At 64.9% G+C, this 114,601-nt stretch carries 103 protein-coding genes and 2 pseudogenes (2 of these 105 cut by a window edge); 45 read left to right on the top strand and 60 right to left on the bottom strand.

All coding sequences use genetic code 11. The features are described from left to right. The 7 genes from nosZ to ACVCNR_RS19085 form a co-directional block, all read left to right on the top strand. A protein-coding gene (nosZ, locus tag ACVCNR_RS19115; protein WP_447076070.1) for a TAT-dependent nitrous-oxide reductase crosses the window boundary here: on the top strand, positions 1-1,746 show its 3' portion. The gene continues 210 nt to the left of window position 1, outside the view; only the last 1,746 of its 1,956 coding nucleotides appear in the window; the start codon falls outside the window, past its left edge; it ends in the stop codon at positions 1,744-1,746. A 2-nt stretch (positions 1,747-1,748) separates the two neighbouring features. Next, positions 1,749-3,080: a nitrous oxide reductase family maturation protein NosD gene (locus ACVCNR_RS19110; protein ID WP_354193829.1), complete on the top strand. Its 1,332-nt coding sequence runs from the start codon at positions 1,749-1,751 to the stop codon at positions 3,078-3,080. Further along, entirely contained in the window at positions 3,046-3,945 is a 900-nt protein-coding gene (locus tag ACVCNR_RS19105) for an ABC transporter ATP-binding protein (protein WP_447076068.1), read from the top strand. Before ACVCNR_RS19110 ends, ACVCNR_RS19105 begins: the two co-directional genes overlap by 35 nt. Further along, positions 3,942-4,763 (top strand): ABC transporter permease, encoded by an 822-nt coding sequence (locus tag ACVCNR_RS19100; RefSeq protein WP_354193831.1) that lies wholly within the window; start codon positions 3,942-3,944, stop codon positions 4,761-4,763. The genes ACVCNR_RS19105 and ACVCNR_RS19100 overlap by 4 nt, the downstream gene beginning before the upstream one ends. Before the next feature lie 5 nt (positions 4,764-4,768). Beyond that, positions 4,769-5,335 (top strand): nitrous oxide reductase accessory protein NosL, encoded by a 567-nt coding sequence (locus ACVCNR_RS19095; RefSeq protein WP_447076661.1) that lies wholly within the window; start codon positions 4,769-4,771, stop codon positions 5,333-5,335. A gap of 42 nt (positions 5,336-5,377) precedes the next feature. Next, a complete protein-coding gene (locus ACVCNR_RS19090) occupies positions 5,378-6,265 on the top strand; it encodes an FAD:protein FMN transferase (RefSeq protein ID WP_447076065.1) in 888 nt (295 codons plus the stop codon). Positions 6,266-6,359: 94 nt separating this feature from the next. Further along, entirely contained in the window at positions 6,360-7,247 is an 888-nt protein-coding gene (locus ACVCNR_RS19085) for a glycerophosphodiester phosphodiesterase (protein ID WP_447076063.1), read from the top strand. On the opposite strand, the gene ACVCNR_RS19080 is transcribed toward ACVCNR_RS19085, so the two are convergent. The 7 genes from ACVCNR_RS19080 to ACVCNR_RS19050 all read right to left on the bottom strand — a co-directional run bounded on the left by ACVCNR_RS19080 (position 7,220) and on the right by ACVCNR_RS19050 (position 14,462). Further along, a complete protein-coding gene (locus ACVCNR_RS19080) occupies positions 7,220-8,074 on the bottom strand; it encodes an inositol monophosphatase family protein (RefSeq protein WP_447076062.1) in 855 nt (284 codons plus the stop codon). The two genes, ACVCNR_RS19085 and ACVCNR_RS19080, sit on opposite strands and share 28 nt — an antisense overlap. After that, on the bottom strand, positions 8,074-9,066 hold the full coding sequence (locus ACVCNR_RS19075) for a LacI family DNA-binding transcriptional regulator (RefSeq protein ID WP_447076060.1): 993 nt from the start codon (positions 9,064-9,066) through the stop codon (positions 8,074-8,076). The genes ACVCNR_RS19080 and ACVCNR_RS19075 overlap by 1 nt, the downstream gene beginning before the upstream one ends. Beyond that, on the bottom strand, positions 9,063-9,824 hold the full coding sequence (locus ACVCNR_RS19070; protein WP_447076058.1) for a glycerophosphodiester phosphodiesterase: 762 nt from the start codon (positions 9,822-9,824) through the stop codon (positions 9,063-9,065). The genes ACVCNR_RS19075 and ACVCNR_RS19070 overlap by 4 nt, the downstream gene beginning before the upstream one ends. Beyond that, a complete protein-coding gene (locus ACVCNR_RS19065) occupies positions 9,821-10,879 on the bottom strand; it encodes an ABC transporter ATP-binding protein (protein WP_447076056.1) in 1,059 nt (352 codons plus the stop codon). Before ACVCNR_RS19065 ends, ACVCNR_RS19070 begins: the two co-directional genes overlap by 4 nt. After that, on the bottom strand, positions 10,879-11,703 hold the full coding sequence (locus ACVCNR_RS19060) for a carbohydrate ABC transporter permease (protein ID WP_447076054.1): 825 nt from the start codon (positions 11,701-11,703) through the stop codon (positions 10,879-10,881). Before ACVCNR_RS19060 ends, ACVCNR_RS19065 begins: the two co-directional genes overlap by 1 nt. A 7-nt stretch (positions 11,704-11,710) precedes the next feature. Then, complete coding sequence (locus ACVCNR_RS19055) at positions 11,711-13,018, bottom strand: carbohydrate ABC transporter permease (protein WP_447076660.1); 1,308 nt, start codon at positions 13,016-13,018, stop codon at positions 11,711-11,713. Positions 13,019-13,115: 97 nt separating this feature from the next. Then, positions 13,116-14,462 (bottom strand): extracellular solute-binding protein, encoded by a 1,347-nt coding sequence (locus ACVCNR_RS19050; RefSeq protein ID WP_447076052.1) that lies wholly within the window; start codon positions 14,460-14,462, stop codon positions 13,116-13,118. Between the two features lie 548 nt (positions 14,463-15,010). Between ACVCNR_RS19050 and catB the strand changes: the two genes are divergently transcribed. Further along, positions 15,011-15,649, top strand: coding sequence for a type B chloramphenicol O-acetyltransferase (gene catB, locus ACVCNR_RS19045; RefSeq protein ID WP_354193841.1), 639 nt, complete (start codon positions 15,011-15,013; stop codon positions 15,647-15,649). A 47-nt stretch (positions 15,650-15,696) separates the two neighbouring features. Here catB and tmpB read toward each other — a convergent pair whose 3' ends face one another. Both tmpB and tmpA read right to left on the bottom strand, forming a co-directional pair. Further along, positions 15,697-16,305 (bottom strand): (R)-1-hydroxy-2-trimethylaminoethylphosphonate oxygenase, encoded by a 609-nt coding sequence (gene tmpB / locus ACVCNR_RS19040; protein ID WP_447076050.1) that lies wholly within the window; start codon positions 16,303-16,305, stop codon positions 15,697-15,699. Continuing rightward, entirely contained in the window at positions 16,302-17,465 is a 1,164-nt protein-coding gene (tmpA, locus tag ACVCNR_RS19035; RefSeq protein ID WP_447076048.1) for a 2-trimethylaminoethylphosphonate dioxygenase, read from the bottom strand. Before tmpA ends, tmpB begins: the two co-directional genes overlap by 4 nt. Before the next feature lie 16 nt (positions 17,466-17,481). On the opposite strand from tmpA, the gene ACVCNR_RS19030 reads away from it, so the two are divergent. Then, positions 17,482-18,432 (top strand): LysR substrate-binding domain-containing protein, encoded by a 951-nt coding sequence (locus tag ACVCNR_RS19030; protein ID WP_447076046.1) that lies wholly within the window; start codon positions 17,482-17,484, stop codon positions 18,430-18,432. A 74-nt stretch (positions 18,433-18,506) separates the two neighbouring features. Here the strand turns inward: ACVCNR_RS19030 and ACVCNR_RS19025 are convergent, their stop codons facing one another. Together ACVCNR_RS19025 and ACVCNR_RS19020 are read right to left on the bottom strand one after the other, a co-directional pair. Beyond that, the gene (locus ACVCNR_RS19025; RefSeq protein WP_354193845.1) at positions 18,507-19,169 is read right to left on the bottom strand and encodes a glutathione S-transferase family protein; all 663 of its coding nucleotides are present in this window, start codon (positions 19,167-19,169) and stop codon (positions 18,507-18,509) included. 57 nt (positions 19,170-19,226) lie between these two features. Next, positions 19,227-19,610, bottom strand: a complete 384-nt coding sequence (locus tag ACVCNR_RS19020) for a VOC family protein (protein WP_354193846.1) — start codon at positions 19,608-19,610, stop codon at positions 19,227-19,229. 381 nt (positions 19,611-19,991) lie between these two features. Between ACVCNR_RS19020 and ACVCNR_RS19015 the strand changes: the two genes are divergently transcribed. Further along, positions 19,992-21,137 (top strand): PQQ-dependent sugar dehydrogenase, encoded by a 1,146-nt coding sequence (locus tag ACVCNR_RS19015; protein WP_447076044.1) that lies wholly within the window; start codon positions 19,992-19,994, stop codon positions 21,135-21,137. A 13-nt stretch (positions 21,138-21,150) separates the two neighbouring features. Here ACVCNR_RS19015 and ACVCNR_RS19010 read toward each other — a convergent pair whose 3' ends face one another. The 3 genes from ACVCNR_RS19010 to ACVCNR_RS19000 all read right to left on the bottom strand — a co-directional run bounded on the left by ACVCNR_RS19010 (position 21,151) and on the right by ACVCNR_RS19000 (position 23,845). Further along, on the bottom strand, positions 21,151-22,029 hold the full coding sequence (locus ACVCNR_RS19010; protein WP_447076042.1) for an alpha/beta hydrolase: 879 nt from the start codon (positions 22,027-22,029) through the stop codon (positions 21,151-21,153). A gap of 186 nt (positions 22,030-22,215) precedes the next feature. After that, on the bottom strand, positions 22,216-22,521 hold the full coding sequence (locus ACVCNR_RS19005) for a putative quinol monooxygenase (protein WP_447076040.1): 306 nt from the start codon (positions 22,519-22,521) through the stop codon (positions 22,216-22,218). Between the two features lie 118 nt (positions 22,522-22,639). Next, positions 22,640-23,845, bottom strand: coding sequence for an NAD(P)/FAD-dependent oxidoreductase (locus ACVCNR_RS19000; protein WP_447076038.1), 1,206 nt, complete (start codon positions 23,843-23,845; stop codon positions 22,640-22,642). A 252-nt stretch (positions 23,846-24,097) separates the two neighbouring features. On the opposite strand from ACVCNR_RS19000, the gene ACVCNR_RS18995 reads away from it, so the two are divergent. From ACVCNR_RS18995 to ACVCNR_RS18985, 3 genes are all read left to right on the top strand, one after another. After that, positions 24,098-24,913, top strand: coding sequence for an N-formylglutamate amidohydrolase (locus ACVCNR_RS18995; protein ID WP_447076659.1), 816 nt, complete (start codon positions 24,098-24,100; stop codon positions 24,911-24,913). Between the two features lie 83 nt (positions 24,914-24,996). After that, positions 24,997-26,784 carry a flavohemoglobin expression-modulating QEGLA motif protein gene (locus ACVCNR_RS18990; protein WP_447076036.1) on the top strand — a complete coding sequence of 596 codons (1,788 nt, stop codon included), beginning with the start codon at positions 24,997-24,999 and terminating at the stop codon, positions 26,782-26,784. A gap of 8 nt (positions 26,785-26,792) precedes the next feature. Next, the gene (locus tag ACVCNR_RS18985) at positions 26,793-27,836 is read left to right on the top strand and encodes a glutathione synthetase (RefSeq protein WP_447076035.1); all 1,044 of its coding nucleotides are present in this window, start codon (positions 26,793-26,795) and stop codon (positions 27,834-27,836) included. 96 nt (positions 27,837-27,932) lie between these two features. On the opposite strand, the gene ACVCNR_RS18980 is transcribed toward ACVCNR_RS18985, so the two are convergent. From ACVCNR_RS18980 to ACVCNR_RS18930, 11 genes and pseudogenes are all read right to left on the bottom strand, one after another. After that, positions 27,933-29,159, bottom strand: coding sequence for a DNA topoisomerase IB (locus ACVCNR_RS18980; protein ID WP_447076034.1), 1,227 nt, complete (start codon positions 29,157-29,159; stop codon positions 27,933-27,935). After that, positions 29,101-30,063, bottom strand: coding sequence for a formylglycine-generating enzyme family protein (locus ACVCNR_RS18975; RefSeq protein WP_447076032.1), 963 nt, complete (start codon positions 30,061-30,063; stop codon positions 29,101-29,103). The genes ACVCNR_RS18980 and ACVCNR_RS18975 overlap by 59 nt, the downstream gene beginning before the upstream one ends. 6 nt (positions 30,064-30,069) lie before the next feature. Next, positions 30,070-31,620: a sulfatase family protein gene (locus ACVCNR_RS18970; RefSeq protein WP_447076031.1), complete on the bottom strand. Its 1,551-nt coding sequence runs from the start codon at positions 31,618-31,620 to the stop codon at positions 30,070-30,072. A 277-nt stretch (positions 31,621-31,897) separates the two neighbouring features. Next, positions 31,898-32,947: pseudogene (locus ACVCNR_RS18965) on the bottom strand (ABC transporter ATP-binding protein); the annotation flags it as partial. 5 nt (positions 32,948-32,952) lie between these two features. Beyond that, positions 32,953-33,930 (bottom strand): DUF4432 family protein, encoded by a 978-nt coding sequence (locus tag ACVCNR_RS18960; protein WP_447076030.1) that lies wholly within the window; start codon positions 33,928-33,930, stop codon positions 32,953-32,955. Continuing rightward, positions 33,927-35,456, bottom strand: coding sequence for a sulfatase (locus tag ACVCNR_RS18955; RefSeq protein ID WP_447076029.1), 1,530 nt, complete (start codon positions 35,454-35,456; stop codon positions 33,927-33,929). The genes ACVCNR_RS18960 and ACVCNR_RS18955 overlap by 4 nt, the downstream gene beginning before the upstream one ends. Positions 35,457-35,467: 11 nt before the next feature. Next, positions 35,468-36,295, bottom strand: a complete 828-nt coding sequence (locus ACVCNR_RS18950; RefSeq protein WP_447076028.1) for a carbohydrate ABC transporter permease — start codon at positions 36,293-36,295, stop codon at positions 35,468-35,470. Next, positions 36,292-37,263 (bottom strand): carbohydrate ABC transporter permease, encoded by a 972-nt coding sequence (locus ACVCNR_RS18945; protein ID WP_447076027.1) that lies wholly within the window; start codon positions 37,261-37,263, stop codon positions 36,292-36,294. The genes ACVCNR_RS18950 and ACVCNR_RS18945 overlap by 4 nt, the downstream gene beginning before the upstream one ends. Before the next feature lie 16 nt (positions 37,264-37,279). Then, positions 37,280-38,638, bottom strand: a complete 1,359-nt coding sequence (locus ACVCNR_RS18940) for an extracellular solute-binding protein (protein WP_447076026.1) — start codon at positions 38,636-38,638, stop codon at positions 37,280-37,282. Between the two features lie 110 nt (positions 38,639-38,748). Continuing rightward, positions 38,749-40,299, bottom strand: a complete 1,551-nt coding sequence (locus ACVCNR_RS18935; protein ID WP_447076025.1) for a CehA/McbA family metallohydrolase domain-containing protein — start codon at positions 40,297-40,299, stop codon at positions 38,749-38,751. A 150-nt stretch (positions 40,300-40,449) separates the two neighbouring features. Beyond that, on the bottom strand, positions 40,450-41,568 hold the full coding sequence (locus ACVCNR_RS18930) for a GntR family transcriptional regulator (protein WP_447076024.1): 1,119 nt from the start codon (positions 41,566-41,568) through the stop codon (positions 40,450-40,452). 264 nt (positions 41,569-41,832) lie between these two features. Between ACVCNR_RS18930 and ACVCNR_RS18925 the strand changes: the two genes are divergently transcribed. The 3 genes from ACVCNR_RS18925 (at position 41,833) to ACVCNR_RS18915 (ending at position 43,999) form a co-directional block, all read left to right on the top strand. Then, positions 41,833-42,804 (top strand): glucokinase, encoded by a 972-nt coding sequence (locus ACVCNR_RS18925; protein ID WP_447076023.1) that lies wholly within the window; start codon positions 41,833-41,835, stop codon positions 42,802-42,804. Between the two features lie 341 nt (positions 42,805-43,145). Continuing rightward, the gene (locus tag ACVCNR_RS18920; RefSeq protein ID WP_447076022.1) at positions 43,146-43,526 is read left to right on the top strand and encodes a DUF6152 family protein; all 381 of its coding nucleotides are present in this window, start codon (positions 43,146-43,148) and stop codon (positions 43,524-43,526) included. A 35-nt stretch (positions 43,527-43,561) separates the two neighbouring features. After that, on the top strand, positions 43,562-43,999 hold the full coding sequence (locus tag ACVCNR_RS18915) for a DUF6644 family protein (protein ID WP_447076020.1): 438 nt from the start codon (positions 43,562-43,564) through the stop codon (positions 43,997-43,999). Between the two features lie 312 nt (positions 44,000-44,311). Here the strand turns inward: ACVCNR_RS18915 and ACVCNR_RS18910 are convergent, their stop codons facing one another. Next, the gene (locus tag ACVCNR_RS18910; RefSeq protein ID WP_447073557.1) at positions 44,312-45,688 is read right to left on the bottom strand and encodes an ISNCY family transposase; all 1,377 of its coding nucleotides are present in this window, start codon (positions 45,686-45,688) and stop codon (positions 44,312-44,314) included. Positions 45,689-46,041: 353 nt separating this feature from the next. Further along, complete coding sequence (locus ACVCNR_RS18905) at positions 46,042-46,341, bottom strand: PepSY domain-containing protein (RefSeq protein WP_447076019.1); 300 nt, start codon at positions 46,339-46,341, stop codon at positions 46,042-46,044. Between the two features lie 137 nt (positions 46,342-46,478). Here ACVCNR_RS18905 and ACVCNR_RS18900 point away from each other — a divergent pair, with 137 nt between their 5' ends. Genes ACVCNR_RS18900 through ACVCNR_RS18890 form a run of 3 tightly spaced genes read left to right on the top strand, consistent with a single transcriptional unit; the run spans position 46,479 to position 48,774 of the window. Then, complete coding sequence (locus ACVCNR_RS18900; RefSeq protein WP_354195206.1) at positions 46,479-46,772, top strand: PepSY domain-containing protein; 294 nt, start codon at positions 46,479-46,481, stop codon at positions 46,770-46,772. After that, positions 46,772-47,434, top strand: a complete 663-nt coding sequence (locus tag ACVCNR_RS18895; protein ID WP_447076018.1) for a response regulator transcription factor — start codon at positions 46,772-46,774, stop codon at positions 47,432-47,434. The genes ACVCNR_RS18900 and ACVCNR_RS18895 overlap by 1 nt, the downstream gene beginning before the upstream one ends. After that, a complete protein-coding gene (locus ACVCNR_RS18890) occupies positions 47,431-48,774 on the top strand; it encodes a sensor histidine kinase (protein ID WP_447076017.1) in 1,344 nt (447 codons plus the stop codon). The genes ACVCNR_RS18895 and ACVCNR_RS18890 overlap by 4 nt, the downstream gene beginning before the upstream one ends. A 22-nt stretch (positions 48,775-48,796) precedes the next feature. Here the strand turns inward: ACVCNR_RS18890 and ACVCNR_RS18885 are convergent, their stop codons facing one another. From ACVCNR_RS18885 to ACVCNR_RS18850, 8 genes are all read right to left on the bottom strand, one after another. Then, positions 48,797-50,173 carry an amidase gene (locus tag ACVCNR_RS18885; protein WP_447076016.1) on the bottom strand — a complete coding sequence of 459 codons (1,377 nt, stop codon included), beginning with the start codon at positions 50,171-50,173 and terminating at the stop codon, positions 48,797-48,799. A 10-nt stretch (positions 50,174-50,183) separates the two neighbouring features. Next, positions 50,184-50,939, bottom strand: a complete 756-nt coding sequence (locus tag ACVCNR_RS18880; protein WP_447076015.1) for an SDR family NAD(P)-dependent oxidoreductase — start codon at positions 50,937-50,939, stop codon at positions 50,184-50,186. 11 nt (positions 50,940-50,950) lie between these two features. Continuing rightward, entirely contained in the window at positions 50,951-51,703 is a 753-nt protein-coding gene (locus ACVCNR_RS18875) for an SDR family NAD(P)-dependent oxidoreductase (RefSeq protein WP_354195216.1), read from the bottom strand. Beyond that, complete coding sequence (locus ACVCNR_RS18870) at positions 51,700-52,521, bottom strand: polysaccharide deacetylase family protein (RefSeq protein WP_354195218.1); 822 nt, start codon at positions 52,519-52,521, stop codon at positions 51,700-51,702. The genes ACVCNR_RS18875 and ACVCNR_RS18870 overlap by 4 nt, the downstream gene beginning before the upstream one ends. 11 nt (positions 52,522-52,532) lie before the next feature. Then, positions 52,533-53,321 carry an ABC transporter permease gene (locus ACVCNR_RS18865; protein ID WP_447076014.1) on the bottom strand — a complete coding sequence of 263 codons (789 nt, stop codon included), beginning with the start codon at positions 53,319-53,321 and terminating at the stop codon, positions 52,533-52,535. After that, the gene (locus ACVCNR_RS18860; RefSeq protein WP_447076013.1) at positions 53,318-54,169 is read right to left on the bottom strand and encodes an ABC transporter permease; all 852 of its coding nucleotides are present in this window, start codon (positions 54,167-54,169) and stop codon (positions 53,318-53,320) included. Before ACVCNR_RS18860 ends, ACVCNR_RS18865 begins: the two co-directional genes overlap by 4 nt. After that, positions 54,166-55,230, bottom strand: a complete 1,065-nt coding sequence (locus ACVCNR_RS18855) for an ABC transporter ATP-binding protein (RefSeq protein WP_447076011.1) — start codon at positions 55,228-55,230, stop codon at positions 54,166-54,168. The genes ACVCNR_RS18860 and ACVCNR_RS18855 overlap by 4 nt, the downstream gene beginning before the upstream one ends. 126 nt (positions 55,231-55,356) lie before the next feature. Continuing rightward, the gene (locus ACVCNR_RS18850) at positions 55,357-56,385 is read right to left on the bottom strand and encodes an ABC transporter substrate-binding protein (protein WP_354195226.1); all 1,029 of its coding nucleotides are present in this window, start codon (positions 56,383-56,385) and stop codon (positions 55,357-55,359) included. A 211-nt stretch (positions 56,386-56,596) separates the two neighbouring features. Between ACVCNR_RS18850 and ACVCNR_RS18845 the strand changes: the two genes are divergently transcribed. The 3 genes from ACVCNR_RS18845 to ACVCNR_RS18835 are packed head-to-tail and all read left to right on the top strand — an operon-like array spanning position 56,597 to position 59,253. Continuing rightward, complete coding sequence (locus ACVCNR_RS18845) at positions 56,597-57,112, top strand: MarR family winged helix-turn-helix transcriptional regulator (protein ID WP_447076010.1); 516 nt, start codon at positions 56,597-56,599, stop codon at positions 57,110-57,112. Between the two features lie 12 nt (positions 57,113-57,124). Further along, a complete protein-coding gene (locus ACVCNR_RS18840; protein ID WP_447076009.1) occupies positions 57,125-58,312 on the top strand; it encodes an alpha-hydroxy acid oxidase in 1,188 nt (395 codons plus the stop codon). Further along, on the top strand, positions 58,309-59,253 hold the full coding sequence (locus ACVCNR_RS18835) for an aldo/keto reductase (RefSeq protein WP_447076008.1): 945 nt from the start codon (positions 58,309-58,311) through the stop codon (positions 59,251-59,253). The genes ACVCNR_RS18840 and ACVCNR_RS18835 overlap by 4 nt, the downstream gene beginning before the upstream one ends. Positions 59,254-59,286: 33 nt before the next feature. Here ACVCNR_RS18835 and ACVCNR_RS18830 read toward each other — a convergent pair whose 3' ends face one another. The 9 genes and pseudogenes from ACVCNR_RS18830 to ACVCNR_RS18790 all read right to left on the bottom strand — a co-directional run bounded on the left by ACVCNR_RS18830 (position 59,287) and on the right by ACVCNR_RS18790 (position 71,035). Then, positions 59,287-60,900, bottom strand: a complete 1,614-nt coding sequence (locus tag ACVCNR_RS18830; RefSeq protein ID WP_447076007.1) for an FGGY-family carbohydrate kinase — start codon at positions 60,898-60,900, stop codon at positions 59,287-59,289. A 43-nt stretch (positions 60,901-60,943) separates the two neighbouring features. After that, complete coding sequence (locus tag ACVCNR_RS18825) at positions 60,944-63,322, bottom strand: aldehyde dehydrogenase family protein (RefSeq protein ID WP_447076006.1); 2,379 nt, start codon at positions 63,320-63,322, stop codon at positions 60,944-60,946. 10 nt (positions 63,323-63,332) lie between these two features. Continuing rightward, positions 63,333-64,286 (bottom strand): deoxyribose-phosphate aldolase, encoded by a 954-nt coding sequence (gene deoC, locus ACVCNR_RS18820; RefSeq protein WP_447076005.1) that lies wholly within the window; start codon positions 64,284-64,286, stop codon positions 63,333-63,335. Between the two features lie 10 nt (positions 64,287-64,296). After that, the gene (rbsK, locus tag ACVCNR_RS18815; protein ID WP_354195240.1) at positions 64,297-65,274 is read right to left on the bottom strand and encodes a ribokinase; all 978 of its coding nucleotides are present in this window, start codon (positions 65,272-65,274) and stop codon (positions 64,297-64,299) included. 3 nt (positions 65,275-65,277) lie between these two features. Continuing rightward, positions 65,278-66,384 carry an aldose 1-epimerase family protein gene (locus ACVCNR_RS18810; protein ID WP_447076004.1) on the bottom strand — a complete coding sequence of 369 codons (1,107 nt, stop codon included), beginning with the start codon at positions 66,382-66,384 and terminating at the stop codon, positions 65,278-65,280. Continuing rightward, entirely contained in the window at positions 66,381-67,391 is a 1,011-nt protein-coding gene (locus tag ACVCNR_RS18805; protein WP_447076003.1) for an ABC transporter permease, read from the bottom strand. The genes ACVCNR_RS18810 and ACVCNR_RS18805 overlap by 4 nt, the downstream gene beginning before the upstream one ends. Positions 67,392-67,408: 17 nt before the next feature. Beyond that, positions 67,409-68,387, bottom strand: a pseudogene (locus ACVCNR_RS18800) (ABC transporter permease). 10 nt (positions 68,388-68,397) lie between these two features. Then, positions 68,398-69,894, bottom strand: coding sequence for a sugar ABC transporter ATP-binding protein (locus tag ACVCNR_RS18795; RefSeq protein ID WP_354195248.1), 1,497 nt, complete (start codon positions 69,892-69,894; stop codon positions 68,398-68,400). A 94-nt stretch (positions 69,895-69,988) separates the two neighbouring features. Beyond that, the gene (locus ACVCNR_RS18790; protein ID WP_354195250.1) at positions 69,989-71,035 is read right to left on the bottom strand and encodes an autoinducer 2 ABC transporter substrate-binding protein; all 1,047 of its coding nucleotides are present in this window, start codon (positions 71,033-71,035) and stop codon (positions 69,989-69,991) included. A 212-nt stretch (positions 71,036-71,247) separates the two neighbouring features. Between ACVCNR_RS18790 and ACVCNR_RS18785 the strand changes: the two genes are divergently transcribed. Then, positions 71,248-71,985, top strand: a complete 738-nt coding sequence (locus ACVCNR_RS18785) for a DeoR/GlpR family DNA-binding transcription regulator (RefSeq protein WP_354195252.1) — start codon at positions 71,248-71,250, stop codon at positions 71,983-71,985. A gap of 145 nt (positions 71,986-72,130) precedes the next feature. Then, positions 72,131-73,123 (top strand): cell division protein FtsZ, encoded by a 993-nt coding sequence (ftsZ, locus tag ACVCNR_RS18780; RefSeq protein ID WP_354195254.1) that lies wholly within the window; start codon positions 72,131-72,133, stop codon positions 73,121-73,123. A 52-nt stretch (positions 73,124-73,175) separates the two neighbouring features. Here the strand turns inward: ftsZ and speB are convergent, their stop codons facing one another. The 6 genes from speB to ACVCNR_RS18750 all read right to left on the bottom strand — a co-directional run bounded on the left by speB (position 73,176) and on the right by ACVCNR_RS18750 (position 78,468). Further along, a complete protein-coding gene (gene speB / locus ACVCNR_RS18775; protein ID WP_447076002.1) occupies positions 73,176-74,231 on the bottom strand; it encodes an agmatinase in 1,056 nt (351 codons plus the stop codon). A gap of 19 nt (positions 74,232-74,250) precedes the next feature. Beyond that, positions 74,251-75,018 (bottom strand): ABC transporter ATP-binding protein, encoded by a 768-nt coding sequence (locus ACVCNR_RS18770; RefSeq protein WP_354195258.1) that lies wholly within the window; start codon positions 75,016-75,018, stop codon positions 74,251-74,253. After that, on the bottom strand, positions 75,008-76,075 hold the full coding sequence (locus tag ACVCNR_RS18765) for a uroporphyrinogen decarboxylase family protein (protein WP_447076001.1): 1,068 nt from the start codon (positions 76,073-76,075) through the stop codon (positions 75,008-75,010). Before ACVCNR_RS18765 ends, ACVCNR_RS18770 begins: the two co-directional genes overlap by 11 nt. 19 nt (positions 76,076-76,094) lie before the next feature. After that, complete coding sequence (locus tag ACVCNR_RS18760) at positions 76,095-76,775, bottom strand: ABC transporter permease (protein WP_447076000.1); 681 nt, start codon at positions 76,773-76,775, stop codon at positions 76,095-76,097. Between the two features lies 1 nt (position 76,776). Continuing rightward, on the bottom strand, positions 76,777-77,484 hold the full coding sequence (locus ACVCNR_RS18755) for an ABC transporter permease (RefSeq protein ID WP_447075999.1): 708 nt from the start codon (positions 77,482-77,484) through the stop codon (positions 76,777-76,779). Between the two features lie 147 nt (positions 77,485-77,631). After that, on the bottom strand, positions 77,632-78,468 hold the full coding sequence (locus ACVCNR_RS18750) for a transporter substrate-binding domain-containing protein (RefSeq protein WP_447075998.1): 837 nt from the start codon (positions 78,466-78,468) through the stop codon (positions 77,632-77,634). Between the two features lie 163 nt (positions 78,469-78,631). Here ACVCNR_RS18750 and ACVCNR_RS18745 point away from each other — a divergent pair, with 163 nt between their 5' ends. The 5 genes from ACVCNR_RS18745 to ACVCNR_RS18725 all read left to right on the top strand — a co-directional run bounded on the left by ACVCNR_RS18745 (position 78,632) and on the right by ACVCNR_RS18725 (position 83,813). Continuing rightward, positions 78,632-79,528, top strand: a complete 897-nt coding sequence (locus tag ACVCNR_RS18745; RefSeq protein ID WP_447075997.1) for a LysR substrate-binding domain-containing protein — start codon at positions 78,632-78,634, stop codon at positions 79,526-79,528. Between the two features lie 189 nt (positions 79,529-79,717). Beyond that, a complete protein-coding gene (locus tag ACVCNR_RS18740; protein WP_447075996.1) occupies positions 79,718-81,256 on the top strand; it encodes a sensor histidine kinase in 1,539 nt (512 codons plus the stop codon). Beyond that, positions 81,253-81,861: a response regulator transcription factor gene (locus ACVCNR_RS18735; RefSeq protein ID WP_447075995.1), complete on the top strand. Its 609-nt coding sequence runs from the start codon at positions 81,253-81,255 to the stop codon at positions 81,859-81,861. The genes ACVCNR_RS18740 and ACVCNR_RS18735 overlap by 4 nt, the downstream gene beginning before the upstream one ends. An 86-nt stretch (positions 81,862-81,947) precedes the next feature. Beyond that, on the top strand, positions 81,948-82,436 hold the full coding sequence (locus ACVCNR_RS18730; RefSeq protein WP_354195273.1) for a GlcG/HbpS family heme-binding protein: 489 nt from the start codon (positions 81,948-81,950) through the stop codon (positions 82,434-82,436). A gap of 585 nt (positions 82,437-83,021) precedes the next feature. Next, positions 83,022-83,813: a GGDEF domain-containing protein gene (locus ACVCNR_RS18725; RefSeq protein ID WP_447075994.1), complete on the top strand. Its 792-nt coding sequence runs from the start codon at positions 83,022-83,024 to the stop codon at positions 83,811-83,813. A 23-nt stretch (positions 83,814-83,836) separates the two neighbouring features. Here ACVCNR_RS18725 and ACVCNR_RS18720 read toward each other — a convergent pair whose 3' ends face one another. Genes ACVCNR_RS18720 through ACVCNR_RS18695 form a run of 6 tightly spaced genes read right to left on the bottom strand, consistent with a single transcriptional unit; the run spans position 83,837 to position 90,294 of the window. Further along, entirely contained in the window at positions 83,837-84,463 is a 627-nt protein-coding gene (locus ACVCNR_RS18720; RefSeq protein WP_447075993.1) for an FMN-binding negative transcriptional regulator, read from the bottom strand. A 7-nt stretch (positions 84,464-84,470) separates the two neighbouring features. Beyond that, the gene (locus ACVCNR_RS18715; RefSeq protein ID WP_354195279.1) at positions 84,471-85,352 is read right to left on the bottom strand and encodes a branched-chain amino acid ABC transporter permease; all 882 of its coding nucleotides are present in this window, start codon (positions 85,350-85,352) and stop codon (positions 84,471-84,473) included. Positions 85,353-85,355: 3 nt separating this feature from the next. Continuing rightward, positions 85,356-86,060: an ABC transporter ATP-binding protein gene (locus tag ACVCNR_RS18710; protein WP_447075992.1), complete on the bottom strand. Its 705-nt coding sequence runs from the start codon at positions 86,058-86,060 to the stop codon at positions 85,356-85,358. Positions 86,061-86,064: 4 nt separating this feature from the next. After that, the gene (locus tag ACVCNR_RS18705) at positions 86,065-87,237 is read right to left on the bottom strand and encodes an ABC transporter substrate-binding protein (RefSeq protein ID WP_354195283.1); all 1,173 of its coding nucleotides are present in this window, start codon (positions 87,235-87,237) and stop codon (positions 86,065-86,067) included. A 25-nt stretch (positions 87,238-87,262) separates the two neighbouring features. Further along, a complete protein-coding gene (locus ACVCNR_RS18700; RefSeq protein WP_447075991.1) occupies positions 87,263-89,128 on the bottom strand; it encodes a branched-chain amino acid ABC transporter ATP-binding protein/permease in 1,866 nt (621 codons plus the stop codon). Beyond that, positions 89,125-90,294 carry an NAD(P)/FAD-dependent oxidoreductase gene (locus tag ACVCNR_RS18695; RefSeq protein WP_447075990.1) on the bottom strand — a complete coding sequence of 390 codons (1,170 nt, stop codon included), beginning with the start codon at positions 90,292-90,294 and terminating at the stop codon, positions 89,125-89,127. The genes ACVCNR_RS18700 and ACVCNR_RS18695 overlap by 4 nt, the downstream gene beginning before the upstream one ends. A 148-nt stretch (positions 90,295-90,442) precedes the next feature. On the opposite strand from ACVCNR_RS18695, the gene ACVCNR_RS18690 reads away from it, so the two are divergent. From ACVCNR_RS18690 to ACVCNR_RS18645, 10 genes are all read left to right on the top strand, one after another. After that, on the top strand, positions 90,443-91,381 hold the full coding sequence (locus ACVCNR_RS18690) for a MurR/RpiR family transcriptional regulator (RefSeq protein ID WP_354195289.1): 939 nt from the start codon (positions 90,443-90,445) through the stop codon (positions 91,379-91,381). Next, positions 91,378-92,025, top strand: coding sequence for a cysteine hydrolase family protein (locus tag ACVCNR_RS18685; RefSeq protein WP_447075989.1), 648 nt, complete (start codon positions 91,378-91,380; stop codon positions 92,023-92,025). The genes ACVCNR_RS18690 and ACVCNR_RS18685 overlap by 4 nt, the downstream gene beginning before the upstream one ends. Further along, positions 92,022-93,344, top strand: coding sequence for a type I glutamate--ammonia ligase (locus ACVCNR_RS18680; RefSeq protein ID WP_447075987.1), 1,323 nt, complete (start codon positions 92,022-92,024; stop codon positions 93,342-93,344). The genes ACVCNR_RS18685 and ACVCNR_RS18680 overlap by 4 nt, the downstream gene beginning before the upstream one ends. Then, positions 93,344-94,111: an N-formylglutamate amidohydrolase gene (locus ACVCNR_RS18675; protein WP_447075986.1), complete on the top strand. Its 768-nt coding sequence runs from the start codon at positions 93,344-93,346 to the stop codon at positions 94,109-94,111. The genes ACVCNR_RS18680 and ACVCNR_RS18675 overlap by 1 nt, the downstream gene beginning before the upstream one ends. After that, positions 94,108-95,424: an aspartate aminotransferase family protein gene (locus ACVCNR_RS18670; protein WP_447075985.1), complete on the top strand. Its 1,317-nt coding sequence runs from the start codon at positions 94,108-94,110 to the stop codon at positions 95,422-95,424. Before ACVCNR_RS18675 ends, ACVCNR_RS18670 begins: the two co-directional genes overlap by 4 nt. A gap of 10 nt (positions 95,425-95,434) precedes the next feature. Beyond that, complete coding sequence (locus ACVCNR_RS18665) at positions 95,435-95,986, top strand: pyridoxamine 5'-phosphate oxidase family protein (RefSeq protein WP_447075984.1); 552 nt, start codon at positions 95,435-95,437, stop codon at positions 95,984-95,986. Then, a complete protein-coding gene (locus tag ACVCNR_RS18660) occupies positions 95,986-96,933 on the top strand; it encodes a 2Fe-2S iron-sulfur cluster binding domain-containing protein (protein WP_447075983.1) in 948 nt (315 codons plus the stop codon). The genes ACVCNR_RS18665 and ACVCNR_RS18660 overlap by 1 nt, the downstream gene beginning before the upstream one ends. 375 nt (positions 96,934-97,308) lie before the next feature. Further along, positions 97,309-97,824: an RNA polymerase sigma factor gene (locus ACVCNR_RS18655; RefSeq protein WP_447075982.1), complete on the top strand. Its 516-nt coding sequence runs from the start codon at positions 97,309-97,311 to the stop codon at positions 97,822-97,824. Between the two features lie 157 nt (positions 97,825-97,981). Continuing rightward, the gene (locus ACVCNR_RS18650) at positions 97,982-98,998 is read left to right on the top strand and encodes a FecR family protein (RefSeq protein ID WP_447075981.1); all 1,017 of its coding nucleotides are present in this window, start codon (positions 97,982-97,984) and stop codon (positions 98,996-98,998) included. A gap of 110 nt (positions 98,999-99,108) precedes the next feature. Beyond that, positions 99,109-102,804, top strand: coding sequence for a TonB-dependent receptor domain-containing protein (locus tag ACVCNR_RS18645; protein ID WP_447075980.1), 3,696 nt, complete (start codon positions 99,109-99,111; stop codon positions 102,802-102,804). A 101-nt stretch (positions 102,805-102,905) separates the two neighbouring features. Here the strand turns inward: ACVCNR_RS18645 and ACVCNR_RS18640 are convergent, their stop codons facing one another. From ACVCNR_RS18640 to gabT, 4 genes are all read right to left on the bottom strand, one after another. Continuing rightward, positions 102,906-103,904, bottom strand: coding sequence for a LysR family transcriptional regulator (locus ACVCNR_RS18640; protein ID WP_447075979.1), 999 nt, complete (start codon positions 103,902-103,904; stop codon positions 102,906-102,908). Beyond that, entirely contained in the window at positions 103,823-105,292 is a 1,470-nt protein-coding gene (locus ACVCNR_RS18635; protein ID WP_447075978.1) for an SLC13 family permease, read from the bottom strand. Before ACVCNR_RS18635 ends, ACVCNR_RS18640 begins: the two co-directional genes overlap by 82 nt. A gap of 173 nt (positions 105,293-105,465) precedes the next feature. Next, positions 105,466-107,016 carry an acetolactate synthase large subunit gene (locus tag ACVCNR_RS18630; RefSeq protein WP_447075977.1) on the bottom strand — a complete coding sequence of 517 codons (1,551 nt, stop codon included), beginning with the start codon at positions 107,014-107,016 and terminating at the stop codon, positions 105,466-105,468. A gap of 100 nt (positions 107,017-107,116) precedes the next feature. Then, entirely contained in the window at positions 107,117-108,409 is a 1,293-nt protein-coding gene (gene gabT / locus ACVCNR_RS18625) for a 4-aminobutyrate--2-oxoglutarate transaminase (protein ID WP_447075976.1), read from the bottom strand. Between the two features lie 432 nt (positions 108,410-108,841). On the opposite strand from gabT, the gene ACVCNR_RS18620 reads away from it, so the two are divergent. The 6 genes from ACVCNR_RS18620 to ACVCNR_RS18595 all read left to right on the top strand — a co-directional run. Further along, complete coding sequence (locus ACVCNR_RS18620) at positions 108,842-109,564, top strand: IclR family transcriptional regulator (protein ID WP_447075975.1); 723 nt, start codon at positions 108,842-108,844, stop codon at positions 109,562-109,564. Continuing rightward, positions 109,561-111,285 (top strand): hypothetical protein, encoded by a 1,725-nt coding sequence (locus tag ACVCNR_RS18615; RefSeq protein WP_447075973.1) that lies wholly within the window; start codon positions 109,561-109,563, stop codon positions 111,283-111,285. Before ACVCNR_RS18620 ends, ACVCNR_RS18615 begins: the two co-directional genes overlap by 4 nt. Beyond that, positions 111,282-112,016 (top strand): hypothetical protein, encoded by a 735-nt coding sequence (locus tag ACVCNR_RS18610; protein WP_354195322.1) that lies wholly within the window; start codon positions 111,282-111,284, stop codon positions 112,014-112,016. Before ACVCNR_RS18615 ends, ACVCNR_RS18610 begins: the two co-directional genes overlap by 4 nt. Continuing rightward, complete coding sequence (locus tag ACVCNR_RS18605; RefSeq protein WP_447075972.1) at positions 112,013-112,984, top strand: dipeptidase; 972 nt, start codon at positions 112,013-112,015, stop codon at positions 112,982-112,984. The genes ACVCNR_RS18610 and ACVCNR_RS18605 overlap by 4 nt, the downstream gene beginning before the upstream one ends. 24 nt (positions 112,985-113,008) lie before the next feature. After that, positions 113,009-114,055 carry an extracellular solute-binding protein gene (locus ACVCNR_RS18600; RefSeq protein ID WP_354195326.1) on the top strand — a complete coding sequence of 349 codons (1,047 nt, stop codon included), beginning with the start codon at positions 113,009-113,011 and terminating at the stop codon, positions 114,053-114,055. Between the two features lie 88 nt (positions 114,056-114,143). Further along, on the top strand, positions 114,144-114,601 hold the 5' portion of the coding sequence (locus ACVCNR_RS18595) for an ABC transporter permease (protein WP_354195328.1). It continues 391 nt past the right edge of the window; only the first 458 of its 849 coding nucleotides appear in the window; it begins with the start codon at positions 114,144-114,146; its stop codon lies off the right edge, out of view.

The raw sequence follows: 114,601 nt of genomic DNA, 5'->3' as shown, positions 1-114,601 counted from the left end.
TATTACGGCTTCTGGTCCTCGGGCCAGACCGGCGAAATGCGCATCCTGGGCATTCCCTCCATGCGCGAACTGATGCGCGTGCCGGTGTTCAATCGCTGCTCTGCAACCGGGTGGGGCCAGACCAATGAATCGATCCGCGTTCACCAGCGCACGATGACGGAGAGGACGAAGAAGCAGCTTGCCGCCAACGGCAAGCAGATCCATGACAATGGCGATCTCCATCACGTCCACATGTCCTTCACCGAAGGCAAGTATGACGGTCGCTATCTGTTCATGAACGACAAGGCCAATACCCGCGTGGCGCGGGTGCGTTGCGACGTCATGAAGACCGATGCGATCCTCGAGATCCCCAACGCCAAGGGCATTCACGGCATGCGCCCGCAAAAGTGGCCGCGCTCCAACTACGTCTTCTGCAACGGCGAGGACGAGGCGCCGCTCAACAATGACGGCTCGACGATGCAGGACGTGTCGACCTATGTGAACATCTTTACCGCCGTCGACGCCGACAAGTGGGAAGTGGCCTGGCAGGTCCAGGTGTCTGGCAATCTCGACAATTGCGACGCCGACTATGAGGGCAAATGGGCCTTCTCGACCAGCTACAACTCCGAAATGGGCACGACGCTGGAGGAGATGACCAAGTCCGAGATGGACCACATCGTCGTCTTCAACATCGCGGAGATCGAGAAGGCCGTCGCCGCGGGACAGTACGAGGAGATCAACGGCGTCAAGGTGCTGGACGGGCGCAAGGAAGCCAAGTCCCTTTTCACCCGCTACATCCCGATCGCCAACAACCCGCATGGCTGCAACATGGCACCGGACCGGAAGCATCTTTGCGTCGCCGGCAAGCTGTCGCCCACCGTGACCGTTCTGGACGTCACCAAGTTCGACGCGATCTTCTATGAGAACGCCGAACCGCGCAGCGCCGTGGTGGCGGAGCCGCAGCTCGGCCTCGGCCCGCTCCACACTGCCTTCGACGGGCGCGGCAATGCCTACACCTCGCTCTTCCTGGACAGCCAGGTTGTGAAGTGGAACATCGAGGACGCGGTCCGCGCCTATGCCGGCGAGAAGGTCGATCCGATCAAGGACAAGCTGGATGTCCATTACCAGCCCGGTCACCTGAAAACGGTGATGGGCGAAACGCTCGACGCCACCAACGACTGGCTGGTCTGCCTGTGCAAGTTCTCGAAGGACCGCTTCCTGAACGTAGGCCCGCTGAAGCCCGAGAACGACCAGCTGATCGACATCTCGGGCGACAAGATGGTGCTGGTTCATGACGGCCCAACCTTCGCCGAGCCGCACGACGCGATCGCCGTGCATCCCTCGATCATGTCGAACATGAAGTCCGTCTGGGACCGCAACGATCCCATGTGGGCCGAAACACGGGCACAGGCCGAAAAGGACGGCGTCAATATCGACGAGTGGACCGATGAGGTGGTTCGCGACGGCAATAAGGTTCGCGTCTACATGACCTCGGTTGCACCGGCCTTCAGCGTCGAGAGCTTTACCGTGAAGGAAGGCGACGAGGTGACGATCACCGTCACCAACCTCGACGAGATCGACGACCTGACGCACGGCTTCACCATGGGCAACCATGGCGTGGCGATGGAAGTGGGGCCGCAGCAGACTTCGTCGGTGACGTTCGTGGCGGCCAATCCCGGTGTCTACTGGTACTACTGCCAGTGGTTCTGCCATGCGCTCCACATGGAAATGCGCGGTCGCATGTTCGTCGAGCCGAAGAGCGCCTGACGATGAGGCACCTGGCTGTCCTGCTTGTCGGCCTTATGACCGCCGCGCCGCTGGTCGCGGCGGAGCACGAGGTCGCGCCGGGGCAGGGCAGCCTTGCGAAAGCCGTCGCCGGGGCCGCACCCGGCGACGTGCTCAGGCTGGTGGACGGGGTCTATCGCGGCCCCGTCACCATCGACCGCCCCTTGACGGTCGTCGGCCCGCGCGGCGCGATCGTCGACGGCGGCAACAAGGGCAGCGTCCTCACCCTGACCGCACCCGACATCACCCTGTCGGGCTTCACCGTTACCGGATCGGGCCATGTCAATCAGGATCTCGACGCCGGCGTGAAGATCGAGCAGGGGGCCGACCGCGCCGAGGTGAAGGCGTTGCTGGTCACCGGCAACATGCATGGCATCGACGTCCATGGCGGACACGACGCCCGTGTCCTCGGCAACGAGATCGTCGGCACGCAGAACCCGCACATGAACGAGCGCGGCAACGGCATCTATATCTGGAACAGTCCGGGCACGCTGATCGAGGGGAACTCGATCCGCTACGGCCGCGACGGCATCTTCTCCAATGCCAGCTCCAACAGCATCTATCGCGGCAATTTGATGCGCGATCTGCGCTTTGCCGTGCACTTCATGTACACCCGCAACACCGAAGTGTCGCGGAACGTCTCGGTCGGCAACCATCTCGGCTTCGCCATCATGTTCTCCGACCGCGCGAAGATCCTGCACAACCAGAGCCTTGGCGACCGCGAGCACGGGCTGATGCTGAACTACGCCAACAATGCGGACGTGACGGGAAATCTGGTGCGCGGCGGCACGAAGAAATGCCTCTTCATCTACAACGCCCACAAGAACCTGATCTGGGAAAACCGGTTCGAAGGCTGCGGCATCGGCATCCATTTCACTGCCGGGTCCGAACGCAATGTGCTGACCGCCAACACCTTCATGGGCAACCGCGAGCAGGTGAAATATGTCGGCACGCGCCATATGGAATGGAGCCACGAAGGGCGTGGCAATTTCTGGTCGGACCACCCGGCCTATGACCTGAACGGCGACGGCATCGCCGACAGCTTCTACCGCCCGAACGACCTGATGGATCAGATCCTCTGGTCGCAGCCCGCAGCGGCACTCCTGACGGGTTCGCCCGCGGTGCAGCTTGTTCGCTGGAGCCAGCAGAGTTTCCCGGCCACCTTGCCGGGCGGCGTGCGCGATTCAGCGCCTCTGATGCGTCCCCTGACCATTCCCGTCACGGCGGATGCGCAAAGTTTCGAGGCCGAAGTCCAAGGACGCTGGGCCCAAGGAAATATCGATGACCTCGACCCTGCAAATCTCACGTCTCACTAAGCGTTTCCAGACCGTCGAGGCGCTGAAGGAGGTCTCGCTCACGCTGGAACTCGGCAAGCGCGTCGCGCTGCTGGGCCATAACGGCGCGGGCAAGTCGACGATGATGAAGATCATCCTCGGCCTGATCCCCTTCGACAGCGGCTCGGTCAGCGTCTGCGGCACGGCGCCGGGCGCTGCGGCGGCGCGGACGCAAGTGGCCTACCTGCCGGAAAATGCCTCATTTCACCCCGCTCTGACCGGGGAAGAGCAGATCCGCTTCTATCTGGCCCTGCGCGGCGAGGACCCGAAACAGGCGATGGGCCTTCTCGACAAGGTGGGGCTGGCCCATGCGGCGCGCCGCCGGATCGGCGGCTATTCCAAGGGCATGCGCCAGCGCGTGGGGCTGGCCCAGACGCTGATCGGCAAGCCGCGCCTTCTGATTCTGGACGAGCCGACCTCCGGTCTCGATCCGGTTTCGCGCCGCGATTTCTACGATCTGCTCGACGGACTGGCCGCCGACGGCGCCGCCATATTGCTTTCCTCCCACGTCCTGACCGAGGTCGAGGCTCGCACCGATCGGATCGTGATCCTCTCGCAGGGACGGCTGGCGGCCGAGGGCACGCTGGCCGAATTGCGGGGAGAGGCGGCTTTGCCGGTCGCGCTGCTGATCACCCCTGCGGCGGGCGAGGACGCGGCGCTGGCGGGCGCATTCCCTCAAGCCGTCCGCACGGGAGACGGCCGGCTGAAGCTGTCATGCGAGCAGACGCGGAAGCTGCCGCTTCTTTCGCGCATCGCGGCCCTCGGCGGGCAGGTCGCCGATCTCGACGTCATCCCGCCGAGCCTTGAAGACATCTATTCCCATTTCAGCCGGAGGGACGGGCAATGAAACGTATCCTTGCCACCGCCCTCTGCGAATTCCGGGTGGCGTTCAGGAACCGCTGGGTGGCCATCGCCACCGCGATGATGGCGCTGTTCGCGCTTGTGCTGGCTGCGGCCGGCGCCGCCCCGACCGGCGACATCGGCGTCGACCGGCTTTCCGTGGTCGTCGCCTCGCTGACCTCGCTGTCGGTCTATCTGGTGCCGCTGCTGGCGCTGCTCATGAGCTTCGATGCGGTAGCAGGCGAGGTCGAGCGGGGAACGCTGCCTCTGCTCCTGACCTATCCCGTCTCGCGGCTGCAAGTCCTGCTGGGCAAGCTTCTCGCCCATGTCGCCATCCTCGGCCTCGCGACGAGCCTCGGCTACGGTCTGGCCGCCCTTGCGGCGATCCTTGCCGACAGGGGCGCGCTGGCAGGACTGGCCTCCCTGTGGCGGCTCGTCTGGTCGTCGGTCCTTCTCGGCGCGACGTTCCTCGGCGCAGGCTACGCGCTGTCGGCCCTGACCCGGCGCACATCCAGCGCGGCGGGGCTCGCCATCGGCCTTTGGCTGGCGGTGGTCGTCCTGTACGACCTGGCACTCCTGGCCCTGATCGTTTCGGATTCCGGAGGCCCCCTTACCACGCGCATCCTGCCGATCGCACTGTTGTCCAATCCCGCCGACGCCTTCCGCATCTTCAACCTGTCGGCGGCCGCCGCCGTCTCCGCCGCCGGCGGCATTGGCGGCGCCGCCGATGCGATACCGCTCTGGCAATCCGGCGCATCCATCCTGCTCTGGCCGGTTGCCACGTTGGCGCTGGCATGGGCCGCGTTCAGAAAGGTGACGCCATGACGACGATGCTGCGCCTGATGCTGCTGGCCATTCTGCTGCCGGTCAGCGCCTGCACGCAGGAGGCCGTGCAGAATACTGCGCCGCAGGAGATGACGGCAGAGACATTGGGCCACTACTGCCAGATGAACCTACTCGAGCATCCGGGTCCGAAAGCGCAGGTCCACATGAAGGGCATGCCGGCGCCGCTGTTCTTCAGTCAGGTTCGCGACGCGATCGCGTATGCCCGCTCGCCGGAGCAGATCGCGCCGATCCTCGCGATCTACGTCAACGACATGGGGGCTCCCCGGGCGACCTGGGAAAAACCGGGCGACGGCAACTGGATCGATGCCGGAAAGGCATTCTTCGTCGTCGGCTCGACTCGCGAAGGCGGCATGGGCGCTCCGGAAACCGTGCCCTTCGCCTCCCAGGCCGATGCCGAGGCTTTCGCCAAGGCCGAGGGCGGCACCGTGCTGAAGCTGATGGCGATCACGGACGACATGGTCCTGACACCGGTGGAGCATGAAACAGCCGAAGACCAGGACGACGACTATGAAGGCCGTCTGCGTGCCTTGCCAAATGCTGTTGGAGGCTGAACCATGCTGACACGTCGCCGCCTGATCGCAATTTCCGCCGCCATGGCGGCATCGTCCTGGGCGGGCATTGCGCAAGCAAGGTCCACGACCCGGCTCTGGACGGGACAGGCTCTCGGTGCCCGCGCCTCTATCCGGCTCGACCATCCGCAAGCCGAGGCAATTGCCGCCCGTGTATTCGCCGAGATCGATCGGCTGGAGGATATCTTGAGCCTTTATCGGGCGAATAGCGCGCTCAGCCGCCTGAACCGCGACTGCCGGTTGGACAGTCCTCCTTTCGAGTTGCTGGAATGCCTGTCGGCCGCCGGCGCCGTCCACGCAGCAAGTGGCGGGCGTTTCGACCCGACGGTGCAGCCGCTTTGGAGGCTGTGGGCGGAAGCGGCAGCAGTTGGGAAGAAGCCCACCGATGCTGCCATCGAACGGGCCCAGCTGCATGTCGGCTGGGAAAAAGTCACCGTGAGTCCGGCAGCGATCGTTATGAAGCCGGGCATGTCGCTGACCCTGAACGGCATCGGCCAGGGCTATGTCGCCGACCGGGTCGCAGCCTTGCTGGAAGCCGAAGGGCTGAACGACATTCTCATCGACACCGGCGAATTCCGCGCGCTGGGCGGACAGCCTGACGGCGGCGATTGGCCTATGCTGCTGGAGGCGGGCACGCGGCTGGGTCTGCGCCAGCGGGCGCTTGCGACCTCTTCCCCCTTGGGGACGACTTTCGATCAGGCCGGCCATGACGGACACATTCTCGACCCCGCGACGGGCCGGCCGGTTCGCCGGGTCTGGGGGTCAGTGTCGGTTTCGGCCCCGTCGGCCGCGATCGCGGACGCACTGTCCACGGCCTCGTGCCTGATGCCCGATGAGGTATCCATCGTCTCGATGATCAGGCATTTCCTTGATGTGCGTTGCGAGGCCGCAGCTCTAAATGTCCGTTCATAAAGGCATATGGCAGCCGATCGGATAGCAGGACAGTTGCGGCCGATTTTTCATGGCCTCCTGTCGGGCCGGGATTGGTTCGTCTATGGTGGGCGGCATGAATCCAGCTACACCCCAAGGCCTGTCGATCCTGCATGACAACCGGCGCGTGATGCTGAAATGGCATCGGCTTCGGCGGCGACGTGCCGATCCGCTGTTCGGTGCCGGCAATCTCGCCCTCGGCCTGCAACTGGGCGCCTCTATGGAGGTCGACCTGCGGGTGACCGCGGACGGCGATTTCGCCGTGCTCCATGACGATGTGCTGGACGAGGAGACGGACGGCATCGGACCGGTCGCCGCCCACCAGCGGCCGGCTCTTGCCGGTCTTCACTACGACGATGCCGGCGTACCCGGCGTCGCGCGCCATGGGCGGCGCCTGCTCTTTTTCGACGATTTGATGACCCTTTTGCGCGAAGCGCAGCCGCAGGCGCTGTTGCAACTCGACATCAAGGACGACCTGGCCACCATCGGCGCGAGGGGTCTGGGCCGGCTGGCCGATGCCCTGCAAGGGGATGGGCTTCCTGTCATCGTCAGCGGCGATTGCAACGACCTCATTCTCGCGCTCGGGCAACGCCTGCCGAATGTTGCGCGCGGCCTCGAACCGAGTTTCCGCCTCATGGACCTGTTCGCGAGGGGGGATGTGAAGGGAGCGGAAGCCCTGCTCAGGGCCGAGCTTGCGGGGTCCGTACAACCTCGAATGGTCTATCTGCACTGGACGATGGTGCTGGATGCGCTCGATGCCGGGCTCGACTTCGTGGCGATCTGTCATGACGAGGGCAAGGCGGTCGATGCCTGGACCTTCACGCCGGCCAACCCCGCCGAGGGCTTCACCGAGACGGAATGGCACGCCTTCTCGCGCCTGCTGGAACTGGGCGTGGACCAGATAACCACCGACGAGGCGGTGGCGACGGAGGCTGCCTACGCCAAACGCGTCGGCTTGGGCTGAGCCCCATCGACCGGGGATTCCGCCAACTGCTCCCACAGGAAGTCAAGCGTCCCGGCAAGACCCGGCGTGCAGGCGGCAACCGCGCCGCCATTGGCGATTATGCGGTCGAGCGGCGGCATGGCCACATATGCTCCGGCTTCTGCCGCGATCAGCGCGCCGGCCAATATGTCCCAACTGTTGAGATGGGCTTCGTAATAGAGATCGGCGATGCCGTCGGCGACCCGTACGAGGCCGAGCGCGGCGGAGCCCAGGCGCCTGTATTCGATCCCGAGCCCGTGGAGGCGGGCAAGCAGCGCCTGATAGGGTTCGAACGGGGTGCGGCGCGAATAGCCGACGATTGCCAGCGCCTGTGTGGGATCGGCCATTCCGGAAACGCGCACCGGGCGATCACCGCAGAATGCGCCCTGGCCGGGCAGGGCAGAATAGACGCGGTCGCCGGCCGCGTCGTAGATGCAGCCCAGTTGCACCGCGCCGTCGCGGACGAAGGCAATGGACACGCCCCAGTGGCGCAGGCCGCGAATGTAGTTGGCGGTGCCGTCGATGGGATCGACCACCCAGAAGCCGTCGGCACCGGGTTGCCCGCCCGTCTCCTCGCCGAGAAAGCCGTCCTGCGGGAAGGCATCGGCGAGCGCGGTACGGATCACCTGTTCGCTCTGGCGGTCGGCGGCCGAGACGAAATCCTGCAAGCTCTTGGTCGTGACGGCGAGTGCGGCCGGATCGGCGGTGCGGCGAAAGGCCTCCGCCTGCCTGCCGGTATCGAGGGCAAGCCGGCGCGCCAGTTCGAGGCGGGCGACAATACCGGCATCGGCGGCGGGCAGGGCGCGCATCAGGCGGTGGCCCTTCGGACCAGGGTCACGGGCGTGAGTTCGGTGCGCTCTTTCATGCGGGGCGCGTCCATCCGGCCAAGCAGCAGTTCCACCGCCTGTTCGGCCTGGATGTCGCAAGGCTGGCGCAGCGTGGTCAGGTCGTAGGCCGCCCAGGCCGCCTGAGGAATATCGTCATGGCCGACGATCCTGATCTTGCCGATGTCGTGCCCGGCGGCCCGCAGACCGTCGATGACGCCGAAGGCCATGTAGTCGTTGACGCAGAACAGGCCGTCGAAATCCGCCGCAGCAGCCGCAGCCGCGAAACCGTTGCTGTAGTCGTTGATCACCACCGGCAGCGCCTGTGCCGAAGCGCCCAGCTTGCGGCAGGTGGCGAGGAACGCTTCCTGGCGACGCCGGGCGGTGTAGGAAACTTCTGCGCCGCAGATGACAGCCAGCCGCGTCGCGCCCGCTTCCAGCAGCGTTTGCGCCGCGATACGTCCCGCTGTCTCGTCGTCGGAGATGACGCGGTCGACATGTGGGATGGCATCGCCCTTGTTGATCAGAACGATGGGGACGGCGTGGGCGGCGAATTCCTCGCACAAGGCGGTCGGCGGGGCGTCCGAGGTCACCAGCACACCCGAGACGTTGTAGTGCAGAAGCTGGTCCATCATGCGGTTGACGCTTTCGGCCTCGTCCGCCGGCAGCAGGATCGGGCGGAAGTTGCGGCCGACGAGCGCCTTGGCGATCTCGTGGATCTGCTGGGAGCGGAACGGGTTGTCCATGCCGGCCGCGACCACCCCGACAAGGTCCGAGCGGCGGTTGATGAGGCTGCGGGCCAGATAATTGACGCGATAGCCGAGCTCCTTGGCCGCCTTGTGCACCTTCTCGCGCGTTTCGGGCGAGACGCTCGCATTCGGCGTGAAGGTGCGCGAGACCGCGGCACGCGAGACGCCCGCGCGCTCGGCGACGTCGAAAGACGTCACCTTTCGTCTGGGATTGTCCCCCTCGCTCATGCGGCCTCATCCATCGCGCTGCGCAGAAGTTCCGGCCTGTCCGAGCAGATGCCGAGCACCGGCAGCCGCACCAGATCGGCGATGACCGGCGGCCGCTCCTCATGCCACAGCACAACGGCAAGGCTCGCATCCCGTGCCCGTTCCAGAAGCTCGCCGGTGACCAGTTCCTGCGGGCGTTCGCCGCCGCGCTCCCAGCACAGATGCACGATGTCGGCGTCGCAGTCGCTGGCCGCCGCGAAGGGATCGGCACCGAGTGGGACGAGCACGGATAACGGGAAGGGACAGCCCGCATCCCGCAGCTTGCGCACGAAATCGGTGTCGAAGGAGCCGAGCACGGCGAAACTCTGTCCGTGGCTCTCCAACTCCCGCCATGCCGCCGGTCCGGCGCCGGCCGCCTTCAGCTCGACATAGAGCCCGGCGCTCCGCTCCCGCGCCAGAGCCGCCACCTCGGCGAAGGTCGGCACCTCGATGCCGGCGATGCTGGCGAGGTCCGCCGCATTCAGGGTGGAAATGCGCGCATCCATGCCGAAGACGCGCAGCAGGTGATCGTCGTGGCTGACGACGGGCACGCCGTCCCGCGTCATCTGGACGTCCAGCTCCCACATCTGGGCGCCGAGATCGGAGGCGCGGGCGAAGGAGGCCAGCGTGTTTTCCCGCACATGGGCGCTGGCGCCGCGATGCCCGATGGCGAGCGGCCGCGCTAGGAGGTCGGGCCAGCCGAAACGTTCCGCAAAACCGGACCCTGCCGTGACGCTCAAATCCGCTCTCCCTTGTCGTCGAACATGAATATCCGGTCCGAGGCCACGGACCATTCCACCTCGTCGCCTACGGCGATATCGGAACGCACCGGTTGAATCGACCGCAAAACGCTGCCGTCGGCAAGCATCAGATCGTAGAGGTTCTCGCGCCCCTGCGTTTCCACGAAGGAGATGCGGCCCTTGATCGGAACATCGCCTGCGGGACCGAAATTCTCCGGGCGGATGCCGACGGAGACGCGCGTGCCCTCGGCCAAGTTTCGGGCGCCGTTCGGTTTCGGCAGCCGCACATCGGATTGTGGCACCACGATCGCATCGCCACTGACGACGCCGCGCAGGAAGGCGATCGGCGGATTGCCGAGGAAGCCGGCCACGAACGCGGTGTGCGGGTCGTTGTACATCTCGGTCGGCGTGGCGATCTGGACGATCCTGCCCGCATCCATGATGGCGATGCGGTCGCACATGCTCATCGCCTCGACCTGATCGTGGGTGACGAGCACGGCCGTAATGCCTGTCTCGAGCTGGATGCGCCGGATTTCGGAGCGCATTTCCAGCCGCAGCTTTGCGTCGAGATTGGCAAGCGGCTCGTCGAGAAGCAGCACATGCGGGCGGCGCACCAGCGCCCGGGCTAACGCCACGCGCTGCTGCTGGCCGCCGGAAAGCTCGGCGGGACGGCGGTCGAGAAGCGGCTCGATGTGCACCAGCTGCGCCATATCGTCTACCTGACGGGCGATTTCGGCCGCCGACTTTCCGGCGATGCGCAGGGGAAAGGCGATGTTCTCGCGCACCGTCATGTGCGGATAGAGCGCATAGGACTGGAACACCACGCCGACATTGCGCTCCTGCGGCGGCAGCGAGGTCACGTCCCTGTCGCCGAACAGGATGCGGCCGCCGCTCACCTTGTGGATGCCGCAGATGGCGAACAGCGTGGTCGACTTGCCGCAACCCGACGGACCGAGCAGGGCCAGCATTTCCCCGTCGCCGATTTCCAGCGTCATGTCCTCGATGACGCTGACGGCGCCGAACGCCTTGCTGAACTTGTCGAGCAGGATGCGCATCAGCCCTTCGTGCCTCCTCCGTAGATGTTCATCAGGTAGTTCTGGAAAACGAAGAACAGGACCAGCACTGGCGCGATGTAGAACAGTCCGACGGACTTGAAGAGCGCCATGTCGAAATTGTTGTCGTCGGCGATCAGCGAGGCGAGATAGACCGACAGGACCTGTGCGTTGCCGCTGGGGGCCAGCACCTGCGGCAGGATGAACTCGCCCCAGGCCAGCAGGAAGGCGAACAGGGCCAGTGCGAAAATGCCGGGCCTGACCTGCGGCAGCACCAGCTTGCGCCAGACGGTGAAGCGGCTCGCCCCGTCCTGGATGCCGGCCATCTCGATCTCCCACGGCACGGTGTCGTAGAAGCCCTTCATCAGCCAGATGCCGAGCGGCATGTCGATGGCGGCTTTGACTAGGATCACGCCGATCAGCGAGTTGTAGAGGCCGACCATCTGCAACACGATGAAGATGGCGACGATCAGCGTGATGGCCGGGAAGGCGTGCAACATCATCACGCCGGCGAGGAAGAAACTTCTCCCCGGCACGTTGAGGCGCGACAGCACATAGCCGGCCATGGACGAGACGACGACCACCAGTGCTGCGCTGGTGGTGGCGAACAACAGCGAGTTGAGCGTCACCCGCCAGATGCTGAGACGACCCGGCCGCGTCTGCCACAGGAACGACCAGTGCTCCAGCGTGAATTCGTGCGGGACCACCGAACCCGGCGGCGAGTTGGTGACGGTGTCGACGAACAGATAGGCATAGGCCAGCACCAGCGGGGCGCTGAGAATGGTGATCACGAGAATGATCGGCCAGCTTTTCTGGTGTCCGTTCATCGCGCCCTCACAGCTCTATCCGCGGCCGGGTGATCAGCGCATTGTAGTTGAACAGGCGCAGATAGATGAGCGACAGCACGATGCCGATGACGACCAGCACCAACGCCATGGCCGCGCCATAGCCATATTGCAGGTTGCCCGCATAGTTGTTCAGCGCCGTGTGATAGATCCACAGCGACCAGATCTCCGTCGCGCCGCCCGGCCCGCCATCGGTGGCCAGCAAGGTCTGCTCGATGGAGGTGAGCAGCGACAGCGTCTGGTAGCAGGTGACGAACAGGATCGGCCATTTGAGCTGCGGCAGGATGATGTGGCGGATCTGCTGCCAGCGATAGGCGCCGTCCACGCTGGCGGCATGGAAATGGGTTTCGGGTATAGCCTTGATGGCCGAGGCGAAGATCAACATGCCCATCGAGGCCCCGACGAAGCCGTTGATCATGATGACGAAGAACCAGGCCTGGGTTGCGCTATCGAGCATCCAGTTGCGCGGCCTGACGCCGAAATCGGAAAGCACGGCGTTGAGGAAGCCCGTGTCCCAGGCGACCCATTTCCACAAAAGCACGTAGATCACCACCGGCGAGATGCGCGGCAGGAACCAGATGATGCGGAAGATGCCCGCCGGCCGCTCGGGCATGTAGTGGGTGGCGATGGCCAGGAACATCGCATAGCCGATGTTGAAGAAGACCAGCGTCATGGCCACGAAGAACAGCGTGTTGAAGAACACGCGCGTCGTGTCGCGCGAGGAGCTGAGGCGGCGGAAATTGTCCGTCGTCCAGCTCCAGCCCGTGTAGGTCGCTGCCGCGAGCGCCTCCTTTTCCTCCGCGGTGAGGTCAGGGTCTATGGCTTCCGCCGCCGCGACGAGGGCGCCCGAACTGGCAAAGCGCGCATTGGCCAGCGAGCGGCTGAAGGCGTCCGAAATGCGCTTGACCGTGCGCGTGTCCGGCCGGTCGGGCAGGGCGCGGATCACACGCTCGAATTCGCGCCGCGAGGTAAAGCTCTCGTCCATATGGCTGCGCCGCAGGCTGGCGACGATGCCGGAGGCGATGCCCATCTCCTCCAGCGCCGCCAGTCCCCTTTCATCCACCACATAGGTCGGCTGGCCGAGCCGCTCGGCCAGCTCGCCCATTTCGTAGCGTTCGCCGAGCACTCTCAGCGCACCGGGCGAGACCTGATGGGCGCCGCCGCTGATGCCTGTCGCGGTGTTCATGTTGGTGAAGGCGAAGACGCCGGTGAGCACCACGGGCATGAGGAAAAACAGGACCACCAGAACGAGCGCCGGCAACAGCAGCAGGACGCCGAGCCCGCGCGAGCTGTCCAGCAGGCCGAGCCTCCGGCGCGCGGGCGCGGCCCCGGCACCGCCTGATGCCGGAAGGCGCTCTGTTTTGTCGCGGAACGCGTCCATCAGCTCGTGCCCGTCAGCGGATGACGATGGCCTCGCCGAGGCTGTTGCGCAGTTCCGCCTCCACGTCGCTCACCGCCTGCTCCGGGGTCTTCTGGCCGGTCCACGCACTTTCCAGCCCCTTCCACATCGCGCTCCAGTAGACGCCGAAATTGGTGTTGTTGGGCATGGCATTGGCATGGGGCAGAAGCCGTTCCGTCGCCTCGCGCGCCCAGCGGTCGTTCGAATAGAGGTCGATGTTGGACTGCTGATGGGCGATGCCCAGATGCGCCGACTTGATGGCGTGCAGCGTGTTGATGCGCGGCTCCGAGGCGATCTTGATCAGTTCGGCCGCGATATTGGTCTGCTCCTCGCCGTGGCCGCTGGTCAGCAGGTAGACGAGCGGGTGGGTGAGCGTGTTGGCCTTGCCGCCTTCGCCTGCGGGAATGAGCGTGAAGGCAACGTTGCCGAAGAAGTCCTGGAGACCTTCCTGGTTCACGTAGCGGGCATAGTGCCATGTGCCGCCGTGCCAGATGCCGACCTTGCCGCTCGGCACTTCCGAATACCACTGGTCGGTTGGCGTGCCGATGTGGTTCTTGCGGGTCACGCCGGCAGCGGCCGCATCGGCGAAGAACTGGTAGAAGCGCTGCATCGCGGCCTTGTCGAGAACGAGCTTGCCGTCCTCCTCCATCACCCCGCCAAAGGAGGTGTAGAATTGCCAGTAATCCGGCCCGTTCTCGGGACGCGGATAGAAGCCGTATCCAGGCTGCACGACGCCGGCATCCTGCATCTTCTTGGCGTCCTCCAGCACGTTGGCCAGCGTGTATTCGCCCGCCTGCACCCGCGCCGGCAGCGCCTCCAGGTCCTCGTCGGAATAGCCGATCGCCTTCATGTGCGGCTTCCAGAAGAAGAACGGACGCGATTCCGCATCCTGCGGCAGGCCGTAGACCACGCCGCCATACGAGGCGATCTCCATCAGGTTCTCGTAGATGTCGTTGATCGGCCAGGCGTCGAGGTTCAGATAGTCCTCGGCCGGCACGATCAGGCCCGACTGCGACCACGGCGCGATGTCCTCGTGGCCGGTGACCACGATGTTGGGGGCATTGCCGGCCTCGGCGGCCAGCGTGAGCGCCTGCTTGAAATCGTCCCAGCCGGGATAGACCTTCTTCTCGACGGTGATGTTGAGGTCCTCGCCGGCGACGGACCGCTCCCGCTCGAGGATGTCGGCCGCCATTTCGATGGCGTCCACGCGGTAATTGTCGTTCGGTCCGGTGCCGCCGGACCAGATGCTGATGGTGACGTTCTGCGCGGCCGCAAGGCCAATGTTGCCAAGAAGCGCCACGGCCGCAGCGCCTGCCCAGATCGCCAAACGCGATATTGTCATCTCTCTCGACCTCCCTTTGTCGGTGCGTCGCCTGCCGGCGCCATGATCTGTCCGGGAAAGAGGCTCGTCAGCTCGTGACGACCCGCGTTCCAGATCCGGAATGTCGATTGGTTATGATCCTCCCTGCTGACAGTCGGATGACATTTTGCGCACGTGTGCAGATTATCCGCCATTTCTGGCGCAGCAGGCATTGCACACGTGTACAATGGCATCGACCCGACCTTTCGTCAACCGACCGTACCGGGCAATACCGATTGGTCTTCCTGTGTCTTCAAGGGAGCCAGGCTGACGATCCACTGCCCAGGTGTTGCCCGCCTCGATCGGCATATCGATGCAAATGCCGTGAGAGGTACCGACGCCTTGCCAGTGCTCTAATTAAGTGGCATCAGGGTTTTATGAAGTCCGCTGACTGTACCACCTGAACGCGCTTCCGCGTCATCGACGCGAGAAGCCTTCGTGCCGGCTCTCCGCTCGTGGCCGGCGGGTTTTGTTATGCCACGGCGTGCCCCTCGACGCCGCCAATGCAGCTTCCTTCATCGGTACTTCTCATGCACAATTTCTTCGAAAGCCCCTTCAGGGGCATTACGCTCGACAAGCAGGTCACCCACCCGAACATCGTCGTGGGGCGCTACAGCTACTATTCGGGCTATTACCACGGTCACGGCTTCGATGATTGCGCCCGGTTTCTTCTGCCCGAGGAAGGCGCCGACAGGCTGATCGTCGGCAGCTTCTGCTCCATCGGCTCAGGCGCGGCCTTCATCATGGCGGGCAATCAGGGACATCGCAACGACTGGATCAGCACCTTTCCGTTCTACTGGATGAGCGAGGTTCCGGCCTTTGCGGGTGCGCAGAACGGCTATCTTCCGGCAGGCGATACGGTCATCGGCAACGATGTGTGGATCGGCTCCGAAGCCATCGTCATGCCGGGCGTCACCATCGGCCATGGCGCGGTAATCGGCACTCGCGCACTGGTGACGCGCGATGTCGAACCCTACGCCATCATCGGCGGCAATCCGGGCAAGGTGATCCGCAAGCGCTTCAGCGACGCCGACATCGACAGGTTGCTGGAAATGGCATGGTGGAACTGGAGCGACGATCAACTGCACGACGCGATGCCTGTCCTGACCAGCGGCGACGTGGAAGCCCTCCACCGCCACTGGAAAGCGACCATCAACATCAGCCGGTAGCAGCAAGGGGCCTCGCTACGTACGGCAGCCCGAAGGCCGGAGGTTCCTCAAGCCGGAATCCGGCCGGATGCCTGCATATGATCGTCCACGACCCTTTGCACCATCGGGGCGTAGTAGGAAAATCCGGGGGTGGCCATTCCCGCCACCTTACCCGCATCATCGAGATAGCGGACCTTCACGATCTCCCTGAAATTGGGAAGCTTCCCGAAGGCTGCGATCTCCTCGGCGTTCATCGGGCCGCCTTGCAGTTTCAGCGAATGGATCGAAGCTTCGGAAAGCTCGTCGAAATATTTCGGATCGGTGGCACAAATATAACGCTTGGCAGCCACATGATAACGTACGCAATCGGTGACGATGGTGGGAAAGAAGCGCTCCAGCACCAGCGCGCCGGCCTCTTCATGGTGCTTGTCATGTGTGTCGTTCATCGAGAACGTGCCGAATTCGCTGGTGAAGTGGCCGATATCATGGAGAAGGGCAGCCACTATGATTTTTTCTTCTTCGCCCTGCCGCTGTGCCAGACAGGCGCCCTGGAGCATGTGCTCGGCCATGGTTACAGGCTCGCCGAGATACTCCTCGCCGCCCCGGCGCTCGAAGATATCGGCCAGAAACGCCACGATTGTCCGGTGGGTGAGTTCGTCCTTGGCCTGCGCGTTCATTCAGCTGCCTCCGGGATCTTCGAGGAATTCCTGCCGGCTTCGATGGCGGCCAGCGTGGACAGAAGGCCGTCCTTGTCGGCGTAGCAGCCCTGGAGCCAGCGCGATCCGGCGCCCGAATAACCCTTGCGTGCATGCAGCACGCGGGTGTTGTCGACGATGAAGCTTTCGCCGGGAGCGAGCTTGAAGGTGACTTCCATGGAGGGGTCGTCGATGATTTCGCCCAGCCGCCGATAGGCCGCGTAATAGTCCGCCATGTCCTCGAAGGGCACATCGGTGATGGCCGCCGTCGAACGATTGTTGAAGCGGATGCCGATCAGCTCGCCATCCGGTGCAAGTTCGATCATCGGCCGCCGCGATTGCAGGCAGACACCGGAACTGCCGGCATACTCGAAGCGGGCGCAATAGCGGGACAGCAGGTCGAAACCGCGCGGATCTTCCGCCCGCAGGCGCTCGGCCGCCCGGAACCCGTCGACCACCATGTTCTCGCCGCCCTCGGCAGAATTTTCGAGGCAGTAGAGGATCTGCAGGGTCGGAACCGGATCGCGATAGGGATTGTCGGTATGGGCCTGGAGCCCGAGCCCGGTATAGGCAAGGTTGCTCGGGTTGACCTCGGTGCGCACCTCGAAATACCTGCCATAGTTGGTCTCGCGCACATAGCCGAACAGCGCGGCGACCTCCAGCAAGGCCTCGGGCTTCACCGGCCCGCCGGCGAGCTTGCCGAAACCGTAGCGGCGCACGCCCGCCAGCCAGCGCGCCAGAGCGTCACTGTCACTGGAAACCTCGGAGAACGCCGCCAGCGGGATGTTGTCGCCAAGCGAAGCATCCCAGGTCTCGATATTGGGCGCCGTCCATCCCGCGACGGCGGGCGCCGGACCGTCATAGGCATGGTCGGCCAGCCATGCGCTGTCGAAGGGAATCGTCCGGCCTTCCGGGTGAAAGGTCGCATGAAGCGCACCGTCGCGGATTTCTGCACGGGACACCACGGTGTCGGCCGGGATGTCGCCGAGCGTGATCAGCCGTTGTCCATTGCCGGGCGCGCGCGTCTGCTCGTCACGAGCGTTGTCGCGAAGCCAGATCGCATGGAAGCGCCGCACGACACCATCGGACCATGTCAGGGCGATTGATTTTCCGTCGTCGAGAATGTCCGCTTTCGACAGCATTTTTGCCTCCAGGTTCATGTCATCGACATTGAAGTCCTGGCAAGGCATAATGACAATCAACAATTTCCAACAACATGACCCTGTTTTCATTATGACTAAAGCCTCCGGCGACCTCCCACCGCTTGAATGGATTCGCGTGTTCGAAGCGGCGGCGCGGCTGGGCAGCTTCACAGCCGCCGGCGGTGAGCTGGGCCTGACGCAGGCTGCCGTCAGCCAGCGCATCCGCAATCTCGAGCTGCGGATCGGCGCGCAGCTTTTCGACCGGCAGGCGCGTGGCGTGAGCCTGTCCACCCAGGGCGAAACCTGGCTGCCCCATGTGCAGGCCGCGCTCGACCAGCTTGCCCATTCGACGGCCAACCTGTTTTCCGCGCCACGCCGCAAACTCACCATCGCGGCTTCTTCGTCCATCATCGAACTGTGGGTCGCGCCGCGCCTGGTTCGAATTGCACGAGCTTTGCCGCAGCTCCAGCTATCGTTCGAGACGATCCAGCGCCTGCCTGACTATCCGCGCAGCGAGGCGGACATCGAAATCCGTTTCGGCGCCGGTATCTGGCCGGACATGAAGGCGGACCGGCTCTACAGCGAGGAACTTGCGCCAGTCGCCGCGCCCGGCCTAGTGCACAGCACAGGGCGCGACTGGCAAGATCTTCCCCGCATTGCCGTATCGGGCCCCAGGCTCGGCTGGCGGGACTGGGCGCTTGCCGCCGAAGCGCAGCCGCCACCCGTCCCGGTGCTGCGCTTCGACACCTTCGTGCAAGCGCTTCGCGCCGCCGAGGCGGGCGCCGGCGTGCTCCTCGGCTCGCTGCCGCTCTGTCATTCGGCACTCGAAGCCGGCCGGCTGGTCCGCCTCGAGGCCGGAAGCCTTTCCATGGATATGGGTTACTGGATCATGTGGCCGCTTCGCCGGCCGAATTTCAGGGAATTCAAGGCCTTGAAGGATATTCTTACTAAACCTGCCGCTGGATGAAGGTCGCGCCCGGGATGCGGATGAACCTGCGGCGCCGGCTCAAACGGGGCATCCCGTCCTGAGCCTTTGAACCGTCATTTCATGGGCACTTCCGCTCTGCATGTGTCCGCCGCGGCGAAATGCGCCATCTGGTCGTCTTTCGCCTTCCTGAAGGCCGGACGGGCGCAGGCGCGCTCGACATAGGCGCCGAGGGCCGGGAAGGTTCCGAACCCGCGGACTTTCGGGATGCGCAGCACGTCCGCCATGAGGATGTCGGCAGCGGTAAAGCGGCCGGCCGCCAACCACTCGCGGGTGGCAAGCACCTTTTCGAGATGTTCCAGCCGCATGGCCATCCAGCCTTCGAGCGGATTGTCGCCGGACGTCGACAAGCCAATGAACCACCACGGCACCGTCACCATCTCGATCGAATTCAGCGCGGCGACAATCCATTGGAGCGTTTCCGCCGCGCCCTGCCGGTCACGCGGCATCAGCACGTCGCTCTTGCCGGCCAGATGCAGGAGCGCGGCGCCGCTCTCGAAGATCACGATGCCGTCGTCTTCGAGAAATGGCACTTGCCCGAAGGGCTGGCGCGCGAAATGCTCCGGACCGCGCTCGTCGAAGGGAACGGTGCGGACCTCATAGGCGATCCCGGCCTCCTCGCAGGCCCAACGCAACCTGATGTCGCGGACATGGCCGCGTGGGCTGCCTTTTCCTCCCGGCACCCAGTCATAGGTCCAGATGATCAACGGTTTGGGCATGGGCTCACTTTCCTGTTGGCGGCCGGGGCCGCTTTCGCAGCGGGTTGGCGACGTATCTCATGCGCTGTTCAGATGCAGGATGTTGCCGTCGGGATCCTTGAACCAGACCATCTTGAACCCGTCCGCGTCGTGGACGCCGTCCTTGTAGGTCACGCCCTCCATCTCGTAGCGTTCGAATTGCACACCCTTGGCGCGCAGATCGGCCGCGATGGCATCCAGATCGGCACCGCAGTCCCAGACCACGGCGTTGGCCTTGTTGGTGCCTGCAAATTCGGAGGGGTAGACGACGAGATGCGTCGCGCCGGTCTTGTAGACCAGCACGTCTTCCATGCCGTCCTGCACGAGTTCCAGCCCCAGCATATCGCTGTAGAAGCGCCGCGCCCGCTCGATGTCGCCCACCGCGACGATGGCCGAGGAAGCCTTTTCCTGAATTCCACTCATCGGATGTCTCCTGTTGCTGATACCATTAGGACGCATGAGACGCTTCGGTTCCGACACCCCGAACGAAAAAAGTATGATCAGCCGCCTATAGTTCCGTGTTGTGAAGCCGTTATCGATGCGGTCCGGCGATGCTTTCGCCAGGCACCGGCCTGTCATGCGGCCGGCAGCGTGAACAGGTTTCCGGAATCCGGCCGCGCCATTTTCCAATTGAGGAGTGCAGTTTATGACGACAAGTTGATCCCGTTGACCGATCAATATCCGCTCCCGGTCGTTATCTTGCCCATCGATTGTGGTCCTGTCGGGCAGGGACGGGGATCGGAAGCGCCGCCCCTGCAATTCACCGGACGCTTGCCAAGACAAGATTTGCTCATCGGAGGCATCATGACCCGGCACAAAACATCTCTGGCGACGGCAGCGCTGGCCGCTGCGCTGATGTTCAACAGCGCCGCACAGGCCCAAAGGATCAATGCCGGTGACCGGCCGGCAAGCACCAACCCGCCCTTCGCCGCACAGGCCGTTGCCGAGTTCGATACGCCCTGGGCCATCGCATTCCTGCCCGATGGACAGATGCTCGTCACCGAAAAGCCGGGCCGGGCCTTTCTCGTCACCCCGACCGGCGGGAAAATCGAGCTCGGCAATGTGCCCGAGGTTGCGGCATCCGGCCAGACCGGCATGCTCGACATCGCCGTCGCGCCGGATTTCGAATCCAGCTCGACGGTCTATTTCACCTATGTCGAACCCGACGCCGGCGGCAACCGCCTGGCACTGTCGCGCGCCACGCTTTCCGTTTCGGACAATGAGGCGACGCTCGCCGACGCCGCGGTGATCTGGCGGCAAACACCGGGAGGTGGCAGCGGCCATCCGGGCGGCATCATCGCCTTCGACCCGCAGGGAACCCATCTGTTCCTGACGGTCGGCGAACGCATGCGACCCACAAGCGCACAGGATCCCGAACAGGCACGTGGCAAGGTGCTGCGGCTCAATCTCGACGGCAGCACGCCGTCGGACAACCCGCTTGCCGGGCAGGGCGACGTGCAGGCGCAGACATGGACGACAGGCCATCGCAATCCCTACGGCCTCGCCTTCGCACCCGACGGCCGCCTTTGGCAGCACGAGATGGGACCGCGCGGCGGCGACGAACTGAACCTGATCGAGCAAGGCCGGAACTATGGCTGGCCGATCGTTTCCAATGGCAGCGAATACAGCGGCGTCGCCATTCCCGACCACGATACCCGGCCCGAATTCGCGGCGCCGGCCGTCTACTGGAATCCCGTCATCTCACCGGCTGGCCTTGCCTTCTACGAGGGCGCCATGTTCCGGGAATGGCAGGGCTCTGCGCTGATCGGCGGGCTTTCGGCCCGCGTGCTTGTGCGCATCGCATTCAATGCCGACGGCCGCCCCGACGAAGCCGAGCGCTGGAGCATGGGCGCACGCATCCGCGATGTCGCCGTCGCCCCCGACGGCGCTGTCTGGGTCATCGAGGACAACAATCCCGGACGGCTGCTGCGCCTGACGCCGTCAGGCTGACGTTCTTTTCTGGTCAGGCGGCCGCAAATGGCAGCGACAGCGGAAGCGACGCCGCCATGGTCGCGCCATGGCCGAGACCTTTCAGGACATGGCTCTGGAGGTCGATCGCGGACTTCGAGCGAAGACGCTCCACAAGTTCCATGGTGCGCGGCGAGGGGGCGGGAGGACTGTTGTCGCCACGCCGCCGCTCGCTGTCTCCGAGTGCGATCAGCACATCTTTCGCCGATTCCAGGGGGCCCGCAGCCTGCTCGAATGCAAGGAGCCTTCCTTCGTGCCAGCCCACGGATGGGCTGATAGCGCAATACCGGGCAAACACTTCGGGCCGCGCGAACAGAGCGTAGAGCGCGAACAGGCCTCCGTAGGAATGTCCCCAGATGGCGCGACGGTCAGGATTCACGTCGACGCCACGCTCCGCTTCGTCGCGAAGTTCGCCCGTCAGGGCGGTCAGAAAACGGTCTGCGCCTCCGATCATCCTGCCGGCCCGACCAGGATCCTTGACCGGTTCCTCACCGACGGGAGGCGTATAGTCCAGTGAGCGCTGGTTCACATCCACGCGCAGGGGGGTGTCGTAGCCGACCCCGACCAGGACGAGTTGAGGTGCGCTGGCAAGAAGCGCGACCGTGAGCGCATTGAAGGCTGCATTGCCGTCCAGCATGTAAAGTACAGGATAGCCGCCGGCCGGCGACGGATGCCGGGGCATTGCCGTGAACAGTTGATAGGTACGTCCTTCGCCGGTGTGCACCAATCGCCTCGCCAGGGCATGCGTCGCCGGCCCCGTTGAAAAGATGGCCAGTTCCGCTTCCGATATTCGAGGCTGCGCGAAGGCCTTGCTACCCATTATGGACAGCAGACCGGCGAGGAAGGCGCGCCTGTGAGCGGGAAATTCAAGCATAAGCGGTACTCAATTAGGTAGCGGGGCTGGTGGCGCTGAAGCCGAATAGCGAACCGTCGAAGTTGGCTGATCGTACAAGCTACCCTTGCTATAATATGATTAAACTAGTCAAGATAATCGTACGATCATGAGCTTGGGCATGTCCAGGGGCAGGGCGGATCAGAATTCCACCGGGCCAGGCAAACATCAGTCCGACATGGCAGGCCAACAAGGCGAGAGGATCGTGATGTCGCGCTCACATTCGAGAAGATCGGGCAAGGCGGCGTGCCAATCCCGCCGATAAGGACGGTTTAGCTGCACGTTGACCACGTCCTCGCGGATGGCCCATGTCTCGTGCAGCACGAATTCGTTCGGCTTGTCTGCGACCTGGGCAAGACGTGCATCAATAAAGGTTTTCTCTTTCCGCATCTGCTCCAGAACCGCGGTCAGCAACCCCAGAAAGCGCTCGCGCTGGCCGGGGCGCACGGTAAAGCGTATCAGATAGGTTTCCATCAAGTTCATCCTTTTTCCAGCGGCTGCCTTCACGCTGTCAGGCCCGGCGGCCCTGATCCATTACCTTGCAGGTCATATTCTGCAGAAGTTTCGCTTTGAGGATGGGCCTGGCCCGAACTCACAGCCGGAAAAGATCGGCATCGACATCCTCATGCCCCGCCAGTGCGCTGCGTATCAGTTCCGCGCCGATACGCGAGAAGGTGATGCCGTTGCCGCCATAGCCCATGAGCGCGAAAATGCGCGGCTTGCGGGGGACCGGACCGATCAGAGGCAAGCCGGTGCGGGTGGTGCCGAAGCTTCCGGCCCATGCAAATTCCGGCGTAGGGTCGATTGCGGGAAGCAGCTTGCCAAGCTTTTCGACGATGCGCTCGGTCTTCTCAGGGATCAGCGCGTCGCGAGTAGCCTCATCCTTGAACTCCTCATCCTCGCCGCCACAAATAATGCGCCCGTCATATGTCGTGCGCAGATAGAGATAGGGGTCGGAAGCTTCCCAGATCAGGCCTTCGCCCGGCCAAAGCTTGCTCTTGGGGTGCCGGCGCGTTGCAATCGCCCAGGTAGATATGATCTCGTGTCGATCATTCCTGGCGACGTCCAGCAGCTCATAGCCTGTTGCAAGCACGACATAACGCGCTTCGATCCGATGACCGGATCGTGTCATCACCTCGACGGACTCCCGGCGATACCGGATTTCGACCGCCTCTTCCGGGGCGAAGAGCTGGGCACCACGGGCCCGTGCATGCGAAAGCAAGCCTGAAGTGAGCTTGACCGGATCGAGCGCCAGATTGCCCTCGGAAAGGATCGCGCCTTCGCGTTGGAGGTCGAAACCGGCTTTGAGTTCGGATGCCGTGAGATACCGCGCCGAAAGGCCGGCTGCGGCCCGTATCTCCGCTTCCTGCCTGAGACTGCTTCCGCTCAGCACGTTGCCGGCAAGATAGAGCGTCGGGCGATCCTTCATCCGGCAGGGGATTTGCAACTCCTCGATCCGTCCGCGCAAATTGGCAACGGCCAGCCTTGCGCGTTGCCACGCACGTGTTGCCCTATCTGTTCCGATGGTTCGCCGCAGTTTTGCAAGTGGCACGTCAATTTCGAACTGAACCAGGGCGGTCGTTGCACGCGTTGAGCCGAGAGAAGGCCCCCGGCGGTCGATCATGATCACGCCGTGTCCGGCTTCCGTCAGCAGATCGGCCGTCATCGCACCGGATATGCCCATGCCGATGACAAGCACGTCCGTGCGGAAATCACGCGTCAGCGGCTCTTCAGAAATTCGTTGAGAACGATAGGAACTCCAGACCGTCCTTCCAGTCCGTAGATCGAGCTTGCGCATACTGTCCCCCCGAAAAGCTGTTCAACGAACGCCGTGGGTTGCGGTTCCACTTTCGACGGCCCCCTGCAGCGGCATTGGCAGAGCATGAAGCATCGGGTCTGCTTCACTGGAAAACTCCCGGAAGCAAATGCACCGTTTCATTCCACTGGGGCGGAACCCCAATTCATATCAAATCGTTCTGTTCACAAGAGCCGGGAAAGCCGGGTCGGCTGGCTTTGAGTGGGGGACGATTTGGAACCGTACAGCAGCGCTATCGCATATCCAGGGCTTCCGGTTCGACCTTGCGAGCCGCTGTGGAGCGTGGAGCGCAGCTTTTCACCGCTGATTGGAACGGCAATCCATAATGGCGGTCATGTCCGCGCCGACCTCATGGGCCGGCTTGCCCTTCCGCAAGCCGAGCGCTTGCGGGAAGAGGACCCGTTCACCGAATACTTCATTCGCGATGTTCCCAACCGGATCGTCTTTCACCGCTCCCGCTTCGAGATCGATCTGAACCGGGCACGCGACATGGCGGTCTATCTTCGGCCGGAACAGGCCTGGGGCCTCAAGGTGTGGAAAGACGCCCCGCCACAGCCTGTCATCGATGCATCGCTTGCTCTTCATGACGCCTACTATGGGATGCTGGAACAGATGCTGGCCGGCATCGAGGCCATGCATGGCGGTTTCGTGCTTCTCGACGTCCATTCCTACAATCATCGACGCGACGGGGCAGGCGCCCGGCCGACGGACCCGCAAAAGGCCCCGGTTATCAACATCGGAACGTTCTCGATGGATCGGGCACGATGGGCGCCTCTGCTGGATGTCTTCATGGACGTGCTTTCTTCGCGGAAGGTGCAGGGGTCCTATCTCGACGTAAGGGAGAACGTGGCATTCGAGGGCAAGGGGGAGCAAACCCGCTTCGTCCATGAGCGGTTTTCACACACGGGCTGCGCGATCGCCGTCGAGTTCAAGAAAGTGTTCATGGACGAATGGACAGGCGAGCCCTTGCCCGAAACGCTGGAGCAATTGCGTGCCGCTCTCAGCGCCACGCTCCCGGTTCTGGAGGACAGACTGAGGGTGATCCTGTGACAGCCGGGCGGAAGCGATCGAACAGGCCGGATACGGCCCCGCTTGCCGAGCGAATCCGGCAGGCACTGGCAAACGGAGAGTCCTTGCGGTGCGATCTCGGTCGAGGCGCGCGCCTCCATATAGATCGTCCGCTGCCCTTCATCGTCATTCATCGGCTTGTCCGCACCGCCGCCGCCGCGCGGGCGGTCGCATCGGCCAATGCCTCCCATCTTCTGTTCCGCACCCAGAGCGAAGCGCGTGCGATCATCGCGGAAGTGGCGGATGTGATGATCGAACGGTTTGGCACCTTCCTCGTCATCGAGGTGGCGGAACTCCCCGTGGATTCGCTGGCGGAGGATGCGTCCCGGCTCCCGCCGTTCGAGATCGAACTCGCCGCCTCCGAGGAGAACTCCGCGCAGGCGGCGCTCGCGGCCACGGCCAGCGCCATCCAGGGCGTCGACGTCAAATTCCGCCTGCCGCAGATCACGAAGGCCACGATTGCACAAAAGAAGCCCGGCGCCCCGCTGGTTTCCCGTCTCACGGGCTATCCCGTGCTTCACATAGCCTTTGCACCCATCTACCGCGCGCCAGACGGAAAGACGATTTACCCGGATCTCTCCGAGCGCGTCGTTGCGAACATGGTGGATTCCATCCTTCAGGGCATTGCCGCCTTCGTCCGCAGGTCCGGCATCATGAATCCCGCAACCCATCGTGCCCTGGGACGAAAGGTTTTCATCGATACGGTGACGCGGGCCGACTACGCCATCGACGAGGTCGCCCGATCATTCGACTTCCTGCTTTCCGTTACCCCGATCAACGCGGGCCCGGCTTTTGAGCAATTCGCCGAAAGCGGGTACAAGCGCTTCCCGCGATTTCTCTATCGGCCCTTGACGGTCGACGTGGACCGACAGAAACGGGCGCTTTATTCGATCGATCTCGATCGCTTCGAGGATCCGGTTCTGTCCCGGCTTTACGAGGAACGGCGGCTGGAGATCGACCTGCAGCTTTCCATGATCGCGGCACGGGAGACCGCTCGCTTCCGTGAGCTCGGAAGAGCGCTCTATGGGTCCGTCGAGCCTTCACTCCTCGACGCCGCCAAAGGCATCCTCGCGAAGAGCCGCATCCGCCGGAGCGATTCTCCTCCCGGGCAGGTGAGTTCCACCACGATCAAGAAACATGCCGAAGCGATGATCGCTGCCTATGGTGACGACAATGCCGGCTTTGACGCGCGGATCGAGTTGCGGGAGGACCTGCCGTCCGGCATGATGGTGACCGGATGCCGGTTGCTGATCGCCAAGGGAATGGCGGTGCCTCGCCACAGGGTCGAGGCGCTTCTCAGCCACGAGATCGGCGTCCACCTTCTCACCTATTTCAACGGGTCTGCACAAGGATTGCGTCTTTTCCGGTCCGGGCTGGCCGGATACGAAGGATTGCAGGAAGGGCTGGCCGTTCTGGCCGAATATCTCGTCGGCGGCATGACGGCCACGCGGTTGCGCCTCATCGCAGCGCGGGTGATCGCCTGCGCCATGATGCTTGAGGGGGCGAGCTTCAAGACGACCTTCGACACCATGGTGCGCGATCACGGCTTCAGCGAGCACACTGCCTTTACGCTGACCTTGCGCGTCTATCGCGGCGGCGGCTTCGTGAAGGACGCCATCTATCTGCGCGGGCTGTTCGAGATTCTGGCCCACCTCGAGGACGGCGGCAGCCTCGATCCGTTCTGGTCCGGCAAGATCGCCGCGTCGCATTTTCCGGTCATTCAGGAACTGGAGAGCCGCGGGCTCCTGAAACCGGCCCGGATCCTGCCTCTGTTCCTCACACGCAAGGGGGCGGCCGAACGACTTGATAAGGCCCGTTCCGGCCTTTCTCCCATCGACATGATCAACGCATAGGAGCCACGATGCGCATCGCGTTCTTCGTCAATTCCATCGAAGGCGAAAGCCCGGCATACACGACGACCACCCTGGCGCTTGCGGCGCTCATGCGTGGACACGAGATCTGCTACGTTACGCCGGAGGATTTCGTGCTGTGCCCGGACGATTCCCTGATCATCCGCGCCCTGACGCCGCCGTCCGGCAAGTACAAGAAGGCGGAGACTTTCTTCAAAGCCCTGCAATCGGAGGGAGAAACCAGGCGCCTTGCTACAGACGAGATCGATGTGCTGTTCCTGCGCAACGATCCTTCCCTCGATGCCAGCGAGCGCCCATGGGCGGCGCATGTCGGCACGCTGTTCGGTCGTCTGGCCGCAGCCCGTGGCGTCGTCGTCGTCAACGATCCCGATGGTTTGGCCAAGGCACAGAACAAGCTCTATTTCCAGGATTTCCCGCACGCGGTGCGGCCCGAAACGCTGATCGCGAAGAGCATCGATGAAATCCGCGACTTCATCCAGGCCCAGAAGAAGGGCGTCATCGTCAAGCCGCTGCAAGGGTCAGGCGGCAAGCATGTCTTCAAGATCGCATCGCCCGGCGACGCCAATCTCAACCAGATATTCGAGGCCGTGAGCGGCGAGGGCTATCTCATCGCCCAGCGCTACCTGCCCGAGGCGACCGAGGGAGACATCCGGTTTTTCCTGATGAACGGCAGGCCGCTGATGCATGAGGGGAAATATGCCGCTTTTCGCCGTGTCCCCGCCGACGGCGAAACCCGGTCGAACGTACATCGCGGCGGCACAGTGGTTCAGGCAGAGATCACCGACGCGGTCCTTGCCGTGGCTGATGCCGTGCGGCCGAAGCTGATGCAGGACGGCATGTTCCTGGTCGGCCTCGATATTGTCGGCGACAAGATTCTGGAGATCAACACCTTCACGCCGGGAGGCCTGAACAATGTCTCCGAACTTCTAGGGGTCAGTTTCTGCGATGCGGTCATCGCCGCGCTTGAAGAGAAAATAACCATCCGCGACGGTTACGGCCGCCAGCTGTCGAACCGCGAACTGGCCACGCTCTAGCATCAGAAATGGGGCTAAGCAGCTACCGGCACATTCCAAGGTTCGTCGATAAACACTTGGCGCACCAGGTGTTTTCGTTCTCCACGGCTGTCGATGTCAGCCTTGGCTCAAATTCTCATCCTTATGCCGCGAAAGCCAGCGCAGGACGATGGTTTCGCCCTCGTCGAGCCCCTTGCAAGGACGGGTTTGCCGTTGGCGGATCGCCCGCATTCCGGCCGCAAGACGGCCTTCTTCCCACGCGGCAAGGATTGCCGGATGGATATAGCAGCTGCGGCACACGGCCCTCGTGTTGCAAAGAAGCCTCGCGACCTTGTCGATCACGGCATTGAGCGCCTTGGTCTTGCCCCGCTTTGATGCCGGCAGTGCCGTCTTTTCGAGCGCCAGTGCCGCCGAGACCGTGGCGCCCCACGTCCGAAAATCCTTCGAGGTGAAATCCGGCCCGATCGTGTCGGCGATGTAGTCGTTCACATCCTGGGAAGAGACCTGATGCCGGACGCCGTCTTCGACATACTGGAACAGACGTTGTCCCGGCAGTTCCTGGATCGTGCGGATGAGCTTGGCTATCCTGCGGTCGTGGAGGCTCAAATTCCACTTCTTTCCCGATTTTCCCATGAACGAGAGCCGTATCTCGGCGCATTCGACCTCCAGATGGCGGGAGCGCAGCGTGGTCAGCCCGAAACTCTTGTTCTGCCGGGCATAGGCCTCGTTTCCCACCCGCACGAGGGTGTTGTCGAGAAGCCGGACCACGGCCGCCAGCACCCGTTCCTGCGGTAGCCCGTGACGGCGAAGATCGGCACTCACCTGCTCTCTGAGGTCGGGCAGGGCCTGCGCAAAGCCTGTGAGGCTGGAGAACTTGGTGGCGTTACGGCACTCTGTCCATTTGTCGTGGTAGCGATATTGCTTGCGGCCCCGGTCATCACGCCCGGTGGCCTGAAGATGGCCGGACGGCTCCTTGCATATCCAGACATCGGTCCAGGCCGGCGGGATCACCAGCGCCCTGATCCGGGAAAGGGTGGCCTTGTCCTTCACATGGCCACCTTGCGGGGTGACGTAGCAGAAGCCCGTTCCCGCACGCTTGCGTCGATAGCCCGGTTCGGTATCGCTGACATAAGTCAGCCCCACGCGTTCTGCCGAAAGGATCGGTTCTTCCCTGATATCCATGCTCGTACCGGGTTCCCGCTCTCGCATGTACGGAAATTGCGGCCATGCGCTTTGGTTCCGCCGGCAAAACAATGACCGGCGGGCACCCGGAAGGCGGCCGGCATCAGCCAGGGTCAGAACCGGGCTGCGGATCGATGTCGTAGGCCAGCCGGAAGCCGGCATTGCTGGTGGAGGAATTCATCGCCAGCGCCGAACGCGCGGCGATGCGGTAGCGGTGGCAATAGGAGCTGTGGCACAGGAAGGAGCCACCCTTCAGCACCTTCTCGTGCTGCGTCGCCGCGTGCCGGTTGCGCGCCTTCGCGGCCTTCGACAGTGACCGCACGCGAAACCCATCCTGCGTCCATTCCCACACATTGCCGGCCATGCCGTAGAGGCCGGCCCGGTTGGCCTCGAAAGCGTGGACCGGACTGGTGCCGAAATAGCCGTCGGCCAGCGTGTTGCCGTGGGGAAAGCCGCCCTGCCAGATGTTGCAATAAACAGTGTTGTCGTCGGGCTCGGCGTCGCCCCACGGATAGCGCACGTCACCAAGGCCGCCGCGCGCGGCGTGTTCCCATTCCGCCTCGGTGGGCAGGCGGCCGCCGCACCATCGCGCGAAAGCCCGTGCATCGTTCCACGACACCTGCACCACGGGATGGTCGCCCCGGCCGGACAGGTCGCTTTCCGGTCCTTCCGGGGCCTTCCAGCAGGCGCCGTCCACGCGCACCCACCATGGTGTGCGGCCCTCATTGGCGAAATAGCCGGCGCCTTCGGCAAGCAGGCCGATGAACACCGGCGACCAGCCGAAGCGCTCGGCCTCGGTGACGTAGCCCGTCGCGGCGACGAAGGCGGCGAAACGGTCGTTAGTCACCGTCTCGATCTCGATTTCGAAGGCGTCGAGACGCACCGGCCGAGCCGGGCCTTCGCCGTCCTCGGCGATCAGCGGGCGGTCGGTGCCAACGAAGCTTTTTGTAGCCTCGAACCGCACGCGGGCAGGGCCATCCGCAATTTCCTTGCCTTGCGCGGCCCCGGCCTCCAGCTCCGCGCTCCGCCACGATCCGGATGAACGGGAGTGGGCACAGCAGGTCATGCCGCCTCAGATACCGCCAAGGCTGGCGCGCAACGCGCGGCTGTCATGCTCGGGCAGGTCGCCGATCTCGGCCATCTTGGCGTCGAGCTTGTCCAGCATGGCGAGGAAAATGTCCCGACAGGCCGGATCGTCCGCCCGGTTGCACAGCTCGAACGGGTCGGCCACGCAATCGAACAGTTCCCATTCCGGCGGCTCGTCACCATGGTTCGCGCCGGTCTCGCCAAGCGGATCGTTGTACCAATAGATCAGCTTGTAGCGGGAATCCCGCACGCCGTAATGGGCGAAGGCGTTGTGGAAATCGTCCTTGTGCATCCAGTAGCGATGATAGGCGACATCCTGCCAGTCTTCACCCGCCGTCCGCTCCAGCAGCGGGCGCAGGCTGGTGCCCTGCATGTAGTTCGGCACCGGCGCGCCGGCATAGTCGAGGAAGGTCGGTGCGAAATCGACATTCATGGCGATCCTATCCGATATGGAGCCGGACGCGATGACCCCGGGATAGCGGATGAGGAACGGCATCTGCAACGATTCCTCATACATGAAGCGCTTGTCGAACCAGCCATGCTCACCGAGGAAGAAGCCCTGATCGGAAGTGTAGATGACGATGGTGTCGTCGGTCAGCCCCTCGGCGTCGAGATGGTCGAGCAGGCGGCCGACATTCTCGTCGATGGCGGCGACGGTTTGCAGATAGCGCATCATGTAGCGCTGGTACTTGAACAGGGCGAGCTCGGCCGGATCGGTGAAGACGTGGGTCTCACCCGTCGCCGCATCGACCAGACGCAGTTCGCCGCCTGCCGAAAGATCGGGGATCTTGCGGTCCCTGCGGCCGGCGACCAGCAATTCGCCGACCTCCGCGCCGCCTTCAGGCTGGGCAAGGCCGAGGTCCCTGTAGGTCATGTCGCGGCGGATGCGCATCTTCGCGGCCGCCGCCGCCGCGGCGCGGTTGTCATAGGCGTCGTCGAAGGTCTCCGGCACCGGCAGCTTGCCGTCGGCGTGGAGATGACGGTGACGCGGATGGGGCTCGAAGGGCCGGTGAGGGGCCTTGTGATGGCACATCATGAAGAAGGGCCGGTCGGGATCGCGCCGCTTCAGGAAATCGATGCACTTGTCGGTGACGATATCACTGGCGTAGCCGGAAACGACCTCCGCACCGTCAGGCCCGATCATCAGCGGGTCGAAATACTCGCCCTGACCCGGAAACACCGACCATTCGTCGAAGCCTGTCGGTTGATGCGCCTTGCCCTCGCCAAGATGCCACTTGCCGAACATGGCCGTCTGGTAGCCGGCTTGGCGCAGGTGCTTCGCCACATGCGGCAGGCGGTTGTCGATATAGGTGTCGAGCGTGGTGACCCGGTTCACATGGTTGTAGGTGCCGGTGAGGATCGAGGCGCGGCTCGGCGTGCAGATCGAGTTGGTGACATAGCAGCGGTCGAGGCGCATGCCTTCGCGGGCGATGCGGTCGATATTGGGTGTGCTGTTGAGCCCGGCCCCGTAGCAGGAGATCGCGCGCGCGGCGTGATCGTCCGACATGATGAAGAGGATGTTGGGTCGTGCGGTCATGTCGTTCCTGCGTGCGTCCAGGCGGGGTTCAGTGCGCTTCGGCCTCGGCGCGGGCGCGCGCCGAGGCGGGGCCGGAACCGCGCATATAGTGAAGCTCTGGCCGGTAGCCGTCGCTGCGGATGCCGACAGCAAAGAGCATGCCCGCCGCTACCCTGCCAAGACCGGCCTTGCGGCGCGGCGCGGGCTCCTCGCCCGGCTGCGGCTTGTGCGGCGAGCCGCCCCGCCCCGCCGAAGGGGCAGGGGAGGGGAGGGGCAACGAGGTATCGGCCCGCGCGTCCAGCCGCCGGCCGCTTTCGCCGTCGAAGAAGTGCAGCCGGCCGGGGTCGGGCAGGATACGCACCGTCTCCCCCGGCCTGATGGCGATGCGGTCGCGGCCGAGATAGGTGATCCGCTGGCCGGCGACATCGAGAAGCAGAAAGGTCTCGGAGCCGGTCTGCTCGATCACGGTGACGGTTGCCTCGACGCCCGAGGGGTCGAGCAGCAGATGTTCCGGACGGATGCCCAGCACCACATTTTCGCGCCCGGTATCGACACCCGGTCCGTTAGCCGGCGCAACAATTCCGCAAGCCGCGCTGAACCCGCCGTCTTTGATCCGCCCCTCGATGAAATTCATGGATGGAGAACCGATAAAGCCGGCGACGAACATGTTCTGCGGCCGGTCGTAGAGGTCGAGCGGCGCGCCGGCCTGCTCGACCGAGCCGTCGCGCATGACGACGATCTTGTCGGCCATGGTCATGGCCTCCACCTGGTCGTGGGTGACGTAGACGGTGGTGGTGCGCAGGCGCTGGTGCAGCGCCTTGATCTCGGCGCGCATCTGCACGCGCAGCTTGGCGTCGAGATTGGACAGCGGCTCGTCGAACAGGAACACCTGCGGGTCGCGCACGATGGCGCGGCCCATGGCCACGCGCTGGCGCTGGCCGCCCGAAAGCTGGCGCGGATAACGATCGAGCAGATGGGCAAGATCGAGAATGCCGGCGGCATAAGCCACGCGCTGGTCGATCTCCGCCTGCTTCTTGCAGGCGAGCTTCAGCGAAAAGCCCATGTTGCGGGCCACGGTCATGTGCGGATAGAGCGCGTAGTTCTGGAACACCATGGCCACGTCGCGCTGCTTGGGCGGCACATTGTTGACGAGGCGGCCGTCGATGCGGATCTCGCCTTGCGAAATGTCCTCCAGCCCGGCGATCATGCGCAGGAGCGTGGACTTGCCGCAGCCGGACGGCCCCACCAGCGCGACGAACTCGCCGTCCTCAACGTCGGAGTCGATGCCGCGCAACACCTCCACCGCACCATAGGCTTTGCGCACGCCGCGCAGATTGACCTCAGCCATGAGCCTTATCCTTGTTTGTCCTCACCGGTCGCCTCTATGCCGACCTCAATCGCGAAATTCGCCGTTTCTCCCGGCTCCAGCAGCGGCGCGTCGGCATTGGAGCCGTCCGCACGGCGCCCGACAGTGCAGGGCTCCACCGAAAACACGCCCCGGCGCGGCCGCAGGTCCCGCCAAAGCTGAAGGTAGGGCAAGCAGTCCGAACGCCATCGAAAACGCACCTGCGTGCCGCCCGCACGCACCCGGCATTCGGCCACCGCTCCAGCTTGCAGCAGGTGCAGACTGGCAGGCACCGGGCCTTCTTCTTCCGGCATGGCAAGTGGCCCCAGAAGCCGTTCGCCATCGAGTTCGAGCACCGCGCCCGGCGCGACGGCGGGATAACCGAGGTTGAAATGATAGAGCAGGCAGAGCGGCAGCGGCTCGGGGCCGATATTCTCGATGCGGTCGAGGATGCGCAGGCCGGCGCCGCCGATGGGCGCCTCGATGCGGCGCTTCAGGAGATAGGCGTCCACACCATTGCGCCATTGCACCACATCGCCCTCGCAATAGAGCATCGGCTCGGCGGCCTCCCAGTCCTCGCCATAGGCGCGCAGCCGGGCGGGCGAGTAGGGCAGGGAGCCGTGCAGCGGGTGCCCGTCCGCCGGCTGGCGGATATGCTCCAGCCCGCAGGTGAGGAGAAAACCGCCGAAAGCGCGGTCAAAGCTGCGGCCGCCATCGGCGCCTGCGCTCGCGGGGCGCGCGCCGGGGCCGGCCGGGCTTTGCCAGCCGAGCTGTACGCCGCGCCAGGAGAGGGTGGCAATGTCGAGCGGCCGGTCCGCCGCCACCCAGAAGTCGAGCCCGCCGCCGGTGGAGAAGGCGAGCATCCGGGCCCCGCGCCCCGGCCCGTCGTCGAGCGCGATACGCCGCACTGAAGCGATCTGTGCGAGATCGCCGGTCAGGGACCGCAGCCGCGCCGCCTCGAACCCGGTGGTGGCCGCGATGTTCATGACGGACCGACGCCCTCGTCAAACGCAAGGCGCGTGAAGGCCTCCGGAGGCGCGCCGTTGGCCCGCATCAGTTCCGCCATCAGCGCCACCATGCGCGTTTCCAGCGCCGGATCGTCAAGCGGGCGGTCCTGCCCCGGATCGGCGGCGAGGTCGTAGAGCCGGGTCTCGGATTCCAGCAGGCTGCCCGGCCCGTAATTGTTGTACATGGGCGAGCGGTCGATGACCGGCACCTTGAGCAGCGACGCCCCCTTGGTGAAGGAAAAGGGTGGCGCAAGCTCGATGTCGGCCAGCTCCTGCGGCGTGAAGGGCGAGAAGATGTGAGTGGGCACCAGCGTGTACTGGTAGAGCGCCTGCTTCGACAGGTCCTCCGGGAAGCGGTGATAAGTGTGGCGGCCGTCGGTGACGTTCACCGCGCCGCCGAAATAGCCGAACAGCGCGCCCTTGCGGCGCTCGGTTCCATCGGCCATGCCGGCCAGCGAAAAGCCCTCGTTCTCCGGCGGCGGCTCGGCTCCGAACAGATCGAGGAAGGTGGCCGCGATGTCGATCGTCTGGGTGAGCGCGCCCGAGCGCTGCCCGGCACGGCCGGGATGGCGCGGGTCGTGCAGGAACAGCGGGATGTGCGCCACCTCCTCATAGAGGTTCATGCGGTTCTTGGCCCAGAAATCATGCTCGCCGAGCAGGAAGCCGTGATCGGAGGTGACGACCAGCGCGGTGTCCTTCCACAAATCGTGTTCGTCGAAATAGTCGAGCAGTTGCCCCAGCAGATGGTCGCACATCGACACGACGGCGTAATAGTTGGCGCGCAGTTCCTCGCATTCGGCCGGCAGCTCATCGACGCGGCCATAGCGCGGCCAGTCGCGGATCGGCCCGTTCCAGCCGCTGTCGAAGGGCGCCTTGAAGCGTTCCGGCGCGGTGAAGGGCTCGTGCGGGTCGAAGGTCTCGATCTGCAACAGCCAGTTGTCGGCGTCGCGGTTGCGGTCGAGGAACTCGAAGCCTTCCGCGAAGCAGCGCACCGAAGGAAAATCCTTCTCCTGCCTGATGAACTCGCGGTTGACCATGTTCTGGCGGTGGTAGGAGCGCGGCTCCTCGCTGTACTGGCGGGCGTGATAGGTCTCGCGCAGCCGCTCCCAATGCGGCGCGACCATCGCCTTCCAGCGGTCGCCTTCCTGCCCGCGCACGAATTCGTAGGAATCATAGCGGTTGTGATAGGTCGCGCCGCCGTCTTCCCAATAGTGGAAATGGTCGGTGACCAGATGGCTGTAGGTCTTTTTCTGCCGGCTGAGTATTTCGGGGAAGGCGTTGTCGAACGGTTCCAGCGGCCCCCAGCTGCGGTGCAGGAAGGTCAGCCGCCCGGTCAGCATGTCGCGCCGTGCCGGCATGCAGGGCAGGGAGCCGACATAGTGGCGGTCGAACGTGACCGAACGCGCCGCCAGCCGGTCGAAATTGGGCGTGGGCACGCGCGTGCCGCCATAAGCGCCGAGCATATGGCGGTTGAGCGAATCGAACAGGATGAAGACGGCTTTCATGGCGATCCGACCTATTTCACCGCGCCCTGCGTCAGGCCGCTGACGATGTAGCGCTGGGCGATCAAAAGCACGATCAGCGCCGGCAGCATGGCGAGCGCCGCGCTCGCCGCCATCTGCGTGTACTGGATCTCGTAGTCCTGCGCGAACTTGGCGATGGCCACCGGCACGGTGGCCGTCTGCTTCATGGTCATGGTCAGCGCCACGGCGAACTCGTTCCACGACGAGATGAAGGTGAGGATCGAGGTGGCCGCGAGGCCCGGCGTGATCAGCGGCAGCACCACATGCCACAGCACGCGCGGCGTCGAGGCCCCGTCCATGATGGCGGCTTCCTCCAGCTCCTTCGGCACCTCGCGGATGAACACGGCCATCAGCCAGATGGCGATCGGCAGGTTGAGCGTGGCATGGGCCAGTATGAGGCCGGTGAAGGTGTTTTCAAGCCCCACGGTGCGCGCCATGGCGAACCAGGCGCTGGCCAGCGCCACCGGCGGGATCATGTGGAAGATCATGGTCCAGGCGAGGAAGATGTGGACCACCCAGCCCGGCCAGTTCAGCCGGTTGAGCGAAAAGGCGGCGAGCGTGCCCACCACCACGCACAGCACGGTGCTCGCCACGCCCACGATGATGGAATTGCGGTAGTTGAGCAGGAAGTCCGAGGTCTTCGACCACAGCACCTCGTTGAAATTGTTCCAGATCGGCGTGAAGGTCATGTGACCCATGAGCAGCGAGATCTGCGTGCGGAAGGCGGCGCCCACGGTCCACACGATGGGCGCGATGACGACCAGCGCGCACAGCGCCAGCGCCAGATGCAGCATGAGCGAGGAGGGAAGGGGGCGTCTCATGGCTGCCTCCCCGTTCCGCGCCTTGCCGATATGGCGACGACCAGCAGGATCGAGACGAGGAAGATGATCGCCACCGACATGGCCGAGCCGTAGCCGGCCTTGTCCTCGGTGAAAAAGCGCTGGTAGAGCGTGAAGCTCAGCACCTCTGTGGAGGTGCCCGGCCCGCCGCCGGTGAGCAGATAGACCTCGTCGAACACCTTGAACGCCACGATGAGGCGGAAGGCGAAGGTGACAATGATGGTCGGGACCATCAGCGGCAGGGTGACATAAGCCAGTTCCTGCCACGGCCCCGCGCCGTCCATCTTCGCCGCCTCGAACACATCCTGCGGCAGCGATTCCAGACCGGCGAGGAAGAGCAGGAAGCAGAACGGCGTCCAGTGCCAGATATCGACCACGATGACCGAAAGCAGGGCGGTCTCGGGGCTTCCCAGCCAGTCATGCGGCATCACGCCGAACAGGCCGAGCGCCTTGTTGACGAGGCCGAAGTCGAAATTCAGCATCAGCTTCCAGATCGCGCCGATGACGATGCCGGGAATGAGCAGCGGCAGGATGAAGATGGCCCGGTAGAGCACGCGTCCGCGCCCGATCTTCGAGACCATCAGCGCCATGGCGAAGGCCAGCACCATCTGGCCGGCCACCGCGGCGAGCGCGAAGATGACGGTATTGGAAAGGCCGGCGGCGAACAGATTGTCGGAGAACAGCGCCCTGTAATGGGCAAGGCCCACCCAGCTTCGCGTCGCCTGCCCGGCGGCCCACGTTATGTTCTGGAAGCTGGTCACGACAAGGTTGGCGATGGGCAGCACGCTGAGCGCCACCATCATCGCCAGCGCCGGGGCGAAGGCGATCCAGCGCCACAGGCGCTGGTCACCCTGCCCCGAGGCGTCATACCCGGAGGCGTCGTGCCCGGCCGCGCTGCGGGCGGAGCCGGGCGGGGTTGCCGCCCGCGCGGAGGCTTGGCTTGTCGTCACCGGTTCACCTCCGGGGCTACTGCAAGGGGCTCAACTGCCCGGTGCTGTAATTGTGGCCGGCCATGATCTTCTCGATCTCGCCGGCCATGCCGTTCAGCGCCTCCACGCTGCCGATCTCGCCGGCAACCGCGCGGTTGAGGCCCAGTTCCAGCACCGCGATGACCTCGCTGGCCTCGGGGAACTGGTAGGAATTGACGGCGTGCGGCAGCGCCTGCGCCAGCGGCTTCATCCAGCGATACTGGCGCTCCTCGGCGATCGGCTCCTTGTAGACCGCGGCGTTCACCGGAACGCCGCCGGCCCTGGCGGTCTCGAGCTGCGCGTCCTTGGTCTGGAACCAGCGCAGGAACTCCACCGCCGCGCGCTTGCGCTCGTCCGGCACGTTGCGCGAAATGCCGGCCAGCCAGTGGCCGAGCGCCGGCGCGGTGGGCAGGCCGGGCGCGGAGGGCGGCACGGCGTATTCGACCTTGTCGACGACCGCCGACTTGTCCGGGTCGTCCATCTGCGACACCGCCGAGATCACCATCATGACATGGGCCGCGGTGCCCGTCACCATGGCCTGGATGACGTTGGCCTGGTCGTTGGCGGCGGTCTTGGGATGGCCGGCTTCCTTGGCCAGGCGGATATAGTAGTCGAGTGCCGCGCGGCCTTCGGGCGAGTCCAGCGTGACGGTGAAGTCGCCCTCCGACTGGTTCTTGAAGATACCGCCGCCGAAACCGTAGAGATAGGGATAGAAGTCGTAGGAGACGGTGGCCGGGCCGCGCGCGCCGCGCTGGACGATGCCATACATGCCGGGCGGGTTGTGCAGCTTCCTGGCATTGGCTTCCAGCTCGTCGAAGGTCTTCGGCACGGTGAGGCCGGCTTCCTCGTAGAGATCGCCGCGATAGTAGAGCATGGGGATCAGCGGCGAGACCGGGATCGACATCAGCTTGCCGTCGCTGGTCAGCGACTTCTTCTGGGCATTGTAATAGATGGTGTCGTTGAGCGTGTAGAGGTCCGGGTCGAGCTGGAAGCCCGGGTCGATGTCGGTGATGGCATCGACGAAGCCGCCGGCATACATTTCGGTGAACCAGCCGGAATTCATGATCAGGATGTCATACTGGCCTTCCCTGGAGCGCACCGAATTGCGCTGCTTCTCCAGCGAGCCGGCGAAGGGGTTGACGTCCAGCTCCACCTTGTTGCCCGTCTCCGCCTCATAGGCCTCGACGGTCTTGCGGAAGCTGTCGAACCACGGCGACTGGTTGATGACGATGGTGATGGGGGCCACGCTGGCCGCATGGAGCGGCCGCCACGACAGCGGCGCCAGCGCGCCGCCCAGGCCGGCTGCGCCGAGCCCCTTGAGGACGGTTCGTCTTGGAATGCGGATGTTCCTGGTCACTTCAAATACTCCCAATTTGCGCCACCAATTTATGGCCCGGTCTGCGGGCCGTCATGCAAAGGGCAAAATGGCCGGCCTCTCTTTATTGGATGCCTTTGCCATGATCCCCCTCATTCGCAGAAAATCGGACTCGTCCAGTTCCACTGCCCGTTGGCCTGCCGCATGCGGGCATAGAGCCATTCGCCGCGCCGCAACGGCTCGATGCCGATCGAGCCATGCCACTGCCACTGATGCGGGCGCGGCAGCGGGTGCAGGCGGAAGGCGGGGCTGTCGATGGGACCCAGATTTCCCGACAGCGCGCCCTGCAAAAGACGCTCGGCGCTGGCCTCGAACACCTGCCCGTCCACCGTCAGCCTGACGCGCGAATCCGGCCGGATGCGGATGCGGGCGGCGATCGCCTGCGTGGCGGCGGTGGAATTGTTCGGGTTGGCCATGGCGCGCAGGGCAAAGGAAATGCGGCTGCCGTCGAGTTCGACGCGGGCCTCGTCCTCGCCATCGCCGTCGCCCTCCAGCGGCGACACCACTTCCGGACCGCGCAGGCGCGGCTCCACGCCCAGGATCTCGCCGTCGAGCAGTTCCAGCGTGCCGGTCCAGTCGTGGAAGGAGCCACGCGCGCCCCAGCCGAGCTCCAGCACCAGCAGCGTCTCCATCGAGCCGTTGGCGACCTCGATCGGGGAGGGGGCGAGGTCGGGCGTGACGCGGGCGACGATATCCCCGTTGCGGATGACGTCGATGCAATCGATGAAGCCGCCACCGACGGCTTCCAGCTCCAGCTCCGCATTGCCGCCCGCCGCCACCGTGGCGCCCTGCACGGCATCGCCGACGGCGAGGAACAGATGGCTGCTGTCGCCGGTCAGCGCATTGGTGCGGCGGCCGTTGATGGCCTCCCACAGGGCGTCGCGGTCGTTCTCGGCCGCGTAGACGGCCGAACGGCCATGGCCGTAGGAGCCCGGATAGCCGCTGTGATGGTCGGTGTTGCCAAGGAAGCCGAAACGGTGGCCGCGCGACAGGCCGTGACGGGCCGTCGAGAACCCGTCGCTCGGTCCCATCGAATGCAGGAAGGGTCGGTCCATGACCGAAGTTTCGGAGCAGCCGTGCATGGAGACGATCTCCATGACCGGCGACAGCTCGGCGACCACCGAATCCCAGTTCACGCCGCGCGCGCCGAGCCGGTAGCCGATATGGTGCGGGAAGGCGAAGGCCCCGTCGCCCACGGCGGCGCGCAGCAACCTATGCAGTTCGGTCGGGGTTTCGGCCTCGATCAGCGGCTGGCCGGCGATGTCGCGATAGACGACCGTGTAGTCGCCATGGGCGAAGGAATGGATCTCGTAACCGGGAAAGACGGTGAAGACACCCGGCTCGTCGGCCCTCGCCAGTTCCTCGAAATGGCCGGCCCACAGCTTCTGGAGGCGGGCGAAGCCCTTGACGTGGAAATCGACGATATGGGCGACGCTAGCGTCGTCCACCGGCATGTCCGGCCAGTAGGCATGGCCGGTGACGGAGACGAAATCGAGCTGGCGGCGCGCCCGCCGCAACGCGGCTTCCAGGCTGCCATGGCCGTAGGAGATGCCGCAATGATTGTGGATGTCGCCGTACCAGGGGCGCAGGCCGAAGCGCGCAGCCAGCGGAGACAGCCTTTCCGGCAGACGTTCACCGATCATGCGTCCCTCGCGCCTCCTCCGCGCCGGTCCGGCCCCGGCATGGCCGCAGCCCGCCGGCTCAAGTTCAATATGTATTGTAGCGTATCATACATGTCCGACGGCGCAAGCACGGAATCGCGGGCAGGGCGATTTTACAGGAGGGGCGGACGGTCAGGGAGCGGGCGCGGCGGTGCTTTCGCGGAGGGTCCGCGCGCATTCCAGATAAACGATCTGCGGCGCGGCCTGCGGCGCTTCCAGCCGCCGGCGGATGGTCTCGATCAGCCGCTTCGCGCCTTCCAGATAGGAACTGCCGGCAATGCTCATGACCCCGAAATGCTCGCTCGGCACGTCATGATGGCCGAGGAGGAACACGGCCAGATCGCGCGGACGGCCTATGCCCAGCTCGTCCAGGCAGCGCCTTATGCCGAAGGAATCGGACAGGCCGAGCGTGACCATGGCGCTGAAGGGCAGGCGGCCCTTGCCGTCCATAAGCCCCGAAAGCGCCTCCTTCAGCGCGTCGCCCACCGCATGGGTCGGGTTGTGGACGCCGCGCAGCATGATGGTCCGCGTCTCCTGCCATTGCGCCTTGCGGCGTCCGGCGCGCTCGAAGGCCCGGCGCACGGCAAGGATGGGCTGGGCCATAGAATCCAGCGACACAAGCGCCACGGAGCGGTGCCCCATGCCGGCCAGATGCTCCAGCGCCATGTCCAGCGCGTCCTCCCAGTCGGTGCCGACGCGGTCGATATCGACACCGGAAACGGTGTGCCCGTCAACCACCAGCGCCCGCGCCTTGCCCTGGAGCAGGCTGAGCAGTCGGATCGGGATGCTCTCATAGTGCGATTGCAGGATGGCGGCGTCGAAACGCGGGATCGAGGTGAGGATGTCCAGGAGATGGCCGGTGTTGTGATAGGAGATCTGCACGACCTTGCTGCCCGAGCGCGACAGCTCCTCGACAATATGGTTCTGCACCAGCATGCAGCGCTCGTTGAGGCTGGCGTTGGACAGGATCAGCAGGCTCTCCAGCCGGTCGTCGGGCGCGCTCTCAGGCGCTTCCGCCACGGGCGCGCGAATGACCGGCGCGCCGTTTTTCACCACATAGGTGCCGCGCCCGACCTGCGAGGTCAGGAGCCCGGCCTGCCTGAGTTCCCCTAGCGCCTCCTGCACGGTCGCCTGGCTGACGCGATGGGCGCGCATCAGCTCGCGCACGGTGGGAAGCCGGGCACCGTCGTCCAGCTGCGCGATCTGCTCGCGAAGGGCGGTCAGTACGACATTGGCGGGTGCGGCTCGCAATGCTGTGCCTCGACTTGTCAATTCCCCGGGCGATTCGCCGGTTTCCCGGCGCCTGTAACGGGATACATTTCGAACTCCGACGGCGCAATCCGCGCCTCCTCGGGTGCTTCCGCCATTTGCGGCAGACTCTCGACCGTAACCATAGCACACCAAAATACAAATTGAACTTTACAATTTGTATGGCGCAGCTATCTTCCCGCCAGAAACGCAGTTCCAGCCCTTCATCCCGCCCAGCATTCCACATCACAAGGTGGCCGCCGCATCATGATCGCTCTTGCCTGTGACGTCGGAGGAACCAACACGCGCATGGGCCTGGTGCACGAGGGCCTGCTTCTGACCGAAACCGTCACCATCTACCGCAATGACGACTTCGCCGATTTCTACGCCGTGGCCGCCGCCTATCTGGCCCGGGCAGGGCAGGCATCGGTCGATGCCGTGTGCATCGCGCTCGCCTCGGTGACGACGGCCGAGGGCGCAACGCTGACCAATCGCGACTGGACCATTGAACGGGGCAGGGTGCTGACAGGTTGCAGGGCGGAACGGGTCGAGTTCATCAACGATTTCGAGGCGCTGGGTTTTTCCCTCGGGCAGGCCGAAAAGCTGCGCACGCGCCGTCTCGCCCAGGGCGATGGCGGGACAAAGGGCGCGCCGCGTCTGGTTCTGGGGGCGGGCACCGGCTTCAACGCCGCCGCGTGGTGTCCCTCGCTCTTCGACGGCGTGCCGCATGTGGTCGCCGCCGAATGCGGGCACATGACGCTGGCGCTGGCCGGCGCAGAAGAGTTTTCGTTGCAGGAGGCGCTGTCGCGCATAAACGGCCGCGCCTCGGTAGAGCGCGCCCTTTCCGGCAACGGCCTGGTTTCGATCTACAGGTGGCAATGCGCCCGCGAGGGCGTCGAGCCGCGATTCGATGCTGGAGCCGACATTTCAAGATGTGCCGTGGCGCACAGCGACGACCGCTGCCTGGCCGCGGCAAATGTGTTCCTGCGCCTGCTCGGCCGCGTCGCCGGCGACCTGGCGCTGGCCTACCTGCCTTATGACGGCGTCTATCTCGCCGGCGGCGTGACGCGCGCGCTGGCGCCGCTGCTGGAAAGCGGGCCGGCCTTCCGGCAGGCTTTCGGGGCCAAGGGCCGCATGGCCGGGCTGATGGAGCGCTTTCCCGTCCATCTGCTGAGCGACGATGCCAGCGCCCTGCATGGCTGCGCCGAATGGATGCGACTATCGGCTGCCGCGCGTTGAAATAAAAACGGCGGCAACGCCGCGCGCCTTCCTCACATGTCGGCTGCATGGCGGCCAGCAAACGGGCATTGCGACCTTCGGCTGAAGGTTCTCTTTTAAGGATGGCTTCCCAAAAATACCGCTCGACCTGAAACCCACCAATACGTGTCGATTCAAGATGTCGAACAGTCGAATGACGGCTGTCGGGCCTCTCTATGTCACTCCACCGCTGCTTCCCATTCACCAAAAGCAGACGGCGAGGCCATGCCAGCCATCCTAAGTGTCGCAATTAATTGTATTGGGGAACTTTCGGGAGCCGGTATACTTCATCAGATACGGTATAAAGCAATCAGGAGGCGAGCATGATCGTGAGAAAGCTGATCGGTGGCTTTGCCGCCGCGATGGTTCTGGCAATCTCCACCTCGGCTGTAGCGCACCATGGGTGGTCCTGGGCCGAGGACGAACAGATTGAAATGACCGGCACCATCCAGTCGATTTCCTTTGCGCCACCGCATCCCTCGCTCGTCGTGGAGATCGACGGAAAGGTTTGGGATGTTGAACTGGGCAACCCCAACCAGACCCAGCGCTCAGGCTTTGTGGAAGGCGAGGCGGAAATCGGCGATGAAGTGGTCATCCTTGGCCATCGCTCGCTTGACGAAAGCAAACTGGTGATCAAGGCCGTCAGAATAACGATCGACGGACAGAACTACGATCTCTATCCGCAACTGATCGAAAACCGGTAGGCTCGACCGTGCTAGAGTGGTTGCCCGAGACAGCGTTGGCTCGGGCACTGATCACCAGGCCAACGCTCTATATTTTCGCCAATGCTGCCCATATCCTCTCGATCGGCGTGCTGGCCGGCTCGATAATTTTGCTCGACCTGCGCATCCTCGGTCTGTTTCGTGAGCCCCGGCTGTCGGTCCTGGGGCCGTTCCTGGCCCGCTCGGCGATGGTCGGCGTCGTATTTTCGATTGTCACAGGGTTCATCATCTTCTCGGTCGACGCCGTCGAATATGCGGCCAACCCAGCCTTTCTGACAAAACTCGGTCTGCTCGTTGCCGGCATCGCCAATGCCTTGGCGCTTCATGCGAGCCCGGGATGGCGTGTCGCATTAGACAGTAACGAGGCCTCTGTGCCGACCAGGATCGGGGCGGCATTGTCGATCCTGATCTGGATATCCGCGATCGTCGCCGGTCGCTGGATCGGCTTCATCTAGCTGATAGAGCGTGAAAGGGGGCGCATCTCTAACTGGCCCAACTGTCGCATTACTAAATGGCCGCTACATATCATGTGGCGGCGATGTAGAAATGTCGCGGGTTGTGCAAAATAGAAATGTCGCCTCCCACGCTTGGGAAGGCAGGGCGCGGCAAGTTAGAAATGCGACAGTGAGGCGTTTCCTCGCGCCGACGTGAGCGTCCGATCGGGCGATAGCTGGTCGGGGTTGCGCAGCTCGATCGGGCGCTCACGTCGGCGCCTCGGCTTTGGCTTTGGCTTTGGCTTTGGCTTTGGCTTTGGCTTTGAGAGCCGCTCACTCGGCCGCGGCCAACCTGGCCAGTGCCTGTTGTCGTCGTGCGATGATAGCAGGATCGTTTATGAAATCCGTCCTGCGCCCCGGTTTTGTTCCGCGCTTCTTGTAGCCGGTCTGCTCGCTGTTGGTCTTGATCTTCGGCGGAGGCCGCGCCTCGTCCTGCTGAGCCTTGATCCAGGTCAGCACTTCGCCAAGCCGCTTGTTCTCGGTGATCGCCGTGTGGGTTACACGCTGCTCCTTGTCGAAAATCGTATAGGGCAGGGAACACGCCTTCCAGCGAACGTCGACGCGGCCGTCTGCAAACTCGTAGATATCGACGTACTTGCCGACCAGCCCGCGCGAAAGCTCGTTCTGCTCCAGCATGATCTGTCGCCGTTCATATGAAAACGACAATTGCCGGCCGACATAACGCTGCTCCCGCTTGCACAGCACGTCACGCAGCCGATCCGGCGCAACATTCAATGCGCGATGCAAGTTGTCCGGTCGGGCAGGGACCTTGGCAAACCTCTCGTTGAAGTCGGTCGTGAACGCCGGCAAGAACGCATTGGCAGCCGCCATATCCGATATGCCGGCGAGACGCAGTTCTTTCACGAGGCGGTCCTGCAGCGTGCGATTGACCCTTTCGACCCGGCCTTTGGCCTGGCTAGAATTTGCGCATAGGATCTCGATGTTGAGTTCCGCCAGAGCACGGCCGAACTGCGTCATACCACGGCCGGCCTTGGCGTCCTTCTTGGGAACGCGGAACACCGTGTGCTTGTCGGAATAGAACGCCACCGGACAGCCATGCGCCTTCAGATAGAGTTCGAGCGCCTCGAAGTAGCTGAAGGTGCTCTCCGACTTCACAAAGCGAAGCTGCTGGAGCGTGCTGGTCGCGTCGTCGATGAAGACGAGCAGGGTGCATGGATCGCCCCGCTCCTCGAACCAGCGATGATCGCTGCCGTCGATCTGCACCAGTTCGCCATATGACTCTCGACGTAATCTGGGCTGATGGAACGTCCTGCGTTGCTTTCGGGACAGCCAGATTCCGGCTTCAGCCATCCATTTGCGCAATGTCTCTCGCGACACGACCAGGCCGTGGTTCGCTGCCAGCTTCTCGGCCGCAAAGGTTGGCCCGAAGTCGAGATAATGTTCCCGAACCAACTGAACCGCCAGTTCGCCGACGCCAGCGTCATATCGATGGTTCGATGGTCGTCCTCGTGCCTTGTGCCGAAGTGCGGCGGCGCCTTCGGCCCGGAACGCCTTCAGCAGACGCTGCACCTGACGCGTCGTCATATCCAGGACATGCGCGGCCGAGACAACCGTCATGCGCCGCTCCAAAACCTTCGACAGCACCTCGATACGCTGCAGCTCGCGCTCGCTCATCAATATCAGTCCCAATCTGCAGCCTCCCATGCCATCGAAGTGAACACTGGCACCTCAAGGGCAGGAGCGACATTCCAACTTTGCAGAAACAGGACATTTCTATTTTGCGGCAATACATCAAAGTCGCATAATCTATCTTATGGAACTATCGTATCATCAATCCTGACCGCAATGCGGGCCCGACAGAATTGATAATGCATTCAACCGGATACGCTTGGATCATCCAGTCTGGAGCAAGTGTCCGATTGGTGGTTTCGGCTTGTCCTGTCCTTAATCGGTGACGTTATCAATCTAAGGGCAAGGCTTCCACGGACGCCGATTGGAAGAAATGCGGCGTCCGCGAAATTCAATCGCAACCTTGGCGCGGTCTAGTCGTCCTGCTTCCAGCCGCGCAGCGGCTCGCCGGTCGTCGGGTCGAGATCGGCCTCGACGCGCATACCGTTGGCGTCGATCGCCTTGACTTCATAGACGCCGTCGTCGATTTCGATCTCGTGAACCTTGTGGCCTTGCCCCTCGACCTTGGCGACGATCTCGCTGATGCTCATCCAGCCGGTTCGGGAGGCGTTTCGGCTATCGTCGGTTCGCACGGCCTGGGCGGAGGCGGCCCCTGCGGCGAGGACAAGGACGGCGAGACCGACAAAGGCCGCGGATGGAAGGATATTGCGCATGATGTTCTCCATTGCTTTCTGCTTCCTGCGGCGCGATCCGGCCGCATCGACGCCGCCCTTATCCCTCACCTTGCCTGACATCGCGCCTGCCGGCGCCGTCAGCGTCCTGTCAGGTCGGCCAGGATAAAATCCGGACAATGCGCCAGCTGCTCGTAATCCTCACCCTTTTGCTCGCCGTTCCGGCCTTGGCCGACGACGATCATGACCGTGCCCGGGAGGCCCTGGCGCGCGGCGAGATCCTGCCGCTTTCCAAAATCCTGGCCGTCGTTGAACGCGAAGTAGGCGGCCGCGTCATCGAGATCGACTTCGACCGGGATGACGGCCGCTATGTCTATGATGTGGAAGCAGTGTCGAGCGACGGGCGGCTGGTGGAACTCAAGATCGACGCCGCGAGCGGCGCCGTGCTCGAACGCGACTACGAGGACGACTGATGCGGGTCCTTGCCGTCGAGGATGACGATCGAATAGCCCGCGATGTCGTGGCGGCGCTTGAAGGTGCGGGCTTCCGCGTGGAGCGCGTCGCCGACGGCGAAACCGCCTGGTTCACGGGCGATACGGAAGATTTCGATCTCGTCGTCCTCGATCTTGGCCTTCCCCGCATGGACGGCCTGTCGGTGCTGAAGCGCTGGCGCGCCTCGGGCCGCAACATGCCGGTCCTTGTCCTGACGGCCCGCGGCTCCTGGCAGGAGCGCGTCGAAGGCATCGAGGCCGGCGCCGACGACTACCTGCCCAAGCCCTTTCGCATGGAAGAGCTGTTGGCGCGCGCCCGCGCACTCGTAAGACGCGCCGGGGGACTCGGCGCCGCCGTGCAGGAATTCGGCGAACTCGTCGTCAACCTGAACCGCATGAGCGTTACTCGCAGCGGAGCACCCGTGAACCTCACCGCCCTGGAGTGGCGCGCCCTCGCCTACCTTCTTGTGAACCGCGCCCGTGTCGTCTCGCCGAGCGAGCTTCTCGATCATCTTTACGGTGACGATGCGCGTGAAGCCAATGCGCTCGAGGCCGTGATTGCCCGCCTCAGGCGCAAGCTCGGCAATGGCGTTGTCGGCACGCGGCGCGGGTTTGGCTATTTCTTCGAGGAAACGTCCGGGTGAGCGGTCTCTCGCTGCGCCTGCGGCTGGCGCTGATCGGGGCGGGCGCGGTTGTTCTTGCACTCGCCGCGGCGGGCGCCGCGCTGTCCTTTCTCTTTGGCGAGCATGTCGAGCGGCGCGCGGAAAGCGAGATGCTGTTGCAGCTCGACCAGGTGCTTGCCGGCCTGGTCATGGGTCCGGATGGGCTTGCCCTCGCCACGCAGCCCGTCGATCCGCGTTTCTCGCGCCCCTATGGCGGGCTCTACTGGCAGATCGACGAGGGTGGCCGGACGCTGCGTTCACGCTCGTTGTGGGACCAGACACTCGCCCTGCCTCGCGATCGCCCGGCAGGCGAGGAGGTCCGCCTTCATGAAGTCGCCGGCCCTGATGATACCAGGCTTCTGGCAATCGAACGCGTCGTGCGCCTTCCCGCGAGGCTCGGCGGCGGCGAGGCACGGGCGGCCGTCGCCATGGACCGTGCGGAGCTTTCAGCCGCGCGTGCGGCCTTCGTCCGGGATCTGGTGCCTTATCTGGCGGCGCTCGCACTTGCCCTCATTGCCGCGCAGGTTGCGCAGCTTGCCTATGGCCTGAGGCCGCTCAGGCGCATTCACGAGCGCGTGACGGCGTTGCGCGCCGGGCAGGCAACGCGCATGGGCGGGGCATGGCCCTCGGAGGTACACCCCCTCGCCAGCGAGATCGATGCGCTGCTTGGCGCCCGCGAGGCCGACATAGCCCGCGCCCGTGCGCGCGCCGGCGATCTCGCCCATGGACTGAAAACGCCACTCCAGGCGCTGCTCGGCGAGGCCGAGCGCCTGCGAGGGAGTGGAGAGAGATCGGCAGCCGACGCGATCGAGGAAATCGCCGACGCCATGCGCATCCATGTGGATCGCGAGCTTGCACGCGTTCGCACCGTTGCCGCATCGGGCGGCGCACGTGCGGACGTGGCGACGACGGTTGCACGTGTCCATGCCGTGCTGAGCCGCACTCCGGACGGCCAGAAGGCCGACTGGCGCTTTGCTGTCCCTACCGATCTTGGCGTCGCCGTCGATCCGGCCGATCTGGCCGAGGCATTGGGCGCGCTGGCGGAGAACGCCGCACGCCATGCCCGCTCCGTCGTCACCATCCGGGCACAGGAAGTGGCCGGCTACGTGCGGATCACCATTGTCGACGATGGTCCCGGCGTGCCTGAGGAGCAGCTCGAACTTATCAGCCGGCGCGGGCGGCGTCTGGACGAGCGGACGCCCGGCGATGGCCTTGGCATCGCCATTGCCGCCGATGTCGCGGAGGCAGCGGGCGGCAAGCTGGAACTGCACAATAGTGCGGAAGGGTTCGTGGCCGTGCTCGACTTGCCCGGAACTCGGTGAGACTGCCCCGGGGACCATCAGGTCAGGTCAAGAGGGCCTCGGCTTCGGCGGCAACCCGGAGCAGGTCGAGGTCGCGATACCAGGGCGCGCACAGATGCAGGCCGATGGGCAGGCTGGCCTTCGTGTTGCCGCACGGTATGGTGATGGCCGGATGGCCGGACAGATTGTGCGGGAAGGTGAACGGATACCATGCCCCGCGCACTGTACCGCAATTGACGCCATCGATCTCGATGTCGCCTGTCGGGTCCACGTCGATCGGCAGCGGCGGGGCGGTCAGCGTCGGCGACACCAGAATGTCGAAGCGTTCGAACAGCGCCTGGAACTCGCGGAACAGCCGCGTGCGCTCCGAAATCGCGTTGGAAAGATCGACCGCCGAATAGCCATGGCCGAGCGCGATGGTGTCGATCAGCGTCTGGCCGGCCAGGTTCTCGCGGCCCTTGAGCAGCGGGCCGGTGCGGGCGGCAAGACCGACGCGCAGAATGGTCAGGAACACCGCTTCATAGGACTTGAAGTCGATGAAGGCCTCCTCGACCAGCGCGCCCGCGTCTTCCATCTTCTTCACCGCGGCGGCGGTGATCGCGGCGGTCTCGCGCTCGACGCGCGCGCCGCCCTCGGCGATGAAGCCGACGCGCAGGCCCCGGAGCGACGCGCCGCCCTCGTGCAAAAGCCTCGCCGCCTGCCCATAAGTGTCGTGGAAATCCGGGCCGTTGATCGCGTCGAACACCAGCGCCACGTCCGCGACGGTGCGTGCTATCGGCCCGACATAGGAGTTGGCGCCGAACAGGTCCGGCAGTTGCAGGTGCGGGATGGTGCCGAGCGAGGGCTTGAAGCCGACCACGCCGCAGCAGGCGGCGGGGATGCGGCTCGAGCCGCCGCCATCGGTGCCGAGCGAGATCGGCCCCATGCCGGTGGCCACCGCGACGGCCGAACCGGAACTGGACGCGCCGGGCGTGACCTTCGCATCGATCGGGTTCAGGGTGCGGCCGAACAACGGCGATGTCGCCGCCTGCAAATGGCCGAATTCCGGCGTCGTCGTCTTGCCGACGAGGATCGCGCCGGCCGCCTTCGCACGCGACACGGAGACGGCGTCGGTGGCCGGCACATTGGTCTCCAGCAGGCGTGAGCCCATGGTGGTGCGCACGCCGGCGGTGTTGAGCAGATCCTTGGCCGAATAGGGCACGCCGTGCAGCGGCGGCAGCTCGCTGCCCTTCATCATCCTGTCTTCGGCGGCGCGCGCTTCGGCAAGCGCCGCCTCGCCAGTGACGGTGATGAAGGCATTGAGATCCTTGCGCTCGTCCATGCGCTTAAGCACCGCCTCGGTCAGCTCGACCGGCGAAACCTTCCGCGCGCGAACGGCGGCGGCCATCTGTGTGGCGGTCATGTCGGCAAGATCGGACAAAGCCTTCCTCCTATATCATCCAGCGCCCGCCATCGATCAGCAGGCTCTGGCCGGTGATGAACCGCGCCTCGTCGCTGGCGAGGAAAGCGACGGCGGCGGCGACGTCTTCCGGCTCGCCGACGATGCCGGCCGGCGTACTGGCCTTGATGCGGTCGATGACTTCCTTGGGCATGGTGTCGTGCGCGCGGGTGCGGATTGCGCCGGGCGCGACCGCATTGACGGTGACGCCGAAGGGGGCGAGTTCGCGCGCCAGCGAGCGGGTAAAGCCGATCAGCCCCATCTTGGCCGAGGCGTAGTCGACCAGCCCGGTATCGCCGACGAAGGCCGCGTCGCTCGACATGTTGACGATACGCCCGCCGCGCTCGCGCATCGCGGGTGCGATAAGCCGTGATATGCGCATAGCGGTGAACAGCGAGATTTCCAGCACGAAGCGCCAGACCTCCTCGCTGGATTCATGAAACGGGGCGCTGCGCCCTCGCCCGCTCTGGCCGACATTGTTGACGAGCACATCGACGGGACCGAGTTCGCCGACCACGCGCGCGTGAAACTGTTCCAGCGTCGCAAGGTCGGTGCAGTCGCCCTCGACAGCGAGCAAGCGGGGCACCGTGTCCGCCGCAAGCCCTGCCCTCAGCGGGCCGGCGTCGAGGTCGAGCACGGCGACCGTCGCCCCTTCGGCGAGCAGGCGCGCGGCGATACCCGCGCCGATGCCGTCGCCGCCTCCGGTCACGATGGCAACCTTGTCCTTGAAGCGGTCGGTCTGCACCATGGTCCCTGCCCTCAGTGGAAGGTTCGGCCGCCGTCGACCGCCAGCGCCACGCCTGTAACATAGGACGCATCGGCGCTCGTCAGCCAGGCGATACCGGCGGCGATCTCGTCGGGATCGGCGATGCGCGCCAGCGCATAGCGGGCGCGCACGGCGTCGAGTTGTGCCCTGCCCTCCTCACCCTCGGCGATGGAGGAACGAAACAGCGGCGTCTCGACCGCGCCGGGACAGACCACGTTGACGCGGATGCCAGCCTCGGCAAGCTCCAGCGCCAGTGCCTTGGAAAACATCTGCAAGCCGGCCTTCGACGCCGAATAGGCGCTGCGGAATTTCAACGGTTGCAGTCCGGCACCGGACGAGACGTTGACGATGGTGCCGCCGCCCGCCTGCTTCAGGAAAGGCGCGGCGGCGCGGCAAACCTTCATCGGTCCGGTGAGGTTGACGGCGATCAGCCGCTCCCACGCCGCATCGGTCATGGCTTCAAGGCTGGATTCGAGGTCCACGCCGGCCGAATTGACGACACCGTCAAGCCCGCCCATCTGCGCGGCCGCCTCGGCCACGGTGGCGTCGGTCACCTGCGTGTCGGTCACGTCGACCTTGAGCGCGACGACACCGTGCGCGGCCGACACGTCCGCAAGAGCCACCTCGTCCATATCGAGGCAGGCGACCTTCGCGCCGCCTGCAAGGAAGCGCAGGGCAGCCGCCTTGCCGATGCCTTTCGCGCCGCCCGTCACAAGGATGCGGCGACCGGCGAAGGCGGCTGTCACGCGACTGCTCCGGCCAGGCGGGGACGCATGTCCTCGACCATCTCGTCGCAACGGCCCATCCAGACATCGCCATGGTCGAGCGCGTGCTTGATCAGCCCTTCCAGAACGCCAATGCGCGACGGCTGGCCGATCATCTCGGGATGCATGCCGACCATCATCATGCGCTTTTCGGCGTAGAGCACGTCGAACTCGGCCTTCCAGGCTTCGAGCAGCGCCGACGGCGCCTGCATGGTGCGGCCCGGCAGCACGATCGAATACTGGAAGAACGGCGCGTCATCGAGCACCCAACGGAACGGCAGCTCGACGATCCTGGTCTGCTTGCCGTCGACGGTGTGGATGTAGGGCGAGTCGTCGTCGAAGAAGTTGGAGGAGTAGTCGAAGCCATATTCGACCATCAGCTGCATGGAGATGTCGCTCAGTTCGGCGGCGGGCGAACGCCAACCGCGCGGCGCAAGGCCCGAAACACGCTTGATCGACTCGAAACCCTTTTCCATCTCCTCGCGCTCCTGCTCATGCGTCAGGTTGAGGATCCAGGAATGGGTGTAGCTGTGGTGGGCCAGCTCATGCCCGGCTTCCAGGATGCGCTCCATCAGTTCGGGGCGCTGGTCGATGATGATGCCGGGAATGAAGAACGTGGTCCTGATACCATAACGGGCCAGGAGATTGAGCACGCGGTCGGTGCCGACCTTCCAGCCATAGGCGCCCTGCGACATCAGGATGGGTCGCTTGGCGTAGTCCGGGTCGCGTGCTGTCCACATCGTCTCGGCATCGAGATCGAAGGTGAGAAAGAGAGGAAAACCCTTGCTGGTCAGATGCATGTCGGTATCCGTCAAACGAAGCGGTGGAAGCCGGTCCAACGCTCTGCGACGAGCAGCACGATCGCCGTCGCGATGATGAGGAGCGTCGACACGGCGGCCACGCTCGGATTCACCCCCATCTCCACCGAGGTGAAGATGAGGATGGGGAGGGTCGTATCCCTCGGTCCCGCCAGGAAAATCGTCACCGGCACGTTCTCCATCGACGTGACGAAGGAAAACAGCGCGCCGGCGACGAGGCCGGGCTTGATGAGGGGCAGCGTCACCAGCCTGAAGGTGGTGAGACCGTTGGCGCCCAGAACGCGCGCCGCCTCTTCCACCGAAAGGTCGAGGCCCGAGAGGCTGGCGAGCGCGGAACGCACGATGTAGGGAACGGTGATGACGACATGGGCGATCAGCAGCACCCAGAAGCTGCCGCGCATGCCGACCAGCGTGAAATATTGCAGCAGAGCCACGCCGATCACCACCGAGGGTATGATCAGCGGCGCCATCAGCAGCGAGGTTAGCGCCTCCGTGGCCGGCACCATCTTGCGGAAAATGGCATATGAGGCGGCCACGCCCAGCAGCAGCGAGATCGCGGTCGAGCCGACGGCGAGGATCAGGCTGTTCTTGATGGCGTCGAGATAGACGCGGTCGGTCAGCACCGCCGAGAACCACTTGAACGTCCAGCCTTGCGGCGGGATGGTGAGATAGGACGTCTCGCTGAACGAGGCGAGCATCACCACGATCACCGGGAGCTGCAGGAACAGGATCACCAGCAGCGCGACGAAGGAAACGGTCGGTCCGGGTCGGTTCTCGTTCATGCCAGTCCCGCCCAGCGCTTGGTCATCCGGCTGGAAATCCAGATGATGAGGATGGTGGAAATCGCCAGGGCGAAGGACAGCGCCGAGCCGCTCGGCCAGTCGAGAAGCTGCATGTACTCGTCGTAGATCAGCGTCGCCATGACCTGGTAGGTCGGGCCCCCAAGCATGCGCGGCGTCACCAGCGCGCTGATGGTGAGCACGAAGACGAGGATGGAGCCGGCGATGATGCCGGGCGCCGTCAGCGGCAGCGTCACCGCGCGGAAGACATGCAGCCGGCTCGATCCGAGCGTCGCCGCCGCGGCCTCGACATCGCGCGGCACGTTCTGCAGCGCCGCCACCAGCATCAGCACCATGAAAGGCAGGTAGATGTGGGTTAGGCCGATCAGCAGGCCGGTCATGTTGAACATCAGCTTGAGGGGTTGCCCGATCAGGCCGAGGTCGATCAGCAGGTTGTTGACGACGCCTCGGTTGGTCAGAAGCACGATCCAGCCGAACGAGCGAACGACCAGGTTGAGCATCAGCGGAAAGATCACCAGCAACGTCAGCGGCAGCCGCCAGCGCGGATTGCCGCGCACGATGAGATAGGCGACCGGATAGCCGAGCAGCAGGCAGCTGAGCGTGACGGCGACGCCGAGGCCGATCGTGCGCAGCACGACCTCGAGATAGAAGTCATCGGTGAAGATGCGGACATAGTTGACCATGGTCCATGCATCCGGGACGATGCCGTGCCCCGGCCGGTACTCCTGAAAGCTCGTCGGCACCAACAGCAGCAACGGCACGACGAAGGCCGCCACCAGCACGAAAAGCAGCGGCGAAAGCAGCAGGGCTCCGGTGCGCAGCGAGCTCATGCTTGCCCGCCCGGCAAGGTGATGATGTCCTGCGGCCTGATGTTCACGAACAGCGCGTCGCCCTGCGAAAGGTTCGACGCCTCGCCGGAGGACGGGACTTCGACGACGATCTCGGACGAGGCGCCGAGCCGCACGACATACTGCACCTGCGCGCCGGAAAAGGACCGCAGCGCGATGGTGCCGGGAACGGCTTCTCCCTCCGTGCCGGCGGTCCGCGACAGGGTTACGGCTTCCTGGCGGATGAACACCTCGACGGCCTCGCCGTCCTTCGCGGCTAGGTTCGTCGGATGCAGCACGAGCCCGCCCGCAAGCTCGACCGCACCGCCCCTGACCGTCGCGCTCAACCGGTTCGGCTTGCCGATGAAGCCGGCGACGAAGGCGGTGGCCGGACGGTGGTAGATTTCCTCCGGAGAGGCGAACTGCTGGATGATGCCGTCGTTCATGACGCAGACGCGGTCCGACAGCGACAGGGCCTCGGCCTGGTCGTGGGTCACGAACAAGGTGGTGATCTTCAGATCGCGCTGCAGTCGTTTCAGCTCGATCTGCATCTCGTCGCGGAGCTTGGCGTCGAGATTGGACAGCGGCTCGTCGAACAGCAGCACGCTCGGGCGCGGCGCGATGGCGCGCGCCATGGCGACACGCTGCTGCTGGCCGCCGGAAAGCTGGCGCGGATAGCGCTCGCCGTAGCCGGCAAGCCGCACCAGGGCCAACGCCTCCTCGACGCGCGCCTGCAACGCCGGGCCGTTTTCGCCCTTGCGGCGCAGGCCGAAGGCGACGTTCTCGAACACGGTCATATGCGGGAAAAGCGCGTAGGACTGGAACACCAGCCCGACATTGCGCTTGTTGGGCGGCAGGCGGGTGATGTCGCGCCCGCCGACCGTGATGGTGCCGTCGCTCGGCTCGATCAGTCCGGCAACCATGCGCAGGATCGTCGTCTTGCCGCAGCCGGAGGGGCCCAGCAGCGACACGAACTCACCTTCGGCGATCTCCAGCGACACATCCCTGACCACGGATACCTTGCCGTAGCGCTTCACGAGATGCCGCAGGGAAACATTGCTCATTCGACCTCACAGATTGCTCGGAACGATATCGGCGCCCATCCGGACGATGCGATGCCCCGCAGGGCCGGGTCCGTTCGGATGCCTTCAGGCGGCGCAACGGACCCGGCGTCTCTTGCAATGCCTGTCCTAACGCAGGACCTCGCGCTGCCAGCGGCGGGTCCAGTCCGGCAGGCGCTCGGCCATGTCGGCCGGGTTCAGGAACAGCATTTTTTCAAGCGCCTCGCCGGTCGGGACTATGGCCGACACCTCGTCCGACAGTGTGACCTTCTTGTTCACCGAGCCGATGAACTGGCGCTCCGAGAAGCACTTCTGGTTGTTGGCGTCGAGGATCGTGTCGATGAACTTGTGCGCCAGCTCTTCCTGCTTGGTGCCCTTGGGGATCGCGATGGTCGGGCGGATGCCGACGGCCCCCTCGGCCGGATAGGCGGCCGCCAGCGGCAGGCCGTTCTTGGCGGCGACGCCGGCGCGATCCGGATACCACACGGCAAGGTCGATCTCGCCGCGCTCGAACAGGGCGACCACCTGGTCGGCCTGGGCGTAGAGCAGCACGGACGACTTGGCGAGCGGCTTGATCTTCTCGATGCCCGGCGTGATGTCGTCGAGCGTGCCGCCTTCCATCTGGTTCAGCGCGGCGAGGAACTGCCAACCGCTGGTGCCGGAGATATCGCCAATGGTGACGCGGCCTTCATATTTCGGATCGAACAGGTCGTTCCACGATGTCGGCGGCGTGGTGATCTTGTCCTTGTTGTAGATGATCGTGGTCGCGCCCAGCATGGCTGCGACATAGGCGTCGTTGGCGCCCCATGCGCCGTCGATGATGTCCGGCGCGTTGCTCAGCTTGGCCCGGTCGAGCTGCACGAGCAGGCCTTCATTGGCCATCTGCACGGCAAAAGCGTCATCGGCGAAGACCACGTCCATGTCCGACTGGCCCGCGGTGGCGCGCACGGAGGCCGCATGCTGCGACGAGCTGCCGAGTTTCATGACGACGTCGGCGCCGGTGGCGGCCTTGAACGGCTCGACGTAACAGGCCGTCACATTGTCGGCGAAGGAACCGCCGAAAGAGCCGAGGACGAGTTCGTCCGCGGCTGCGACATTGGATGCGGAGGCAAGAGCGACGATTGCCGTTGCGGCCGCGAGCACGGAATATGATTTCATGCCAAGCTCCCATTGAGGATGCGGTTACGGGCCTCTTCCCTTGCGCATCGTTCAAAAATGCTATCATCTGCGATATTATCTTTCAAGAAAGATATTTTGAAGGTAATTTATCTTACATGTCATGGTTGTGATGCGGTGGCACCGCCGTTAGCAGTGGCGCAAAGCGTGCCCGGGGCACACCGGGTGGAACACCTTCGAGGGAGGCCGATCCGTGAACAAGGCCGAGATCCGGTATTGGGAGTTGGACCGCGTCGGGCGCGGCATGGCGACTTGGCGGCGAGAAAGGCCGGACATCGACTGCAGCGGCAAAGCCGTCGTCGGGCGCATCCTGCACCTGCACGACATCATTCTGCGTGCCGTCGACCGGGCGCTGGCGCCCCATGGGCTGAAATATCCGACCTACGCCGTTCTGGCGACCATCCGCGCCTATGGTGCGCCCTATCACATGTCTCCCAGCGAACTGCTCTCCACGCTGCTCCTGTCCTCGGGCGGCCTGTCCAACCTCCTGCGCCGCATGGAAAAGGACGGCCTGATCCGACGCAGGGCCGACAAACGCGACGGTCGCGGCGTCATTGTCGAACTGACCGAGAAGGGCATCGCGGCGGCCGACGCCGCCATGGTCGACCATGCCGCCGTCGAGCATGAACTGTGTTCCTGCCTGCCGCCCGACCTGCACGAAGCCGTTGCGCGCGGGCTTGGGATGATGATCACCGTCGCCGAGCGCTGAGACGGGCACGCGATGCAGCGCACGAAAAATGCCGTCAACGTCGATGAGGTGAGGCTGGCAGCGCGGCGCTATCTGCCGGGCTTTCTCTACGACTTCATCGAGGGCGGCGTCGACGGCGAGGAAGGGCTGGTACGCAACGAGGCGGCGTTTGCCCGCCACAGCCTGCTGCCGCGTTATCTGGTCGATGTCTCGCGCCGCAGCACGGCAACCGAGCTGTTCGGCCGTCGCCATGCCATGCCCTTCGGCATCTCGCCGACAGGGCCGGCCGCCCTGTTCCGCCCCGACGCGGACCTGCTGATCGCCCGCGCGGCGGCTGCCGCCAACGTGCCGTTTATCCTGTCGGGCGCCTCCGGCACGACGCTGGAAGACATCCACGCCGTCGCGCCGGACCATAGCTGGTTCCAGCTCTACACGGCGCGCGACCGGCACATCTCCCACGACCAGATTCGCCGCGCCGCCGATACGGGCATGGACGTGCTGGTTGTCACCGTCGACACGCCCGTGACGCCCAAGCGTGAGCGGCACCTGCGCAATCGTATCAGCGTTCCGTTCAGGCTGACGCCCGGCATTGCCCTGCGCATGACGCGGGAAGTGCTGACGCACCCGGCATGGTTCGCCCGCTTCTTCGCCAGCGGTGGCATGCCGCCAATGGCCAACTGGACCCCCTACATGCCGGCGGGCGCGTCGGCTGCGCAGAGCGCGGCGTTCTTCTTCGATCAGGCCTTCGTTCCGGGCGACGCCGGCACACCGGACTGGCGGGATCTCGAAACCTACCGCCGGCTTTGGAAGGGCAAGCTCGTCGTCAAGGGCTTCCTGCACCCCGATGACGCGGTGCGTGCGGCGGATATGGGCTGCGATGGCCTGATCGTCTCCAATCATGGCGGCAAGGCGCTCGACCGGGCACCCGCCTCGCTCGCTGCCCTGCCCACAATCAGGCAAGCCGTCGGCAACCGCATGACCCTGATGCTCGACAGCGGCGTGCGCCGCGGTTCCGACGTGGTGATCGCGCTCTGCCTTGGCGCCGATTTCGTCTTTGCCGGCAGGCCGACGCTGTACGGCGTCGCGGCCGACGGACAGGCCGGCGCGAAAAAGGTGCTCCGCATCATCGCCGAGGAGATCGATCTGGTCATGGCAATGATCGGCTGCAACACCGTCGCGGAACTGAACGCCGCCTGTCTTGCCGGGAGCACGACGCCATGAGAATGCGCGAACTGGGACGATCGAGGATCGAGGTTCCGCCCGTCGTCTTCGGCGGCAACGTGTTCGGCTGGACCGTCGACGAGACTGCATCCTTTCGATTGCTCGACGCCCTGCTCGACAGCGGCTTGAACGCCATCGACACCGCCGATGTCTATTCCTCCTGGGTTCCGGGCCATGCGGGCGGAGAATCGGAAACCATCATCGGCGCGTGGATGAAGGCGCGTGGCAACCGCGCGCGTCTGACCATCGCAACGAAGGTCGGCATGGCCATGGGAGAGGAAAAGGGCTTGTCCGCTTCGTGGATCGCCCGCGCCGTCGACAGCTCACTGAGACGTTTGCAGACCGACTATATCGACCTCTATCAGGCGCATATCGACGACGCGACGGTGCCGCTGGAAGAAACGCTGGGTGCCTTTGCGCGGCTGATCGAGGCAGGCAAGGTGCGCGCCATCGGGTGTTCCAACTTCACGCCGCAGCGCTTGCAGGAGGCGTTGGGCGTCAGCTCCCGCCTGGGCCTCCCCCGCTTCGAGAGCATTCAGCCGCAATACAATCTGATTCACAGGTGCGAGTTCGAGGAGGAGTTGGCCGGCCTGTGCAGGCGCGAGCACATCGGCGCAATCAGCTTCTTCGCCCTCGCGGCCGGTTTTCTCACCGGCAAGTATCGCGATGCAGCCAGTCTGGAGGGAAGCAGCCGCCAGGCGCGCGTCGCCTCCTTCATGACCGAACGCAATCTGGCGATCCTCGACACGCTGATCGCCGTCGCCCGCGACGAGAACACGACGCCGGGCGCGGTCGCCATTGCCTGGCTGATTTCGCGCCCGGCCCTGACCGCCCCGATCGTCAGCGCCACCAGCCTTGGGCAGCTGGAAGAGATCAGGCACGCGACGGCGCTGACGCTGAGCGACGCAAACCTTGAGATTCTGGACGCGGCGTCGGCCTGACCCCTGCCCCTTCAAGCCAAAACCGATGCTGATCTACGATCCCCGGCCGTGCTCACGCAGCGAGCGGTCGACCTCCTGCAGCGCAATGAACGCCTTGTAGCGCCACGTGTGCAACTCCCGGCTTTCCGGGGCAGGAAATGTCGTTTCACTGACCGCGGACAGCGCTTCCATGGCTGTTTGCAGGTCCGGTTCCACGCCGGCCGCAACGGCGGCGGTCATGGCGGCGCCCAGCAGAACCGGTTCGGGCGAAACGCATGTGCTGACCGGCAGGCCGCCGGCATCCGCCAGAAGCTGCCGCACCAGGGCGCTGCGCCCGGCCCCGCCGCTGACGACCACCGTTTCAAGATCGGCACCCTCCCGGCGCAGGATCTCGACAATCTGCCTGAGCCCGTAGCCGATGGAGATCACCGCCGCCACATAAAGGCGGATCAGGCTCGTTTCGTCCTCGGCCATGTCGAGCCCGGCGATGATGCCGCGTGCATCGGGGTCGGCGAACGGCGCGCGGTTGCCGAGGAAATCACCGACCACATGGACGCCGCCGAGAAGCTGGGCCAGCGGCATGTCTTCCAGAACCTCGACCGCCCTGCCCTCCAGCCATCCGGGCAGGCTCTTGCCGGCCGCCTCCGCCTTTGCGGAAGCTGCGGCGGCCCAGGCATGCTGACGCACGGCATGGTCGATGGCCGCGCCGGCTGCCGACTGGCCGCCTTCCGAGAGCCACAGGCCCGGAACCAGCGCGGAGTAATAGGGACCCCAGACGCCGGGCACGAACATCGGCGCGGCGGACACGTTGAGCGTGCAGGCCGAGGTGCCGAACACATAGGCAAGCCGCTGTTCGAGCTTGCCGGCAAGCCCGTCGGCACCGATGGTGCCGAGGGCACCAGCGTGCGCGTCGATCAGGCCCATGGCCACCGGCGTGCCGGGTGCGAGGCCGAAATCCCGTGCCGCGGCGGCGCGCAGACCACCGGGAATGGCGGTGCCGGGCGGGTTTGTCTGGTCGCCGATGCGGACGAACTTCTCGTCTGCCAGCGCACCCAGGCCGATTTCATGGAAATAGGCTTCGTCCCAGCGCTGCTCATGGGCGAGATAGGTCCACTTGCATGTGACCGTGCAGGTGGAACGCCGAAGGCTGCCGGTGGCACGCCATGTCAGGAAGTCGGTCAGGTCCATGAAATGGCCGGCCCTGCCAAAGGTCGCGGGCAGTTCCTCGGCCAGCCACAACAGCTTCGGCGTTTGCATCTCAGGCGATATCCGGCCCCCGACATAGTCGAGAACCCGCGCGCCGGTGGCGTTGATGCGCTTCGCCTGCGGCGTGGCGCGGTGGTCCATCCAGACGATGATGTTGCGCTCATCCTCGCCTTCCGCATTGACGGCGAGTGGACGCCCCTCCCCGTCAAGCACCACCAGCGAACAGGTGGCGTCGAAGCCGATGCCCGCGACCTGCTCCGGTGCGATACCGGCCTTTTCGCACGCCCCGCGCACGCTGGCCGTGACTGCCGCCCAGATATCGTCGCTCGACTGCTCGACATGATCGGGCCGCTCACGCCAGATCCGGATCGGATGGCTGGCCGCACCGAGCAGCGCGCCGGTCCGGTCGAACACGCCGGCGCGCGCGCTGGCGGTTCCGACATCCACACCTATGAAATGCATGGCATCACCGGCATCCTTCCATCATGTTCGGCCCGGGGCCGGATCAGGCGCCGTAAGGCACCCAGATCGTCTTGACCTGCGTGGCCCGGTCCATCCAGTCACGACCGCGCGCCACCGTGTCCTGCGACCAGTCGAGCGACTGGCCGTCATTGGTCCAGACCTGCTTGAGATTGCCGGCCGATAGCGTCTCGACGGCGGCAGCTCCTTCCGCGGACCCGTGGTACCAGATGCCATCGACCGCGTCGTGCTCGGCCAGGGTTTTGGCCAGCACGTCGCGCTCGCCCGTAACCAGATTGACGACGCCGCCCGGAAGGTCGGACGTGTCGAATATCTGGTAGAGCGGCTGGGCGATCAGCGCATGGGCGGGCGACGGCACGGCGACCACCCGGTTGCCGGTGGCGATCAGCGGCAGGACGAGCGACATCAACGCCAGCAGCGGCGACTGATCCGGCGCAAGCACACCGACCACGCCGACCGGCTCCTTCAGCGAAAGCGTCAGATGGCGCGGCTTGGTGGCGTGGATCGCACCGTCGTCCTTGTCGGCAAGGCCGGCATAGTAGAAGCAGCGCTCGAGCGTCTGGCGCACCTCCGCCTCGGCCTGCGCCTTGGGCGCGCCGGTCAGCCGCTGCACCAGTCCGGCCAGTTCCGTGGAGCGCGCCGAGAGGTTTTCGCCAAGGAAGAACAGCACCTGGGCCCGGCCATGGGCGTTGGCCGCCCAGCCCTTGGCCTTGATCGCGGCCTCGACCGCGTTGCGGATGTCCTTGCGGCCGGAAACCGGAGCAAGGCCAAGGACTTCGCCTTTCGGGTCGCGGATGGCATAGCTTGCGCCGCCATCCGGCCGCGCCTGCTTGCCGCCGATGTAGTTCTTCATCGTGCGATCGATGAAGGCGGTGGCGGCATCGGCCTGCGGCACGGCGGAAAAGTCGGCCACGACGGGCTTGAACGGAGCACGGCGGCCGGCCCTCGCCCGTTGCAGATAGAAGGCCATGCCCTCGCGCGCGCCTTCGCGGCCATAGCCGCTTTCCTTCATCCCGCCGAAGGGCGCATTGGCGTCGAACATATTGGTGGCGTTGATCCACACCACGCCGGCCTTCACCCGCGCCGCCAGTTCGGTGGCCGCATTGATGTTCTCGGACCAGATCGATGCCGAAAGTCCGTAGGCCGTATTGTTGGCAAGCTGCACGGCCTCGTCCACGGTGCGGAAGGTGGTGGTGACCGCGATCGGCCCGAAAATCTCCACCTGCGAAACCGTGGCGGAGGGTTCGGCGTCGGCAAAGAAGCCCGGCGCGATGTAATGGCCCTTGGGCGGCAGCGGGCAGGATGACTGCTCCAGCGTGTAACCCTCGGCGCCGGCCTGCTTCAGCAGGCCCTCGATACGCGCCTTCTGGCCGGCCGACACGATGGCGCCCATATCCGTCGACTTGTCGAGCGGGTCGCCGACGCGCAGGCGTTCCATGCGCGCGCGCAGCCTGGCGAGAAAGCGCTCCGCTATGCCTTCCTGCACCAGAAGGCGCGATCCGGCGCAGCAGACCTCGCCCTGGTTGAACCACACACCCTCGACCACGCCTTCGACGGCGGCGTCGAGATCGGCATCGGCGCACACGATGAAGGGCGACTTGCCCCCAAGTTCCAGCGACAGCTTTTTACCGGAACCGGCGGTCGCACGGCGAATTTCCCGGCCTACTGCCGTCGAGCCGGTGAAGGCGATCTTGGCGATGTCGGGATGGCGCACGATCAGCGCTCCGGTCGCGGCCCCGCCGTGGACGATGTTGACGACCCCCTTAGGCAGGCCGACCTCGCCCAGCAGCTCGGCGAAGGCGATCGCCGTCAGCGGCGTCAGGTCGGCGGGCTTGAGCACCACCGTGTTGCCGGCGGCCAGCGCCGGCGCGATCTTCCATGCCAGCATCAGCAGCGGGAAGTTCCACGGAATGATCTGGCCGCAGACGCCGAGCGGATCCAGCCCGGCGAACTCGGTCTCGGCCGCGGCCGCCCAGCCGGCATGGTGGTAGAAATGCCGGATCGCCAAAGGAATGTCGGCGTTGCGCGTCTCGCGGATCGGCTTGCCGTTGTCGAGGCTTTCCAACACGGCGAAGAACCGCTCGCGCTGCTGCAAATGGCGGGCGATGGCGTAGAGATAGCGGCTGCGCTCGAAGCCCGGAAGCCTCGACCAGCGGGGAAAGGCTTTCGCCGCGGCGGCGACGGCGGCGTTGATTTCCGCCTCCCCGGCAGCCGGAATGCGGGCGAGCGTTTCGCCGTCGGCCGGATTCTCGACCCTGATGCCGGCGGCGTCCGCGCCGGTGAAGCCGCCGTCGATGAAGTGCCCGAAGACGCGGCCACGGCCGTCAAGCCACGCCAGCACGTCCGTCGCGGCCTCCGGGGCCGGGCCATAATCCATGGTTTCCATGATGTCCCTGATGTTCATCTGCCGGACCTCAGCTCAGTGCGTGATGATCGTCGCTGGCGTAGCGGCCGGTGACGTGATGTTCGAGCTGGCGCTCGATGTCGGCGAGCATGGAGGATGCGCCGATGCGGAACAGGCCGGGCTTCAGCCACGGGCCGCCCAGTTCCTCCTTCATCAGCGCCAGCCAGGCGAGCGCGTCCTTCGCCGTGCGCAGGCCGCCGGCCGGCTTGAAGCCGACGCGGAAGCCGGTCAGCTCGCCATAGTCGCGCAAGGCGCGCAGCATGGTCAGCGAGACAGGCAGCGTGGCGTTCTCCGTCTCCTTGCCGGTCGAGGTCTTGATGAAGTCGGCGCCGGCCTGCATCGCCACCATGGAGGCGCGGTAGACATTGGTCAGCGTGCCAAGCTCGCCGGTGGCCAGAATGGCCTTCATGTGGGCCTCGCCGCAGGTCTCGCGCATGGCGCACACCTCGTCGTGCAGCGCCTGCCAATCGCCGAGCAGCACATGCTCGCGGGTGATGACGATATCGATCTCCCGGGCCCCCTGCTCCACGGCGTAGCGGATTTCCGCCAGTCGCTGCGGCAGCGGCGTGAGCCCCGAGGGAAAGCCCGTGGCCACGGACGCGACCGGGATGCCGGAGCCCTCCAGCGCCTTCACCGCATGCTCCACCATGGTCGGGTAGACGCACACCGCCCCGGTGGTGACGGCATCAACCCCCATCGCCTGCAGAAGGTCGGGGCGGACGGGCTGCCTTGCCTTGGCGCACAGGCGGCGCACGCGGCCCGGCGTATCGTCGCCCGCCAGCGTGGTGAGGTCGATGCACTGGACGGCGCGCAGCAGCCATGCGGCCTGATAATTCTTCTTCACGGTACGCCCGGACGTGATGGCCGCGGCGCGGCGCTCGGCCGCCGTCCGGTTTACCTGGACATCCTCGAACCACTCGCGCCGGAGCGCGCAGCCGGGATTGCGTTCATGGGTTTCTGACATGGATCGGCTCTTATGCAGCGGGGACGGCAAGCGTCTCGCAGAAGGTCTGGAATTCTTCGGCGGATGCGTAGGATTTCTGGGTGCCGCGGCGACCCACCGATTGCGCGGCGTAGCGCGCCGCGCGGTTGAGGGCCTCCTCGGTGTTGCCGGTGGCGGCGAGGAAATGGGCGAACGAGCCGATAAAGGCATCGCCCGCGCCGGTGGTGTCGACCGGCTTGACCTTCACCGCTTCGATGGTGGTGACGGCATCGGCGGTGACGAGGCGCGCGCCCCGCGCGCCGAGCGTGACGATGACCGTGCCGATGCCCTGCGCGATCAGGCTGCGCGCCGCCGTCGCGATCTCGTCTTCCGTGCCGGTCGGCAGGCCGGATAGAAGGGCAAGCTCGCTTTCGTTGGGAATGAGGAAGCTGAGACTGCGCAGGTCCACGACGTCGAGGTCGGCGGCGGCCGGCGCGGGGTTGAGAATGGTGCGCACGCCCCATTCCGCCGCGCGGCCCAGCGTGTGGCGCACCGTTTCCAGCGGGATTTCAAGCTGCATGAGGATCAGATCGGCCTGGCGCAAAACATCGGCGGCGGCATCGACATCGGCGGGGGAAAGCTCCGCATTCGCGCCCTTGACGATGAGGATGGAGTTTTCGCCGGACGGCTCGACGAAGATCGGCGCAACGCCCGACGACTTGCCCGCCACCTTCTTCACATGGGTGGTGTCGATGCCGTTGTCGGCAAAGTTCCGCAGCGTGTTGTCGCCGAAAAGATCGTCGCCCACTTTGGTGACCATGCTGACCTGCGAGCCGAGCCTCGCCGCCGCGATCGCCTGATTGGCGCCCTTGCCGCCGCAACCGATCTCGAAATCCGGCGCCTCCACCGTTTCGCCGGGTGCGGGCATGACGGTGACATAGGTGATCAGATCCACCATGTTCGAGCCGACGACGGCTATGCGCCCGGCCCTGCTGTCCGTTCCGCTGCCCATTTCGCTGGATGACGCCATGGTTCAACCCTTGTTCATGTCGTTGATTTCGGAAATTGCGGCCGGAACTTCCCCGGCGCTCAGATAGCCAAGCTTCACGGGGAAGCGTGCCATCTCGCCCGGGGCGAGCAGGCGCACATGGCCCTTGGCCTTTTCGGCGGTGTAGCCTTCGGGCTCGCAGGTGGAAGGCAGCGCGAACGCCGCCACCTGCGCATCGCCGTCATTGAGGATCCAGCGCACGCAATGCGGCAGGTCCTGCGGCCTGTAGGCGACGGAGAAGGCGTCGCGGCCCGGCAGCTCCATCACCAGCCGGGTGCGGCCTTCGGCATCACGCCCCAGCCCGCGGATGTAGAACACCTGCTCGGGACTGTAGAGCTCCGGCTCACCGAGCTCGCGCATGCGGGCGGGGTTGCGTCCGAGATCCTCCAGCAGCTCGAGGAACGCCTGCGAGGGTGTGACATGGCCGGGTACGGTCTTGCGCACCACCGTATTCTGCGGCGAATAGTCGGCCGGCTGGTGAATCCGCGCGCCCGCCACGAAGTCGAAATTCGCATGGAGCATATACATCAACTCCATCTGGTGTGCCGACAGGTTCTCGACCGCCATCTCGACGTCGATCAGCCCGCTGCCTTCATGCAGCCGCACGCGCGGACGGGCCACGTAGTGCGGTCCGAAACCCATCACATATTCGGCATGGCCCCCGACCTCGATGAAGCCGCCCTCGACGTCATGGCCGAAGCGCAGATGCGCGCTGTCCATGCGCGTCACCGGCATTTCGCCGTGCAGGGGATGAGTGTCCTGGGGTCCCGGCGTGCCGTTGCGCAAAATGCCGGCGTGATAGGCGAAGGCGCCGTAGGTTTCGAGGATCGAGGCGCCGTTGCGCGGATAGGGAAATACGTTGCCCATGGTCAGGCGGCGCCCGTCGAAAACCGCGTCCCAGATCATCTGGCCGAGGAAGGGCAGCACGGTGACGTGGCCGCGTGCATTGGCGATGCGCAGCCCTTCCACCGATGACGGGTAGCGGAAGGCGGTGACGGCAAAGGCCCCGCTTTCGGCGATCAGACGCTCGCCATTTGCCGAAAAGACATCCGGCTGGAGATGAAGGACGGTATCGCCCGCAACGGCACTCATTTCGGCGACCTCAGATAGTTGATTGCAATCACCAGCACCAGGAACGCGCCCCAGACGGCATCGATCATGAAGTTCGACACGCGCATGATCTGCATGCCCGAAGACAGGAGCATCAGCGCCACGAGCGCCAAGAGCACACCCGCGACCCGCCCCTTGCCGCCGGCCGGGTTGGTGCCGCCGAGCACCGCAATCAGCACCGCCTGCAGGAGGTAGGAGGAACCGAAATCGGCCTTGGCGGAATTGGTGCGGCCAGAAAGCAGGATGCCGGCAATGGCGGCCATCAGGCCGGTCATGGCATAGCTGTAGAGGATCATGCGCGAGGAGCGGATGCCGGCGAACACGGCGGCGCGCGCATTGGTGCCGATCAGCATCAGGTTGACGCCCAGATGGGTACGGCGCAGCACCACCGCCACGACCACGGCGACCACGATCAGGATCCAGAACGGAGCGGCGATGCCGAGCAGCTTGCCGGTGCCGATCCACGTCCAGGCCTGCGGATAGCCGGCGATGGCGGGCCCGCCGGTCAGCACCAGCGCAAGACCTGCGAACACCTGCCCCGTACCGAGCGTCGCCAGGATCGGGATGATGCGCAGGCGCGCGATCAGGACGCCGTTCAGCAGGCCGGCGGCAAGCCCCACCGTCAATGCGATGAGCACGCCCATGATCGTGTGCAGCACCACCCCTGCCCCGCCGGCCGCGATGGCTTCGGCGACCGCCGGGTGACGGAAATAGATTCCGGCCGTGATGGCGGCGAGATTGGCGATCGCGACGATCGAAAGATCGATACCGCCGGTCAGCATCGCCACCATCATGGCGATGCACAGGATGCCAAGCTCGGGCATCACATAGGAGATCGACTCGAAATTGTAGTAGCGCAGGAACTTGTCGGGGTTCAGTCCCGCCATCACAACGAAGATCAGCAGCGTGATCGCCGCAAGCTGTATGATCGCCGCGTCCTCGCCGAGAAGGCGGCGGATGAGAGGTTTGCGCTCGGCTTTGGCGGCCATGTTCATTGCCTCCCCGCTCAAACCAGTTTCTTGCGGTCACGCCAGGCGGTGATCGCGGTGGCGGCGATGATGATGACGCCGACGACGACACGCTGCCATGTGGTGTCGACCTTCATCAGGATGAGCGAATTCTTGACCATGACGAGCGTGAACACACCGATCATCGTGCCCAGCACCGATCCGCGTCCGCCGAAGATCGAAGCCCCGCCAAGCACCACGGCCGCGATCACGTCGAGTTCCAGTCCGATGAAGTCGCGCGGATTGGCCTGCCAGATCATCGAGGAATGCAGCAGCCCGGCAAAACCCGCCAGAAGGCCCGCCGTGCAATAGACGAAGAAGATGGTGCGGCGCGTGTTCACGCCGGCACGGCGCGCCGATTCCGGATCGCCGCCATAGGCGTAGACCGAGCGGCCCATCATGGTGTGGCGCAGCACGATGTGCATGACCACCGCTACCCCGAGATAGACCAGCACCATGGCGGTAAGGCCGACGGTCGCCCCGTTCTGGGCGGTGACGGTGACGAAGATCCTGCTTGCCGAAGGCGATCAGCTCCTTCGGCATCTTGTTGATGTTGACGATCGAGGTGCCGAGCAGGCCAAGCACCAGCCCGCGCACGATCGAGGCCGTGCCGAGCGTCACGATCAGCGGGATCATCCTGAACCGCTCGATGATGAAGGCGTTGAAGGCGCCAAGCAGCACGCCGATGACCGAGGCCGCGATGAAGGGCAGAAGAACGCCGTCGTAGTCCAGCGCCACCATGGCGCGCACGGTGATGTAGAGCGCGGCGGCCGAGATGGCCGGGAACGACACGTCGATGCCGCCCGAAATCATGATCAGCAGAACGCCCAGCGCCATGATGCCGATGACAATATTGGCCTTGGCCAGGCTGAACAGGTTGTCGACCCCCCAGAAGGCGGGATTGATCAGGCCGATCAGCACCATGACCGCCACGAGCACGGCGGCGATCACGACTTCCGTCGATTGCAAGCTCCTCATCTTCGCCGTCTCACCTCAGCGCCTTCAGGCTGTCGTTGATGTTGTCCTCGGTCATGTCCGCACCGTGGAACCCGGCCACGAAGCGCCCCTCATGCATGACGTGGATGCGGTTGCAGTTGCCGGTCAGCTCCGGCACATCGTCCGAAATCATCAGAACGGCCAGTCCCTCCTTTTCGGCAAGGTCGCGGATGATGCGATGGATCTTGGCCTTGGAGCCGACATCGACACCCACGGTGGGGCCGTTGAGGAGCAGGATCTTCGCGCCCGTCAGCAGCCAGCGTCCCAGCATCACGCGCTGCGCGTTGCCGCCGGAAAGATTGCCCACCGCCGTCTCGGGCGAAGGCGCGGCGATCTGCATGTCGCGAAACATCTGCTCGGTCTTGTCGCGCATCGCCGCCCGGTCGAGGAACAGGCCGCGCCGCAGCCGCTCCAATATGCTGACCACCATGTTGCGCTCGATGCTTTGCGTCAGGAACAGGCCTTCGCTCAGCCTGTCCTCCGGCACATAGGCGATGCCGAGGTCGATCGCCTCCTGAACAGAGCGCGGGAAGACATCCTTGCCCGAAACCCGAAATGTCTTCGCGGTCGCGTTTTCCATACCGAACAGCGCGCGCGCCAGTTCGGTCCGGCCCGAGCCGATCAGGCCGGAAATACCGACGATCTCGCCGGGCCGCAATTCGAGGCTGACGCCGTTGACGATGCCCGGAACACGCAAATCCTCGACTTCCAGCGCAGGGGTCGCGGCCGCATCGATTTTGGGCGCATAGAGCTCGTCCTCGAGCTCCAGTCCGGTCATGGCGCGGGTAATGGCGGGCTCGTCGAAGTCGCGCATCGCGCCTTCGGCCACCTTCCTGCCATTGCGGAAGACGGTCAGCCTCTCGGAAATCTCCAGCATTTCGCGCATCTTGTGGCTGACGAACAGGATGGCGATGCCCTGCGCCTTCAGGTCGCGAACGATGGCGAACAGTGCATCCACCTCATGGCGGGTGAGCGCCGTCGTCGGCTCGTCCATGACGATCAGCCGCGCTTCCGCAAGAATCGCGCGGGCGATGGCGACGATCTGCTTTCCCGATGCGGGCAGGCTTTCGACATCGGCATCGATATCGATCTTCACGTCGAGACGGGCCAGAACCTCGCGCGCCATCTTGCGGGCGCGGGGCCAGTCCATCCGCCTGGCGCCTTCCAGCAGATAGGTGTTGAGGACGAGGTTCTCCGCCACCGTCAGGTTCCCGAACAGGGAAAAGTCCTGATAGATGACCTGCACGCCCTTGTGCACGGCCTGAATGGGATCCAGCCGGCCGACCGGGCTGCCGTCGACCAGGATCTCGCCTTCCTCGGGCGTGTAGATGCCCGACATCACCTTGATGATGGTGGACTTGCCCGAGCCGTTCTCGCCGGCCAGACAGTGAATCTCGCCTGGCCGGATGGCGATGGACACGTCATCCAGAGCGCGCACGCCACCGAAGCGCTTGCTGATGTTCTTCAGCTCGATCAAATACTCGGACATGGTTTTTCCGGCAGTCTGGAAGGGAACCCTCGCCTTTGGGGGCGATGTACATTCCGGCGCCGGCAGGTCGCCGACGCCGGAATGCAGGACATGATCAGAAGTCGTACTGATCCATGTTCTCGGACGTGACGCCGACCCAGCCCGCTCCATACAGCAGGTTCGGGCGATCCGCCTCCGGAGCGGTCAGCGATTCATAGCCGGCAAGACCGAGGTTGAGGCCAGCCTTGATCTGGTCGCCCTTGCCCTCGAGAGCGGCCACGGCCAGCATGTTCATGGCATAGCCGGCCACGGCCGGGTCCCAGAACTGGATGTACTGGATGTCGCCATTGGCGAGATATTCGCCGGCCACCGAAGGCAGGCCGGTGCCCGAGAAGAACACCTTGTCCTTGAGACCGCCCTCGGCAATCAGCCGGCCGGCGCCGGCCGAGGTGGGCATCGGGGCGCCGAGAATGCCGGTGATGTCGGGATAGGCGGTCATCGCCTCCTTCAGCTTGGTGTAGTCGGTGGCGGCATCGTCATAGGTCTCGAGCCGATCGCCGACCATTTCCATGTCCGGGAAATGCTCCTTCTGATAAGCGACCGCACCGTCGATCCATTCCATCTGGCTCTTGGACGTCAGGGAGCCGACGGTGGTGACATACTTACCCTTGCCGCCGGTGTACTTGCCGAGTTCCTTCATCAGGTTGGCACCATAGGCGAGGTTGTCGAAGGCTTCGAGATCGTAGTCGGTGTTGGTGAGGTTCGAGGCTTCATGCGAGATCACCACGATGCCGCGGTCGCGCGCCTTCTTCAGCACCGGCTCGACGGCCTCGACCGAGAACGGCACGACGGTGATCGCGTCGACGCCCTGGGCGATCAGGTTTTCGATGAGCTGGACCTGCGCGGCAGCATCCGCCTGGCTCGGGCCGACCATCCATACATCATGTCCGGTGTCGCTTTTGAACTGCTCGACGCCGTCGCGCATGCGGTCGAACCAGGCGATGCCGTCCACCTTCACCACAGTGGCGATGGTGTACTTCTTGTCGTCCTTCGTCGTGATCAGATCCTGATTGAGCTTGGACGTGTCGACGATCTGGTCCGCCAGCGCGGACGATGCCAACAGGGACAGAGCCACGGAAGCTGCCGTCAGCAAAGCTTTCATCGATATTTTCCTCCTCTGTACAGCCGCGCCGCCCCGGGCGGGCGGGAGATTGGATGTTGATTGAATCTACTCAATATCGCGAGCATATTGATCAATTCACTTCAATATGATCATGTTTGATCAAAACCTGCAAGCCTCTGCAAATAGCGGTTTTTGGGAAAAGCGGTTTTCGCTAGGAAGCATCACGAACCCATCAGGCCTTGGAGAAAAACGTGGCAAGACCATCCGGACGGGCAGCACGCATTCAGGCGCTCCGAAAGATGTGCGCATCGGGAGCCATCGTCCACATTGCCGATGCCGCAAAACAGCTCGAAACCTCCGAGATCACTATCCGGCGCGATCTGAGCGACAACGACAGCGGCATTCTGCGCCTTGGCGGCTATCTCATGTTCGCCAGCGACAATGGCGAGCGCTACTCGCTTTCGCACGCGCAGGGCACGAACACCCAGGCCAAGATCGAGGTGGCGTTGCAGGCGGCTGAGTTGATCGCGCCCGAAGACACGATCTTCATCGATTGCGGCTCCACCCTGCCGCATCTCGCCTCGCGCATTCCACAGAACGCCAATATCACCGTTGTGACGCAGGCGCTCAACATCGCCGAGATCGTGGCGCGCATCGAGGGGGTGAACCTCATCCTGCTCGCCGGCATCTATCATGCCGAAAGCGGCAGTTTCAGTTCGGAAACGGCGTTGAAGATGCTGCAGGAGATCAACATCACCAAGGGCTTTTTCTCGGCCGCGGGCGTGCACGAGACAGAAGGCGTCACCTGTTTCCATTTCCATGAAGTGGCGGTGAAGCGGGCGGCGATTGCCCGCTCGCAGAGGCGCTTCCTGGTCGCCGATACTTCCAAATGGGGCAAGCTTCGTCCGGCAACCTTCGCCCAGGTGAACGAATTCGACGCCTGGATCGGAAAACCCGGCCACGGCCCATCGCCTTCGGCGGCACCCTAGCCGGCCCGGCCCGCCCGGATCGAAGGCAACACTTGCGAGCGAAGTCCCGGTCTGCTTCCCTCTCCAAGGCGGGTGTTGCTCTGATTCGTAGCTCCATTGCCCCGGCCGAATACCGGCATGAAGAGCGCCTGCAAGGAAAACAGCAATGAACGCCAAACCCGAAATTATCGAGATGAAGCCCAGGATCACCGTGATCGGCGTGGGCGGTGGCGGTGGGAATGCCGTCAATAACATGATCACGGCCGGGTTGCAGGGCGCGGAATTCCTCGTCGCCAATACGGATGCCCAGGCTCTTGCCGCGTCGAAGGCATCGCGCCTGATCCAGTTGGGCGCCGGTGTCACGGAAGGGCTGGGAGCCGGTTCCGTGCCCGAGGTGGGCAATGCGGCCGCGCAGGAGTCGATCGACGAGATCATGGATCATCTTGCCGGAACCCATATGTGTTTCGTGACCGCCGGCATGGGGGGCGGGACAGGAACAGGCGCCTCACCCGTGATCGCACAGGCCGCCCGACAGGCAGGCATCCTGACCGTGGCCGTCGTCACCAAGCCGTTTGCCTTCGAGGGCAGCCGCCGCATGCAAGCGGCGGAGGCGGGAATCGAGCGGCTTCGCGAATGCGCCGATACGGTGATCGTCATCCCGAACCAGAACCTCTTCAGGATCGCCGATGCCAAGACGACCTTCGTTGACGCCTTCTCCCTGGCCGACCGGGTCCTCTATGCGGGCGTCGGCTGCATCACCGACCTGATCGTAAAGGAGGGGCTTATCAATCTCGACTTCGCCGACGTGCGGTCGGTGATGCGCGACATGGGCCGGGCGATGATGGGAACGGGCGAGGCCTCGGGACAGGGCCGGGCAAAGGCGGCGGCGGAAGCGGCCATTGCAAACCCGCTTCTCGACGAGGTGTCGATGGGCGGTGCCCGGGGTGTGCTGGTCTCGATCTCCGGCGGGCCGGACATGACGCTTTTCGAGGTCGACGAGGCGGCAACCCGCATCCGCGAGGAAGTCGACGCCGACGCCGACATCATCGTCGGCGCCATATTCGACCAGGCCCTGGAAGGCAGGTTCAGGGTATCGGTCGTTGCGACGGGCCTGCGGCAGAGCACCCGGGTGATCGAACTGGAACACGGGACCGCCTGAGGATAGGGCGGCGCGATGCCGCCCCACCCCTCCCCGCGCCGGGCGGATCACGCTATCGGGCGGGCAAGGAAGGGCTGAACTGCATCAGGCTGAGAAGCTCGAAGAGTATTTGCGACCCGTTTTGAGCGGTGTTGGTTGTGGGATCGTAGGCGGGCGCGACTTCCACCACGTCACCGCCAACGAAATTCACGCCCTTGAACCCCCGCACCAGCGCCAGGGCTTCACGCATCGTGAACCCTCCGGCCTCCGGCGTGCCTGTACCCGGCGCGAAGGCCGGATCGAGGCTGTCGATATCGAACGACAGGTAGGTCGGGCCGTCCCACACGACCTTTCGCGCCATTTCCACGATCGCGGGAATCCCCAGTTCGCCAATGCGGTGCGCTTCGATCACCGTCATTCCAGACATGCGGGAGAACTCCCAGATGTAGGCCGCCGAGCCACGTATGCCGATCTGGATGGTGCGTGTCGGATCGAGGACACCGTCCAGGACCGCATTGCGAAAAGGGCCGCCGTGGTGAAACTTCTCGCCCTCATACGGGCCACCGGTGTCGCAATGGGCATCGATATGGATCATGCCGACCGCGCGGCGGGCGCCGATAGCGCGCAGGACCGGATGGGAGACTGAATGGTCGCCGCCGACGCCAAGCGGCATCACACCCGCCTCGACGAGGCACCCCACGAAGGCTTCGATATCGGAATGGCTGGTCGCAAGGTCGAAGCGGCTCTTGAAGGGAACATCGCCGATATCGGCCACGCGCATCTCATGCACAGGGGCGCAATGCAGCACATCGTTATAGGGTCCCGTCCGCTCTATGCCACGCAAGGCCCTTGGGCCGAACCGCGCCCCGCCGCGATTGGTGACGCCGAGATCCATCGGCATGCCATAGAGCGCCACCTGAAGCTTCGCCAGATCGTCATCGGACGAACCCAGCACCATGGCCGGCGCGTCCAGCAGCGTCGGATGCCCGGCATAGGGAAACTGCCTGCGGCCACCGTCACGAAAGATATGGCCGGCGATCCGGGCAAACTCCGGATCGTGCATCGTGCCGCCATCCTTGTCGGAAAAGAGCGTTCGCAGTTCGTCGAGCTTTTCGGCATTCCAGGTCATATCGGACTTCCAGTTTTTCTCATGCATGGTTGGAGAGGAACTTGCGGAAACTTTCGCTGGGCGGTGCGGAGAAAACCTCGTGCGGCGAGCCATCCACCTCGACCTGTCCCTCGCTGAAGAAGACGATGCGAGTGGAAACATCGCGCGCGAACGCGATTTCATGCGTGACCACCAGCATCGTCATCCCCTCCTGCGCCAGCCCCCGCATGACCTGAAGCACCTCGCCGACGAGTTCCGGATCGAGTGCCGATGTCGGCTCGTCGAAGAGCATCACCTTCGGACGCATCGCCAGGGCGCGGGCAATCGCAACACGCTGCTGTTGCCCGCCGGAAAGATGCATCGGATAGTAGTCGGCCCGATCCGCCAGTCCGACCCGGGCCAGCAACCGCCGTGCTTCCTCGACGCACTCGGCCTTCGGGCGCCCGAGGACGTGGACCGGCGCCTCGATGATGTTCTCCAGTGCCGTCTTGTGGCTCCAGAGGTTGAAACTCTGAAAGACCATGCCGGTCGAGGCACGCAGCCGCTCCATCGCCCGGTGCGACAGCTTCCCGCTCCCCGGCTTCTCCGGGAATGCGGCCTCATGACCGGCGATCGATATGGCCCCCGTGTCAGGCCTCTCCAGAAGGTTGAGGCAGCGCAGGAACGTGCTCTTTCCCGATCCCGAGCGTCCCAGGATGGAAATCACGTCCCCCTGCCGCGCCTCCAGCGATATTCCCTTCAGAACCTTAAGCGCGCCAAAGCTCTTCTCCAGCCCCTCGACCCGGACCACAGGCATTTCATTGTTCATCGGCAACCTCCTCCCGCGATCCTTCCTGCGCCATACCGTGACACGCGATTTCGTCGATCAGCGCATCGATCATCTCGTCCGTCGTCGTCATCGTCAGCGAGCAACCGGGCGCGATCATCGTGCGCGGGGCCAACCGGCTGCCCAGCGCCTCCCGAAGGTGCCGCCGCGAGGCCGCGACATCGCTGCCGGAGACAGGCCCTTCCTCGTTGAGCCCCCCCGCGACAAGGCCGGGAAACAGCGAACGCCCCACCGCGAGCGGAGGTGACGCCATGCGGTCATGCCAGTTCAGCATATTGACCGGATAGCTTGCCAGCATGTCGAAATAGGCCGCTTCACCATGAATGTGCAGCATGCGAAAGGGAAGTTGCGCGGCGGCCGATCCCAGGACCTTCAGGTCGAACGGTATCCCGAAACGCGTGTAGTCGTCACGCGACATGATTGCGGCATCGGCGCATTGCGTCGCCAGAAACAGGCCATGTGCACCGCCTTGCACCGAAGCCTCGATAAAGCGGATCGTCGTTTCGGTTATCACTTCAAGCGCGGCTTCGAGAACATCCGGGGCCTCGCGCATGACGGCGTGCAACCCGTCTCTGCCGGCAAGCTTGAGAGCGGTGGTGAGCGGGCTGAAAGCGGTCAGCAGAACCGGCGCCTCGCCATCCAGCGCCGTCACCGTCCGCGCCAGGCCTTCGACCTGCACCCCCAGGCAGCCTGCCCCGGGATCGAGCGGCCTGAGCCTTTCCCAGTCCGCGATCTTCTCGGCCCCCAGCGCCAGCACCCTGCGGGTGCCGAAAACCGATGGCACATAGTCTGTCCTGACACCCCAGTCCTCGACGCTGAAGGTGCCGGTGGGCATGAACTTGACAAGGTCGAACTGGAAGCGGCGCTGCCAGCGGACATTGGCCTCGGCCAGCCCCGCGGCCGTTTCGTCCTCTACGGGAAAATGCCGCCAGAGGCTGACCGGCAGGCGATCGATCGGCCCGCCGGCCATGGCGCCCGCCAGGCGCTGCCAATGGTCGAGCTTCGCCCGCCCCGCCAGGGGCCCAAGTCTACCGCTCATGACGAACTCCCGATTGGTGTCAGTTCCGCGGCGGAGACGGCTCGAGTGCCTTCTCCACACAGCGCACCGCAAACGCGGCGATAAAGTTGATCGCGAGATAGATCGCCCCCGCAATGGCGAGGACCTCGAACACGCGGAAGGTTTCGGTGACGATGGTGAAGGCGCGGGCCGTCACCTCCGGCAAGGTGATGATCGAGGCGACGGCGCTCATCTTCACAAGGTAGATGATCTCGTTACCATAGGCCGGCAATGCCTGGCGCAAGGTCAGCGGCAGCACGATCCGGCGCAGCATAAGCAGTCTCGACATGCCGAATGCGCGCGCGGCATCAATGTCCTTGGACGAGACCGACAGGAGACCGCCCCTGAAAATCTCCGATGCATAGGCCCCGGCGCATGCCGAGATCGCAATCACCGCGCACCAGAAAGGCTCGCGCAGGATCGGCCACAGGATGCTGCCGCGCACGACGGCGAATTGGGCAAGGCCGAAATAGATCACGTAGATCTGGATGAGCAGGGGCAGGCCCCGGAATATCGCCAGATAGCCGCGCACAAGCATCTGCGCCCAGACCGGGCCGTAGTGATGGGCGAGCGCGAGACACAGGCCGAGGGCGAAGCTGCAGACCAGGCTGACACCCACGATTTGCAGCGTCAGCGGCAATCCCTTGGCCAGTTCTAAGAGGACATAGGCATAGAATTCCATGTTATGCCCCCGCTGCCATGCTGCCGCGCCCGAAACGGCGCTCGGCCCTGCCGATCATCAGCACCGACCCCCCGGTAAGCACCAGATAGATCGCGGCGGCGACGATGTAGAAGGTGAACGGCTGCCGCAGCGAAGCGCCCGCGACCGTTGCCTGGCGCATGATCTCGACCAGGCCGACGACGGAAATCAGCGACGTCTCCTTGATCGTCGTCAGCCAGATGTTGCCGAGTCCCGGCAGCGCATAACGAAGGGCCTGCGGTCCAACTATCCGCCGCGCGCGCAGCAGCCTCGACATGCCGAAGGAAATCGCGGCCTCCACCTGACCGACCGGCACCGCCAGGATGGCGCCGCGGATCACCTCGCTCGAATAGGCGCCGCAGATCATGCCGATCGCGACCACCCCGGTCAGGAGCGGACTTACCTCGATGTAGCCCTGATGGCCGAACCAGCTTGCGAACCAGCCGAGCGTGGAACTTCCGCCAAAGAAGATCAGGTAGATAATCAGCAGTTCCGGCACGCCGCGAACCACCATCGTGTAGGTCTCGGCGGCACGGGCAAGCAGGCCCACGCCGGAGAGGCGCGCCAGCGTCAGGCCGAGGCCGATGACCTGGCCAAGCAGGAAAGCCAGGAACGCAACGATCAGCGTCATCGCCGCGGCCCGCAGCATCAGGCCGCCCCAGACACCTTCCCATAAAGGCGAGAAATCCATGATGTTCCTCTCGCGCCACAGGTCCTGGGACCTTGCGCGGATGGGTGATTCACCTGGGCGACGAAGCCGCCTCCCACAGCCGCCACATTGGGCGATGCCGGATTGCGACGGGAGAGGATGGCCCCTCTCCCGCGGGACATCAGGGCCCTAGCGGACCGGTGTCATGTCCGAACTGAACCACTTCTCGCTGAGTTCGCGGATCGTGCCGTCCTTGATGGCCTCGTCGATCACGGTCTGGAACTTCTGCTGCAGATCACTGTTGCCTTTCGCGACCAGAGCGCCCACGCCCTGGCCGAGCATGCCGCCTTCAAAGGCGGGGCCGATCAATTTGTAGGAGACGTCCTTCGTGCGCGCGATCATGTCGGTTGCGTAGGAAAGCTGCGTCAGTCCCGCAGCCACACGCCCCGAACTGACATCGATGTCGATCTCGTCCAGCCGGCGATAGCGCTTCAGATCGGCGGAACCATCGAAATAGCTCTCCACGAACCGTGCGCTGAGACCGGATGCGGAGACGCCGACCGTATGCCCCGTCAAAAGGGTGCGCATTTTCTGGATGGCCTCCTCGGCGGCCTTGGGGTCGCGGTCGAAGGACACGACGCCTTCGGCATCGGCGCTCGCCAGCGGGCTGTCGGCGACGGTGTAGAAAGTCATTGCCAGTATCGCATAGGGCCCGGCCATGCCGGCGGTCTCGGCGCGGCTCGCCGTCATGGCGAAGCCTGAAAACAGGACGTCGTAGCGTCCGGCGTCGAGGCCCGGCAGCAGCCCATCCCAGCTGTTCTGGATGAACGTGCATTCGCTGTTCAGCCGCTGACAGAGATTCTTGGCAAGCTCGATCTCGAACCCGTCGAGCTCGCCCTTCTCGTTGACGAAATTCCAGGGGCGATATGCCCCCTCGGTGCCGATGCGGATCGGATCCGCCTGTGCGATGCCTGTGGTCGCCGCGAGCACGAACGCGGCACCGACGAACGTCAACTTGGTCTTCATGGGCTCCTCCACCTTGCGCGCACCGACGGGCGCAGCCACCAGTTCCGGCGAACTATCACGGAAAGAGGGATATTAACACAATCGATAATATCTTTACTTATTCCGTTAGAAATCCTAACAGGTACAGCGCACGCTCCCCATCGATGTCCCGCAGGAGTGACCCATGCGCCTTCCTCCGCTGAATGCCCTGCGCGCGTTCGAGACCGCGGCCCGCCTCGGCTCCTTCACGCTCGCGGGCAAGGAACTGCATGTCACGCATGGCGCGATCAGTCAGCAGATTCGCATTCTCGAGACCAGCCTCGGGGTGATGCTTTTCATTCGCCACGGCAATCGCATCGAACTTACGATGGAGGGCATGGCGATCTACGAGATCGCACGGCGCGGGCTTAAATCGCTGGAAGAGATCCCGCAAATCCTGCGCCAGGGCGACATGATAAAGGGCGAGGTCATTCTCAGCGCTCCGCCGGGCTTTGCCGGCCACTGGTTGACTCACCAGCTTGCCGGGTTCCACAAGCAGTATCCAGATCTGCGGCTGCGGGTCATTCCGTCCAACGACGATCGGGAAATCCAGTCCCGCGACGTCGACATCTGCATCCGCTACGGCAATGGCGCATGGCCGGGCCGCACAGTGGAGCTCCTGTCCGACATCTATCTGTTTCCCGTCTGCAGTCCGCAATTGCTGGAAACGGGCAAGACCCTCCAAACACCGGCCGACCTGCGCCAGTTTCCCATTCTATGCGCCGACGACGGCTATGAATGGGACTCCTGGCTGGGGAGCATAGGCATGACGGACGACCTTTCGGACCAGCGGCACTATCTGGGCAACGCCCTCAATACCACCGAAGCCTGCCGATACGGGTTTGGCGTGGCACTCTGCGGCAGCATCAGCTCCGCCCACTATTTGCAGCAGGGGCAACTGGTGCGCCCCTTCCGGCAATCGGTCAGGACGTCGAACTCACTTTTTATCATCACTCGTGACGATATCGTCCATAAAGCCGGCGCAGCCGCAACGGTTGGCTGGTTTCGGAACAAATTTGCACAACAGGTGCCGGTGGACTGACGATGACGCCACCCCCTGCTCCGCTGCAATCAATCGTGTCGGGGAAAGACAAATCCTGTATCTCCGGGTGTCTCGGTGCAGGCTGTGGTTGTCACCAGGGCCACACCACATGCGGTAGAAGAAAACGGTGCAGCGACGAAAGCGACAGGATGGATTTCAGTCGCGTGCGTAAACTGCAAGAATGCACTCATGACAAGCAGCCGCCGTTCCATCCTTGAAAGCACGCCCAGGCTTGTCGCCATCGGCTGCCTCCTGCTGCTCGTCGCGACCGCCGCGCTGGCGATCTTCCAGCGCCATGCGCTGATCGCCGAACTGGAGGAGGAAAGCAGCGTCCTGCACCGGCTGGTTTCGCAGCGCGCCGACCAGCACGACGCGCACATGACGGCCCTGTCGGCGATCGCAGTGGCCGCCGACGGCGCGCGGCACGACCTTTTTCTCGACGTCGCCGCGACGATCTCGCGCTTCTACCCGCGCATCGACGAGGTGCAGCTCGTGCCGCTCGAACCGCCGGGCGCGACGGTTGGCACCGAAGCCCTCGCCCCCGCAACAGCGGACCTCGTCCGCTCGGCCGCGCGGGCGTCGGACGGGCGCATCGCCCTCATGCCGCATCCCGGCAAGCCGCACCGCTACATCATGGTCAAGCGCAGCCCCAATTCGGACGCGGCGCGCTACGGGCTGATGCTCGGCATCGATGCCGAAAAGCTGCTCGGCGAAGGCGGTCCGTTCTGGGCGCGGCCCGGTGTCACGCTCGGCCTGTCCCTGCCGGATGGCCACGCGCTCGTCGGCTATCGCGGGGCGCCGCAGACGATCCGGTTCTCCAAGGCGATCGGCAGCGCCTCCCAGCCGCTTCTCCTGCAGACCGGGATGCGGATCGGCCTTGCCGACCTCTTTCCTCCGGTGAAAACCGGTTCGGCGCTTCTCGCCGTCTGCCTGATCTATCTCGCCGCCCTGGCCATCCTGCGCCAGCGGGCGCGAACGCGTCGGGCGATGGAGCAGGCGCGGCTGAGCGCGCTGGATTCGCGCCTTGCCCATGCCTCGCGCGTCAATGCGCTGGGCGAGATGGCCAGCGGCCTCGCGCATGAGCTGACGCAACCGCTCACCGCCATTCTAGCGCAGGCGCAGGCCGGGCAGCGGATGTTGGGCCGGGGCGACATGGCGGCTCTGGCGCCGGTTCTCGGCGATACGGTGACGCAGGCACGCCGGGCTTCCGCCATTCTGGAACGGTTTCGCAACTGGTCGCGGCCCCAGAAGGCCCCGACATCGGCCTTCGACCTCCGCAACGCCTTGAGGAACGTGGAAGCCCTGCTTGGCCCACAGGCCGCGACACATGGCATGCGACTGACCTTCGACCTGCCGGCGCATGCCGCCCTCGTGATCGCCGATCCGGTGGAAATGGAACAGGTGGTGTTCAATCTGGTGCGCAATGCCATCGATGCCACCGCCAGCAAGGGCAGCGCGGCAGTGGTGGCGGTGACGCTGCAACAGACGGAGAACAAGGTGGTGCTGGACATTGCCGACAACGGCCCCGGCATATCCGGAGAACTGCGTCCACGCCTGTTCACGCCGTTCACCACGACCCGCACCGGCGGCACGGGGCTCGGCCTGGCGTTGAGCCAGCGCCTGGTGGAGCGCGCCGGCGGGGAAATCGCGCTGGTCGAGGGCGGGCCCGGCGCCACCTTCCGGGTCGTCCTGCCGTGCAACGAAAGTCTGGCGGAGGCCGCGCAATGACCCGTCCCGTCTATCTGGTCGACGATGACGAGGCGGTGCGTCATGCGCTGGCCCTGCTCCTGTCCACGGTCGACATCAAAGTCACGGGTTTCGCCGATCCGCAGGTATTCCTGGCACAGGTGCCGAAACTCGCGCCCGGCTGCCTGATACTCGACATCAGGATGCCGGCCATCTCCGGCCTGAAGGTGCAGGAGCGACTGGTCGAACAGGGCATCGACTGGCCGACCATCGTTATTTCCGGCCATGGCGACATCGAGGCCTGCCGCCGCGCGTTCCGCAATGGCGCAGTCGATTTCCTGTCGAAGCCGGTCGACGAGCAGGACCTGATCGACGCAATCCAGAAAGGCCAGGAGGCGCTGGAGCGCATGCTCAGCCGCCGCGCCGAGAAGGCGGAAACGCTGGCGCTGCTGGCAGCGCTGACGCCACGCGAGAGCGAGGTGCTGGGCCGCATCGCCGGGGGCTTCACCAGCCGCCAGATCGCCGAGGGGCTGGGGCTCTCGCCACGCACCGTGGAAAGCCATCGCGCCGCCATCGGCGCCAAGCTCGGCACCACCTCGCAGGCCGAGATGACGCGGCTGTGGCTTGAGGGGCGCGAGGCTCCGTAGAACTACGGATATTGCCGCAAGGCCTACGAATACCGATGATACGACGCGTGGATTAGCTTCCTTTCATCAACTGGAAAGGAACCAAGATGATCCGCACCCTCGTTCTCGCCGCCACGCTGCTTTCCCCTCTCGCCGCCGCAGCGCAGGAACTGCCGACCGCCCCCTATCTGCCGCTCGAGCTGGCCAGCCAGGCTGCGGATACCGCGCTGAAGGCCTGCGCCGCTGAAGGCCACAATGTCAGCGTCGCCATCGTGGCGCGCGACGGCTCGACCAAGGTGCTGCTGAAAGCCGACAATGCCGGCCCGCACACCGGCACGAGCGCGCAGGGCAAGGCCTTCACCTCCGCCGCCATGGGCCGCGATACCGCCGGCCTCGCCGACTTCATCTCCTCCAAGCCTGCCAATGAAGGCCTGCGCGACATGGATGCGCGCATGGTCATTCAGGCCGGCGGCCTGCCGGTCAAGATCGGCAACGCGCTGGTCGGCGGCATCGGCGTCGGCGGCGCCCCCTCGGGCGATATCGACGCCGGCTGTGCCGTTGCCGGCCTGAAGGCGATCGGCGCCGCCACCGAATAAGCTGCTGCTATGGAAAGGAAACGGCCCGCCCCGCCGGCGGGCCGTTTTCGTTTCAGGAGGTGTTGCCCAGGGACATGACAGGATTTGATGCCCGGACCGGCTGCGCCTGATGGAAGCCGGGTAATCCACGATGGCAGTGTCCTGCGCGCTTTCTCGCACCTATTTGTTCAGACTTGCCATGTAGAAGAGCCTCGGCAGGCAACTTGGCGACGGAGACCGGAACTCTGACTAGTCTCGATCAGCAAACCATGTTCATGGTGAATGCACTGTTGCTGATTGTGTTCGCCGTCGCTTTTGCGTTCGCGGGACTCGGGCACAATGACCGTCGCTACTGGACCTTTCTTGTCGCGTCGAACGTTATCTTCGCTGCCGCCTTCGTCATCTTTTCACACCACATCAACGGAACACCGGAGGCACTACTGCTTCCGAACTGCCTCCTGGTCATCGGCCTGGGCTTGCGATGGCGCGCGATCAGAACCTTTTTCGGGCATAACTCATCCTCCGCATGGTTTCTGGCGTTGGGCCTCTTCGTAGCTCTGGCGCTCCTGCTCTCCCCACTTCTCGGCAGGGGGGCTGATCTTTGGATTGACCAACGGCGTCATAGCGGCCCAGATTCTGGCAATCATTATATCGATCATACTGGAACGGGAACAACTTCCCTCCCGGTGGGGATTGGTGTTCGCCTATGGAGCGGTTGCCGCATCATCGCTGTTGCGCGTTGTCCAGGGCCTCTTTCTGGACCGTGGCATGGACAACCTGCTGCCGGCCGACATCTTTCTCGACCTCAATCTGATCGCTGCCACGATCCATATCAGCGCCAGCGGGGCATTCTCGCTGTCACTGGCCTATGAACGCAGCGTCGCCAGTCTGCGCGAAACCGCACTTCGCGACCCCCTCACGGGCCTGTACAACCGCTGGAGCATTCAGGACCTGCCCGAGCTCATCAAAAGAGCCGGTGCGTCAAAAGAGGCGGCGCTCGTGCTGCTGGACATCGATCATTTCAAGGCGGTGAACGACAATCATGGGCACGCGGCCGGAGATCAGGCAATCAAGCGGTGCGCGCAACTGATCCGCAGGGTGTTTCAAAAGGATGACCTCATCGCCCGTATCGGCGGCGAGGAATTCATCATCCTGTTGCCGGGCAAGAACATCCGTCATGCATCCAGGCTTGCTGAAACGCTTCGGAAGGCAATCGAGGACGAGCCCATGCTCTTTCAAGGAAAGGACATCAGGCTCACCGCCAGCTTTGGCATCAGCCACGGCTCCCTGAATACGCATTCCTTCACGCACCTGTTGGAAAAGGCAGATGCATGCCTCTATCAGGCAAAGAATGCAGGGCGAAACCGCATCGTGGTCGATCCAGAAAGAACCGCCTGATTTGCAGCCCTGTACGGCCAAACTCAACTGCGATGGGCGTTGTGCTTCTTCATCAAACCGGCCAGGGACGGATTGTCCTGCTGCACGGCCTTGATGGCTGCTTCGGTATCGTAGAGCCGTTCGTCCTGCCCCATCTTGAATTTCGCCTCCAGCCGCGCGATCGGGATTTCGAAACCAACGACGTGCGGCAGGCGGCGTTCCATGCCGCCGGAACCCAGTTCGCGCATACGCCAGCGGTCGGCGCGGTCCGCCTCCAGAATGTCGACCAGTTCCAGCAGGTGACGGGCGGTCGCCCGCCGGTCGAGCAGCAGCGGCCGGCCGTGGCAATGCACGACCGCGAAATTCCAGGTCGGCGCGCTGTCGCGTTCCGGCTGGCGCGGATACCAGGAGGAGGAGATGTAGCCGTGCGGGCCCTGGAAGATGGCGAGCGTTTCGCGCCCCTCGGCAAGCAGGGTATTGTGCGCATTGGCGGCGGCAAGATGTGAGACCAGCGTGCCGTTTTCCCCACGCTGGCGGTGGAGGACAAAGGGCAGATGCGAGGCGACGAGCCCCTGCGGTCCCGAGGTCACAACTGTGGCGAAAGCGGCCGCCTCGATCAGACCGAACACCTCGTCCTGCGACAAGGGCGCGAATTCGGGCTTGGTGTACACTTGCGCTTCAACTCCTCTGGACGCGCACCGCCGGGATGAGGCCTTGCGGGCGGACCAGCAGGACAGCGATGACACCCGACAGGACGATGGCGTCGCGATAGGGCGCAAGGGCGGGCGGCAGGGTCGCCTGAAGCAGCACCTCGATGACGCCCAGCAGGAAACCCCCGGCAACCGCGCCGGGAAGACTGCCCAAACCTCCGACGACCGCCGCGATGAACGCCTTGAGCACGGGCGTGAATCCCATCAACGGATCGACCGAGGCACGGCTCGCCACCCACAGCATCGCCGCCAGACCGGCCAGCAACCCGGAGAGCAGAAAGGCGGTGGCGATGATGCGGTTTGCCGGGATGCCCATCAAGCGCACGACATCGAAATCCTCCGCCGCCGCGCGCATGGCCGTGCCCGTCACCGAGCGGCGCAGGAACAGTTCCAGCGCGATCAGCGCCAGCACCGAGACGACGATGGAGATGGCCGGCCCCACGCCGATGGTGAAGTTGCCGATCGAGAAGGCCCCCGACATCCAGCCGGGCATGGCGACAGCCTGCGGGCGCGCCGAGACACCGTTCTGGAACACCACCTTCAACAGGCTGGAGACGGCAAAACTGGTCAGCAACAGGCTGGTGACGCTGGCCCCCCGCATCGGCCGGAAGGCGATCCGCTCCATCGCCACGGCCGCCAGCGCCGCGCAACAGACGGCGACAAGGACGGCGGCCGGAAACGGCAGGCCGAACAGGAGCGCGGCCAGCAGCGAGTAGCCCGCCAGCGTCATCAGCTCGCCATGGGCGAAATTGATGAGCCCGACGATGGAGAAGACGATGGCGAGACCCAGCGCCAGAAGCGCATAGACGCCGCCCAGGCTTACCGCATTGATGATCTGCTGCGCGATCATGGCTCAGGCTCCGAGATAGGCTTGGCGCACGAGGTCGGACGTGGCGAGTTCGCGGGCCGTACCAGCCAGCGCGACCTCGCCATTGGAAAGCACCGTGGCGCGGTCGGCGATTTCCAGCGCCAGCGCCACGTTCTGCTCGACAAGAAGCACGGTCAGGCCCTTGCGGCGCAGGTCGGCGATCAGGTCGAACACCGTATCGATGATCTGCGGCGCCAGCCCCAGCGACGGTTCGTCGAGCAGGATCAGCCTCGGCTTCGACATCAGGGCGCGGGCAATGGCCAGCATCTGCTGCTCGCCGCCCGACAGATTGCCGCCCTTGATCTGGTGATAGCGACGCAGGATGGGGAAGAGATCAAGCATCTCTTCCTCTCGCGCCTGCATGTCCGGGGCCGGCAGGTGCATGGCACCGCCGAGCCTCAGGTTCTCCGCCACACTGAGGCTGGAGAAAATGCGCCGCCCTTCCGGCACGAGCGCCACGCCACGGCGGGCGATTGTCTCCGGCGCCAGTCCGGTGACGTCGGCGCCGTCCAGCACCACCTTTCCGGCCGCCGCCGGCACCAGGCCGGCAATGGCGCCGAGCGTCGAGCTCTTGCCGGCGCCATTGGCCCCGACAAGGGCGACGATTTCGCCTTCGCCGACAGCGAGATCGACGCGGCGGACCGCCTCCACCTCGCCGTACCGGATCTTGAGGCCCTCGACGTTCAGCATGGCATCACGGCGCGGGAACGTCGGCCGCGTCGGGGATCACCGTCGCGATGTACTTGGCGTCGCCATCCTCGTAGCGCATCAGCACGACGGGGCGCAGCGGCATGCGGCCGGTGCCGGCATAGGTGATCTTGCCGGTGACGCCCTCGAAATCCTTGAGCCCGGCGATGGCGTCGCGGATCGCGGCAGGGTCGTCGGAACCGGCCACGCGCACCGCCTCGTCGAGGATCAGGCCGATCTCATAGCCATTGGCCTCATAGGTCGATTCCGGCGCATGGCCCGCATATTTGGTGAAGGCCTCGTTGAACGCTTCCAGCTTGCTGCCGGGCTCCGGATAGCCGGCACCGGTATAGACCACGCCGTCGACCAGCTTGCCGAGCGCCTTGATGGTGGGGGTGCCGATGCCATCGGCACCGTAGACCGGAATGGTCACGCCGGCAGCCCGAAGCTGCTGGATGAAGGCCGGGAAATCCGGCTCGTAAGCGGCCGTCATGATGAGGTCGGGCTGCTCGGGCAGCGCCTTGATGTTGGTGATCTCGGCCGAGAAGTCGGGCTGGTTCATGGTGAAGGTGCCGCGCCCGACGATCTTGCCGCCCTTCTTCTCGAACACCGTGCCGAAATATTCCGGCAGGTTGGCGACATAGGTGGTGTCGGGCGAGGTCAGCAGGTAGACGGTGCGCTTGCCTTCCGAGATGGCGAATTCGGCCACGGCGGTCGCCTGCACATTGTCGGCCGGATAGGTGCCGAACATGACGTCGCCGACCGCCTCGGTGAGCACCGGCGCGGTGCCGCACAGCGTCAGCGTCGGGATGCCGAGCGGCTGGGTGAGCTGTCCGGCGGAGATTGACGGATCGGCGTCGCAGGGCGTGATCAGGATCTTGGCGCCGGCGTCGATCAGTTCCTGCGCGGCGGTCGCCGTCTGGGCGGTGTCGGAGCGCGTGTCCTTGATCATCAGATTGACCTTGTACTTGCCGTCAAGGCCGCCCTTGGCGTTCAACTCGTCGACGGCCATCCGCAGGCCGGCCAGAGCCGGCTGGTCATAGGGCGCCAGGCCACCCGTCTGGGCGGTGGCGACGCCGATGATGATGTCTTCCGCGAGTGCCGCCGGCGTGCCGGCAAGCAACAGGCCGAGGGCGGCGGTGCCGAAAAGGGTGTGTCGAAGACGGGACGGAAATGACATTTCGGTTCTCCTTCTGGACGGTTCTTTATGGTTGTTGGTCTGTCTCGGCGGTCTTGGCTGCCGTCACCGCACGGGCGGTGCGACTGCCGAGATAGGCGGCGACGACGGCCGGATCGTTGCGCACGTCGGCCGGCAATCCGTCGGCGATGACCCGGCCACGGTCGACGACGACGATGCGTTCGCACAGCGTCATCACCAGCCGCATGTCGTGCTCGATCAGGATGACGCCGATGCGCCGCTCGTCGCGCACGGCAGAAAGAATGGCGATGAGCTCCGCCGTCTCGACCGCGTTCATGCCGGCCGCCGGCTCGTCGAGCAGCAGGAAACGCGGCTTCAGCGCCAGGGCGCGGGCAATCTCCAGGCGGCGGCGCTGGCCATAGGCAAGGCCGGCAGCCGGGCGGTGCGCAGCACGCTCCAGCCCCATGCGCGAGAGTTCACGCATCGCCGCGGCTTCGGCGGCGGCGAGGCTGTCTTCCACCACGCGGGCGGCGACCACCACATTCTCCAGCACCGTCATGTTGGGGAAGACGCGGATGTTCTGGAAGGTGCGGGCAATGCCGGCGCGGGCGAAGCGGAAGGCACCCCGTGCACCCGCCGGCTGGCCGACCGAGACGGCGCCGCTGCTCGGCGTCACGTCGCCGGCGATCATGTTGAGCAGCGTCGTCTTGCCCGCACCGTTCGGACCGATGATGCCGGTGATGGTGTCGGCGTCGAACCGCAGCGTCACATTGTCCACCGCAACCACGCCGGCATAGCGCCGCGACAGGTTCTCGACCGAAATGCGGTCCCCTTCAGGATGCGGCTGCACCTGCTGCGTGGAGGCTTCGGGCAGGTTCTGCGGGCCGCGCAGCAGGTTCAGTTCCCGCTGGCCGAACAGGCCGCTCGGGCGACGCCAGATGACGAGGATCATGGACAGGGCCAGCACGCCCTCGGTGAGGCCGAACAACACCGGCATCTGGAAGCCGAGCACCTCGCCGCCGCCCTCGAAACGCCGGACGATCTCGATCAGGACGGTGGTGACGATGACGCCGGCAAACGCGCCGAGCGAGGTGCTCATGCCGCCGACGATCAGCATGGCCAGCAGCGTGAAGCCGAGATGGAAGTAGAAGTCCTTGGGCGAGAACGCGCCGAGGAACTGCGCCATCATTGCGCCTGCGGCGGCGGCCATGACCGCGCTCAGCACCCAGGCGGCCAGCCGGGCCGTGCGGTGATCGACGCCGACAGCGGCGGCGCCGCGCTCGTCATCAGCGGCCGCGCGCGCGGCAAGGCCGAACGCCGTCTCGCGGAACAATCTTGCCACGGCAAGCGCGACAGCCGCGACGGCCGTGGCGGTCCACAGGCCGACCTCGCGCGGAACGCCGTAGAAAGGCTGGCTGCCGCGCGTGATCTCCCGGCCGGCGACAAGGACGGTGTAGACGATGATGAGCAGCGCCAGCGTGGCGATGGCCGCGCTCGATCCGCCCAGCCTGACCAGCGGCGTCCCGGTAATCAGGCCGACCACTATTGCCAGCCCCACCACCACGGCAAGTGCCGCGAGAAACGGAAGCTCGTAGCCGGCCAGGAATTGCGGCAGGTCGCGCAGGGCGGAGCGCTGCAAGGCTGCCGACATGGTGAGGATGCCGGTCGCATAGGCGCCGAGCCCGATGAAGGCGGCGTGACCGAAGGAGACGATGCCGGTGTTGCCGGAGAAAACCTGCAACCCCAGCACCGCCGTCAGCATGATCGCAGCATAGGTGACGACACGCTGCATGGCCGCGTTGCCGAACAGATAGGCGGCAAGCGCGGCCAGCACCAGAAACGCCACCATGGCCACAGTATCGGCGCCGGCATTGCGCAGCGCCGCCGGCAGGAAGGAGCGCGCCCGGCTTCCGTCCATCGCCACCGCCGTCATTGACCCGCCCCGAAACGGGCGGGCGAGAACGGCTTCAGGATCGGCTGGTCGCCATGGAGCGCAAGCCGGGCGACCGCCTCGCCAACGGCGGGACCGGTCTTGAAGCCGTGGCCGGAGGAGCCCGCCGACACGATCAGCCCCTCGACACCCGGCATGGCGCCGATGACCGGCAGGTCATCCGGGCTCATGTCATACAGGCCGGCATAACCGGGGCGGATGCCCAGTTCGGTCATGGCCGGCACGCGGGCGGCAAAGGTTTCCAGGATCTCCACGGATTCGGATTCGTCGACACCTTCCATGTAGTGATCGGGATTGTCGACGGTGCGCGGACGCACGGCTTCTTCATGACGATTGCCGGTACCGCCCCCGGCCCAGGTGCCCGCCAGCACCACACCCTCATTGTCGGGCCGGGCATAGTTGCGGGAAATGTCGTCGCACCAGGCAAAGGGCATCACCTTGCGCGCCTTGCCCCCGGCGTCGAGCACGGCCATGGGATGGCGCTCGATGTGAAGCGGCAGGTCGAGAACCGCGGTCGCCAGAAGCCGGCGCGTCCATGGTCCGGCCGCCAGCACCACGGTTCCGGCTTCCAGCACCGTACCGTCGGCGAATTTAATGCCGGTGATCCGGTCACCTTGCCGCAGCAGGCGCTCGACCCTGCTGTTTTGCATGAGATGGGCGCCATTGCTCCTCGCCGCGCGGGCCAGCGCGTTGGTGGCGCCGAAGGCGTCGGCATAGCCGTAGTCCGGCTCCCACAGACCCAGCGCTACATCGTCGGAGGCGAAGCCCGGGGCCATGCCGGCGAAATCGGCCGGGGCCAGGGTTTCGATGCGTGACCCTTCGTCGCGAATGCGCTCGGCGGCCGCGCTCCATTCGGCGGCGCTGTCATGGCCGCACACCCACATCATTCCGACCTCGGTGACGAAGGGCCCCTCGCCCGCGATTTCCGGCAGCGACACCAGAATCTCGCGTCCGCGTATCGACAGCTGCGACAGCTCCGGCATGAGATAGAAGGCATGCAGCAGCGCCGACGACTTGCCGGTCGGCCCGCCCGCCGGATGGGTCTGGTCGACCAGCGTGACCGAAGCCCCGGCCGCAGCCAGATGATAGGCCGTGCTGGAGCCGACGATGCCGGCGCCCACGACAATGATATCGCTATTGCTCCTCATTTCCTCCGTTCCCCGATTCTGGGTTGTTTTCAACCAGCTAAGACCACGCTTGGAACTCTGTCAATATCTCTTCATTATTGACCGTTGTAAAATTCTCTGAAATAAAAATTACAACGAGGACGGGATTGCACCAGTTCCGGGGAGGATCATGACGATACGCGAGATCCTGATGCGACAGGACCTTTCCCTGACACCGTCAGAGGAAAAGATCGTCCGCCTGCTGCTTGCCGAATATCCGACGTCGGGCCTCGGCACCGCAACCAGCCTGGCCAAGCGGACCGGCGTCAGCGATCCCACCGTGGTGCGCCTGATGATGAAGCTCGGCTTCGAGGGATTTCCCGATTTTCAGTCGAAACTGCTGGCCGAAGTGGAGTCGCGCCTGCACTCGCCACTGCTGATGATGGAGTCGAAGCGGTTCGGCCGGTCGAACGACAATGTCGTGCTCGCCTATCTCGATTCAGTCGGCGAGGTGGTGGACAAGTCCGCCTCGATCACGCCGCTGCAGAGCTATGACCGAGCCACCCGGCTCCTTATGGAGGCCAGGGGCGACGTCGTCATGCTGGGCGGGCGCTTCAGCCGCTATCTGGCGGGCATGTTCGCCGGCTATCTGGTCCAGTTCCGGCCCAATGTCCGCGATCTCGGCGTGGTTTCGGCGCAGACGCTGGACACGCTGGCCGACCTTGGCCGCAAGGACGTGCTCGTCGTCTTCGACTATCGCCGCTACCAGCTCGATGTGGTCGCCTATGCCAGGCAGGCCGCGGCGCGCGGTGTGCGCATTCTCCTGTTCACCGACCAATGGCTATCGCCGATCGCCGACCTCGCGGAGGTGACCATCGTCAGCCCGCTCGAGGTCGCCTCGCCCTACGACACGCTGGTGCCGGCGCTGGCCCAGATGGAGGCGCTGGTCGCCCGCATCCTTTCCACGCTGGGCGACGACGCCCGCGCCCGCATCGAGACCCTGGAGGAAGTCCGGCACGCCAATTCGGTGACGCTCGACAGCGACAGCCAGGAAAGCGGCGTAGGCAGCGCCCGCAGGGAGCCCGGCGCCAGGAAATCCAGAAAATCATCAAAGCAGGTCAGATCATGAACCAACCCCTTCCACAGCGCAACGAACCCTTCCGGCCCGGCGAGACGGCCCTGCTGCTCGTCGACATGCAGCGCATCTGGCTGCAGCCGGGCGCGGACCCGTCGCATCCGGAGCGCGGGCCGGATCATTATTTCTACCGGCACACGGCGGGGGAGACGATCCCCAACCAGGAGCGCCTGCTGAAGGCCGCGCGCACCAATGGCGTCGAGGTCCTGCACACCATCATCCAGAGCCTCACCGAGGACGGGCGCGACCGCTCGCTCGACCACAAATTGACGCCGATCCACATTCCGCCCAGCCAGCCTGAGGGGCTGCCGGTGACCTCGCTGGCGCCGGCCGGCGACGAGATCATGCTGCCCAAGACATCGTCAGGCGTCTTCAACTCCACCAATATCGACTACGTGCTGAAGAACCTCGGCATCCGCTACCTGATCGTCGTCGGCATCATGACCGACCAGTGCGTGGACATGGCGGTGCGCGACGCGGCCGACCGCGGCTATCTGGTCACCTGCGTGTCCGATGCCTGCGCCTCCGCCACCCAAGAACGCCACGACACCGCCCTCAACGCGTTCGGCGGCTATTGCTGGGTTGCCGACACCGACACCGTCATCGCCCGTATCGAGGCCCTGGGGAAATCCGCATGACCGCCACGCTGGAACCGCTGGTTGCCGTCGTCACCACCGATCTCGCCGCCATCACCCGCGGCCGCTCGGTGGTGGAAAGCCGGCTGGACAAGATCGCCGCCACCGGCGTCGGCTGGCTGCATGCCAACCTGTCGCTGACGCCGTTCAACTCCATCGTCGATCCCAATCCCTGGGGGTCGGCGGGCGACCTGCGGCTGATCCCCGACATGAAGGCCCGCTACCGCACCACGCTCACCGGCTCGCAGACCGCCTTCGACATGGTGGCCGGCAACATCGTCGAGCTGGACGGCACACCATGGCTCGGCTGCACGCGCACCATGCTGATCGACGCGCTGGCGGAGCTGAAGGCCGAAACCGGCCTGTCGGTCGTCGGCGCCTTCGAGCAGGAGTTCCAGCTTGAGGACGCCGGTTTCGCGCCGGCCCATTCGCTCTCGCTGGCGGCGCTGCGGCGTGCCGACCCCTTCGCGGCCCGGCTGATGGCGGCACTGGAGGAGGCCGGTGTAGAGCCCGAGGTCATCATCGCCGAGTTCGGCGCCGAGCAGTTCGAGGTCACCCATGCGCCGGCCGACGCGCTCACCGCCGCCGACCGCGCCGTGGCCATCCGCGAGATCACGCGCGAACTGGCCCGCAATTCAGGCTGGCGCGCCTGCTTTGCGCCCAAGACGGCGCCGAACGCGGTGGGCAACGGTGTCCACATCCATTTCAGCTTCATCGATGCCGAGGGAAGGCCGGTGACCTACGACGCCGCGCAGCCCGGCGGCCTGTCGGCCAGGGCGGCGAGCTTCTGCGCCGGCGTGCTGCGCCACCTGCCGGCCATCACCGCTCTGACGGCTTCCAGCGTCTCCTCCTATTACCGGCTCAAGCCGCATAGCTGGAGTTCGTCCTATACGTGGCTGGCGGACCGCGACCGCGAGGCCTCGCTGCGAATCTGCCCAACCGTCACCATCGGCGGGCGCGATCCCTCCCGGCAGTACAATGTCGAGTACCGGGCGGCGGACGCCACCGCAAATCCCTATCTTTCGCTCGCCGCGATCGTGCGTGCCGGACTTGAGGGCCTGAAGAACGACCTGCCGCCGCCGCCGCTGTTTTCCGGCGACCCGGAAAAGCTCAGCGCGGGTGAGCGCGCGGACCTCGGCCTGATCCGCCTGCCGGAAACCCTGCCCGCAGCCCTCGACGCGCTGACGGCTGACGCGGTCGTCTCCGGCTGGTTCGACCCGGCCTTCATCGAAACCTTCGTCGGCGTCAAGCGCAACGAGATCGAACGGTGCAACGGGCTCGATCCGGAAGGCGTGTGCAACCTCTACCGGACGCTCTACTGATGGATGCACGTATCGACAAGGATTGGCCGGCAGCCGTCGAGGCCGTCAACGAGGACGGCCGCTCCGACATCGTGCTCCTGTGCGAGCATGCCTCCAACCATATGCCCCCCGAATATGAACGGCTCGGGCTGGACGAAAGGCATCTCGAACGGCACATCGCCTGGGACATCGGCGCGGCCGAGGTGGCGCGGCGGCTTTCGGCGAGGCTCGACGCGCCGCTCTTCCTCAGCACCTATTCGCGGCTGCTGATCGACCTCAACCGGCCGCTTGGGGCATCGGGCAGCATTCCCGTGCGCTCCGAGGACACCGACATTCCCGGCAATGCCGATATCGATGCGGCAGAAAAGGCACGGCGCGCCGGGCGCATGTTCACCCCCTTCCACGACCGGGTGACCGCCTTTCTCGACAGCCGTGCCGCCGCCGGGCGGCCGACGCGCATCGTCACCATCCACAGCTTCACGCCGGTCTTTCTCGGCAAGACGCGCCCATGGCATGCCGGCGTGCTGTTCCAGAACGCCGTCGGTCTCGCCGAAGACATTCTGGAGGGACTGCGCGTCGATCCCGACCTCAACGTCGCCCCGAACCAGCCCTATGTGGTGAGCCGCGACAGCGACTATGCGGTACTGATCCACGGCGACGACCGCGGCATCCCCGCCGTCCTGATCGAGATCAGGCAGGACCTCATCTCCGACGAAACCGGCATTGCCGAATGGGCCGAACGGCTGGCGGCGGCGTTGCCCGCACGCCAGAACGAGGAGCTGACATGAGCAATCCCAGTCTGCGCCAGCGCGACGCCGCCTGCATCGCCGAGATCGGCCGCCTGCGATTTTCGCCGCTCAGCCTCGTCGGCGGCAGGGGCAACCGGCTGATCGAGGAAGGCGGACGCGAGGTTCTGGACCTGTCCGGCTCCGCCGGGCCCGCCATGCTCGGCTACAGCCATCCGGCGATCGTGGAGGCGGTCGAGCAATCCGTCCGCAGCATGGCCGGCGCCAGCCTGCTGCTCTACCCCAACGAACCTGCCGTCTCGCTGGCCGAGCGCCTGCTGGCGCTCACCCCCGGCACCGGCGAGCGACGCGTCTGGTTCGGCCATTCCGGCTCCGACGCCAACGATTGCGCCCTGCGCGTGCTGGCCGCCGCCACCGGGCGGTCTCGCTTCATCTCCTTCATCGGCTCCTATCACGGCAACCTGTCCGGCTCGATGGGCATCAGCGGCCACACGGCCATGACCCACACGCTGCCGCGCCCGGGCGTGCTGCTGCTGCCCTATCCCGACCCCTACCGGCCGCGCTTCAGCGCCGAGGAGGTGTTGTCCCTGCTCGATTACCAGTTCGAGACGACCTGCCCGCCCGATCAGGTCGCGGCCGTGTTCATCGAGCCGCTGATGTCGGATGGCGGGCTGATCGTGCCGTCGCCGGGCTTCCTCAAGGCGCTGGAGGCGCGCTGCCGCCGGCACGGCATCAGGATCGTCGTCGACGAGGTGAAGGTCGGCCTGGCCCGCAGCGGCCTGCTGCACTGCTTCCAGCATGAGGGCCTGACGCCGGATCTCGTCGTGTTCGGCAAGGCGCTGGGCGGCGGCCTGCCGCTGTCCGCCGTGGTCGGCCCCAGGGAGATCATGGACCATGCGCCCGCCTTCGCCCTGCTCACCACCGCCGGGAATCCGGTCGCGGCGGCGGCCGGCAATGCGGCATTGCGCACAATAGAAACCGAAGGGCTTGTGGAGCGCTCGGCGCGCATCGGCAAGCTGTTCGCGGACGGGCTGCGCGCGCTCGGCGACAGGCACGAAATCATCGGCGACGTGCGCGGGCGTGGCCTCGCCATCGGCGTCGACCTGGTCGAGGACCGCACCACGCGCGCGCCGGTGCCGGCCACAACCACCGCCAAGATCATCTATCGCGGCTATGAACTGGGCGCCGCCTTCACCTATGTCGGCCTCAAGGCCAACGTGCTGGAGTTCATGCCGCCGCTGACCCTGACCGAGGACGAGGTGGCGGAGGGTATCGCCATCGTCGACCGGGCGATGGCCGACGTCGCGGCCGGCAAGGTCAGCGATGCGGATGTCGCTTCCTTCATGATGTGGTGAGGACAAAGCCATGGGACTCGGCTGGCGAACCATTCCTGACGACATGCGCGCCTTCATCGAGGCGCAGAAGCTGTTCTTCGTGGCGACCGCGCCCTCGGACGGCCGGGTGAACCTCTCGCCGAAGGGGCTGGACACGCTGCGCATACTGGACGAGCGCACGGTCGCCTATCTCGACCTGACCGGCTCCGGCAACGAGACCGCCGCCCATGTCACCGAAAACGGACGCATGACCATGATGTTCTGCGCCTTCTCCGGCCAGGCGATGACATTGCGCCTCTACGGCAAGGCAGAGTTGATCCGGCCCGACCATCCCGAATGGGAAACCTTGCGGCCCCTGTTCCCGGACCTACCCGGCGTGCGCCAGATCTTCCGGCTCAAGGTCGACAGCGCCGCCACCTCCTGCGGCTGGAGCATCCCGGTGGTGGGCGAGATGCAGGAGCGCGACGAACTGGTCAAATGGGCCGATGCACAGAGCGAGGACGAGATCGAGGCCTACCGGCTGGCCAACAACGTGGTGAGCATCGACGGGCTGTCGACCGGCTACGTATCGGACGATTTCTGATGGAGCGCCAGCATATCCGCCTGACCTTCTCCGACGGGGAGGCCATGCACTTTCCGCCCGTCGACGGCGAAACCATCCTCGTTTCGGCCGAGAAAGCCGGCAACCTTCTGGCCAGCAATTGCCGCGAAGGCACGTGCCGCACCTGCGCGGCGCGGGACGAAAACGGAGACGAGGTCTTGTTGTGCGTCACGCCGGCAGGTCCCGGCATCTCGCTGGCCCTGCCCTATCGGCGCACCGACGTCGCGCCGCCCACATTGCGGCGGGCGAAGATCAACGCCTTCTCACGCGTCTCGCGCTCGGTCTGGGAAATCCGCTACAGGCTGCAATTCCCCCTGCCCTTCCTGCCCGGGCAGTATGTCGAAGCGCATTTTCCCGGCATAGACGGCGCACGCCGCTTTTCCATAGCCAATCCGCCATCGCAGAAGGAACAGGTGCTGCATGTGCGCGACCTGCCGGACGGCGCCATGTCCGCCTATCTCACCGACAGGGCAAAGCCCGAGGACGCCTTTACCGTGCGCGGTCCATTCGGTGTTTTCTACCTGCGCTCCACCGCCCGCCCCAAACTGTTCGTCGCCGGCGGTACCGGGCTTGCTCCTATCGTCTCCATGTTGTCCAGCATCGATCCGGCGAGCGCCCCTCCTGCGCTTGCCGTCGTGGCGGGCTTTGCCGACGCCGAGGACGCCTATGCGCTGGAAGCGTTGCGCGTTCTGGCGCAAAAGCTGCCGCTGGAGGTGGTGCTGGCCGCCGACCGCGCAGGCGAAGGCTGGCCGGGCGTGACCGCCAACCCCGTCGCCGCGCTGCGCGAGGTCGCGACGGTTCCCCTCGCGCGCGGAACGGAAGCCTATCTGTGCGGCCCGCCCGGCATGGTCGCCGCCGCACGCCGTGAACTGCTTGCAGCGGGGCTCGATGCCGCCGACGTGCTCAACGAGGAATTCGTGCACGGATAATCGCTTCCAGGGCTGCCATCACATCGCATCCTGTTTCAGCAGATGAAGCTGTGGCGCTGATGTGACAGTAGCTGACATTTCTGTCAGCCGAAACTCAGAACAGGGCGCCGGTCGGCAGTCATGCAACGTCACGGCAAATCCGTGGGAATTGGCCAAAAACTTGACAATTAAAGACATGTTTTGAGGTTTTCACTGAAGCGCCGCGCACCGGGTTTTGGATTCATTCCAAATCATTGGCATTGATGGCGTTTTTCGATCTGGCTAGAGAGCCTGCATGGTCTCACGAATGCATGACCCGCGGGACTTCCCGGGCAAGAGCCGGATGGCGCAGATGAAACAGCGTGCCGCACCGAGCGGCGAGCGGAGCGGGAAGCCGTGGCGACGTCGCTGACCACGGTTTTCCTGCACAATCGTCGCTCGCTAATGTGGAGCCTGATGCGGATCGTGCGCGACCCGCAGATCGCCGAGGATCTGACCCAGGAAACCTACATCAGGGCGCGCCATGCCATCGAAGCGGGACCGATCGAGCATATCGAGGCGTTCCTCTACCAGACCGCCCGCAATCTCGCCCTGGATCATCAGCGCCGTAACCGCATGCGCGGCAGCGTCGAGCATATGGAGGCGACGGAGGTCGAACTCGCCAATGTCGCTGCCGACCTGCCGTCGCCCGAAACGGTGGTCATTCAGCGTGAGCGCCTCAAGGCGCTTGAGGAAGCACTGATGCGGCTGCCGGAACGTGCGCAGCAGGTGTGGCGACTCAGCCGCATCGAAAAGTGGTCTTATCCGAAGATCGCCGCCCATCTCGGCGTTTCGCCGAACACGGTCTTCAATGATGTCAAGCTTGCCGTCGCGCATTGCCAGCAGGCGCTTGACCGGCTCGATCGCCTCTGAATTGGGTAATATGAGAACAGTGCGGGGCGCGTGGGTGGATTCGGCCCGTGGATCAGATACGGGTATTCGAGGGCCAAAGGATTTTTTTGTGAGATGCGGCCAGGTCATTCGTCTTACCTTTACGAGCTTCCGATCCAGCAAGAGACGGATGGCCTGAGTGGTGGATGACAGGGCCGGCGGCCCGATGCCAGATAACGGTTTCCAGCATCCCGATCCGGTCTCGGATGCGGCGCTCGACTGGTTCGTGCACCTGCAGGAAGCCCCGCAGGACAGGAAATTGCGGGAACAGTTTCAGATATGGCTGGACAGCGATCCGCGCCATGCGGCCGCCTTCGCGAAACTTGAAGCCATGTGGACGCTTCCCGAGCTGGATATCGCCAGCGCGCGCCTGGCCGCCCGTCTCGACGAAACCCCGAAGGCGCGCGTCGTACCTGCCCGCAGGCAAGTCCGCCGCACCGGCAAGTGGACCAAGAGGCTGGCCGCCCTGGCAGCGGTGATGATGGTCGCGATCGGCATCCGGTCCTATCCCGCGCTGATGCTGCGCTGGAACGCGGACCATCTGACCGCTACGGGCGCGCAGGGCGAATTCGTGTTGCCGGACGGTTCGCGCCTGATGCTCAACACCGCCTCCGCGGTTGCCCTGGATTTCGAGGGGCAGAACCGCTCGGTCACCCTGCTTCAAGGCGAGGCTTTCTTCGACGTCGTTCCCGATCCGGCACGACCGTTCCGCGTTGCCGGCGCGTTCGGCGATGTCGAGGTCAAGGGCACCGCCTTTTCCGTGCGCACCGGCGCCGAGGATACCGTGATCCTCGAACGGGGGCGCGTCGAAGTCAGCCGGCAAGGCGACGATGCCGGTCATGCGACGCTGTCACCGGGGGAGAAGGTCGAGGTTTCGGCCGCAGGCCTGTCGCCGGTCACCGGGATAGATGCCGAAAGCGCGCTGGCATGGCGTACGGGATGGGTCACATTCCAGGAAAAACCCCTTGCCGACGTGCTGGCCGATCTCGGCCGCTACTACGAGGGACGCATCCTTACCCTCGACGGCTCTATCGGCCGCGTCAGGGTCAGCGGTAACTACCGGCTGGCCGATCCGGAGGGTGCGATCCGCTCGCTGGCCGAGGCTGCCGGCGTGAAGGTCACCCGCCTCCCGGGCGGAATCATAATTCTTCGCTAATCACTCAAGTTTTTTTGTGAGATCGATCGGGCTCGTTCGTCAGGTGTTCGAAGCGCCGCCCTGCCGGAAAAAAAGGGCGGCTCACGGCAGCAGGCGAAGGAGACCTCCTTATGGGGCACGGTAATATCCCGGGAACGCGAATTGCACCTTCCGGCAATTCGGCCGCGCCTGTCAGGCGGGCTCCGGTTCTCCTCCTCCTTGGCAGCACGATCCTCGCCTCGTCGCTCGTCTGGGGGCACGGCGTCTCCCTTGCGCAATCGCCGGAGGCGGCGACTGCCCAGGCGACCAGCTTCTCGATCCCGGCCCAGCCCCTTGCCAGCGCCCTCCACGCCTTCAGCCGCGCTTCCGGCTGGCAGATCGGCTACAGCTCGGAAATCGTGCGCGGCAAGACTTCGGTGGCGGTTTCCGGAACGATGCCGCCGGCCCGGGCCCTGCAGACCATGCTTTCGGGAACCGGCATCAGCGTGAGCCTGACCGGACCGACCACCGCGACGCTGGTCGACCGTGTGGCACAGGCTTTCGACGTTCCGGCCGACGGCGCGATGGTGCTCGCCACGATCGACGTCCAGGGCAGCACGGAAAACACCGCCTACACGCCGTACGAAACCCCGGCGCCGACCAGCCATATCACGGCCGACGACATCGAGCGGTTCCGCGGTTCCAGCCCTGCCGATATTTTTCGCGGCACGGCGGGCGTCATGTCCGGCGAGGCGCGAAACGGCGCTGGCGCCGTGGACGTCAACATCCGCGGCATGCAGGGCATGGGTCGTGTGGCGACGACCATCGACGGCGCAGAGAACGCGGTCACCGTCTATCAGGGCTATCAGGGCGTCTCCAACCGCACCTATGTCGATCCCGACTTCATCGCCGGCGTGGATGTCGCCAAGGGTGCGGACACCGCCTCATGGGGTAATGCCGGCTCGGTCGCCATGCGCACGGTGAGCGCCGACGACATCGTCAAGCCCGGCAACACCTGGGGCGTCCGGGTCAAGGGCGAGATCGGCACCAATACGTCGAAGCCCCATGCCGGCGACAAGGCGGGCTATCAATGGCCCTATGCGCCGTGGGACACCGCCGGCGAGGTTCCGGTCGCCTCGCAAACCGGCATGGACAGGCCTTCCCTGCTTTCTCCCACCCGTGGCGCCGGCAGCGTGATCGGCGCTTACAAGGGGGAGGATTTCGACTTCCTCGCCGGTTATGCGCGCCGCAAGCAGGGCAACTACCATGCCGGCAAGCATGGGCCTTCCGCCAATCCGGTCAACAAGGGCCGGCAGCAATGGTGCCCCAACGGCGTCTGCAATCCCAACGGCACAACCTATTGGGAAAATTACTACGAAAACGACGGTATCGTGAACTATCGCGCCGGCGAGGAGGTGCTGAACACGCAGCTCGAGACGGAGTCCTGGCTGGCCAAGCTGACGGCGCGGTTCGCGGAGGACCATACCCTGCAACTCGGTTATACCGGCTATCGCGGCGAGGCCGGCGACCGTCTGGCCTCGCGGTTGATCGGCAAGCACGGGCAGTCGGAGCAGCAGGCGCAGACGGCCGGGACCAGCCTCGACACCGTCACGGCGCGCTATCGCTGGAACCCGGAGGACAGCGATCTCTTCGATCTGAAGGGAAATCTCTACTGGACGCATCTGGAACTGCGCAATCCCATCCGCGGCGGGCGGGGCGTGACCCCCGAGCAGATCGGCCTGCCTGCCGGTTTCCGGGTCGGTTCCGACTCCGACATGTGGGGCGCCGACCTCAGCAACCTGTCGAAATTCTCGACAGACTATGGCGATGTCGACCTGACCTACGGCCTGTCCTATCGCGGCGAGGATACGCGCGGCAGCCGTCACACGGCGGCGCTGGAAGCGTGGAACACCGCTCGTGACGCCGTCCGCCACGAAGCTGCCGTCTATGCCAAGACGGCGTGGAAGCCGGTCGACTGGGCCACGCTGAACGCCGGGCTTCGCTATTCGCATTTCTGGTCAAAGGACCGTTACGATCCCTATGAGCGCGACAATATAGAAAGCAGGGTTCTCGGCTTCCGGACGGACGATGGCGGGTTCAGCCCCTCGGTCGGCGTCACGCTGGAGCCGTTCGACGGGTCCCAGTTCTATGTCAACTACTCCAACACCCTGCGCGCGCCCAGCGTCATCGAATCCGTCTCGGCCTTCAACAGCGTGGTCGCCAACGCGAATGTGAAGCCCGAGCGCTCCAGCAACTGGGAAGTCGGCACCAACCTGACGCGCGACGGCCTGTTCATGGACGACGACCGCGGCATGCTCAAGCTCGGCTACTTCAACTGGAACGTGAAGGACTACATCGCGCGCTCGGTCCGCACAGGGTCGGGGCCGCTTACCCTGAACATCGAGAACATCGATCGGGCGAGGTTCTCAGGGATCGAACTTTCCGGCCGCTACGAGATCGGCGGCTTCACGGCCGACCTCTCGGCAAACTATTTCCTCAACGTCGAATATTGCCGCACCGCGACCACCTGCGAGAACAAGTCGCTCTACGGCGACTATGCCACCAATCATGTGCAGCCCGAATACACCGTCGACCTGACGCTGTCGCAGAAGCTGCTCGAGGACAGGATGACGGTCGGCGGCCGCATTTCCCATATCGGCCCGCGCGCCATCGGCCATGGCGATGTGACCGCGCAGGGAGCGTCCGAGTTCATTTCCATGGTGAACTGGAAGCCCTACACGCTGGTCGACCTGTTTGCCGAATACAAGATCACCGAAGACCTCACCGCCGCCGTACGGGTCGAGAACCTGTTCGATCGCTTCTATGTCGATCCGCTCGGCCTCGTCACGCAGCCGGGACCGGGCCGCACCTTCTATGCGAGCCTGACCGGATCGTTCGGCGGCGAACAGACCTTCCAGCCGCTCACAAATCCGCTTGGGGGCCTCATCGGCGGGCGCGATGGCGAACCTGTCGCCATCGACTGGAGTGGGCTCTACGCCGGTGTGCATGCCGGTGGCGCCTTCGGGCACACATGGGGCTCGACCACGACGCTCGACGGTTCCGACAGCTCCATCGCGGCGCGTGAATCGGCCGACCTCAAGCTCAATGGCGCCATGTTCGGCGTGCAGGCCGGCTACAACTGGCAGCTCGACAACGGGCTCGTGTTCGGCTTCGAGGGCGACTGGAGCAAGACCTACAACATTACCGGCTCGAAGAAGGTGTTGTCCACCGATCCCATTCTGGCGACGAAGGGCCATGTCGACGCCTATACGAGCTACGACATCGACTGGATGGCCAGTCTGCGCCCGAAGATCGGCTATGCCTTCAGCGACCGCTTCATGGCCTATGCCACCGGAGGCCTTGCCCTTGCGCGCGAAACCCAGTGGCGCGACCAGTACATCTCCAATCTGGCCGACGAGGGCCGCCCCAACGGCACGGAGACGACTGTCTTCTCCGTGGAGAAGGCCGCGGCCACGCGTGCCGGCTTCACCATCGGCGGCGGTCTGGAATATGCGCTGAACGACAACTGGTCGATCAAGGCCGACTATACCTACAGCCGCTTCGGCAAGAAGGACTTCAAGTTCAGGAACGCCCGCGCCGGCACAGGCAGGGACTATACCACCACGACCAGCGCCATTGTCGGCTACGAAACGGTAGATCCGTCGCAGGACCCCAACATGGCGTGGCTGTGCGACATGGATCCGAGCTTCTGCGAGCCTTATGAGCAGCCGATCTATGAAACGACAACGACGAACCACACCGGAAGCTCAAGCACCGTCAACGGCCGCAATGCCTCCAACGCACTCGACTTCCACACCATCAAGATCGGGTTGAACTACCGGTTCTGAACTCAGCGCCATGCCGACGCCTTTCCCTGAGGCTGGAGGGCGTCGGCATCGTGCCTTGAAACCACAACACGGAGCGGAGGGCACTTCGCAAAGTGTAGCCTCTATGCCTGTTCCCCCGTGAGGATCGAGCTTGCGGTGTCGAGCAGCGGGTCGTTTTCCCGGGAGGCCAGGAACGCGAAGAGGACGCGAATGGATTCATGCGCCTGGCACAGGATGTCCACCTCGTTGTTTTCCTGCGCCTGGGTTGCCGTGTTCGCATGCAGAAGCCCGATGCCGACGCCACCGGCAATCAGCGTCCGCGTAACGGATTCGCGATCGATGCCGATGGTCTTTCTCGGACGGAATTGATAGCGACGAAACAGGTTTTCCGCCGCCTGCCCGCAGCATGACTGGCCGCAGGTTGGATAGATCCACGGATACTCGCCCAGCGCCTGCCAATCCGGCGGTTGAGCGATGTCGACAAGCCCGCGGGGAGCGGCAAGGTAGATGGCGAAGCTGGCCACGTCGATGGTTTTGAGGTCCGCATCCGGCGCGCCCGGTTCATTGTAGAAGCCGGCATCCAGACTGCCGTTGCGAATGCCGTCGAGGATGTCGAGCGACGTCCCGTGCTGAAGCACGACTTCCACCTCGGGGCAGCGTTCGGACAGCCCCATGAGAAGGCGACCCACCGGCTCGGAACTGGAGTTGCTTCCTCCGCCGATGCGCAGCTTTCCGGTCAGGCGCCCCTTGATACGGGTGGCTTCCTCGATGAGTTCCCGGTGCGCACCCAGCGTCTGCTCCGTCTTGGCCAGAAGCCGTTGGCCGTCCACGGTCAGGATCATGCCGCGCGCCGTGCGCTCGAAAAGCGTGAGCCCGAGCGTTTCCTCGATCGCCTTGATATGCGCGCTGACCGCCGGCTGGCTGAGATAGAGCCGTTCCGAGGCGCGCGTGATGCTGCCTTCCCGGGCCACGGCGACGAATGTTCTCAACTGATGGATTTCCATTTCCGCCCCTGTGGTCGAGCACGGTGCTCCTGCGTCTACATCAAGCCGAGGAAATGCCACCATAGCAGATCCAGCGGCATCAATATCAGCACGGTTGCCGCGAACAATATCATGCAAAGCCGGGTGACGGCGCCGACCGGCAGTTTGGCGATCTGCACCGCCGAGACCAGGGGCGGCGCCTGATACGGGAGCAGGATGTTCGAAAAGGCAAGCACCTGGGTCATCAGCACCGTGGCCAGCGGCAGACCTGTGGCGACGGCCAGGCTCTCCGCTCCCGGGGTCATGACGGCCGGCACGCCGGGCAGATTGGTGACGAGCGCGACCGCAGTGGCGATGATGGTCATTGCGGCGACGTTCCGGACCGGCCTGTCGGATTCGAGCAGCGCATGTTCGCTCAGGCTGTCGACGATCGTCGATCCCAGTCCGGTCGAGGAGGTGACGGCCCCGAGGCCGAGGATGCCGGCGACGAACAACAATGTCGCGTAATTGATTTCCTGGTTGATGCAGTTGTCCGCAGCGAGGCCGGAGCGCGGCCACAGGCAATAGAGCGCCGCGGCAAGCGCCACCCATCCCGGCGACACATGGTGAAGCCCGTCGGTCAGCCAGAGAATCAGGCACAGTCCCAGAACGACGATCAAATGGCGTTCCGAACGGCTGATCGGCGGGGACGGACCTTCCGCCGCCGCGTTGCGGACCGGATCGCGGTCGGGAAACATCCACAGGACAAGCACGGCGAGTAGCGCCGACTTGGCCGCGCCGAGGACCGGGAAATGCAGCAACAGGTAATTCCAGTAGCTGATGCGATGGCCATAGAGGCCTTCGGCAGCACCGGCCAGGATCATGTTGGGCGTGTTGGCGGGCAGGATCGCGTAGGCCGGCAGGCATGTGGCGAAGGCCGCCGCGACCAGCATGCCGGTTCTGCCGTTGGAGCGCTCGCCATAGCCCATGCGATCCGCCAGCGAGGCGACGATGGGTACCAGAAGCACGATGCGCCCCATTGACGAGGGCATGATGAAGGCCAGCGCCAGGCTGAACAACACCGTTCCGGCTATCACGCCGGCATAGCGCCGGCCGAGCAGCCCGGCGAGAAGCCCTGCCGCGCGCTGGCCGAGGCCCGTGTGGCGGATCGAATGTCCCAGCACCATGCCGCCGAACAGGAGCCAGAACGTCGACGAGTGGAACCCGGAAAGCACGGTTTCGGTCGGTGCGACCCGCAGGATGATGGCTGCCGCGAAGAACGCGAGCGCAGGCCAATATTCGGGCACCGCCCCTGTCGACCACATCCCGATGCAGAAGACGCCAAGCGGCGCGGCGATGGCCATCGGGGTCGGTAGGACCGCGATCAGCACAGGTGCGGCGACACCCGTCATGGCAGCAACAAGGATGATCTGCCGACGACGGCCGAATGAGGCGATGGCCCAGCCGGGCCCCTGGGTCTGGTTGAAACTCTTCTGGGGCGGGGCAACGCTTCGCGGTTGCACACGGTGCAGCAGGCTTTCGTTCATGCGCGGAGCTTGGACTGGCTGCGCGTGGCAAATCCAATCGTTTCTCCGAAGGACAGCCCTCGGTGCCGCTGAGGGCATTGCGGCACGCCGAGCCCTCCGCAATCATGCGCCGGGCCTGATCCACGACGCGTCCCAAGAAGTCGAAACGCCTGCTCCTGCCGAGCCTGAAACCTCTAGATACGCGCCTCGATCAGGAAGGGCCCCTTGCGCGAGACCGCCGCCTCGAACAGGTCGGTGAACTGCTCGATCGTGTCGGCACGGGCGGCTTCCACCCCCATGCCGCGCGCCAGCGAGCACCAGTCCAGCTCCGGTGAATCGAGGTCGAGCATGCGCCGGGCGTTGCGGCCGAAATCGTTGACCCCGACATTGCGCATCTCGCCTTGCAGGATGGCATAGGCGCGGTTGGCGAGGATGACGGTCACCACGTCGAGGTTTTCGCGCGCCTGCGTCCACAGGCCCTGCACCGTGTACATGCCGCTGCCGTCCGCCTGCATGGCCACCACCTTGCGGTCCGGGCAGGCGATGCCCGCGCCCACCGCCAGGGGGATGCCCTCGCCGATGGCCCCTCCGGTGAGCGGGATGTGATCGTGCAGGACAAGGCCCGGCGATAGCGCCGTCAGCCGGCCGCCCGAGGTGATCGACTCTTCGCAGATGATCGCGCCTTCCGGCAGGGCGCGCGCCACGGCAACGGAAATGCTGTCGGCGTTGAGGGGGCCCGTGGGCACCGCGATCTCACGCTGCGTGAAACGATTGGGCACGAAGGGCGCGTCCTGCCGCACGCCGATTTCCGCGGCTAGCGCACGCAGGGCCTCGGCAAGGTCGTTTTCATGGCCGGCCAGTTGGATGACCTCGCATTCCGGCGGCAACATGGTGCTGGGCTTGCCGGGATAGGCGAAGAAGCCCACCGGCTGCCGGCCCCCGATGCAGATCGCCACCTCGAACTCCCGCAGGGCCTGTACAGCCTGGTCGACATTGTAGGGCACGGGTTGTGCGGCGACCCGCCCGGCGCCGCGCTCGGTGCGGTCGGAGGTCTGGGAAAACAGCACCGCGCCGGTGGCGGCGGAAATGCGGCCGGCAGCTTCCAGCGCATCGGCGCGCAGGGCCCGTCCGGCGAGGATGATGACGGCGCGCCTGCTACCGCGCAGCGCCGCCGCGGCGGCCGCCAGCGCATCGGTGGAAATCGCGGGCCGCGCCGGCAGCGCTGCCGGCGAATGCGTCTCGGGCCGGACCTCGCCCCACGCCGCGTCGGCCGGCAGGATCAGGGTCGAGACGCCGCGGCGCATCAGCGCCTCGACATAGGCTTCTTCCGTCTTGACGCGCACATCTGCCGGGCCGGCGATGCGGCCCACCCAGTGCGACATGGGCCGGGCGAGGCCTTCGATGTCGCTGGTCAGCGGCGCATCATGTTGCAGATGATAGGTGGCATGGTCGCCCACCACATTGACCATGGGCGTGCGGGCACGACGGGCATTGTGCAGATTGGCAAGCCCGTTGGCCAGGCCAGGCCCGGTGTGCAGAAGCGTGGCCGCCGGCTTGTCGGCCATGCGCGCATAGCCGTCGGCGGCTCCAGTCACCACGCCTTCCGACAATCCCAGCACGCAGCGCATCTGCGGCTTGCGGTCGAGCGCCGCGACGAAATGCATTTCGGAGGTGCCGGGATTGGCAAAACAGACATCGACGCCATTGGTCAGCAACACGTCGCAAAGCATATCGGCGCCGTTCATGTCATACCTTTTCAAAGCAGCTAGAAATAAAGAACCGGCGGCGCGGACCGCCGCCGGAAGGAAAGGTTGAGGAGCGGGCCGGAAACCAGCCCGCGAGGCTTCAGGCCACGGCCGAGAATGCCGCCTCTATGGAGGCCTCGAGAATGTCGAGACCTTCCTCCAGCGTGTCCTCGCCGATCGTGAGGGGTGCCAGAAGCCGGACGACATTGGCGCGCGTGCCGCACGACAGCAGGATAAGTCCGCGCTGCTCGGCCTCCGCCACGATGCGGCCGGTGATTTCCGGCGCGGCCTTTTTCGACTGCCGGTCCTCGACCAGTTCGAAGGCCACCATGGCGCCGAGGCCGCGCACATCGCCGATGCGCTCCATGCCTTGGCGTTCGGCCAGCGCAGTGAGACGCGCGGTCATGCGTGCGCCGACCTTGGCGGCGCGTTCGCAAAGCTTCTCCTCCTCGATCACGTCGAGCACGGCGTTGGCCGCCGCGACGGCCAGCGGATTGCCGCCATAGGTGCCGCCGAGACCGCCGGGATGCGCCGCGCTCATCACTTCGGCGCGGCCGGTGACGGCCGACAGCGGGAAGCCGCCGGCAAGGCCCTTGGCCATGGTGACCAGGTCCGGCTTCACACCGCTGTGCTCGAAGCCGAACATCTTGCCGGTGCGCGCCATGCCGGCCTGCACCTCGTCGGCGATCATTAGAATGCCGTGGCGGTCCGCGATCTCGCGCAGCCGCACCAGGAATTCCTTCGGCGCGACGTTGAAGCCGCCCTCACCCTGAACCGGCTCGATGATGAAGGCGGCGATGCGCTCGGGATCGACATCGGAGGTAAACAGGCGCTCCAGGCCCTCGATGGCCTGATCCACCGACAAGCCGAGATAGTCGTTCGGGAACGGCGCATGATAGATCTCGGCCGGGAACGGGCCGAAATTCTTCTTGTAAGGGGCAACCTTGCCGGTCAGCGCCATGCCCAGCATGGTGCGGCCGTGGAAGGCGCCGGAAAAGGCGATGATGCCGGAGCGCTTCGTATAGGCGCGCGCGATCTTCACCGCGTTCTCGACAGCCTCGGCGCCGGTGCTGACCAGCATGGTGCGGTTTTCGGCACCGGTAGGGGCAATGGCGTTCAGCCGTTCGGCAAGGCGCACATAGCCCTCATAGGGCGCGACATGGAAACAGGTGTGCGTAAAGCGCAGCGCCTGCTCCTGAACGGCCTGCATCACCTTGGGATGGCGATGGCCGGTGTTGTTGACAGCGATGCCGGACGCGAAATCGATGTAGCGCTTGCCGTCCACATCCCACAATTCGGCGTTTTCGGCACGATCGGCGAAGATGGCGCGCGTGCCGACGCCGGGGGCGACGGCGGCTTTCTGGCGGGCCTGCAAGCTTTCTGCGATGGTCATGAGGGTCCTCGGGAAAACGTCTATCCCTTACATGGCTATCATCGCTCAATATTTTGAGCAATATCTGGACAAGATACTTTCCGGTCCAGGACCAATCGATCCATGCAAACTGGATGGCTGGGACAAGCCTTCAAGGGGATTTCGGGACGTCGTCTCCTGTCTGGACGGCACACCGCCGGATCGCCGATCGTTCAATACTCAGACCGAAAATATTCAATCTGGATATTATTCCATCCGAAATTCAGGGTGCCGAAGCCTGTGATCCGCTCTTCCAGCAAAAAATTATCGCAAGGGATTCCAATCGGATGCCCTCGAAACGGCATAGGCGAACCGGCCATACCGCCGCCGTGACTGTTGACAGACATAACAACGAATAGAAATATATTCATCATGGATACGAAATATTCTAATAGAATACAAGAGCAAAGTGGCGTGCGGCCGCTTTCCACCGTCATCAAGACATTGGCGGTGCTCGACGCGCTCGCATCCAGCCCGCGCGGCATGCGCCTGCCTGAGGTGGCGGCCGCCATGAGCCTGTCGCGCCCCACCGCCTATCAACGGCTGCTTACCCTCATCGAGGCCGGCTGGGTCGAGCAGGACGAGGACATGCGCTACCGCCTTTCCATGCATGCCTGCCGTTTCGCCGCCGCAGCGCTCGAACAGGCAGATCTCGGCGCGCGCGTGCAGCCGGTACTGGAAGCGCTGGTCCACCAGGTGAAGGAGACCGCCTCCGTCGCGGTGCTCGACCGGGGCGTACCCTTCGTCGTGGCGCGCGTGGATTCGGAAAGCCTGCTGCGCGCCGAGCAGAAGATCGGCACCACCTTCGAGCTGGAAGGGTCGGCCTCGGGCCGCATCCTCACCGCCTTCGCCGACCAGAGCACGCTGGCCCGCCTGCATGAAAGCGGCGCGAAACTGGCGTCCGAAGACGTTCTCTCCGAAGCCCGCGCCAAGGGCTATGCCATCTCCAGCGGCTATACGCACAGCGGCGTCGTCGCCATTGCCGCGCCGATCTTCGACATCCACGGCAAGTGCTTTGCAACGCTGTCGCTCGTCATGCCGGAGACGCGGTTCGAGCTCGAGAAATTCAGGCAGCCGCTGCTCGATGCGGCAGCCGAAATCACCAGCATCCAGCAAGGGGGACCATCGGTGAGATGACAATCGCGCCGCACGATCCGCAACATATCCAGCCGCCCGTCCCGGGCCTGCGCCCCGGAGCGCAGGTAATGCGGCCGGAAAGCCTCGCCGCCATCCAGCCGTCGCGCCTCAGCGGCTCCCGCGCCTTCATGAACAAGATGTTGCGCGAACGCTGGGACATTTCCATCCAGCGCTTCGACGTGAACGCCGATTCCGAAGGCGTGGTGGTCTATTCGATCAAGGCGCCGACGATGGAGTTCAGCTTCATCGGCTTCTCGCGCCCGCCGAGCCGCACGGCACGCACCGGCCGCATCATCGGCCAGGCCTGGGACATGATGGGTGCGCTGATCGAAGGCGCGGCGACCGAGGCCGATATCCGGTCGGCACAGGAAGAACTGCCCAAGCTCTACACCGGCCGGGCCACGCCCAATACGCTGATCTGGTGCCGCTCCAACCGCTCGATGCGCGTGTTCGACCAGACGCTGGAGGCGCTGGCCGCTGGCCGGCAGCCTTCGGTCGACGATCTCTCCCGGGCCTGCTACCTGATGCGCAACACCGGCCTCGACGGCAACGGCACCTTCGGCACCCGCTCCTTTCCCTCGCTCGGCCCCGACCATCCGCTCGGCAGCGTGCTGCAGGCGCAGTTGCTGACCGCCTACATGATGCGCGAATATTCCTGCGACCTGGTGGAGCACCTCGCCCGCCTGAAATCGGGCAAGGCCGTGCCGCTCGATCCGGCAATCCGGCGCTATCTCGGCGTCGGCAACGGCTCGGCGCTTGGCCTGATCTTCTTCATCCATCGCCATCCGCGCCTTGTCGACCAGTGGCTGGAGGCGCGCGAGACCATCATCGCCAGGATCCGTGGCCTTGAGGTGGAAGCGGGCGATGCCCGCATCCGGCACCTGCTCGACCTCGTGCGCACCGCAATCACCTTCCGCAAGCAGGACCGCATGGTTTACGAAACCTTCACGTCCAGCGACGAGGTGGCCGCCGATCTGAACCAGGTTGCCGATGCGCTTTCCGAACTGCTCGCGCACGGAACATTGGACGGGGAGAAACACGCCTATCCTCTCGACGTGCTGGTGCGTCGCTGCGAAGAGACGCTGAAGCCCGAATCCGTCGAGACGCTGCTGTCGCTGCTGATCGAATTGCTGCCGGAGGAAGCGGATGCCCTGTTAGCGGCGATCGATGCGCCCGACGAATTCAGTGTCTCGCCCGCCGAAACGGTTGACAGCCTCGCCGAGCTTGTTCGCAAGGACTATGACTGGGCCCTGGCCACCGACATGGCCTCGCCGGACGCCTACAAATATGTCTGGTACAAGTCGGAGACCGCCGAGGAGCCACGCCGCGGGGCGCGTGACGAAGTGCCCGAAGCCCTCGATCTCGGTCTCGATATCTGCGGCGGCGTGCAGTCTCTCATGGCCGATATCGGAGCCGAAGCCCCCGGCACGACCGTGGCGCGCTTCCTGCTGAAACATCCGCAGCATCGCTATCTGGTTGCGCGCATCCAGGGTTTGCGCGGGCGCGCCTACCACACGCCGCACGCCAACATCAATGCGGAGCGCTTCATCCCCATCGACCTCGTGCGGCTGATGAATTGCGGCATCCACGGCATCGACAAGACCCGCGACTTTCTCAACCGCAACCTGCGCGGCGTGCTCTATCACGGCGCGCCGACCCCGAACGACATCCGCTCCGGCTATTCCGCCACATGGTTCTATCCCGCGGAGCCTGTTCAATGAACGCATCTTCCCCCCGGCAATTCCTGCGCGTCATGCCCCGGGAAATGCGCCTGATGTCCGAGCGCATCTTTTCCATGACCGGGCAGCCCAAGGGCTTCTTCCTCGCCGTACAGGACATGGTGATGTATTCGCAAAAGCTCGGCCTTGGCGGCTTCGCGCTGCTGGAAGAGCGTTTCGACAGCCTACACGGCGCCCGGCCGGAAAAAGCCTCGGTGCTGTCCGAACAGGGCAGCGCCCTGCGCTTCGACGGTGGCGGCCAGCATGCATGGTTCATCCTGCCGGCGCTGATCGACCTGCTCGGCGAACTCGTCGCGCGCTTCGGCGAAGCCGAGATTGCGATCGTCAACACCATCGACCCGGACGAACTGGCGGTCGCGACAGGGCTCGGCAATCGCACCGGCCTTGCCGTGACTTTCGAAAACGGCACGGAGGTCACGCTGCGAGCCAGGCCGCGGCCGCTCACGGGCGATGTCAGGAACGACGATCCCTTGCTGTGGGACGTGCTGGAAAACGGCTTGCAGATCGAAGCCGGGCTGTGGTGGCGCATCTACCGCATGGCCAAGCAGGCGCTGGCGCCCGACAGCGTCGTTTCGCGCCGCCATGCCGGCCCCATGATCGTCAATCCCGACGGCACGGTCATCGGACGCAAGGACAATGACGACGAAACCGACGTCAGCTTCCTGTTGACGCCGCGCTCGCTCGAATCCCGGACGGAAGGCACGAATTCATGATCATCGACGGTTTGCAGTGCGGTCATTTCGACCGGGAGGCCTTTCAGTCACTTCAGAAGGCCGGCGTCGGCGGCGTGGTCGTCACCTGCGGCTTCTGGGAAGGCGCGGTGGAATCGCTAGACTCGCTGGGCCGCTGGCGCGATCTGGTGCGCGAGAATGCGGACGTGGCCGAGATCGCCACCACCGCCGATGCCGTCGACCGCATCGGCCGCTCGGGCAAGGTTGCCGTCATTCTCGGCTACCAGAACGCCAATCTGTTCGAAGGCCGCATCCGTTTCGTCGAGTTGTTCGCGGAGCTTGGGGTGCGTGTCGTCCAGCTCACCTATAACAACCAGAACGAGCTTGCCGGAAGCTGCTATGAGGCCGAGGATTCCGGCCTCGCCCGCTTCGGCAAGGAAGTGGTGCGCGAGATGAACGCGGCCGGTATCCTGGTCGATTGCAGCCATGTCGGCGACCGCTCCACGCTCGATGCCATCGAGGCCTCGTCCAGGCCCATCGCCGTCACCCATGCCAATGCGCGCTCGCTGTTCGACCACAAGCGTAACAAGTCCGATGACGTGCTGAAGGCGCTCGGTCAGACTGGCGGCGTCATCGGCTGTGCGGCCTATCGCAACATCACCGGCGACGACTACTGCAGGTCCATCGAGGCCTGGTGCACCATGGTCGCCCGCACGGTCGAGATCGCCGGCATCGACTCGGTCGCCATCGGCACCGACCGCAGCCACAACTTCACCTCGCCCGACTATGCCTGGATGCGCCAGGGCCGCTGGACGCGCGGCGTCGACTACGGCGCCAGCGCCGCCGGACGGCCGCTCAAGGCCCCGCCCCCGGACTGGTTCCAGAAGGTCGAGGACCTGAACGTCGTCCCCGGCGGCCTGCGCGCCGTCGGCTTCTCGGACAGGGAAATCGCCAAGATCACCCACGGCAACTGGCTGCGACTCTACGAGGCAACCTTCCGCAAGCAGTAAGAGGTTCATGAGGAGGAGATCGGCATGACCGACGGCACATTCACGAGCATTCTGAAGCCCAACCGCCGCAGCTTCATCAAGGGCGCCGGCGGCGCGATGGCGGCGGCCCTGGCGATGCCCTACATCGCACGGGCCCAGGCGGCACCGCTCTACATCAACACCTGGGGCGGTCCCTGGGAAGATGCCGCCCGTGCCAACCTCTTCGATCCGTTCACCAAGGAGACCGGCACCGAGATACGAACGCTCTCGCCGGTTTCCTTCGCCAAGCTCGCGCAGCAGGTGAACACCGGAACCTATGAGTTTGATATCACTACCCTCGGCGGCGGAGAGCTCGTGCGCGCCAACCAGGCAGGCATCATCGAGACGCTGAAGGAACCCTATCCGGGCGGCCTGTTCGAGAACGGCGTTGCCTCGCATGCCTTTGCGACCGTGATGGCATGGCGCACCGACAAGTTCGAGAAAGGTCCGCAGAACTGGGCCGAGTTCTGGGATGTAGAGCGCTTTCCCGGCGCGCGCTCGATGCAGCGCTATGCCGCGCGCGTGCTGCCGATCGCGCTGCTGGCCGACGGCGTGGCGGTGAAGGATCTCTATCCGCTCGACATCGACCGCGCCTTCGCCTCGCTCGACCGCATCAAGGACCATATCCGGGTGTGGTGGACAGCCGGCGCACAGTCGACGCAAATCCTGCGCGACGGCGAGGTCGACCTGATCGGCATCTGGCACGGCCGCTTCTACGAGGCGCAGAAGGCCGGCGCGCCTGTTGCCATGGCATGGAACCAGGGCGAGATCGACCGCGCCTATTGGGTCGTGGCCAAGGGCACGCCGAACGCCGAGGCGGCCAAGGCCTTCGTCAAGTTCGCCACCTCGCCCAAACCGCTGGCCGGTTTTGCCGCGCAGGCCGACTACGGTCCGCTCAATCCCGCCGCGATCGAGTTCGTGCCGGCAGAAGACGCCAGGCGCATGCCGACCGCACCGGAAAACTATTCCCAGACCTTCGAGCAGGACATGAAGAACTTCGGCGCCGATACGGCCGAAGTCGCCGAACGCTTCGAGGAATGGGTGGCCAGCTAAACCTTGTCCGACGCGGCGCGGCCGTGCCGCGCCAGATGACCGTGGCCGGAGCCGTACATGGCATCGGCCTATCTCTAAGGGGTGTGCGATGGAAAATGGCATCGCGAAACTGATGGAACGAAAGGACCTGTGGCCCTGGCTGCTTTTGGCGCCGCTGGCCCTCTACATGGCCGTGTTCTTCCTCGTTCCGCTGGCCGACGTGGCGATCATGAGCGTGACCGAGCCGCGGCCGACGCTGGCCAACTACCAGCGGGTGCTGACGGGCTCGCTCTATCTGCGTGTGTTCCTCAATACCTTCGCCACGGCGGCGGTCGTCACGTTCGCCTGCCTGCTGGTCGGCTATCCGCTGGCCTATCTGATGGCCAGCAGCAAGCCGCGCACCGCGACACTGATCCTGCTTCTGGTGACCATGAGCTTCTGGACCAGCTTTCTGGTACGCACCTATGCCTGGATGGTCCTGCTCGGCAACAACGGGCCGGTGATCTGGCTGTTGCAGACGCTGGGCGTGCAACAGCCGCCGCAGCTCCTATTCACGCGCTTTTCGTC

The organism is Aquamicrobium terrae, assembly GCF_052978165.1.
Note: the sequence above shows the minus strand (reverse complement) of the source record. Positions and strands in the feature narration are given on the sequence as shown.

Excerpts from the sequence above, each read along its gene's own strand:
- ACVCNR_RS19110 (WP_354193829.1), top strand. The coding sequence starts at position 1,749 with ATGAGGCACCTGGCTGTCCTGCTTGTCGGCCTTATGACCGCCGCGCCG.
- ACVCNR_RS19105 (WP_447076068.1), top strand. The coding sequence starts at position 3,046 with ATGACCTCGACCCTGCAAATCTCACGTCTCACTAAGCGTTTCCAGACC.
- ACVCNR_RS19100 (WP_354193831.1), top strand. The coding sequence starts at position 3,942 with ATGAAACGTATCCTTGCCACCGCCCTCTGCGAATTCCGGGTGGCGTTC.
- ACVCNR_RS19095 (WP_447076661.1), top strand. The coding sequence starts at position 4,769 with ATGCTGCGCCTGATGCTGCTGGCCATTCTGCTGCCGGTCAGCGCCTGC.
- ACVCNR_RS19090 (WP_447076065.1), top strand. The coding sequence starts at position 5,378 with ATGGCGGCATCGTCCTGGGCGGGCATTGCGCAAGCAAGGTCCACGACC.
- ACVCNR_RS19085 (WP_447076063.1), top strand. The coding sequence starts at position 6,360 with ATGAATCCAGCTACACCCCAAGGCCTGTCGATCCTGCATGACAACCGG.
- ACVCNR_RS19080 (WP_447076062.1), bottom strand. The coding sequence starts at position 8,074 with ATGCGCGCCCTGCCCGCCGCCGATGCCGGTATTGTCGCCCGCCTCGAA.
- ACVCNR_RS19075 (WP_447076060.1), bottom strand. The coding sequence starts at position 9,066 with ATGAGCGAGGGGGACAATCCCAGACGAAAGGTGACGTCTTTCGACGTC.
- ACVCNR_RS19065 (WP_447076056.1), bottom strand. The coding sequence starts at position 10,879 with ATGCGCATCCTGCTCGACAAGTTCAGCAAGGCGTTCGGCGCCGTCAGC.
- ACVCNR_RS19060 (WP_447076054.1), bottom strand. The coding sequence starts at position 11,703 with ATGAACGGACACCAGAAAAGCTGGCCGATCATTCTCGTGATCACCATT.
- ACVCNR_RS19050 (WP_447076052.1), bottom strand. The coding sequence starts at position 14,462 with ATGACAATATCGCGTTTGGCGATCTGGGCAGGCGCTGCGGCCGTGGCG.
- catB (WP_354193841.1), top strand. The coding sequence starts at position 15,011 with ATGCACAATTTCTTCGAAAGCCCCTTCAGGGGCATTACGCTCGACAAG.
- tmpB (WP_447076050.1), bottom strand. The coding sequence starts at position 16,305 with ATGAACGCGCAGGCCAAGGACGAACTCACCCACCGGACAATCGTGGCG.
- tmpA (WP_447076048.1), bottom strand. The coding sequence starts at position 17,465 with ATGCTGTCGAAAGCGGACATTCTCGACGACGGAAAATCAATCGCCCTG.
- ACVCNR_RS19030 (WP_447076046.1), top strand. The coding sequence starts at position 17,482 with ATGTCATCGACATTGAAGTCCTGGCAAGGCATAATGACAATCAACAAT.
- ACVCNR_RS19025 (WP_354193845.1), bottom strand. The coding sequence starts at position 19,169 with ATGCCCAAACCGTTGATCATCTGGACCTATGACTGGGTGCCGGGAGGA.
- ACVCNR_RS19020 (WP_354193846.1), bottom strand. The coding sequence starts at position 19,610 with ATGAGTGGAATTCAGGAAAAGGCTTCCTCGGCCATCGTCGCGGTGGGC.
- ACVCNR_RS19015 (WP_447076044.1), top strand. The coding sequence starts at position 19,992 with ATGACCCGGCACAAAACATCTCTGGCGACGGCAGCGCTGGCCGCTGCG.
- ACVCNR_RS19010 (WP_447076042.1), bottom strand. The coding sequence starts at position 22,029 with ATGCTTGAATTTCCCGCTCACAGGCGCGCCTTCCTCGCCGGTCTGCTG.
- ACVCNR_RS19005 (WP_447076040.1), bottom strand. The coding sequence starts at position 22,521 with ATGGAAACCTATCTGATACGCTTTACCGTGCGCCCCGGCCAGCGCGAG.
- ACVCNR_RS19000 (WP_447076038.1), bottom strand. The coding sequence starts at position 23,845 with ATGCGCAAGCTCGATCTACGGACTGGAAGGACGGTCTGGAGTTCCTAT.
- ACVCNR_RS18985 (WP_447076035.1), top strand. The coding sequence starts at position 26,793 with ATGCGCATCGCGTTCTTCGTCAATTCCATCGAAGGCGAAAGCCCGGCA.
- ACVCNR_RS18980 (WP_447076034.1), bottom strand. The coding sequence starts at position 29,159 with ATGCCGGCTTCCGGCTGGCCTACGACATCGATCCGCAGCCCGGTTCTG.
- ACVCNR_RS18975 (WP_447076032.1), bottom strand. The coding sequence starts at position 30,063 with ATGACCTGCTGTGCCCACTCCCGTTCATCCGGATCGTGGCGGAGCGCG.
- ACVCNR_RS18970 (WP_447076031.1), bottom strand. The coding sequence starts at position 31,620 with ATGACCGCACGACCCAACATCCTCTTCATCATGTCGGACGATCACGCC.
- ACVCNR_RS18960 (WP_447076030.1), bottom strand. The coding sequence starts at position 33,930 with ATGAACATCGCGGCCACCACCGGGTTCGAGGCGGCGCGGCTGCGGTCC.
- ACVCNR_RS18955 (WP_447076029.1), bottom strand. The coding sequence starts at position 35,456 with ATGAAAGCCGTCTTCATCCTGTTCGATTCGCTCAACCGCCATATGCTC.
- ACVCNR_RS18950 (WP_447076028.1), bottom strand. The coding sequence starts at position 36,295 with ATGAGACGCCCCCTTCCCTCCTCGCTCATGCTGCATCTGGCGCTGGCG.
- ACVCNR_RS18935 (WP_447076025.1), bottom strand. The coding sequence starts at position 40,299 with ATGATCGGTGAACGTCTGCCGGAAAGGCTGTCTCCGCTGGCTGCGCGC.
- ACVCNR_RS18925 (WP_447076023.1), top strand. The coding sequence starts at position 41,833 with ATGATCGCTCTTGCCTGTGACGTCGGAGGAACCAACACGCGCATGGGC.
- ACVCNR_RS18920 (WP_447076022.1), top strand. The coding sequence starts at position 43,146 with ATGATCGTGAGAAAGCTGATCGGTGGCTTTGCCGCCGCGATGGTTCTG.
- ACVCNR_RS18905 (WP_447076019.1), bottom strand. The coding sequence starts at position 46,341 with ATGCGCAATATCCTTCCATCCGCGGCCTTTGTCGGTCTCGCCGTCCTT.
- ACVCNR_RS18900 (WP_354195206.1), top strand. The coding sequence starts at position 46,479 with ATGCGCCAGCTGCTCGTAATCCTCACCCTTTTGCTCGCCGTTCCGGCC.
- ACVCNR_RS18895 (WP_447076018.1), top strand. The coding sequence starts at position 46,772 with ATGCGGGTCCTTGCCGTCGAGGATGACGATCGAATAGCCCGCGATGTC.
- ACVCNR_RS18880 (WP_447076015.1), bottom strand. The coding sequence starts at position 50,939 with ATGGTGCAGACCGACCGCTTCAAGGACAAGGTTGCCATCGTGACCGGA.
- ACVCNR_RS18870 (WP_354195218.1), bottom strand. The coding sequence starts at position 52,521 with ATGCATCTGACCAGCAAGGGTTTTCCTCTCTTTCTCACCTTCGATCTC.
- ACVCNR_RS18865 (WP_447076014.1), bottom strand. The coding sequence starts at position 53,321 with ATGAACGAGAACCGACCCGGACCGACCGTTTCCTTCGTCGCGCTGCTG.
- ACVCNR_RS18860 (WP_447076013.1), bottom strand. The coding sequence starts at position 54,169 with ATGAGCTCGCTGCGCACCGGAGCCCTGCTGCTTTCGCCGCTGCTTTTC.
- ACVCNR_RS18855 (WP_447076011.1), bottom strand. The coding sequence starts at position 55,230 with ATGAGCAATGTTTCCCTGCGGCATCTCGTGAAGCGCTACGGCAAGGTA.
- ACVCNR_RS18850 (WP_354195226.1), bottom strand. The coding sequence starts at position 56,385 with ATGAAATCATATTCCGTGCTCGCGGCCGCAACGGCAATCGTCGCTCTT.
- ACVCNR_RS18840 (WP_447076009.1), top strand. The coding sequence starts at position 57,125 with ATGCAGCGCACGAAAAATGCCGTCAACGTCGATGAGGTGAGGCTGGCA.
- ACVCNR_RS18835 (WP_447076008.1), top strand. The coding sequence starts at position 58,309 with ATGAGAATGCGCGAACTGGGACGATCGAGGATCGAGGTTCCGCCCGTC.
- ACVCNR_RS18830 (WP_447076007.1), bottom strand. The coding sequence starts at position 60,900 with ATGCATTTCATAGGTGTGGATGTCGGAACCGCCAGCGCGCGCGCCGGC.
- ACVCNR_RS18825 (WP_447076006.1), bottom strand. The coding sequence starts at position 63,322 with ATGAACATCAGGGACATCATGGAAACCATGGATTATGGCCCGGCCCCG.
- deoC (WP_447076005.1), bottom strand. The coding sequence starts at position 64,286 with ATGTCAGAAACCCATGAACGCAATCCCGGCTGCGCGCTCCGGCGCGAG.
- rbsK (WP_354195240.1), bottom strand. The coding sequence starts at position 65,274 with ATGGCGTCATCCAGCGAAATGGGCAGCGGAACGGACAGCAGGGCCGGG.
- ACVCNR_RS18810 (WP_447076004.1), bottom strand. The coding sequence starts at position 66,384 with ATGAGTGCCGTTGCGGGCGATACCGTCCTTCATCTCCAGCCGGATGTC.
- ACVCNR_RS18805 (WP_447076003.1), bottom strand. The coding sequence starts at position 67,391 with ATGGCCGCCAAAGCCGAGCGCAAACCTCTCATCCGCCGCCTTCTCGGC.
- ACVCNR_RS18795 (WP_354195248.1), bottom strand. The coding sequence starts at position 69,894 with ATGTCCGAGTATTTGATCGAGCTGAAGAACATCAGCAAGCGCTTCGGT.
- ACVCNR_RS18790 (WP_354195250.1), bottom strand. The coding sequence starts at position 71,035 with ATGAAAGCTTTGCTGACGGCAGCTTCCGTGGCTCTGTCCCTGTTGGCA.
- ftsZ (WP_354195254.1), top strand. The coding sequence starts at position 72,131 with ATGAACGCCAAACCCGAAATTATCGAGATGAAGCCCAGGATCACCGTG.
- speB (WP_447076002.1), bottom strand. The coding sequence starts at position 74,231 with ATGACCTGGAATGCCGAAAAGCTCGACGAACTGCGAACGCTCTTTTCC.
- ACVCNR_RS18770 (WP_354195258.1), bottom strand. The coding sequence starts at position 75,018 with ATGAACAATGAAATGCCTGTGGTCCGGGTCGAGGGGCTGGAGAAGAGC.
- ACVCNR_RS18765 (WP_447076001.1), bottom strand. The coding sequence starts at position 76,075 with ATGAGCGGTAGACTTGGGCCCCTGGCGGGGCGGGCGAAGCTCGACCAT.
- ACVCNR_RS18760 (WP_447076000.1), bottom strand. The coding sequence starts at position 76,775 with ATGGAATTCTATGCCTATGTCCTCTTAGAACTGGCCAAGGGATTGCCG.
- ACVCNR_RS18755 (WP_447075999.1), bottom strand. The coding sequence starts at position 77,484 with ATGGATTTCTCGCCTTTATGGGAAGGTGTCTGGGGCGGCCTGATGCTG.
- ACVCNR_RS18750 (WP_447075998.1), bottom strand. The coding sequence starts at position 78,468 with ATGAAGACCAAGTTGACGTTCGTCGGTGCCGCGTTCGTGCTCGCGGCG.
- ACVCNR_RS18745 (WP_447075997.1), top strand. The coding sequence starts at position 78,632 with ATGCGCCTTCCTCCGCTGAATGCCCTGCGCGCGTTCGAGACCGCGGCC.
- ACVCNR_RS18740 (WP_447075996.1), top strand. The coding sequence starts at position 79,718 with ATGACAAGCAGCCGCCGTTCCATCCTTGAAAGCACGCCCAGGCTTGTC.
- ACVCNR_RS18735 (WP_447075995.1), top strand. The coding sequence starts at position 81,253 with ATGACCCGTCCCGTCTATCTGGTCGACGATGACGAGGCGGTGCGTCAT.
- ACVCNR_RS18730 (WP_354195273.1), top strand. The coding sequence starts at position 81,948 with ATGATCCGCACCCTCGTTCTCGCCGCCACGCTGCTTTCCCCTCTCGCC.
- ACVCNR_RS18715 (WP_354195279.1), bottom strand. The coding sequence starts at position 85,352 with ATGATCGCGCAGCAGATCATCAATGCGGTAAGCCTGGGCGGCGTCTAT.
- ACVCNR_RS18710 (WP_447075992.1), bottom strand. The coding sequence starts at position 86,060 with ATGCTGAACGTCGAGGGCCTCAAGATCCGGTACGGCGAGGTGGAGGCG.
- ACVCNR_RS18705 (WP_354195283.1), bottom strand. The coding sequence starts at position 87,237 with ATGTCATTTCCGTCCCGTCTTCGACACACCCTTTTCGGCACCGCCGCC.
- ACVCNR_RS18700 (WP_447075991.1), bottom strand. The coding sequence starts at position 89,128 with ATGACGGCGGTGGCGATGGACGGAAGCCGGGCGCGCTCCTTCCTGCCG.
- ACVCNR_RS18695 (WP_447075990.1), bottom strand. The coding sequence starts at position 90,294 with ATGAGGAGCAATAGCGATATCATTGTCGTGGGCGCCGGCATCGTCGGC.
- ACVCNR_RS18690 (WP_354195289.1), top strand. The coding sequence starts at position 90,443 with ATGACGATACGCGAGATCCTGATGCGACAGGACCTTTCCCTGACACCG.
- ACVCNR_RS18685 (WP_447075989.1), top strand. The coding sequence starts at position 91,378 with ATGAACCAACCCCTTCCACAGCGCAACGAACCCTTCCGGCCCGGCGAG.
- ACVCNR_RS18680 (WP_447075987.1), top strand. The coding sequence starts at position 92,022 with ATGACCGCCACGCTGGAACCGCTGGTTGCCGTCGTCACCACCGATCTC.
- ACVCNR_RS18675 (WP_447075986.1), top strand. The coding sequence starts at position 93,344 with ATGGATGCACGTATCGACAAGGATTGGCCGGCAGCCGTCGAGGCCGTC.
- ACVCNR_RS18670 (WP_447075985.1), top strand. The coding sequence starts at position 94,108 with ATGAGCAATCCCAGTCTGCGCCAGCGCGACGCCGCCTGCATCGCCGAG.
- ACVCNR_RS18665 (WP_447075984.1), top strand. The coding sequence starts at position 95,435 with ATGGGACTCGGCTGGCGAACCATTCCTGACGACATGCGCGCCTTCATC.
- ACVCNR_RS18660 (WP_447075983.1), top strand. The coding sequence starts at position 95,986 with ATGGAGCGCCAGCATATCCGCCTGACCTTCTCCGACGGGGAGGCCATG.
- ACVCNR_RS18645 (WP_447075980.1), top strand. The coding sequence starts at position 99,109 with ATGGGGCACGGTAATATCCCGGGAACGCGAATTGCACCTTCCGGCAAT.
- ACVCNR_RS18635 (WP_447075978.1), bottom strand. The coding sequence starts at position 105,292 with ATGAACGAAAGCCTGCTGCACCGTGTGCAACCGCGAAGCGTTGCCCCG.
- ACVCNR_RS18630 (WP_447075977.1), bottom strand. The coding sequence starts at position 107,016 with ATGAACGGCGCCGATATGCTTTGCGACGTGTTGCTGACCAATGGCGTC.
- gabT (WP_447075976.1), bottom strand. The coding sequence starts at position 108,409 with ATGACCATCGCAGAAAGCTTGCAGGCCCGCCAGAAAGCCGCCGTCGCC.
- ACVCNR_RS18615 (WP_447075973.1), top strand. The coding sequence starts at position 109,561 with ATGACAATCGCGCCGCACGATCCGCAACATATCCAGCCGCCCGTCCCG.
- ACVCNR_RS18610 (WP_354195322.1), top strand. The coding sequence starts at position 111,282 with ATGAACGCATCTTCCCCCCGGCAATTCCTGCGCGTCATGCCCCGGGAA.
- ACVCNR_RS18605 (WP_447075972.1), top strand. The coding sequence starts at position 112,013 with ATGATCATCGACGGTTTGCAGTGCGGTCATTTCGACCGGGAGGCCTTT.
- ACVCNR_RS18600 (WP_354195326.1), top strand. The coding sequence starts at position 113,009 with ATGACCGACGGCACATTCACGAGCATTCTGAAGCCCAACCGCCGCAGC.